Raw genomic sequence first — 115343 nt, 5'->3', positions numbered from 1 at the left:
TTTTTTGAACTGATTTAGCAGCTCGTCCGCTTTATCTAATGCCCTGCGATTAAAAGCAACCAACGTGCTTAACTCCTCTGCAGAACTTTCAAAGACTCGCCTAGACAGTTTGCCTGTATCAAACAGCTTAACAAGCTGTTCTAATTTTTCTTGGGCCGTACTAATTGACATTAACGCAGTGCCGATAGGCGTACTTATTTCGTGGGCAAAGCCACTCAATAGCGCATTCGCCGTTACGCTCTTTTCTATACCTAACTTGGCAATATGTTTTTCTTCTTGTCGTTCAATTAATAATGCTAATTCTTCGTTAGCTTTGCTAAGTGCTGCCGTCCTCTCATCAACAGTTTGGCTTAACAAGCGATTAGCATCCATCAACTGCTGACGGTTAAGGTGGTTATCGAAGACAACTGCCGCGAGGTTGGCACTGACTTCAATAAATTTAAGATCTTCTTCGGTAGGCGCTTTAGGGTAGGCGTAATATATCGCAAAGGTTCCAAATACTTGTCCTTCACGACCAATTATCGGCTCTGACCAACATGCATGCAGGCCTGCACTGTGGGCAAGTTCTTTGTACTGAACCCAATAAGGATGGGTGCCAATATCTTCGACGATAGTGCGCTTTTTGGTGAATGCCGATGTACCACATGAACCGACACCTAGGCCGATTTCTACCCCTTCTAAAGCATCACAATAAAATTGAGGAAGCGATACTGAAGCGATAGGATGTAAAGTCCCCTTTGCACTATCTAGCCGTAACACAGAGCAAAGCAATTCAGGGTTGTACAGTTGTGCTTTTTGGCACAGCAGCGCTAAAACAGCTTCTAGTGACTCGCCACTAGCAACTAAGCGCAATACCTCACACCGCCCCTCTTCTAGCTCAATTGCCTTTTGCCAGTACCCCGCATCTTTTTCCACCGGATTGAATTGCAACGACGTTGACATAACCTCATGTTCTACACAGTCAAACACACCTGACTATTTTTATAGCAATATCACAGCGGAATAGCTACACATCGGTTAATTTAACAACAAATGTCAAAGCAGAGCGAAAAGAAGCAGCTTGTACATTGGTCTACTTTCTCCGTTGTTTTTATTTACAAAAAAGTGAACTTTTTTCCTAGTAAATAAGAAATAACTACTAAACTTAAAGATAGAAACGGCGTTTTCTCGGTCTACTTCTATATACCCTTATCTTCAGTTTGGGAGGCGGTTATGAGTATTTTTCAACATTATCAGTCACGCTACGAACAAGCTCAGCAGGAAGAGTTCTCTCTACAAGAGTTTTTAAACCTTTGTCGCGAAGACAAAATGGCCTACGCCAGCGCTGCGGAGCGCTTGCTCACGGCTATTGGCGAACCACAAATGATAGACACGGCGAACGATCCAACGCTGAGTCGAATATTCTCCAACCGCGTCATAGCACGTTACCCAGCGTTTGAAGACTTTTTCGGGATGGAAGACGCAATCGAGCAAATTGTCTCCTATTTAAAACACGCTGCCCAGGGGCTAGAAGAGCAGAAGCAGATTTTATATCTACTTGGCCCTGTTGGCGGGGGGAAATCTTCATTAGCGGAAAAGTTAAAAGCATTAATGCAACAAGAACCCATCTATGTTCTTAGTGCCAATGGCGAACGAAGCCCAGTAAATGATCACCCGTTTTGTCTGTTTAACCCTGCGGCAGACGGTAAAATCTTGCAAGAGGAATACAACATCCCTGCAAGATACTTAAATACCATACTATCACCATGGGCCGCCAAGCGTTTACATGAATTCAAAGGTGACATCGCACAATTTAAAGTGGTTAAAGTGTACCCTTCTATTCTAGACCAAATTGCCATTGCTAAAACTGAACCGGGTGACGATAACAATCAAGATATCTCGTCACTGGTGGGTAAGGTTGATATTCGTCAACTTGAACACTTTGCGCAAGATGACCCTGATGCCTACAGCTACTCGGGCGCACTGTGCCGTGCGAACCAAGGGGTTATGGAATTTGTCGAAATGTTTAAAGCTCCCATCAAAGTGTTGCATCCCCTGCTAACAGCCACGCAAGAAGGTAATTACAATCCAACAGAAGGTCTATCTGCTTTACCGTTTAACGGCATGATATTAGCTCACTCGAACGAATCTGAGTGGCAAACCTTTAGAAACAACAAAAACAACGAAGCATTTTTAGATCGCGTTTACATAGTGAAAGTACCTTACTGTATGCGTGTATCAGAAGAAGTGAAAATCTACAAAAAACTACTTGAGCACAGTGAACTTAAAGAAGCGCAATGTGCACCTGACACGCTAGAGACTTTGGCACAATTTTCAGTATTGTCACGCCTAAAAGACCCTGAAAACTCTAGCATTTACTCCAAAATGCGCGTCTATGACGGTGAAAGCCTGAAAGACACAGATCCAAAAGCTAAGTCGTATCAAGAATACCGAGACTACGCAGGTGTTGACGAAGGAATGTCGGGTTTGTCTACACGTTTTGCATTTAAGATTCTGTCTCGTGTATTCAATTTCGATCATATGGAAGTGGCGGCTAACCCCGTGCATTTGTTCTATGTGTTAGAGCAACAAGTTGAACGGGAGCAACTACCCAAAGAAATGCAGGACCGCTACTTAGAGTTTATCAAAGGGTATTTAACACCACAGTATATCGAGTTTATTGGTAAAGAAATTCAAACAGCGTATTTAGAATCGTACTCTGAATACGGACAAAATATTTTCGACCGTTATGTAACATATGCCGATTTTTGGATTCAAGACCAAGAATACAGAGACTCAGAAACCGGGCAGTTATTTGACCGTGAAGCATTAAATAACGAACTGGAGAAAATTGAGAAGCCAGCAGGCATCAGCAACCCGAAAGACTTCCGCAATGAAATCGTCAATTTCGTGCTGCGTGCAAAAGCCAACAATAACGGCAAAAACCCCAACTGGACTAGCTATGAGAAGTTACGCACAGTGATCGAGAAAAAGATGTTTTCGAATACCGAGGACTTGCTGCCAGTCATCTCATTCAACACAAAAACATCGACGGAAGACCAACAAAAACATGATGACTTTGTCGAACGAATGATGACTAAAGGGTACACCAAAAAACAAGTACGTTTGTTGTCTGAGTGGTACCTTCGCGTCAGAAAATCTTCTTAAACCAAGTGACTAGGCTTTAGGAGATGTTGTATGGCCAACTTTATAGATAGAAGATTAAACAGTAAAAACAAAAGCACGGTAAATCGCCAGCGTTTTATTCGTCGGTACAAGAGCCAAATCAAAAAATCGGTGTCCGAAGCGATAAATAAACGTGGTGTCACCGACTTGGAGAGTGGTGAAAATATTACCATTCCCAAGAAAGATCTGAGTGAACCGATATTTCATCAAGGCAGTGGTGGTATTAAAGATCGTGTACATCCCGGCAATGACCAATTCACTGAGGGTGATCGTATCAATCGCCCTCCACAGGGCGGTGCTGGTCAAGGCAGTGGACAAGGCGATGCAAGTGATAAGGGTGAAGGTCAAGACGACTTCGTATTTTCAATTTCAAAGGACGAGTATCTCGACCTTTTATTCGAAGATTTAGCACTGCCCAATTTAGAAAAAACACAACTTGATAAACTTGTAGAATTCAAAACCGTCCGAAGTGGATTTTGCGCAGAAGGTGTGCCGGCAAATATCGATATCGTAAAATCTTTAGAAGGATCTATAGCCCGTCGCATTGCTATGACATCAAGTAAACGCCGTCAACTGAAAGAGAAAAATGATGCATTAGAAGCGTTAGAAAATGATCCTCACGACCACCCTAACGAACTCAAAGAACTAAAGGCTGATATAAAAGCGTTGGAAGAAAAAATCAGCAAAGTTCCTTTTATTGACACATTTGATTTACGCTATCGAAATTATGCAAAAGAGGCGGTGCCAACATCAAAAGCCGTTATGTTTTGCCTCATGGATGTTTCAGGATCGATGGATCAAGCGACAAAAGATATCGCTAAGCGCTTCTACATTCTGTTATACCTATTTTTGACGCGCACATACAAAGAAATTGACGTCGTCTATATTCGCCACCACACACAAGCTAAAGAGGTCGATGAGCAAGAGTTTTTCTACTCCCAAGAAACAGGTGGGACAATCGCTTCAAGTGCGTTAGAGCTCATGATTAAGGTTATTGAAGACCGATACAGCAGCAACGATTGGAACATATATGGTGCTCAAGCCTCTGACGGTGATAATTGGGCTGACGACTCTCCATTATGCAAGAAGCTTCTACTAGAGAAAATATTGCCAAGATCGCGCTACTTTAGCTACATCGAAATAACCCAACGCGCCCATCAAACACTGTGGCATCAATACCAGGAGGTCGCTAATCAATGTGGCTACTTCGCAATGCGCCATATCAAGAGTGTTGAAGATATTTACCCTGTTTTCCGAGAACTTTTCAAAAAAGAAGAAAAATCTGCGGCGTAGAAAGGAGTTGCTATGAGTAAAACCCGTAAACCGTTAGATGATAGTCCAGATTGGACCTTTGAAAAACTAGAGCAATATCAGGCTGAAATTGCCCGTGTTGCAGAGCATTACAAACTCGACACCTACCCCAATCAAATTGAAGTCATCACTGCCGAACAAATGATGGATGCCTATGCAAGCGTCGGCATGCCAATTGGATATAACCACTGGACATACGGCAAAAAATTTATCCAAACAGAACAAACTTATAAACGCGGGCAAATGGGTTTAGCGTATGAAATTGTGATTAATTCTGAGCCCTGTATTTCTTACCTTATGGAAGAAAACACCATGACCATGCAGGCATTGGTGATGGCGCACGCTTGCTACGGACACAATTCCTTTTTCAAAGGTAACTACTTATTTAAATCATGGACAGACGCTAGTTCCATCATCGATTATTTGTTGTTTGCAAAACAATACATCGCAAAATGTGAACACAAATACGGCATCGATGAAGTTGAAGCGACGTTAGATGCCTGTCATGCGCTAATGAATCATGGTGTAGATCGATATAAACGCCCGCAGAAAATATCGCTCGATGAAGAATTGAAAAGACAGGAAGAACGAGAGCAATACCTGCAATCGCAAGTGAATACCCTGTGGCGTACTTTACCAACCCCAAAAGAATCAACGCAAAAAAACAGAGTGAAATTTCCCAAAGAGCCTCAAGAGAACATTTTGTACTTTATTGAAAAGAATGCGCCATTATTAAAACCTTGGCAGCGGGAAATTGTGCGTATTGTCCGTAAAATATCTCAATACTTTTACCCACAAAAACAAACCCAAGTGATGAACGAGGGATGGGCTTGTTTTTGGCATTACACCATATTGAATCATCTTTATGACGAGGGCTTGGTTACGGACAAGTTCATGATGGAGTTTTTACACAGCCACACCAATGTTGTTGCTCAGCCAGAGTACAACAGTCCTTATTACTCGGGCATTAACCCGTATGCACTGGGTTTCAATATGTTTATGGATATCAGGCGTATTTGTGAGACCCCAACAGATGAAGACAAAGCGTGGTTTCCCGAAATTGCAGGTAAAGACTGGCTAGAAACGGTGCATTTCGCCATGGAAAACTTCAAAGATGAAAGCTTCATCAGCCAGTTTTTGTCCCCAAAAATAATTAGGGATTTTAAGCTGTTTCACATCCATGACGATGAAAGCAATAACTACCTAGAAGTTGAAGCCATACACAATGACTCTGGCTATCAAGATATTCGCACCGCATTGTCCGACCAATACAATCTGAGCAACCTGGAAGCGAATATACAGATAGTTGAAGCCGATATTGATGGTGATCGCTCATTAACGTTACGCCATGTGCCTCACAATAAAGTGCCTTTAGCAGAATCGAAAGATGAAGTATTAAAGCACCTGCACTATTTGTGGGGCTTCGATGTCAAACTAACCACTATAGATAAGCAAGGTGAAGAAAGGGAAATTGCGCGCTGTCCTCAGTTGAAAGTATCAGCGAAAGAAACTGCTTAGGTAGATAAAACGTTCGCTTTTAAACCACATAAAAGCCAGCAAAGCATGCAAGTGAACTATCAACTTGTATGCTCACATAAACTCTCGAATATACAAACCAATTTGTGTTGGGATTTATTTATCCACTACCTTCGAAAATATCTGAAAGAAATACCAAATAGAACTCGAAAGAATCGTCAATTTGCATTCGGATAGAACAAGATTGACGCTCTGTACACGTTTTGCCTTTAAATCGAGTGCCTGTTGACTTAATGGGTTTTCTAAATGCCATTAACTGTTCATTAAACATGTCTTCCAGTGGCGGTGATGTAATAGTAATAACTTCCATTTCGTCCTTTGGCCATTCCAAAACACCTTGCTGGTTTTTAACCAAAGCAACAACTTCTTGAGCTTTCGTAAGCTCTGGAAATGTAGCAGAGTCTATTGGCATCTCAGTTTCAATATACGCGATAGCTTCCGGCACTTGTTTGTGTTTTTGCTCATAGGCCATCGCTAAATATTGGTCAACTTTCTTCAAGTCGCGTCGTTGATAGCGCTTATCAAAGTAAAGGATAGAAAGTAAGAAATTTGCATTTTTATCTTTGTAATATGCGGCTCGAGATAAGTACTTAATGCTTTTATCAATATCATAATGCTCATCACTAGTCATATAGATATAACCAGCGTGCAATTGCGCTGCTGTAAAACCAGCTTTTGCCGCTTTTTTAAAATATTTCAGGGCTAATTTTTCGTTAGCTTCAACACCGTAACCATTTTTGTAAAATTGGCCCAAGGTTAACATTGCTAGTGGATGCCCCCTCTTAGCCGCGATTTTATACTGCTTGAAATATTGTTTACAGGAATCCGAATTGCATTGCTCTATTTTCTCGGTTTTGGCAGTAGCCATTACCTTTGATGTAAATCCGAGGGTTATCACCGTAATAAGTAGTAATAACATTTTCATATCGTACGTCCCTTAATGGTGGTCACTGTGAACAGTCTAGGGATACATATGAAATTTAGGGATTAATATTTTCTAATATCTTCCATTGGCCGATGTACTAAGGAGTTAATGATATAAAAGATCTGATGCGTTAGTTGTTTTTAAGCAATGCATATTGATTAAAATGCGTTATCCGCTGCGGTTAGTTCTCGAAGCGGATAACAATATGGGAAGAGTTACTGGACACTTGCCCCAGAAAACAAATCTGCTAAGAATACTAAGTAAAATTCGTTTGCATCGTCTATCTGCATTCGAATTGAACAAGAACCACGCTCAGTACATGTTTTCCCTTTGAAGCGAGAACCCGTCGACTTTATATGTTTTCTAAACGTCAGCAACTGTTCATTGAATAGATCTTCGAGTGGTGGAGACGTTATTGTGATAACTTCCATCTCATCTTTTGGCCATTCTAAAACCCCTTCAGCATTTTTTACTAACATCAATGCATTTTGTGCGTTAGTGACTGCTGGAAAGGTTTTCGCATCAATGACCATTTCACTTTCTATGTAGGCAATCGCTTGTGGTACCTGTTTATGGCGCAATTCATAGGCTTTAGCTAAGTATTGATCTGCCTTTTCCAAGTCTCTTCGTTCATATCGTTTATCGAAATAAATCATCGATAACAAAAAGTTTGCGTTCTTATCTTTGTAATATGCCGCTCGAGATAAATACTTGATACTTTTATCTATGTCATAATTTTCTTGGCTGGTCATATAGATATAGCCTGCATGCAACTGAGCTGAGGTATACCCTGCTTTAGCTGCTTTCTTAAAATATTTCAGAGCCTGCTTTTCATCCGCTGTAACGCCATAGCCATTTTTATAAAACTGCCCTAGCATCAAATTGGCCAAAGGATGTCCTCGCTTAGACGCGGTCTTGTATTTTTTAAAGTATTGTTTACATGCATCAGTATCGCACTGTTCTATCTTTTCATAGGCAAAAGCACTTAGAGATGTACATAAATATAACGATAAAAACACTGATATCATTGTCTTCATTTTAAAGCTCCCTGTTGTTCTTTATTTAGGGCAAATAACTTAATTGTTAACAACTAAGCATATACATGATTGCCCTGTTCACTAGATTTAACCTTTTCAACGGTTTATAGCGCAGCTAGTTCAAGCTTAAAAAAGGCGGCTAACGCCGCCAAAGTACTTCACTAGCTTCGTCACAAATTTATTCGCCAGCCTTAGCTCCTGAAAAACCATCAATATAGAAAATTCTAAAATCAGTCGCATCAGCAATGTCAGCACGTTGCATACAAGTCAACCTTTCAGCACATGTTTTACCTAAGAAACGTGTACCTGTTGACTTAATGGCCTTTCGAAAATCCATCAACTGTTTATGAAAAGTTTGCTCAAGTGGTGGAGAAGTTATGGTAATAACTTCAATACCGTCTGCATGCCAAGAAAGCGAACCGTCTTTATGTTTTTCAAGTGGCGTTGCATTCATAGCCGCATACAACTTAGGGAAGTTCTGTTGGTTAATTGGCATTTGTTGCTCGATATATTTCACTACGGTAGGCATTTGCTCATACTTTTTCATGTAAGATTTTTCAAAATACGCATCAGCTTTCGCGAGATCTCGACTGTTGTACTTTTCATCAAAATACAGCATGCCAAGCACAAAATTAGCGCCTTTATAATCGTAAGTTGCTGCTCGCTCTAGATACTTGATACTTTCTTCAATGTCGCGCAATTCTTTATCTGTCATATAAATGTAGCCAGCTTTAAATTGTGCAGCCGTATAACCATGTCGAGCAGCTTTTTTAAAGTACTTCAACGCAACTTTTGAATTCGCTTTGGTGCCATAGCCATGCAGATAAAACTGACCGAGTGTTAACATAGCGAGTGGGTGGCCGCGTTTGGCTGCTTTTTTGTACTGCTTGAAATAGTTAACGCACTTTTCTTCCATGCATTTGTCTATTTTTTCTGGCTGTGTTGATGCTGATGCATACCCACAAATCATTACCCCTGAAATCAAAGCTAGAAGGTAGTTTTTCATTGAAAGCTTCATATCGCCTCCTGAGTTATTGAGTTTAAAAAAGCAGCCATACAATCAAAATTGATATCTAGAATTTGCCACTATTTACGTCTTTACCTGTGAATCCTTGCAAAAATAAGAAGTTAAAATCTGTCGCATCGGCAATGTCTGCTCGTTGCATACAAGTCAATCGTTCAAGACATGTTTTTCCAAGGAATCGCGTACCTGTTGACTTGATGGCCTTCCTAAAGTCCATCAACTGTTTATGAAATGATTGTTCCAATGGAGGAGACGTTACTGTAATGACTTCCACCCCATCAGATGGAAATGACAATGCGCCATCCTTCCCTTTATGCAATGGCACTTCATTCATTGCCTCAAACAATTTAGGGAACGACTGTGCTGATATTGGCATCTCTTGCTCTATAAACTGAACAACCGTCGGCATTTGCTCATACTTTTCCCTATACGCTTTTTCAAAGTAGCTATCAGCTTTAGCCAAATCCCGAGATTTATACTGTTTGTCGAAATACAACATGCCTAATACAAAGTTTGAGCCCTTGTAATCATACTTCGCTGCATTCTCTAAGTACTTAACACTTCTTTCTATATCGCGAAGGTCTTTATTGGTCATGTAGATGTAGCCAGCTTTAAAATGGGCAGCGGTGTACCCGTGACGAGCAGCCTTTTTAAAGTGTTTCAACGCCACTTTGGGATTTGCCTTGGTGCCGTACCCGTGAAGATAGAACTGTCCTAGCGTTAACATAGCAAGTGGGTGTCCGCGTTTAGCCGCTTTTTTGTATTGTTTGAAATAGTTAATGCATTTTTCTTCCATGCACTTGTCTATTTTTTCTGCAGCTATTGCTTGATTAGTTAAAACCGACACAGTTAGCGCGAGTAGAACTGTTATTATTTTTTTATTCATATCTATTCCTTATACATTCCTTATATATTGGAACCGTGAAACTTTTTCTTTCAGGCTCACCTATCACCGTATAAAAAACAAACAACCAACTAAATACCGTTCACCACAGAGAATTGGCAATTCGTCACTCGTTCATGTCCTTTCCTTTCGTAACAACCGGCTATTGGGGACTTAAAGACATTACCAACATCTGAAAATTGGACAAAAAAAGGGTGGCATAAGCCACCCAAGGGTTTCACACTTGCTTAGTCGTAAACTTATTGACTATTGCTTGCTCCGCCAAAGCCATCGAGAAATAAATTATTGAAGTCTGTAGAGTCTGCAATATCTGCTCGCTGCATACAGGTCAGGCGTTCTGCACATGTTTTACCTTGAAAACGCGTACCTGTTGATTTAATCGCTTTTCTGAATGACACAAGCTGTTTATTGAACGTCTGCACTAATGGTGGCGACGTAATAGTGATGACTTCTACATTTTCATCATGAAACGATAATGTGCCATCTTTATGCTGAGCCAATGGGCGATCATTCATTGCTGCATACAGTTGTGGAAAGTTTTTCTGATCAATTGGCATTTCAGCTTCAATAAACTTCACTACTGTAGGCATTTGTTCGTACTTCTTTTTGTAAGAAGCAGCAAAGTACTCATCCGCTTTTTCGAGATCTCTGTTGTCATATTTTTTATCGAAATGCAGCATACCTAACAAAAAATTAGCACCTTCATAATCGTACTTCGCCGCCTTTTCAAGATAGTAAGTAGCATCGCCAATATCACGTAGTTCTTCACTGGTCATAAAGATATAACCCGCCTTAAACTGACCCGATGTATAGCCTGCTCGAGCAGCTTTTTTAAAGTACTTTAATGCTTTCTTTTCATCTTCTTCTGTACCGTAGCCATGATGATAAAACTGACCAAGAGTCAACATCGCTAGCGGATGGCCGCGCTTAGCTGCAGTTTTATATTTTTTGAAATACTCTACGCACTGAGGCGTATCGCATTTACCAATTTTCTCTGCAGAAGCTGTCTGACTAAAAGCTATTAATACAGCGGCAATAACTAACTTATCTATATTTTTAAATAACATAATCAATTCCTTTTACGATAACGCTTTAAGTGTAGAAGGTTATTTGTAACATTTATGTTAACGATATCGTTACAGCCAAATAACCTGAATACCGTTTATCCCTCATTTAATGCAATTCGTCACAGCCACATCGCAATTAACCGAAAACTAAACCCCATTCACTTTCGTTGGGCAAAAAAAAGAGCTAAGTTTTCACTTAGCTCTTTTAGATAACCGCAGACATTAACGCTTATTGTGCGAGTTCTTTTAATACATCATCTTTCAGTTCAGCCCATAATTGGCCAGACTCTAAACCGTATTTGCGTACAGCAAGTACCGACTCGTCAAATTTGCCTGCTTTGGCCAATTCAATTAAGCGCTCGTAATAATTGCGCGAAATTTCACGGCCTTTAGGGTGTGCAAAATATAATGAACCTAGACGCGAATAAAGCGCTCTAAAACCATTCAATATCAGTAAATAAATAGAATTACCTGAAGCCACAACCAACTCTTTATTTAGCGTGTAATCAAATTCAGCGAATGCTTCACCTTCATCAACAACTTGTTTGTATGCTTCTAACAATTCGATAGTTTTTTCTGGGTTATTTTTAATCGCACCACGAATATAGATAGCGCTGATATTAGTGCGTGCAGACATTAGATTATCTACAAGCTCAGGGATACCATCCTGATCTAACTGAGCAAGCGTTTCTAATATGTTAAGGCTCGACGTTTCCCAGAAGTTATTTACACGAGTTGGTTTACCATGCTTAATTGTTAACCAACCGTCTCTCGCCAATCTCTGCAATACTTCACGCAATGTAGTACGTGTGACACCAATAAGTTCAGAAAGCTCTCTTTCTGCAGGCAAAATAGATCCAGGGGGGAAGCCACCATTCCAGATAGATTCGACAATGTACTGCTCTGCAAATCCTGCCGGACTCTGTGCTTTTATTACCATGTTACTTGGCCTCTATTTACCTAAAGCATTAACAAATTTAACTGATTGTACCAGAACACCCAACTAGTACAACCAGTTATAGTATTGAATTCATCTAACGCAAACAGCTATGCCAAAAGCACACATCACAGAGGCTAAAAATTAGAACATCAAGATGACACAGGCGCCAAAACTTAGTGAAAAAAATGCGCCATGCTATTAATTATCCTCAAAATTATGTGATATATTCGAGAAAACCCTTTTGTAAAGTGCCGGAAAGAGCGCTTTATCACAACAACAAATAAGGTAAGTTATGCAGCAATCATTTATGAGTGCGTTTTTTAAGAACTTCCTCGGAAACTCACCAGATTGGTATAAGTACGCAATCGTCGCGTTCCTCGTCATTAACCCGATTTTATTCTTCTACGTTAGTCCCTACATTGCTGGTTGGGCCCTCGTTTTGGAGTTTATCTTTACACTTGCAATGGCATTAAAATGTTACCCACTGCAACCGGGTGGCTTATTGGCCATTGAAGCAGTCTTTATAGGGATGACATCCCCAAAGCACGTGCTTGATGAAATCGTATTAAATATAGAAGTGCTCTTGCTCCTTATTTTCATGGTAGCGGGTATCTACTTTATGAAGAACCTATTGCTATTTTTGTTCACCAAAATCATCACAAAAGTAAAGTCAAAAACAGCCGTTTCTATCTTGTTCTGTTTTGCTAGTGCTTTCCTATCTGCGTTCTTAGATGCGTTAACCGTTATCGCGGTAATCATTAGTGTTGCGGTGGGCTTTTACACGGTTTATCACAAAGTCGCCTCTGGTAAAGAAATACATCACGACCACGACCACACTACTGACGATCATGTTCACGAAGTATCACGCTCTGATTTAGAAGACTTCCGTGCCTACCTTCGTAACCTTATGATGCACGCGGGTGTTGGTACAGCACTTGGTGGTGTATGTACAATTGTAGGTGAGCCACAAAATCTTATTATTGGTCAGCAAGCGAGTTGGGAATTCGTCGAGTTCGCCATTCGCATGTCTCCTGTGACCGCCCCTGTATTTGTTGCCGGCCTTTTAACTTGTTTTCTTTTGGAGAAAGTAAAATGGTTTGGCTATGGTGCTCAACTACCAACCAGTGTTCGTCATATCCTTGAAGACTTTGACAAGGCCGAAGCGGCTAAACGCACTAAAGCAGACAAAGTAAAACTAGTTATGCAAGGTGTTGTTGGTTTGTGGCTAATTGTTGCGCTAGCACTTCATTTGGCCGCTGTAGGTCTGATTGGTCTTAGTGTAATTATCTTTGCGACTGTTTTTACTGGCGTAACAGATGAACATCAAATCGGGCATGCGTTTGAAGAGGCTCTCCCGTTTACCGCCCTACTTGCTGTTTTCTTCGCTGTTGTGGCAGTAATCATTGATCAGAAGCTATTTACACCAGTTATCGATTGGGTATTAACCTATGAGGGTAATATGCAACTCGTGATGTTCTATCTCGCTAACGGTTTCTTATCTATGGTTTCAGATAACGTATTTGTGGGCACGGTATATATCACAGAAGTGAAAAAGGCATTGCTAGCCGGACAAATTACACGAGACCAGTTTGATATGCTTGCCGTTGCAATTAATACCGGTACTAACTTACCAAGTGTTGCCACTCCAAACGGCCAGGCAGCATTCTTATTCTTGCTAACATCTGCCTTAGCACCACTGATTCGTCTTTCCTACGGACGTATGGTAATCATGGCTTTCCCATATACCATAGTGCTCACTATCGTAGGTCTAATTACAATCTCAAGTGGTTTCTTAGAGAGCAAAACAGCAGACTTCTACGAGCAAGGTATTATTCACCACCATACTGCAGATGAAGCAGCTAAAGGCGCACCAAGTGGTCACTAATAGTGAATAACTTGTAAAACTTTCAAACAAAAAAGCGCCTTTACGGCGCTTTTTTTTATGCCGTTATTCGCTACAATGCCTTAAACAACAAGAACAGGACACAGTGTGAACGTTATAAGTAATCTTGCTACCAATAAAAAAGCATGGGTATTACTGGCTATTACAGCCTTAGGACTAGAATTAGCCGCATTATTTTTTCAGTACGTAATGGATCTAAAGCCATGCATTATGTGCGTCTATCAACGAGTCGCTATATGGGCTATCTTCTTTGCAGGTATTGTAGGCTGCCTTGCTCCCGGCCAATTATTGTTTAGGCTGATAGGTTATGGGTTATGGGGCGTAGGTGCTATTTGGGGCCTACTCATTGCTCTTGAGCATGTCGATATGCAAAGCGCCACATTATCTTTATTCTTTTCCTGTGAATTTACGCCGAATTTTCCTAGTTGGGCGCCGCTTCATGAGTGGATACCTTTCCTATTTGAAGCAACAGGCGACTGTGGAGAGATTAGTTGGGAATTTTTAGGTTACAGCATGCCGCAATGGATGGTGGTCGTTTATGGCGTTTATACAGCCGTTTTGGCTACACTGCTAACGAGTCGCATTGCCATAGCCAAGAACCTTTAACCAATTTTCTCTCACTAAAAAAGGCGTAACTTCAGTTACGCCTTTTTCTTGTTTGAACTAAGTATCAGACACTACACCAACATAACGTAACTAATGATGGTTGTTACTGATGCCGTTAACAGACTCAATACAAAACCTTCACGCACCATATCTTTGATTGCAAGCGTATTGGTCCCATACGCAATGGCATTTGGCGCAGTAGCTACAGGCAACATAAACGCACAGCTTGCGCAAATAGTCGCAGGTATCATAAATACGAGTGGATCTTGGTCAATAGAAATTGCTGCCACAGCAAGTATTGGTAATAGCAGCGTGGCAGTTGCAGTATTGCTTGTAATTTCTGTTAGATAGGTAACAACTAAACAGATAACAAGAATCATTGCCACAACAGGAATGGTTGCTAGCGATGAAAGCCAATCACCTAACATTACACTCAACCCAGAGCTGACAAATCCTTTAGCAATAGCAATGCCACCAGCAAACAGTAACAACATACCCCATGGGATAGATTGTGCTGTTTCCCAATCAAGTAAACGCTTTTTCTGACCCGTTGTTTTATCTTTTTCACCACTTGGCACGATAAACATAACCACTACTGCCGCTAACGCTATGGTGCTATCACCTATACCTTTTAGGCCTAACAAGCCCGTCCAACCGCCAAAAGGCTCTTGTCTAGTAATCCATGCAAGTGCAGTTAAACCAAATACCACTAGTACACGCTTTTCTTCGCTGCGCCATGGCGCTAACTTTGGTAGCTCTATATCTAGTGACGTTTTGATATTTCTGGTCAGCCATAGCGCCATAAAAGGAAGCGAAATAAGCACTATAGGAACGCCTATTTTCATCCAAGCAAGAAAGCCCATTTCCTGCCCCACATTTTCCTGGTAGACCCCCATGAAAATAACATTGGGTGGCGTCCCTATCGGCGTTGCCACGCCACCTAAACTGGCAGAGTAAGCAATACCTAATACTAGGGCTATCGTGAGTTTGGGGTTACTAATTTTATGAACAATAGCGAGCGCAATTGGCAACATAATCAAGGTTGTCGCCGTATTTGAAATCCACATGCTCAACATGGCGGAGGCAAGCATAAAAGCAAAAACAAGTCGCTTACCGCTCGACAGGCCGACCATACGAACCATGTAAATAGCTAGGCGCTCATGGACATTTGATCGTTCAAGCGCTTTTGAAAGCATAAAAGCGCCCATTAACAGTAATATAACGTGGCTACCAAGTGCCGATGCTGCTGTTTTATGATCTATAACCCCAAACAGAGGTAACAGCGCAAATGGCACAAGCGACGTTGCAGGAATAGGTAGCGCTTCGCTAACCCACCATATCACGGTTAACGAAGTAACTGCTGCTGCAGTTGCCGGCAAGTGCTCGAGCCCCAATGAAGTAAGAACAACATAAAAACACAGGGCAAAGGCAATACCAAAAACCAAATAGAAGGACTTATTGGTTAATAACGACTTCCAACTCATTAATGTAATCCTAATACGGTTCTCGCCTGCTGCCACTCCGCCAATTGGGCTAATTGTGTGTAGCTTATTTTACTATTTGCCAACATGCGTTTTAATCGAGCAGAACTTTCAGCCTTAACACCGATATTGGCATTATCAATCACGTCAATTGCCGCTTCGCGATCATTACATACCAGTAACATATCACAGCCAGCTGCTTGCGCTGCTTCAGCGCGCTCAACAAAACCGCCAACCGACGCAGCCCCTGCCATTGAGAGATCATCACTAAAAATGACCCCATCAAATGCTAACTGACCACGCAACACCTCTTGAAGCCAAAACTCAGAAAAGCCTACCGATTTAGCATCAAAAGCAGGGTAAATTACATGAGCAGGCATTACCGCGTGAACAATGTTTCTTGCCATTAATTGACGAAACGGCTCCATGTCTTGCCCTAAGATGTCTTCTTTTGAGCGTGTATCAACGGGCAATGCGATATGGCTATCTTCTTTTACACTGCCATGACCGGGGAAATGTTTGGCTGTTGCCTTCATACCAATCGACAACATACCTTGTATACATGAAGCCGCAAGTTCAGTAACCACGTGCGGAGTTTCATGAAATGCTCGATCGCCGATAACATCACTAATGCCATTGATATCAGCAACTGGAGCAAAGCTAATATCTACGCCAACAGACATCACTTCAATCGCCATTAATTGGCCCGCTGCGTAGGCTAATGTAGACGCTTGTTGAATATCGCCATTTGCCGTTTGCCACAAACTCCCCATTGTCGGTAAAAGAGAGAAGCCGTCGCGAAAACGTTGCACCCGTCCACCCTCGTGGTCTGTGGCAATAAGAATGTCAGGATTGATAGATTTAATTGCGTGACATAATGCAGTAACTTGTTCTGGGGATTCGTAGTTACGTGCAAACAAAATTAATCCACCAACAAGTGGATGCGCCAACAGCTCTTTATCTTCTGCTGCCAGTGATGTCCCCCCGACATCTAACATGATAGGTCCCATAATGTCCCTTTAATTATTTAAAACGGTAAAATTTAGACATTAAAAAAGCGATATTTAACCACATTAAATATCGCTTTAATACTTATCTTGCCAGTACAGCTACTTTAACGGTGCAGCAACACCTGCGGCAATGTAAGGAATAACTTGCTCAATTAGGTTTTCTATTTCCAGATCTCGGCTAAAGTCGTTTTTGGCTATATCAAGCAGAGCGTCACTTGACGACATCGTGAAAACAATAGTGCCCATTGTAAAGTGTAATCGCCAAAACATATCTTCCGGTGAAAGTTCAGGGTACGCACGTTGCACCGCATCGACAAAGTACTGAATAACATTTGGGTATTGTGTGGTTAAAAACCAACGCAAAAAGCCTTGGCTATCCGTGTAACCTCTACCCAAAAGTTGTAAAAAGTTACTTGTACCATTTTCTCTAAAGTTATTTAACGACAACAAGGGTTGAACAAACGCAGAAAACACATCGTTCAAGCTAGCATTTTCATCACTACCAACGTCAAGCAAAGCCTTTTCTAGGTTAGGCGCAAGCTCATTCATATAGCGTGACATTACTGCTTTAATCAGCTCCTTTTTAGAGCCAAAATGGTAGTTCACAGCCGCTAAATTTACCTCAGCTAAGCTGGTGATTTCACGTAATGAGGTGCCATTAAACCCCTTAACAGCAAATAAATCTTCTGCTGCATCAAGTATCTTGTTCTTTGTTGTCATAGTACTTCGCCAACTACCTGTTCTTGTCAGTGTTAAACATCTAGTTTAAACACCTGTTTAAAATAACTCAGTTGACTCTAACGCGTCAATCAGTTGTTCATGAAAGACAAATACGAACATCAATATGTGAATAAAAACCAAATCAACCGCTCATGAATCTTGGAAAAATAGTTATCTACGAAAAAATTATTATTTTTTGAGAAATAGCGGGAACTTTTCTAAAAACCCTTGCTCAAAGAACTTAAGAAACGATTCTCCCTGACTCAGCGACCTGATCTGTCAATCGGCACTGAGTCTTTTTTTGGCCAAGAGGTTTCCTCTTGGTGGGTATTTTAATGAGCCGCGATATCCGCTCATGCAGAAGTGAGCGGTGTACTCATTTACACCATTTAATAGGACATTTGGTTAAAGACAACTTTGTACATGACACTGCTATAGAGTTGTCATGTGGAAAATTAGGTTATTCATACTCCCTTACGATGACTTTGCCCAGAGTAATTCTTTGGGCTTTTTTTTGCCTTTCATTTTCCTCAACAACAGCCCCGCTGCCTAAATATATTCTTCAGTGCATTACATTTTTAAACACTAGTCCAACAGTAAAAAACATTGCCTTGTCATACACTGTCATCACTTTTCAAGAACAGCTTGTGAAGTGACTTTGTTATACTCTCCCTTATTTAGCTCAGCACCTTTTGCTGAGCTTTTTTTATTGCCTAAACTCCTCAGCAGCCATTTAAATGAAAGGATATAAATAGCTGTTACAACTTAGAACAAAAAACACACAGCTTTTATACAGAAATACCGACAAACAACGCATACAATAGTCTCAACTTTTCAAGTAGCAGCTTGTAAAGTCATTTTGTTTTCCAAGTTTCATGACATTCGCCCAACCTCCTCGGTTGGGCTTTTTTTTGGGATAATTTTACTGCAGTTTGTTTTTTTATTAAAAGCAGCCATTCATTACACTTTTAAACACTAGTCCAACAGTAAAAAACATTGCCTTGTCATACACTGTCATCACTTTTCAAGAACAGCTTGTGAAGTAACTTTGTTATACTCTCCCTTATTTAGCTCAGCACCTTTTGCTGAGCTTTTTTTTGCCTAATTTTTATGTGAATAGAAGCACTTACAAAAAAGACAAAAAATATTTCAGCCAAGTCTTCATTTAAGGTCTACACTTAGTGTTACTTAATGATGAAGCCCGTTGTTAAGTGCTATGCAAAACTTCCTTGTTTCATGAAATATCGGCCTCACAGCAATCTTGTTGTGAGGCCGAACCTATTTTTGGCGTTTGAAAATTTTCTTCATATAGATACAGAATACAGAAAAGTCTTTATTTCCCAATCTGCTTTTTTATACTACCGCTAGTATTTGGACACTCTAGCGCAGCTACTCCTTTATGGCCGTTAACTTATCAACTGTTGAAGACTATACCTTTGAAACCGAACGTCTTCGCATACGCCCTATCAGTGAAGAAGATGAAAGCTTATATGTTAGTCTTTATACTTGTGAGCGAATAATGCGAAATATTGGGCCTGTAAAAACAGCAGAACAAGCCAAAAAAAGTTTCGAAAAAGTCGTTAGCGCAATGAGAAAGAGCATTGTGTCTCGACAACCTTATTATTTATTCTGGATTATTGAGCTCAAAGAAACCCATCAAGCATTGGGCATACAAGCGCTAAATTGGTGCCAAATTCCGTTAAAACATATCGACAATGGAACACGCATACACACAGGAAAAAATGAACCTGAAATAGGCATAATGCTAAATCGTTCTGCGCAGGGGAAACAAATACCGACAGAGGCGCGCGCAGCTCTTCTCAATTTTGCCTTCAACTACCTGAACGTAAAACAAATTTATACAACCTTTGACAGCGGCAATATACCAATAGCTCGGCTAATAAGAAAATTAGGCTTTAGCCAGCAGCGTTGTTTTATTCCATGTGAGCGTAACAAAGAATACCGTTTCGTCACAAAAGAGGCATTTGCTCAATCGCCATATGCGCACATTTATTGAGCAGACAGGTAATAAAGGTAAAAATTACAGCCGATTAATGGTGAAATTTTTACTCGACTAGGATATAAAAACTTATCCTAACTAAAAATAATAAAGTGAGATGGCAGGAAGTCTTGTTTGCGTCGGTATAGGAATGACCCTAGGCGCACATATCACACCAATAGCAAAAACGCATATTGAACAAGCTGATGTGATCTTCTCGCTAGTATCAAGTGGCGTTGTTGAACAGTGGGTTGAGGCAATGCACCACGATGTCCGAAGTCTTCAACCGTATTATGCTGAAGGCAAATCGCGCCGTAATTCTTATCATGAAATGCAGCAGGCCATGCTGGACGAAGTGCAAGCCGGTAAAAAAGTTGTCGGCGTATTTTATGGACACCCAGGAGTTTTTGCGCAAGTACCCCATAATACTATAAGTATGGCTAGAGAGTTAGGCTACTCTGCACATATGGAAGCGGGTATTTCAGCTGAGGATACCCTTTTTGCCGACCTAGGTATTGACCCTGGTAAAACAGGTTGTCAACACTATGAAACTAGTCAATTTATGTTTTTTAAACGCAATATTGATACTGCCGCCCTTCTTGTTCTGTGGCAAGTCGGTATGGCGGGTGATCAGTCATTGGAAAAATACACGACAGATAGCCGCTACCGTCAAGTGCTCGTAAACCTGTTAAGCCAATATTACCCACTAAACCATGAAGTAATTATATATGAAGCGGCAGTGCTTCCAATCGAGAAAGTTCGCGAAGAGCGAGTATTACTAAAAGATTTAATCAGTGTAGAAGTATCACAACAGACAACATTGGTTATTCCACCAGCAACGGCACTGGAACCTAATGACGAGATACTACATGAATTAACCTTACTTGATACCAAACAACCCAACCCTTTTAGGTTGGTTAAGTAGTATCAAGGTTAATAACCACCATAACAAAAAAGGAAAAAAATATGTCTAAAGCATTAGAACTATTAGAAAAGTTGGGTAACGGTACGTCAGTCTCTGACAATGAAATTAAACAAGCACAGTTATCAGAAGATGTGACCCTAGCGCTTTTGAACAAAGACAAACATGCTCTTGAAGCGGCACTAAATGTTAGAGCGCAGGTATTTTGCGGTATCCATGAACCTGATGAAGATGACGACAAGAAAAAGAAAATATCGTTGGCGATCAATGGCTAGTAAGGCCTGTTAATTATGAATGTAGATGCAATAAATTCAGTGTTTTTAAAATTTCCATTATTACGGATATTCTTTGTTTTTATTGCTCTACAAAACCTTGCATTAGCTTCAAAGTTAGAGTTACAAAAAATTAGAGAACTACCAATAGAAGAACGATTAACGTACATTGATGAGATAAGGCTTATACAGCCTTCGAATGCTCGCCTTTTACTAAATGAACTTGAATCGTCTCAGGGTTCTTTAACTAAAGCTCAAAATGATTACTTCCTCCTGCTTTCAGCCTCTCAACTGATGTTTGAAGGTAATTTTTCTTCTGGCCTGAAAATAACAAAAAAGTTACTCAAAGATAACTCATTAAATATAAATACGAAAAGAAAGACTATTCAATTAAATATGAATGTAGCCCTGATAAATAGAGATTGGGGATTAGGCTTTAAACATCTTGAACAGCTACTCTTGCTTTTACCTCAACTGACAGATGACATTGCGAAACAAGACGCGCTAGTTGTCGCTGCCATGTTTTATAATCGATTGAATGAACACAAAATCACGTTGAGTTATGTCAAACAAGCAAAGCAACTCGATTTAAACAAGAAGAATCTTTGTGTATCAGAAAGGCTTTTTGCGGAAGCATCATTAAAACTAGGGGTTATTTCCCCTCACGATTATTCAGTTCAAAATGCTTTGGAGACGTGTGAGAACAATCAACAATTCATTTGGTCCGGCTTTCTAAGAACATTAATTGCACGCCTATACAATGATATGGAATCTCCAAACGATGCGTTAAATATGCTTCTTCCGTATCTACCCGAGTTAAGAAACACTAAATATTCGAATTTAATTGCAGAAGTATATAGTGCAATGGCTCAGGCTTATTGGCTAAAGCAAAACACAGATAAAGCTTATGAATATGCGCAAAAAGCATTAGAAGTTGGCAACCATATATCTAGTACACTTCCAATGGTACAAACTTACCTGTTGCTCTATAAAATTGAAAAATTGGGAGGCAATGTTGATAAGGCACTTGAATATCACGAGCAGTATGCCGAAGCGGATAGACGTTACTTAGACGATTTATCAGCCAAAGCAATGGCATTTCAACTGGCTCAGCATCAAGCGGAACAACAGGAGAAAAACATAGCGTTGTTAAACAATCAAAACCAACTGCTAAGTAACCGAAATGCCCTATTGCAAGCTGAGAATGAATTAGCGTTATCAGAAACGGAAAATAGTCGATTAATCGGCTTGTTGATGCTGATAATTATGGCGTTATTAGCCTTTTTTGGCGTACGCTCTTGGTTATCACAACGGCGTTTGAAAGTACTGGCGTCAACAGATTACCTTACACAAACCTATAACCGCGGACATTTTATGATGCTAGCTGAAGAAATGCTTGCATCAGCCGAGCGAACTAACAGAACAGATACATGTATCGTATTTGATTTAGATAAGTTCAAAGAAATTAATGATAAATATGGTCACGCTGCGGGAGATTGGGTACTAAGAGCGGTCGCTGACGCGGTTAAAACCGTTATTCGAGATCAGGACATTTTTGCCCGTTTAGGTGGGGAGGAATTTATCATTTTACTCCCTAACTGTGATACGCAAGCAGCGCTTTACGTTACTGAAGAGTGCGGTAAACGACTGGCAGCAATAGATACACGCCCAACTGGCAATAGGTTTGGTGTTAGTGCCAGTTTTGGTATCAGTACCACCGCCATTTCTGGCTATATTCTTGATGATATTGTTCGTCAAACGGATGAAGCTATGTACTTGTCTAAACAGAATGGTCGTCGTCGTGTCACTATTCATCAAAAACCCGAAGAAGCAATCGCTTAACTCGATATCACTGATCATATAAAAAGTGAAAAGTTAGCTATAGTTACCCTTATATATGCACCTCATTTAAGGTCTTATGATGGTAACGACACTTCGCTGTCAGTTCTGGCTCGATAAGTTTCAAACCGGAAAAACCAGTTATCACGCGTATACTCTCGCGTTTTGTATGCTATTAGTCACTCTATTGTTCTCTACGCAAAGTGTTGGGCGATATGTTGACGATGAAGACCCGCTTTTTGTGGTCGGTTCAACATCCGTTTCAAAGCTGGTCGAAGTCATCAAGGAGCCGTTTTATAAACAAACTGGCATCAATATTTTGATTCGTCCTATTGGGTCTGAGAAAGGTGTAGTGTCTATTGGCGAAGACGTATCTGATATCGGTATTATTTCACGTTACCTTACCGATGAAGAGCAAGCTCGCTGGCCAAACCTTGCACAAATCACCATTGCTCAGGATGCCATTGTGTTTATGACGAATACAGCTAACACTTTAGCCAATATCGATGAGCAAGAGATAATTGCGCTGTATACTGGTAAGGTAGCAACCGTCGACAATGGTAGCCTAACTTTGCTGAGTAAAGGAAAACATCATGGCACACATGATGTGTTTTTGAGTTATTTCGGCCTCGACAGCATGCCGGCACCTTTAGCGACCAATATGTTGGTTTTTAAGCAGAAAGGTCAAAATCAGTTATACGGACAAGCCAAAGCGAAAGCCTATGATCAAATAAACCAAGCATTCGCAAATATTTCACGTATCGAAGATGCGATAGCCTATGAATCCTTGGGTGCATACCACGTATTCAAACAATCAATGCAGAACAGTAAAGCAAAGCTTTTGTCATTAAATGGTATTCCGCCCATTAAAAACAGTCAGCCAAACCCGGCCTACCCTTTTAAGCGACCTTTCAATGTCGTGATTAAGCCAAATGCAGATAAATCTGTTAGTGAATTTGTATCATTTTTAATGAGTGAAAAAGGACAAAAATTATTAGCCGATAGCTTTTTTATTCCGCTCTATGACAAATAACCGTATATAAAAATCAATCAGTGTTTGAACAAATTGTATTAGGCTTTGGTATGCAAAATATTCTTATTACCGGGTAGAGATTTTTTAATATACGTCAACAGGTTACGACGCCATCATTTTGTGCTGTTTTCATTCAAAGGCTAAGCCAGTGAGTAATTGTCGAACTCATTTAAAAAGGCTCCGAAGAGCCTTTGGTAAAAGTGATGGAAAATATCTATCGATTGACGCGTCTCAAAGCGAACCCAAGTATCAAAAACACACCAGCAAAGATAACCAACCAGCCTTGTTGGGTAGCCGTTTTAGGCAGCGTGCTAGCCGCTGCAATTTTATCTGCAGAAATATCACTCATAATTTCAATAATGGCAAATCTATCACCTTCGGGAACGTGCATGGTAATTTCATAGCCACGTGGCAATTGATCAAAGGTGTATTCGCCATTAATTTTAATATTTTCAACGTCTTCAACAGTAACGCGATCTTTACTGCCATCTTCCAAATGCATGTCTAATACCACATCATTCATGCCTGACATCCGAATAACGTCCGCTTTCATTTTAACAACGGTTTCACCATTCACATCCAGCACTTCCTGACACATAGCACCAATATTTGGATACTTTTGCGTGATCTCTGGGCTCCATAGAATTTCCGAACACTCTTTTGCCGTTACAGATGTAGCAAACAGTGCCGCGCAGAGTAGTGAACTTATTTTTATTAACTTTCTCATACTTTTTCCCTTTTGCGTTTTATTAAATACGTTTGGCTTTAATGATGTAGCGCTGCGGTGCAGAGCCTACAAAATAAAATGGATAACAAGTAACCAACGTCAGTTCATCATCACGCCCATCGTTCATAATGGCGGTATCATCGGGTGTTGTTATCGTGTGACCTGTTATTTCATAAACAGTTTGTTGACCTTTTAGTGTCGACACTTCGATAGTTTGTCCTGGTGACAGTTGACCTAGATGACGGAAAAAGCTGTCACGATGACCTGCAATCACCAAATTACCTTGCCCCTTTAATGTGCCTGTACCCGGTACACGCCCAACACCAAGATCCAATTCTTCATCACTAACGCCCTCAAAAATAGGTACGTTAATAGAGATACCCTCTATCGTTAAAACACCTACAGGTTTCTTGTCTGTTACCAAGGCTAGGCGGGCGTATTTTTGCTTCCGAATATCAGACCAATAAGATTTAGACAGGTCATGGGTTGTTGACGTTATATTGGGCAAAGCACCGCTAACGTCATTAACCTGCTCTGCTACCCAATACGCTTTCGCTTTACCAAAGACAAAAAGCAGCAACATGAATAGCGCAGCGGTGAAACATAGGCGCTCAAGACGTGTTAACGTAACTTTGCTTACCAAGGCTAATACCAACATAAGAATTTCTAATAAAATCAGTATAGATAAGATTTTCAAAATCGAGAGACTTTCTGAACCACTACACAGCATTGATCAAGAAATGAAAACCGCAACCAAAGCCCAACCGTAGAAAGAGAGTAAATTGGTTCACGGTGTCGGGCAGTCGGGAAAATTATTGTGATTCACTTGTGATAATGACAATTGCTCAGTACATTTAATCTATAAACAAAAATAATTGTAACTGCTGCCTAACCTTATGGTTCATTTGAAAAAATTATTCCGTTTTTGGTGTTTTTGTTGTTACCTCACGTTTTGCTTTCTAGCAGGGATTAACGTTGCGCACGCAAATGATGATCGTGTAAAGATCGCGGTGCTTCCTCCGGTAAACGACACCTTTTGGCAACAAGCACTGGCGCTGGGTCAAAAAGCCGCAGATGACTTAGCAGTAGAGTACAAAGTATTTCCTGCACCTAGCTCATCTGAACACTACATCACCCTTGCTGAAGAAGCCGCCAATTGGGCAGATGGTGTGTTATTTCATGATTTTTCAGGCAATGGTGAACGTGTTCTTCAAGTTCTAGAAGCGCAAAGCATACCCGCTATTTTGATTAACTCGCCAATTTCGAATACCAGTCTGGTTCCTCGCCAAAAGTACACCAGCTGGATTGGCAGTGTTTTACCCGACGATGTCAATGCTGGACAGGTATTGATGCAGCAACTTTTGCTGGCTAGCGATAGTAAAACCAGTGCTCACCACGTGTTAGCGATCAGCGGTGACAAAACAGCAACTGCAGGTAAGCAACGGCTAGCGGGCTTGCAGAATGTGCTTTCTGGAACCCCAAATATCGCATCTGTAGATATTCAACATGCCAATTGGGATCCCAAACAAGCCGTTGAACTATTTAAGAAAAGTTATACACAAAACCCAGAAATTACGATTGTTTGGTGCGCTAGCGATGCAATGGCTAAGGCGGTTGCTCAACACATTCAATCATTGGATGTGACATATCCACCTGTCGTGGGCGGTATTGATTGGGATGGAAAAGCAATAGACATGGTTACACAAGGCGATCTCGCCGTATCCGTGGGTGGGCACTTGTTCGACGTGGGGTTCGCTACGGTGCTAATGCATGATTATTTGCGTGGTATTGATTTTCAACAACAGGCCCTGACATACGAGATTCCGATGTTAGCCGTAACCCAACGCAACACGGCAACGCTGAGCAAACTTAAACGCTTAAATCCGAGAAACATCGATTTTGCGCATCTATCGCGAGCGGCAGATCCGGATAAGTTGGCATACAGCTTAGATTTGAACCAGCTTCTGATGTTTGAAAAGAATGAGCCCGCTATCAAGCCAAACCCAGAGGTGTCAGGACTGTCGCTTACCACTATGCAATGGATTGTGTTAGCTACAGTATTAGTTGTCATTTACTTTGTTAGTAGCGGCCTGTTTTCTGTCGTCAAAAAGACAAAAGCAGATCCGCTGAAATATCAGTTTACGTCTGCTAGAAACAAAAAAGTGGTGGTCGCCACTGTTACGCTGTTGGCATTGGTGTTCTTGACCTTTGCTTTTATATTTCTGCAAGTATTCAAAGAGCGCACCCAAGAGCAATATGCTTCCTCCCTCGAAACAACCCGAAAAGCAGCACAGTTAACACTAAATGTATGGGCGAACTACAAGCTTGATGAATTAAATGCTATTGCGGCTATGCCTATTGTAGTAGAGGCTGCTCAAACATTGGCAGCAACCCAAGATGACGCAGAAGCCCTAATAAACAGCCCAGCACAATTAGCGTTGCGAAAATATGTACATGACTTTTTACCTGCGTTGAACTTAGGCTATTTTTTGATCTCTCCAGAGCAGATAAGTTTAGCGTCTAAGCGCAACAGCAACATTGGTTCGCTTAATATCATAGCGAAGCAACACCCTGAGCTATTAGCGCGCGTTTTTGAACGAGGAGAGTCACTGTTTATTCCGCCCGTGGTTGCTGACATCAAGTCAGTTACGTACACCACAGCCTTTTTTATTGCGCCAATTACCGATACGCAGAACAATATTATTGGGGCAATCACTATGCGCGTAGATCCGAATGCCACCTTCTCTCAAGTGCTCTCTACAGGTCGTTTTGGACAAACAGGTGAAACCTACGCAGTTAATAACAAAGGCTTTATTGTTAGCCAAAGTCGTTTCTATACCATAGATGAAGCAATATCGAATGACTTACTCACATACAAAGGCGTCATAGAGCTTCGTGTGCCAGAAGCATTTGACACTGAGCAGCCTCCAACACGAGCTGCAAAAGCGCTCACCAAAAAGCTAAATGGCTTCGATACTGAAGGCTATTTGGATTATCGTGGCGTGAAAGTCATTGGTAATTGGGCTTGGAATGACAAGCTTAACGTCGGCTTAGTCACGGAAGTTGACTATAAGGAAGCATTCGCTGGTTATCACAGAATTAAAGTCGTCCTCCTCAGTTTTTTAGCTATTTTCATTATCTTAACCATTATTGGTGTCATGCTAGTGATGTTTATTGGTGAAAGTGCAAACAGAGTGCTGATCAAAGCGAAGAAATCGCTAGAGCAGGAAGTTAACGATCGCACAAAAGCCCTTTCAGACAGTGAATTGAATTTTAGGGGTTTGTTCGAGTCATCAAGAGATGCGCTAGTTGTGCTTGCTGATGAGAAGTTTATTGACTGTAACGAAGCAGCACTGAACATCTATGGCGTTAATAGCAAAGACGAGTTGATAGGCGTATCAATCAAAGATATTTCGCCTGAAAAACAGCCTGACGGCAGCTTGTCTCAAGAGAAAGCAGCAGAAAGAATTGCTCAAGCACATAAAGACGGCTTTGTGCTTTTTGAGTGGGAGCACCTCCGCTTTGGTAACCAACATGTACCGTGTGAAATTTATTTGCAGCCTGTGGACTGGAAGGGAAAGAGCGCCCTACTTTGCACTGTGCGTGATATTACATCTAAAAAACTTGCCGAGCGGCTCAACCGCAAAAATGATATTCGCTTAAAATTGGCAGCGGAAGCAGCGGGCCTGGCCGACTGGGAGTGGACACCATCACTCAAACGGTTAAGCGGTTCAAGTATGTTGAAACAGCTGACTGGCGTTAGCCCTGGGCGGGTTGATCTGAAACAAGACTTATATCCTTATATTCACCGAAAAGATCTCGCTAAAGCACTATCCGCACTGAAAGCGTTTAAAGAAGGTGACAATATTTTTTGTACAATTGATGTTCGCCTCAAAAAGCCAAACGATAGCCAATACCGTTGGTTAAAAACAACACTTAGAAAAGCCGCATCAATGACCTATCAACTGATTGGGGTTTGCCAAGATGTTACGGCTCAAAAAGAAGCTGAGTTCGCCGCAGAAAAAGCGGCAAAAGAGCGAGAAATTACAATCAATACGATACCAGGTATTGTCTACACCTGTCGTTTAGATGAAGACTGGACAATGTTGTTCATGAGTGAAATGACTGAGCAACTTCTTCAAATTCCGGTGCAGAAATTCTTATCTGGCGAAGTTACATACGCCAGTATTATCCACCCTGAAGATAGCCAGAAAGTCGATGAAGCTGTTTATGAAGCAGTAAGAAACAAGACAACTTACACTATTGAATATCGTATCAGCAAAGCGGATGGCAGCGAGTTATGGGTCTATGAAAGTGGCCAAGCGACCTACGATAAAGACGGTACAGCACAAGCGCTGCATGGCACCATCATAGATATTACCGATCGAAAAGAGTCAGAACAGCAATTTCAGGCACTGATAGAGTCAGCCCCTGAATGTATGTTGGTGGTCAACACTGATCGTGAAATCATCTTGGCTAACGCATTGGCTGAAAAGTTGTTTGGCTGTAATAAACAAGAATTGCTCGGTCAACCTATTGAAGTGTTGATCCCCATGCAATATCGAGCGCATCACGCGGATAATGTTGCTAGCTACGTTAAGAAGCCATCGGTACGAGAAATGGGCTCTGGGCTAGAGTTAAAAGCTCTTCACAGTAAAGGGTTTGAGTTTCCAGTAGAAATTAGTTTAAGCCCATTAAAAGTGGGCAACGAAATGCTTATTTGTGCGTCTGTCCGTGATATCTCAGAACGCAAAATTGCTGAACAACAATTGCTTGAAGCCAAAGAAGCTGCCGAACAAGCCACGCAAGCGAAATCAGATTTCCTTGCCAATATGTCGCATGAAATACGCACGCCAATGAATGCTATTATTGGCATGTCGCACCTTGCACTTCAGCAGCAATTGCCGCAAAAAGCGCGAAACTATATAGATAAAGTTGAGCTGAGTGCACATTCCCTACTAGGAATTATCAACGATATTCTCGACTTTTCTAAGATCGAGGCGGGTAAATTAGACATCGAGAATATCGACTTTAATTTGAATGAGGTTGTCGATCATTTCAGCACGACACTTGGTCTGAAAGCGGCTCAAAAAGACATTGAGTTACTCATTGATCTGCCTGCCAATATGCCCATGAATTTAATTGGTGACCCGCTTCGCTTGAAGCAAGTGCTACTAAATCTCGGCAGCAACTCAATCAAGTTCACAGACAAAGGTGAGATTACCCTTAAACTCAGTGTCGAACGCCACTTCGATAACACCTTGATCGTTAAGTTCGCCGTGACAGATACCGGTATTGGTATGACTGAAGAGCAGCAAGCAAGGTTGTTCCAAGCATTTTCGCAAGCAGACACCTCCACAACCCGAAAATATGGTGGTACAGGCCTTGGTTTAACCATTTCCAAAAACCTTGTCGAATTAATGGGAGGAAAAATTCAGGTTGAGAGTGAATATGGTAAAGGCACCACGTTCAGCTTTACCAGTAAACTTCAGCTAAGTGACAAGAATCTCGATCAAAAGCTTATTGTCCCGTCCCACTTGGCTACTTTAAACATCCTTGTGGTTGATGATAACGACGGAGCACAAGAAATTATCAAAAGTATGCTTGAGCAATTTGGTTACCATGCAACGTCAGTAGGTTCAGGAAAAGCTGGATTGGACATGATTGCGTCAGCGACTACTCCTTTTGATTTAGTGTATGTCGATTGGATGATGCCAGAAATGGATGGCCTTGAATTTGTTCAGCAGTTGTCAATTCAACAAGGCACCGATATGCCTAAAATTGCAATGATGACCGCTTATGATATTCAAGAGATGGCAGAAAAAGCAGCGTTGAAGCAAATCCACTACGATGCTTCACTGAGTAAGCCGACAAATCCCAGCCACTTATATGAATCTATATTAGAAGCCTTTAGCAGCCACATCACGAAAGTAGCGCCAGAGCCACTTCAACAACAAGATTGGTCGCACCTTGCAGGTAAACGAATTTTACTGGTTGAAGATAATGCCTTTAACCAAGAATTAGCAAAAGATTTACTGGAAGGACAAAGTATTGAAGTAACCATTGCCGAGCATGGGCAGGCTGCCTTAGATATACTGGAACCAGATAAGTTTGATCTCATATTAATGGATTGTCAGATGCCCATCATGGATGGATTTACCGCGACAACAAAAATCCGTGAAATGCCAGAGTATCAGGACTTACCTATTGTTGCGATGACTGCCAATGTCATGCAACAAGACATCGAAAAAACGCAAGCGGTTGGCATGAACGACCATATCGGAAAGCCAATTGAAGTGAGCACCTTGTTTTCAACACTTACTCAATGGTTATGCGATGGGCAGCTGATGACGAGTCCAGACACCTCTGGCCAGGCGAGTAAGCCATTATTTGAAATGCCTATCATCGCCGGCATTGATACTCAGCAAGGCCTTCATACCGTTGCAGGTAATACCGCGTTGTATACTAAACTGCTTGGCCGTTTTGTCGAAGGTGGTAACACATTTGAAATGGAGTTTGATGCCGGTGACAAAGAAACCAAAATACGGTTGGCGCATACACTAAAAGGCACCTCAGCAAATATTGGCGCTATGCAGGTCAGCCAGCTGGCAGCGCAATTGGAAAAAGACACTACAACCATAGCTGACCAAGCAGCCTTAGACTCACTCAAAGATAAACTCGTTCTAGCATTAGACAATGTATGCAATGAAATAAAGTTGTACTTAGAGGCCAACACCCCCCATGACACTGGCGTAACGAAAGCCAATGCACTAAGTGACGACGACATTAAAGTGCGTATCAAGGAGATAATTGAATTGGCTGAAGAGTTCGACAGCGCGGCAGTAGACAAATTAGCTGAACTTATTGAGCAATCTAACGGCAGTAACTTCAGTAAAACGCTTGGCAAGGCAAACAATAAACTTGCCGTATATGAATTTGAGGACGCTATCGAGGTATTGTCTGAGTTATTAGACTAGGCCTGACGTTATTTGAGTGTTTCAGCCTAAAGAAAACCAAGTATGTCGATTTTACTGCGTATTTTGGTGTTGACGCTACTCGGTCGAGTAGCGCCTGATGTATGTATCTCGTAATAAAAAAGCCCGGTGTTAACCGGGCTTTTTTATTACAGATTATTCTTCGTCGTCTTCGACGCGGACACCCCAAACATCATGTTCATCCGCATGAATAATTTGTACCCATAGTTGGTCACCTGGCTCAGCATCGTAATCATCAGATAAATACACTTTACCGTCTACCTCAGGCGCGTCCATATACGAACGGCCAACAATACCTAACTCGTTTACTTCATCGACGGTGATCAAATACTCTTGCCCGATACGATCTTGCAGCTTCTGTGCACTGATTTCTGCTTGCACTGCCATAAAGCGCTGCAACCTCTCTTCCATGACCTCTTCAGACACGTGATCAGGTAACTCGTTAGCTGTCGCTCCTTCAACCGGAGAGTATTTGAAACAACCTACGCGATCTAGCTGAGCTTCTTTTAAGAACTCAAGTAGCTCTTCAAACTCCTCTTCCGTTTCTCCAGGGAACCCGACAATAAACGTAGAACGAATCACAAGTTCAGGACAAATTTCACGCCACTTTTTAATACGCTCTAAAACACGTTCAGAGCTACCAGGGCGTTTCATCAGTTTAAGAATACGTTTGCTCGCATGCTGGAAGGGTATATCCAAGTAAGGAAGGATCTTACCTTCTGCCATCAATGGGATAATGTCATCTACATGTGGGTATGGATACACGTAATGAAGACGCACCCAAACGCCCACTTTAGCAAGCTCTTCACACAACGCCTTCATATGTGTTTTTACCGGCATGCCTTCATAAAAGTCCATTTTGTGCTTCACATCAACCCCGTATGCCGAGGTATCCTGAGAAATCACCAATAATTCTTTAACGCCAGCATTAGCAAGACGTTTTGCTTCCCCAAGCACATCGCCAATAGGGCGTGAATCTAAATCACCACGCATTGACGGAATAATGCAGAATGTACAACGGTGGTTACAACCTTCTGATATCTTTAAGTAAGCAAAGTGTTTAGGCGTCAACTTAACGCCATGGTCGGGGATCAAATCAACAAAAGGATTATGTTTAGGCTTCTCGAGATGTTCATGCACTTGGCTCAACACTTCTTCGTACGCATGCGGACCAGTAACCCCTAATACGTTAGGGTGAATTTCTGTAATTTCGTCTTCTTTAGCACCCAAACAGCCTGTCACCAATACTTTGCCGTTCTCTTTTAGCGCTTCACCGATAGTGTCTAACGACTCTTGTACCGCCGCATCGATAAAGCCACAGGTGTTGACGATAACCATATCAGCATCGTGATAACTTGGTACAACATCGTAACCTTCGGTTCGCAACTGAGTCAGAATACGTTCAGAGTCAACAAGGTTTTTAGGACAGCCAAGACTCACGAACCCTATACGTGAAGCGTTATCAACATGTTTAGCCGATTCATTTTGCTCAGCAATAACCTTCGCAGGGTTTTCTAACGTCGTGGTTTGTTTGATATCCGATTGCACCGCTGGAGACGGGTTATTTGGATCGAAATGTTCAACAGTCATAGTGTGCCCTTATGCGTCGAAAATTGAGTATCTGGTGATTTTGGGTGCGCGGATTATACAGAATCATCACGCATTTGTCTGATAAGAATAACGACGAAACGTACAAGACGAGCATATTCTCCGCCATTTTTACAAAAGTAATAGGTTAAGCCTATCACTAAAGGCTCTGTATCGGCTTTATTCACAACACCACCATAAGTCATTGTGTTAGCAACACATTGCTGATTTAAAACTTGGTTAAAAGGTTTTGAAAGTACTCATGTCGCTGTTACAGTAACTCAGCAATATACGACTAAATAGCAAACAATGCCTACCTCAAAAGTTATTGATGTAAAACCACTGATAGTGATTGTTGTATCTGCCTTGCTGCTGCAGCTTATCGGCCATTACTTTGCGCCCAAAGTGCTTCGCTATGAGGGTTTTATGGGGCTCTGGCCGATTTTACGTATTGTTTTACCTGCTATCCTCTTAATGGTTTTAGCCATTCCTTTAACTCACATATATTTGAAACTTCCCCGATGGGACAAAGCTTCAGCGCTCACCATGTTAGTGGCGGGCGTATGCCTAATATTTTTGGCGATATTTTTAGCGAACTACGCCGATGATTACCTAAATCACTACCGTAAAGGTCAATCGCTAGAACAGTTAAGAGAGGCAGCAAGGTTTGAACGCTTTTTAATATTCACAAGTTCAACCTTAATTGCTTGGGAGTTATTCCATCGCAGCTTCTTATTAGGTGGTATTCGGTATTTACTTAAAGAACGTTATGCCGTACCAGAAGTATTATCTAATTGGACAGCTATGCTAATGGTGGCGTCTTTTGAAGCCCTGTTTCACATTAAAAAACCAATGTACGAATCTATCCCTTTCGTGTTTGCTTCTCTTGCGCTAAGTTGGCTCACCATTAGAACAAACAGCGTGTTACCTGCTCTTTTTATTCACTTAGCCATTGAACTGATTTTTGGTTATTCGGCTTACGTAGGTTGGTAGTGGGAAGTTAAATACTCCCGAATTATTTGCCCTAAAAAAGCGCTTTTATAAGCGCTTTTTCGTTTGGTGCTTTTAGTAAGGCACCTTAATCTAAAAACTGAACAGGTATATCCCAGTAAGTTACCAACACCTCACCATTCCAGTTTTCTATAGTTAGCCATAATTTATCTTTTTCGGAAAGAACTTTGGGCGATATTGCGTGCACTTCCTGACCGTGTTGACTGCCATGTAAAATCCCATCTTCTCCTTGCTCTAAGGAAGCCAGTGGTAATGCTTTGGTGCCGATATTCAAATAAGCCTGTCTTATATTTTTCACTTGGCCTTTATTAAAAATCAAAAAGAAATCCTTAGTATATACACCATGATGCAAATATGGTTGCTTAAGGTTAAATGGCATAGGCGATACATTATATTCACCAATTACTTTCGCTGACCAAAGTTCAGGAAATTTTGGGTTAAGTGACTGATAGAAAAACACAGCGCTCAACACAATAACCAAGCCACTCATTTTAAACTTGTTGCGATTCCACCATGTATTTTTAACGCGAGCCATCGATAGCCTCCTTATTAGCAGGAAGTACATCTATTAATTGATCAGATTGAATATTTTCTTTTGACTTTGCTACTTGCCTAGCGCCATCAAATGTCCGTTTTCCCCACATTAAAAAGCCTGTTATCGACATACCCGTTAATAGCACACCAAATACAAACCAGATAACTTTGGTCCAAATACCACCTATTGTCCCGTAATGCAGAGGATGTGCGATATGCGCAAGGGTTTGAATGCCTGTCATTTGTTCAGGCGTTCTCACTTGTTCAATGTCACCAGTCCATTGGTTGACAATAACGCTATATGAATACTTGTCGAAAAATATAAAGTCACCAGAACCATAAAGTTTGTGATTATCTCGGTTGTGCTCAGCAGGTAAAATATAGGTGGTTTCAAAATCAGGAAAACGCTGCTTCGCTATAGCCAACGCGTCTGCCAAAGAATAGTTTGGACTTGGAGCGCCTGCCGAGCTCATCGGCACTTGCTCGATAGCAATCATAGGTTCATGTGGGTCTATTTCAACATCGGTATGCCAGAGAATCGCTTGCACTAGGTACCAAATGCCCGTAATGCTCATTAACACTAAAAACCATATTGACCATACGCCTGCCAATCGATGCAAATCAGCGTAAAGCGTTTTACGCCCTTGATGAAAGCGTACTTTGGGTTGTGTAAAAGATCGCCAAAAATTCTTATAAACGACAAGGCCTGTAAGAAGCGCACCTAGCATTACCACCGCCATCAAACAGACCAAGTAATAACCAAGGCTATAGCTATTCTGCCATGGAAATAACAACCAAGCATGCAGCGAGCGCATAAAATTAATAAAAGTCTGACCTTGGTTTATCTCCTGAATTTCTCCCGTGTATTGATTGATATAAGCGACTGCATAAGGTTTGTCATGATCAGTGAAAATTACGGCATTAACCAAGTACGGTTCAAAATTTAACGCAGTTGTGACCTTTGCCGTTGGGTAAGCTTGTTCAACAACCGCGACTAATTCTGGCATTGTTTTTTCAGGCAAGTTATCTGGATTCACCGCCCTCGCATTTGGATTAGTCAACCAAGTTAACTCATGACTCACTACTGCAATGGTGCCCGTCAAGCAAACCAAACAAAAAACAACCCATACGGGTAATGAAATCCAGCCGTGCAACTGGAACCAAAACCGATTATTTAACTTCGCCAAACCACCCTCCTAGCCAGCGACTTTATGTGAAAAACATAAATTTTCGTGATGTGGCAAGCATAGTAATGACCTTGACGGAACAACACAAGAAAATAAACACAAATGATAATAGTTATTATTTGCATATTTATTGTCAGTGTTTATATAATATTGCGCCGAATGGAACACAACAGATAAAACCATTGATTTTTCAACAGCTAATCAGTGGAAAATTACATAAAACACGAAGGTATAACATGAAACTTAACCGTACTTTTGCTCTTTCGAGCTTAGTTCTTGCGATGGGAATAAACGCACAAGCTGCAAATGCCAACCAACAAACTGGTGCAAATAACATTGAAGATGTTGAAAATATTCTCATTGTTGGTGTTCGCTCTGACCGCGTAAGTAAAGGCGCTACGGGCTTAACCATGGAGCTTAATGAAACACCTCAATCAATCAGTGTCATTTCATCTGATTTAATTGAGAGCTTTGCAGCAACCAATTTGAATGACGCGCTAAAGCTAGCAACAGGTTTAACCGTAGAAGAATGGGAAACAAACCGCACCAACTACACATCACGTGGCTTTGATATTAAAAACACACAAATCGACGGTGTTGGCATGCCCAATAACTGGGGAATTGTTACGGGTCCAATGGAATCTTATGCTTATGAATCAATTGAAGTCATTCGCGGTGCCAATGGCTTATTAACCGGTGTAGGTAATGCTGCTGGTACCATTAATTACGTACGAAAACGCCCTACCAATGAAAACGAAGGCGAAATTGGCGTGTCTATTGGTTCAGACAGCTTCAAACGTTTACAAGCAGATTACTCTGCCCTTTTAACAGACAGTGGCAGCTGGGCAGGCCGTGTTGTCGTCGCGGTTGAAGATTCAGAGTCGTACCTTGATGGGTTAGAAAATGATCGCGCGTTTGTATATGGCGTAGTTGATGGTCAGTTGACTGACAATTCTACGTTAACTGTAGGTTTCTCATATCAAGATGCCAACACAGACGGCAATATGTGGGGTGGCCTAGTTCTAAATCACACCGACGGCACACAAGCAGAGTTTGACGAGAGTGCCAGTACGGCTCAAGAGTGGACAACATGGGATACGGAAAATACCAGCGCTTTTGTTGAGTATACCTATGTGTTTGATAACAACTGGGAAGTAAAAACGACATACAATTACCGTAAGTCTGAAGACCCTGCCAAATTGTTCTACGTTTTCGGCGCGATTGATAAAGAAACAGGTTTAGGACTATCGGGCTGGCCAGGCCGTTACGACGACGACTTTGAAGCAGACTTATTCGACATCAACGTTATTGGTGACTATTCATTGTTCGGTCGCACCCATGAGCTAACGCTAGGTGCAAGCTCTTCGAAAAGCACAAAAGTGTCGCACACGTATGCCCCGCTATCAGGATTCGGCCCGACGCCAGCATTTCCATATGAAATGGATGCTATTCCAGAACCAGAATGGGGTCCAAAAACCGAGTACGCAGATATTGATCTCACCTTAAACCGTATCTTTGGCTCAACAAAAATCAATGTTAATGACGATCTTTTCGTTATCGCTGGTTTCAACGCAATCGACTTTGAACGAGAGGGTCTAAATAGTGGTGTAGAAGTTGACAACGATGAAGACGAAATCAGTCCATACATCGGTGCCACATATGCCATTACAGAAGATGTAAATGCGTACGTTAGCTACTCAGATATTTACCAACCACAAGAGCGTTACGACTTTGACGGTTACTTTTTAGATCCAACTAAAGGCATTAACGTAGAAGCTGGTTTAAAAGCGCAATGGTTAGACGACCGTTTACTGACAACATTTGCGGTATTTACCGCAGAGCAAGATGACCTAGCGGCCTTCGCTGGTGTTCGACCTGATGGAAGAAACTATTACAAAGGCGTTAATGTTGAATCCAAAGGTGTTGAAATCGAGGTAGTTGGCCGCCTGACAGACAACTTGAATGCTGTTATTGGCTATACACACGTTGAAGTAGAAGATGAAGATGGTGAAGATACGCACGAGTGGAACCCTAACGACACCATCAATTTTGCTGTTGACTACACATTGCCTCAACTACCTGAAGTGCAAATTGGCTTAGGTGGTAAATGGCAATCAGACACAAAGAATGTTGACTTCAATATCAAACAAGATTCTTATTTGCTACTTAACGCATTCGTTCGTTGGGACATTAACGACCAGCTTGTTGCACAAGCCAATATCAACAACGTAACTGATGAGAAGTACATCAACAGCCTTTACAATGTTGGTTACTACGGTGCGCCGATTAACGGTAAAGTGAGCCTGACCTACTCTTTCTAGGCTCTTGCTTATTGACTACCCCAAAAGCGCTGACCGTATGTCAGCGTTTTTTTATTTTATAAAGCGCCACTTTAAATAACGTTTAATTTAATTGCCCCAACCTGATCATAACGCCAAAAAGTAACCTAATGGCATGTTAAAGCTCAAAAACAAATTGTGCTTTTATTAGCCAATGGCGCGGTATTGCATTAGTATCAAAGCATCGATACTAAAAAATACTATATAAATCTATGCTTTATCGAGTGACACTTTTTATAGTCATGACAATCGCATCGCACATATTTAACGCCTATGCGGACACTGCAGAGTCGTTGAAACTTCAACTTATTGATCTTCCCTCAAGTGACAAGCAACGGATGACCATACTCAATAAGTTGACCTTAGAGTACTTGTATAGTGACCCACAGCTTTCTGCTCACTATGCTGAACAAACTATACCACTGGCGATAGAGCATAACGATGACCATAGCAGAGCTATTGCCTTGCGCCTGCTTGGTCAAGCACAAATGTACCAAGGCTTAAATGAAGCCGCATACTCACACCTCACCAAGGCTATCAATGTTGCTAATGTTATCGAAGATCCTCACTTAATCTCAGTGTCTAACCGTGCTATGGGAGTTTTTTATGAACTAATCATCGATTATGACAATGCGATGAAGTTCTACATTGAAGCACTTAGGTTTGCCAAGTTGAGTGATCAGCCCACCGATATGGCGATGGTTTACAACAACCTTGGCAACGTACTTATCGCGCAAGGCGACTATCTAGAAGCGGCAAATTATTTCAAGCAATCGATTGAAATTCACCAGTCTACAAAGAATATTGATATGGAAATGAATGCCAGAACAGGCCTAGGTATTTCGTATCTTAAAAACCAGCAAATTGCCGATGCGCAAACCATATTAGAGTTTGTCCTGTCAGATGAAGCAAGAATTAGTGACTTCACCTACAGCGAAGCCAGCGTAAATTTAGCCCATGTTTACAAGGAACTTGAACTAACAGACAAAGCGATTGCTCTATACCGTTTTGTGATCAGTGATCCAAAAGGGAGTGCTTACCCGCCCGCTGTTGCTTCTGCGTTTCTTGGTCTTGCGCAATTGTTAACTGAACTCGAAAGATTTGATGAAGCTATCGAGGTATACCGTAATGGTATTGTCGAAGTTAAGAACAAAACGTCTGTAGAAAGCGAGATGGCGCTGTATGAAAACCTGGCCAAACTTGAGTTAAAACTAAGTAACTTTGAGGCTGCGGCAAAGGTACAGGCGGAATATATTGAACGGCGCAATACCATTCAGCCTTTTACACAGGAAGGGATCATCAAAAAACTTGAACGCCAACTGCAAATAGAGCGAGATTTTATTAAGCTTCAGGAAGATGTTCTGCAAAAAGAGCGCGAATCTCGCCACTCCTCGCTGTACCTTTTCGCTGCCATCGTGTTTTCTCTAGTGTGCTTGGTGCTGTTTCTTGTATTGAGTCTAAGAAAACAGGCAATGTTGAGATTAGAAGTGAAAAACCAGGCGCTTATCGTCGCCTCAGAAACAGACCCTTTAACCGGCATTGGCAACAGGCGATTTATTGATAGAAAGCTAGCAGCTTACCAAGGGCAAGACATCAACATTGCATTTCTCCTTATCGATATCGACTTCTTTAAAGCGATTAACGACAACTTTGGTCACGATATTGGCGATGAAGTCCTTATCAATATAGCGAATACCGTAAAGTCATTGTGTAGAAAAGAAGATATGTTTGCCCGAATTGGTGGTGAAGAGTTTGCAATACTACTATTAGATTCGGACAAAGCGTCTGCGCTTACATTTGCTGATCGCGTACGAAAAGCGATAGAGCAAATGCGTACCCCTTGCGATAGCCCCATAACTGCAAGCATTGGCGTATCTGTCGGTAATATGAGCCATGCAAACTATGACGATCTATACAAACGCTCAGACATAGCTTTGTACCAAGCGAAAGACGACGGCCGGAACAAAGTGCAGGAATATGACAAAAGCTGCCAATGGGTAGGAGAACCAAGTTCTTAAACCGAGGTCTGTTCAAACACTATTATCTCACCCCATTTTGATAGTGAAGAAACTAGCTACTCACAGCCATGAAGCGTTTGAAAGGCTTGATGAGTAGGAAAATAGAGCAGGAATCAACTATGCAAAAAGCTAATCGCTTTACTGAAGCAGACGCGTTGAAATTACCCTGCAAATTCAACGCGATACACCTTCAACAAGAGCTACTGCAATTGGATGATGCGTCATGGATAGACCATTTTGTTCGCCACAACTATGAAGGTAGCTGGAACATTATTACATTGAGGGCTCCCGTCGGTGAAACCCACCCAATTAGACAAGCATTTTCTGATCCTTCCGCAGCACATTTTGAAAACACACCAATACTAGGTAACCTCCCCTGCTTTCACCAAGCGCTTCAATATTTTAAATGTTATTTGAAATCAGTAAGGCTCATGAAGTTAACGCCTGGCTCAAGAATTAAAGAGCACTCAGATTATGATTTATCAATAGAAGACGGTACGGTTAGGCTCCATATTCCTATTTTTACGAATAAGCAGGTGATGTTTTATCTCAATGGAAACAGGAAAGTCATGGCGGAAGGTGAATGCTTTTATTTGAATTTTACACGACCGCATCACGTATTAAATAAGGGCGAGACTGATCGAATTCACCTCGTCATAGATGCCGACGTGAATGATTGGTTGATGTCTCAATTTGCACAGTCACAAAGCGTATAATCACTTCAGTAACGATTGGCTAAACGCTCTTAAATCTTGGTCTGGATCGTATTGTGCAACATATTCAACAAATCGCTGAGCATTGTCGTCGTGAGACAACTCGGCTAAGGCCTCCACGGCTCTTTGCCTTATAAAACTCTCTGGATCGCTCAGTGCCACCTGACCCAAAATTAAAATTGACTCTCCACTACCAATAGATGCTAACGCGCCAACAGCATGCTCTCGAACGAGTGGATCTTCGTCTCCTAACGCGCTTGCAACCCCTTGTGGAGAAGATTCGGAAAGCAGATTTTCAATGGCATTTAGCTTATCTTCTCTCGTACTGTCCGTGTTTTTTATAGCAGATAAGAAAAAGTTTTCTTCGCCACCATCGCCTTGTGCTTGAGCAGTCCTCAGCAGACCTTTTGTAGAATTGACGTTAAATGTATTCACTTTATCAACTAATGTAGCGTCTGAACTGTCGCTATCAACGTTACCGATCTTGGCATTGATTGCCGCGAGATTAGTCATTTCGTCTTGCGCGGAAGCAGCAACTGACTCTTTATCCAAAGTATTAATAGCGTTTCCGTCTGTCTGATGAACGACCTTTTCTTGTTTGCCGCTTTGCAGATAGCCAAGCAAATAGCCAGCGCTAAATATCAAGACAGCGATTATGAGTTGCTTAGTCAAACTCCATTCCTATTTTTCTATATTGTTATGTTTTTAACCCTTCACAAAAGTGTCTGGGTTATTTACACCTTGTTAAACACCAAACCGTAACTGATTGTTTTTTATACAACGGTATGATTTATGCTTTTATTGCCGACAAACAAATACGGGTCACTTCCCGTTAAGGATAGTGAATGAATACGGCAATACATAATAATCTCGTGCTAATTCTCGTTCTCGCCTTTTGTCTAGCAGTCAACCAAGCGCACGCGGGACTGATTTCAGTTTCAGTGGGGAATGATGGAAACACATTAGTAGACGGTAACATATATGCGTTACCCGATATTGATGGCCAACAGACCGGTCCGGCTCCTTTTTTAGACCCCTATGGATTAGATGCCGCACCTCCCTTTGGCACACCGCCACCGCTTGATGCACCGAACGTTTCATGGACATTCAGTTATGGCGCCATAGTCGACACGATTTTGAGTGCTTCTCTATCGTTTGGCATTTGGGATCTTGATTCTGGTTCTTCTGGAAGCCAATTAGATGCTTTCTCCGTAGATGGTTCAGATAAAACAACCGCATTAGATGGCCTGTTTGAAGCAGCAAATACGCAGGATAGTCAATACAACGTATTCACGTTAAATCTAAGTGCAGCAGACTTAGCTGCCTTAGTGGACGGTTCTTATACAGTAAACCTAGATGTTGGTGGCTCTGGCCTTATCACGCCATTGTTTGGACCTGGTGCGGGCCAATCTCAAGAAAGTCAGGGGAACGGTTTTCAGTTGGTGTATTCAACACTAACAATAAATACCCAGGACTCTAGTGTGCCGCCACCAAACCAAATACCTGAACCCAATATAATCGCGTTATTGATGTTGTCGCTGTTAAGCATGGGACTGATTAAAATTCGTCGCTAACGGAGAACAACATGATTAATAGACGAAAATTTCTAGTAGCTTCAGCCGTATCGGCCGTTGCTATAGGCTCAAACAAAATATTTGCAGCCACATCCTTCGCACAAACATCTAACAAAGATGATGCAATTGCACGTTACCAAAAGAAAGTGGGAGATTCATTTTATCTCCGAGCGGAAGGTATTTCCTCGAAAGTAACGCTTGCAGAACTGAGAGACGTTAAAGAGGATAAACAAACTCAGCAATTTACCTTAGTGTTTGAAACAAACGATTCGGACATTAGCGAAGGACTTTGCAGTGCTACGCATTTAAAATCGTTCGACTCAGAATTTATTAGGGTTGAGCAAAGTAACAGTGAAAAAGGCAAACTAATAAGCACATTTTGCCTACTAAAATAACACAGAAAATTACAGAGCGGCTGCGGTAGTAAATGAGTTACTTCCATAAATTTACTTAGCCAACGACAACAAATAAGTAAATAAGAGGAAAGTTACATGTCTGAACCGTTTATTGGCCAAATTACTATGTTTGCAGGCAATTTTGCCCCCAGAGGCTGGGCATTTTGCCATGGTCAACTACTCTCAATAGCTTCAAATAGCGCACTGTTTTCAATTTTAGGTACGACATACGGTGGCGATGGCAGAACAACTTTTGGATTACCCGACTTGCGAGGCAGGTTTCCAACCGCTCAAGGCAATGGGCCGGGATTATCTCCCTATAACCTTGGTCAAAAAGGAGGAACAGAAGACGTCGTATTGACCGCTGCTCAGATGCCTTCACATACACACGTTATTGACGCAAAAGCTAAATCAAATAATAGCCCTGGAGACGCTAACACCGCCGCAGGAAATTCATGGTCGAATGATGCAGGCTTTTATTCTGCGACCTATTCAACTCAAGCACCTACAACCGACATGCACCCCAATTCAATAGAGGCAACTGCAGCGAATACTGGTGGAGGGCAAGCCCAAACCAATATACCGCCTTACTTGGCGATAAATTTTATTATCGCGCTCGTTGGTATATTCCCATCACGAAACTAAAAAAGGAGCTTTCGCTCCTTTTTCTGATAGATGAAGTTTACGTTTGTTAGTAAAGAAAACACGGTCGAAAATGCGTTATTAGCTAATATTTGGCGAGAAAATTTGGCAATGACGCTACCGGAACTTCCCAAGGAGTTGGCCTCGCAACTTGTTGAGAGCCAGTACGCAGGAATGCTTGCGAGTTATCACAGCGCATGGCCAATGTTACATAAGTACCTTATTCAGTCCTCGGGGCAAACATTAGGATTAATTGTACTCAATGAGTCAGACAGTGAATTATTGATCGTAGATTTCATTATTTGTCCTCAATACAGAAATAAAGGACATGGTTCCAATGTACTGCGATGGCTTATCAACTATTGTTTTGCGAAAAACATCAAGACCCTCCGTTTGTCAGTGCAAAAAACAAACAAAGCAATACAGTTATACCTTGCACACCAATTTGTCGTGTCAGGAGTTACAGATACCCACTTATCAATGGTCTTACAAATTAACAATACGCAAAGGCACTAATATTCATATTCCGCGCTTGCTCTAAAACTAATGTTACAGCAAGCTCGTATATTGAAGTTTTAATGCGTTGAATTAACAAAGAAATGCTAGCTGAATTTTTTAACAACAAACTTATCGTTGGACTGTGTATCCTTTTACTCTCTATGCCCTCTTCGAGCAACGAATCGGGGTTTGAGAAAGGAGACAAACCGCTTCCAAAATGGGAGTTAGGTGGTGTAGCCGCAGGTTTTCATAGCCCTCTTTACCCTGCTTCAAGCGATAGCCAAGATAAAGCCTTGGTTGTGCCATATGGCATTTATCGTGGTGACACTATTAGAGTTGGAGATGGTTCAATCGTTAAAGCTATTGCATTGGAGGCGCCACGTTTCAAAGTTGACGTATCGATGGCTGCAGCATTTAATGCAGATTCTGAAGATTCCAAAATACGTGAAGGAATGCCTGATTTAGACTTCTTGTTCGAAATTGGCCCACAGTTCAGGTTCTTACTTTCGGATTCATCTATTGAGTACGGAGCAGACAGTGAAATATGGTTAAACGTGCAAACGAGAGCAGTATTCTCGACCGACTTCGGTAGCATCAATCACCAAGGTTACACAATTCAGCCACAACTCTCTTGGCGCAGCAAAGACTTACTATGGAACGATACCGTGGCATTTGCATCACTAGCACCGATTTGGGCTAGCGAAAAATTGCATGATTACTTTTATCAAATAGACGCCCAGTATGAAACAGAACGCCGACAGCAATTTAATGCAAAAGCAGGTTACTTAGGCACTAAAGTGTCATTGGGCTCTATTTTCCAGATAAAACCAGAACTTAGTCTTTTTACTGCGGTGCAATGGGGCTTATGGCAAGGTGCTGAAAATGAAGACAGTGCCTTATTTGAAGAAGACAATAACTTCTCTGCAGTCATAGGTGTCCGATACACCTTTATGCAAAGTAAAGATATAGTGAAGTAGTTAGGTAAAAGAATATGGCATTAGTAGCCATCAACTCTAGAGTTAACCGCTCTTGAACGACTTAGGTGATATTCAAAGTAGTTACAATTCGAGGTAGCGTGATTATCTATTTGTTAATAACAATTAATTTATTTGTTAATTGCTACTGAGATATCATTGATAAATATAAAAAATATTTTCCTGTCACCTTTTAACTATTTTATGCCAAAAAAGAACATGACCTAATCAGTGGTTCACTCTATACTGAGGTTAAGTTTTGCCCGATTTATACTATTTAATAAAAGGCTAAGAAGTATGTTTGTTAAGCTTAAGTTCGCATGGGAAGGCGAAAACCTTACTGGCGTTTGTGATGCAAAAGAATTGACCGATAAAAATAATCACGACAAGTTGACAGTATTGTGTCCAGATCGTGGTGGTTATTTGCAAGTCCCTTTCAGCACAATTATCGACAAAGAAAATGTTGAGCAATGGCAGACAGCTGTAGGCTAGAACTTGCTTCGCCTAATATGTAAGGCATATCAGTTTTAGTACAAATACGCCTCAACGGAGTACTCTATTTCACTCTATTTCCACAGACATAAACGAAAAGTCCAATTTATCGTCGGTACATGACTCTTTCTCTTGAATCTCTTTAACCCAATCTAGCGTTGTTATTTGGGTTTTCTCTTTTACTAGGTTCAAGTTAATTTCAGGCGCAATGAAGCTTGAAACAGCCGTTTTAACTATCATACTTTTAATACTGTCAATGTCTGAGAGCATCGCAGCCATATCAGATTCATTCAACCCTTTGTTTTTATTGAACTTTTCAAGATATTTGATCACAGAAAAATACGCCACTCTATCTTGATCTAATAGTTGCTCACCAGTTCTAGCCAGCCTGTCTTTCAATCTTTCAAACATCTCAAAATTACTTGTTAATGCGAAAACTAACAATAGATTCAATGAAGCATTATATTCACCAGCTTTATTTCTATTTTTTTGATGGAGATCCATCGCTTGCCTAAAGTAACTCTCCGCTTCGCCATAGTTTTTTCTATGCAAAGCAAAAATTCCCAATACATTTGTTGGCGCAGCTTTCCACTTATCTATTTTTTGCCTGTTTACTTCAGCGAGTAACAGCCTCATCACAGCTTCAGAAAGCTCGTAGTCTCCTTTTGCTATAAGTGCATTTGCAATGGAAAACATGGCCCTTAATGCAAAGTTTTCTTTCGTGTAACTCTTCAAAGCGCAATTATAAATTTTGATTGCCGTATCATTATCTCCTCGCTTTAAATTTACATGTCCCAGAAAATAGAAAAATAGACCTCTTTCTTTTGCTGTCAGCTCAGACATAAATGAATAGTAAAGTGCAGTCAGCGTACTTTCTGACAAGGAGAAGTCATTCAAACGGTTGGCAACAACTGCACTCTGAATTAGCCAATCGATCTGTTTTTTCCTAGGTAAGAACTTTCGTAGGTCACTGCTTATATATAATTCGTCTTGCGCGCGATCTGGCGAGGTAACCGAGTACTCTTTTATTATTTGCAGCGAATATTCAGCACGTTCAACGTTGTCCTGAGAAACTTCCTTAGCTGCCGCTGGTCTTAACAATACTAAGGTGAATGCACTAAATAGTGTAATAAACAACTTATACATCTCTTGTTTCTTCTTAAAGTTAACTTGTGTCCGCTCTCCTTGAATAACCCTATTACAGCCTTGTTCTTTTGCAGAGAAGTAGTAGCTCAAATAAGCGTGTATATTGGCCTTTCGATTATTCGCAAGCTAATGTATGAATGATGCTCAAAGTCCAGCTAGGAAAAATCAGCATTCATTGTTTATAAAAACAAAGCCCATAACATCTTATAAAACTCTATAACTTCCTTATTACTATAATAGACAACGAGGATTTAGATAGTTTTGGTTATGCAAGCCACCCTAGCGCCAACTAAACAGCATCAAAATTTCTCTGATATTTTTCATTAACCTCGTAGTGCTTACCTTTAAGATAAGCCCTCTAGAAAATAGTGCCTTTGCTTCAGCTTTATTCGAAGACAAATTGATTCAGCACAACGCATACTTCAAATTAAGCCGCTAATCCAGTTGGAGACAAGTCGATAAAAAGATATCATAAGCAACTGATATAAATAGTTATTTTGTTAATAAAACGTAAACAAATCAAAAGTGATTTACTATTAAGTTAATGAGTCGTAAATATTGGTTCTTACTATTACTTTCCTATAGTGTTGTCGCGCTAGAGATTGTGGCGGCTCAAGAAAACAAACCTCAAACTAGCAATGAAATTACATCACTAAACGCAGAAGAAGCTGACGTTCGACTTGATGAATTGACAGAAGATGATTCAATGCCCCCGCATGATGCCCTGCAAGCACTTGAGCAGCTAATTAATGACGCTAGAGCCAATAACTGGCAACGCATCGAAATTAAGGCAAGTGTGACCAAGGCCGAAATCTTGGCATATTTAGAACGCTTGCCTGAAGCAACAGCGATTATAGAGCGATATTTGCCGGTTGCAGAGCAATTGCAATACAACAAACTTGTTATCCGATTTAAGTTGGTAAAGCTGTCTATCAGTGATTCAGTAGGGTTTACAGAAGAAATCAGCCAGCTCATATCCCAACTCATGGAAGAAGCTGATACTTGGCAGGATAAAGATGAAGCGGGGTACATTTATTTATCTATCGGACAAAGTCAATATGCCCACGGATTCCTAGAAGATTCACTGAAAAACTTAAAAAAAGCGTATGACATTTATATCGAATCGAATGACCAATCCAATTTGAGCGATACGCTGAACTCACTTGCCAACCTTTATTCAGACTTCGGTGATAATCAAACGGCTATCAGCTATTTGCAAGAAGCGCTTATTATCAAGAAAAAGGTTCAAGATATCTTTAGTAGCTCTGTCATTGCTTACAACCTCGGCAAAATTTACGCGAAAGACAAGCAATTGGAACTTGCTGAAGCATCTATCAATGAGTCCTTATCGTTAGCCAAACAGATAAATGATGAAATTGGGGTCTATTGGGCCAAGATGGGTTTAGCTGACATCTATAGAGCTGACGGGCGTTACAGTGAAGCAATTGCATTGTTTAGTGAAACAGCAGCAGTCTTCAAACAGACGGGTGCAAACAGCGAGCTTTTTAACGCCGTAAGTGGTCTTTTTGACTGTTATTATGCACTTAAACAATACCAACTCGCTGGCAAACAACTTGAGATAATGAAAAACCTAGGCGCCGTGTTAAATAGCGAAGACTCCGAGCGCCAAATACTCAAACGAGAATCAAACCTAGCGTATGCACTTGGCGAATACGACAAGGCATACCAGGCACTGAAACTGCTTTCAGAGCAACAACAAAAAAGACACGAATTAGAGAAAAAACAAAACATTCAACGCTTAAAAGTCAGTTTTGATACCGATATTACGCTCAATAAAAATCAGCTTTTACAAAAAGAAAATGAAGTAAAACAACTCAGGATAGACCGTCAGAATAGCCAACGTTTGCTACTAATAGTTATTGTTTGTCTTTCTGTGATACTTGTTTTATTTATTGCCGCGCTGCTTTATCGTCAAATAAAACGCCGTCAATTTTATCGTGATCTTGCTTTAAAAGATCCACTCACTGAGGCACCTAATCGGCGTTCAGTCATTAGTGCCGCAGAACAAATGCTGGCAGAGACATCAGTCAGCAATGTGCTTATCCTAATTGACTTAGACAATTTCAAATCAATAAATGACACCTATGGACACGATGTTGGCGACGATGTGTTAAAAGCTTTCGCTCAGTCATGCCGAGAAAACCTAAGAAAACAGGACGCCTATGGTCGTTACGGCGGAGAAGAATGGCTACTTGTCTTACAAGACTTAGATGAAAATCAAGCATATAGTGTTTTGCAACGCATCCATGCTACGCTCAATAGCCAACCAATCAAAGGTTACCCCGAAAACAGACTAATAAACTTCAGTGGTGGTGCCGTCATAGACAGCACTGAAAATATCCATCAACTCCAAGTCGCGGTGAAATTAGCCGATAAACGACTCTACGACGCAAAGCAAGCAGGTAGAAATGCCGTGACATTCGTAGAGCATATGCGCCCTATTGCACAGTAAACGAATATTTTCACTCGTCATTGCCCCATACCATAACGATTTTTAGTCCCGTCACTTTGCTTTTACGCATCTAAAAAACGTTATCGACACCTAGAGCACTTATTGCAAATTTGGTAATAAAGCTAAATTTACTCCAAGCACGTACCCCATTCATCTGCTCTTCATCAACAAGCCCACGAGTAAAACCATAATAACGCTAGAATAAAATGATATAACCAATACATCCCAATGTTTACAAAGAATTAACGACTTTTTTTCATACAAAACCGACTTTGATTAAAAAACACACTTGATCTTTGGTAATACCCGATCAAACATCAACAAGTTACCACGAAGAAATTTTGGTAATACCAATTTATTTTTTAATAGTTAACAATCAAGGCGAAATAATGAAAAAACACAACAGCCGCGTTCAACGCGCAATCGCTTTATGTTGTTTGTCTTCAGCATTATGGGGGACGCTAGCAAGTGCTACATCAGTAGATATTCAAAATGCTAGCTTCGAAAACAACTGGGACGGATGGCAAGACACTGACCCATCAGCCATTTCGAGTGACGCTTATAGCGGTACAAAATCAGCGAAAATATCAGGTTCTTCAGGTGCGTTTTCACAGTCAGTACCTGTAACAACCAACACTGACTATGTATTAACTGCGCACGTAAAAGGCGGCGGAAAGATTGGCGTATATGTTGGTGGTTCAACCCTATCTGCTACCGCAGTAAATAGCAGCTACGCTCCGATTTCCGTTAATTTCAACTCAGGAAGTCAGACCCAAATTACCCTTTTTGGCGAATATTATAGCCAAGAAGGTCGATTTGATGATTTTACATTAACGGCCACAAGCTCTGGTGGAACCGGCGGTGATTCAGGCGGCAATACAGGCAGTACTGGGCAATGCTCTGACAGCAGTAACCTTGCTGTTACATCCGCTACAGACAATGGAACTAATGATGGTCACGGCCCTGCTAATACCATCGATGGCAACTTGGCAGATGAATCTCGCTGGTCGTCTAATGGCTCAGGAAAATCTATTGTTTATCAATTAAATAGTGAAAGCACTGTAACTGCTTTGAACCTAGTTTGGTTTAAAGGCAATAGTCGTACATCATTTTTTGATGTAGATACATCAACCGATAACAATAATTGGACGTCAGTCCTTACCAGCGGTCAATCATCAGGGAGCAGTTCAAGCTATGAAACTGTTGATGTTATCGATTCTTCAGCCAAGTATGTGCGCATTACTGGCTATGGAAACTCTTCAAACACATGGAACAGTATCATTGAAACACAAATTCTGGGCTGCGGAGAAAGTGGCGATAACGGTGGTGACAATGGTGGCGGTAACTCTGGTGGTGGTTCACCTGGCAATATAAATATCGAGTTAAATGATTGGTACCTTGGCGTACCTGTTGATAATGACAACAATGGTAAATCAGATTCAATCAGTGAGAACGACCTCGTCAATGGTTACGAACATCCTCAATGGTTTTATCGTGATAATGACGGAGCGTTAGTATTCAAAGCCCCGATTGATGCGCCAAAAACATCAACTAACACGAGTTACACTCGTTCTGAACTGCGTGAAATGCTGCGCCGAGGTGACACCAGTATTTCAACCAAAGGAGTGAACAAAAATAACTGGGTGTTCTCAACCTATTCTGCTTCGGATCGCAGTGCGGCAGGCGGCATTGATGGCGAGTTAAAAGCAACGCTTAAAGTTGATCATGTCACAACAACGGGTAGCAGTAGCCAAGTTGGCCGTGTCATTATTGGTCAAATCCATGCGACGAATGACGAACCTGCTCGCTTGTACTATCGCAAGCTTCCAGGGAATAGCAAAGGCGCAATCTACTTGGCGCACGAACCAATAGGTAAAAGTGACGAGTACTATGACATGATAGGCAGTCGTTCAAGTTCTGCGTCAAACCCAAGCGACGGTATCGAGCTTGGCGAAGTGTTTAGTTACTCGATTAAAGTAGTTGGTAATTCGCTGACAGTCACAATTTATCGTGACGGGAAAGCTGATGTTGTTCAAACCGTTGATATGAGTAATAGTGGCTACCACACAGGCAGTAACGAATACATGTACTTCAAGGCAGGTGTTTACAACCAGAATAACACCGGTAATGGCGATGATTATGTGCAAGCAACTTTCTATGAAATAGTAAATACGCATGATGGCTACAACTACTAGTTAACGCCACTGAAAAAAGGTCGCTTTAGCGGCCTTTTTTATCACTTTTCCTTTGCAGCAAAAGGACTTAGTTGCAAAAAATAACGAAATACTTCTTTAAGTGAATAATTGGTTACTGATATCCTGAATTCTCTAATAAATTTAGTTATTTGTTGGAAAAATGTCATATCTCTTAACTACACTGAGATAATAAAAACAAAACATCTCTACCTTCAAAGGAGTACATGCAATGCAAATGCATCGTAAAGCGATCGCCAGCGTGTTTGTCATGCTGTTTGTCGTAGCATGTGGCGGTGAAACGGAAGTGGTCACTAAAGAAGTCGTTCGCCCCGTCAGATTACTACAAATTGATTTAATGCATACCAAAACGCATTCGTTTCCAGCCCGCGTTGAATCAAGTAAGCAAGCCAACTTATCATTTCGAGTCCCCGGCAAAATTAGCAAATTTTCGGTGCGCTCTGGCGAAGACGTTAAGGCGGGTCAACTGCTAGCACAATTGGTACCGGTAGACTACGAAGCAATTAGAGATGCGCAACAAGCTTCATACAACTTGGCAAAAGTGCAACATGATCGCTCTGAAGCGTTAATTAAAGACTTCCTGATTTCTCGAGAACAATTCGATAGCACAAACACCGAACTTCAGGTTCGGTACAACGAATTGGAACAAGCAAAAGCAAACCTCGAGTATACGCAACTTTTTGCTCCCTATGACGGTGTTATTGCCGCCACCTACTTAAAAGACTTTGAATACGCCCAAGCTTTGCAGCCAGTGATGTCTATTCAAACAGAAAACTCTATTGATATCGTGATAAACCTACCCGAACGATTAGTTAACGCAATGCAGCGTTCGAAAGTAAGAGAGACTCCCCAACGCGTTACTTTTCCTGTCGATTTAGAAAAGAAATATACGGCATCACTAAAAGAAGTAGAAACAGTTGCCGACTCTGAAACAGGCGCATTCCGAGTGGTTTTCACCATGCCGCAACCTGCAGATCTCAACTTGTTACCGGGCATGGCAGCAACGCTTTATGTTGACCTAGTGTTAGGCGATAAAGCGCTGATCCAAAAAATTCCGCCAGCAGCTATTTTGGAAGAAAACGGACAACAATTTGTTTGGGTGTATAACGATGGCGGCGTTGAAAAACGTGCCGTGGAACTTGATGAAAACTTAAACCTAATATCTGGACTTGAAGATGGCTTCAGAATAGTTGCCGCAGGTGCAAACGAACTGACAGCATCAACGAAAGTAAAACCTTGGGTGAAGGAACGAGGATTATAAGATGAAACAGCTAACCAAATCTTTCGCCACAGTACTAGGAACCGCACTTTTTTTATCAGGATGTAGTGAAGTGACTTTTCCGGCACCTAAAACCCCGGTCATTGAAGTGCAGAAAGTGCCTGAACTAAAAACTAGCCGCATACAAAGCTACCCTGCTGTTATTCAAGCAAGTGACTTGACCACATTAAGCTTTCAGCTCAACGGTGAAATTGTCCAATTAATAGCGACTGAGGGAATGCGTGTCAAAAAAGGTGATTTGCTCGCTAAGCTTGATGACACTACCTATAAACTTTCCGTCAGTGAAGCTAAAGCTAAAGTCGAGCTGTCAAAAGTGAGAGCGCAACGTGCCAAAGCTATGGTTGAACAAGGCAATATGGCAAAGAGCACGTTTGACGAGCTTAATGCCCAATACGAGCAAGCAACTGCAGCATTGAAATACGCGAAAATTCAGCTTGATTACGTTGAACTGCACGCACCTTTTGACGGTATCATTTCTACCGTCCACGTAGAAAACTATCAAGCCACTAATATTGGCTCGCCAGCCATCAGTATGCACAAAAGAGAAATGGTAGAGGTTGTCGCTACTCTTCCTGATTCATTGGTGGCGGCTATCGACCGTGACAACGTAGAAGCGCGTAACATGCAAATCCCCGTTAAGCTTGACGCATACCCAGACGATAATTTCATTGGGCACTACAAAGAACATACGGCACAGCCTAGCGACGAAAATCGTAACTTTATACTCACACTCGAAATGCCATTTAACCCTGAAAAACCAGCTCTTCAAGGCATGCCTGGTAGTATCACGCTTGATTTAGCATCACTGGAACGTAAACAAATTAGTCACTCTGTCGTGCCAATGGAGGCACTATTACTGCCTGACTCACTCACCAGCGAACAACCTAAACGCATTGTATGGCGAGCTAATGGAAATAAAGTAGAGCCGGTTAAGGTGCTAGTGACTCGCCTTTCGGCATTGGGCACGGTTGAGGTAAAAGGCGATATTCGTCCAGGTGATTTAGTGGTGACCAAGGGCTTGCAGTATCTCGAACCCAATATGGAAGTGACAATAAAAAATAGCGGGGAGACCTTGTAATGAACATCGCTGAATACTTTATTAAGAACAAAGTAATAAGCTGGGTATTCACGCTTATTCTACTCATTGGTGGTACGCAAGCGTATTTCTCGTTAGGGCAATTAGAAGATCCCGCATTTACCATAAAAGAAGCGCTGATCAATACCAGCTATCCTGGCGCCTCGCCATTGCAAGTGGAAGAGGAAGTCACCTACCCTATTGAAAAGCAACTAATGACGCTCCCCTACGTTGAGGAGATCACGTCTATCAATAGCCGTGGTCTTTCGCAAATTAAGGTCGAAATGAAAAACATTTACGGCCCTAATGAACTTCCACAAATTTGGGATGAACTGCGCCGAAAGGTTAATGACCTTAAACCATCACTTGCTCCTGGCGTAGGTGAACCACAGGTTATTGATGATTTTGGTGACGTATACGGCATTATGTGGGCTGTCACCGGAGAAGGCTTCAATTACCAAGATTTATCAGACTACGTCGACTTTTTAAAACGTGATATTGAGCTTATTGAAGGCGTATCGAAAGTTGCTGTCGCTGGCGAACAACAAGAGACCGTTTTCATTGATATTTCTGCCAACAAACTAGCAACGCTTGGTATTGCACCCAGCAATATTTATCAAACACTTAGCACACAAAACACCGTGCAACCTGCGGGTGCTATTTCTACGGGAACAGAATACATTTACCTGCACCCTACTGGCGAATTTAAATCAGTTAAGCAGCTGGAAGACCTCATTATTTCTTCGCCTGGTTCAGGCAAGTTAATTTACCTGAAAGATGTTGCCTCTATTAGCAAAGGTTACAGCGAGGTCCCGAGTAACCTAATCAACTTCGATGGTAAAGAAGCGATCAATATCGGTGTATCTTTCGCTTTTGGTGTTAACGTTGTAGAAGTCGGTCAACGAATTGAGAAACGTTTACAAGAATTAGAAAAATATCGCCCTGCAGGCATTCAGATTGGCGAAATTTACAATCAGCCTAAAGAAGTAGATAAGTCGGTGGCATCATTTATGATGAACCTGATTGAAGCCGTGGCTATTGTTATCGTCGTTTTGCTTGTCTTTATGGGGTTCAAGTCAGGCGTACTAATTGGCCTGATTCTCTTCTTGACGGTACTTGGTACCTTCTTAGTCATGAGCTTCTATGGCATCGACTTACAGCGAATATCCTTAGGTGCACTGATAATCGCCTTAGGTATGTTGGTTGATAACGCCATAGTTATTGTCGAAGGGATACTCATAGGACAAGCCCGAGGACAGTCCAAGCTAGAAGCGGCAAAAGGCATTGTTAAACAAACCATATGGCCACTTTTAGGGGCCACCGTCATAGCCATTATGGCATTTGCACCTATTGGCCTATCGCCTGACTCAACGGGTGAGTTTGCTGGCAGTTTATTCTGGGTACTGTTTATTTCACTCTTCATGAGCTGGATTACGGCCATTACGTTAACGCCATTCTTTGCCGATATGTTCTTCAAAGAAACACCAAAGAAACTGATTGGCGACGGTGAAAACGGTGATGACGATGACCCATACAAAGGCGCAATATTCGTTTTCTACAAAGGCTTCTTAAACGTATGTATGCGTTTTAAGGGGCTAACAATTGCGGCGGTTGTCGGCTTATTTGTATTGTCAGTGTTAGGCTTTGGCTTGGTTAAACAGTCGTTTTTCCCGCCTTCAACAACCCCAATGTTCTTGATTGACTTATGGATGCCGGAAGGTACCGATATTAGACATACCTATGATATTACCAAAAAAATTGAAGCGGAAATCCTCACCTATGACGTTGTCGAGCATGTCACGTCAACAACAGGTCGAGGCGCCCAACGCTTTATGCTGACCTACAATGCAGAGCGAAGCTACGCGAGTTATGCACAAATCATTGCTCGCGTCGATGAGTTCGACTCGGTAATACCATCAATGCAAAAAGCGCAGAAGTATTTAGACGAAGAATACCCTGAGCTGTTGACCAAATTTAAGCGTTTAGAAATTGGTCCGTCGCCGCCGGCTAAAGTCGCTGTTGAAATTACAGGCCCCGATCCTGATGTACTGCGCGACCTTTCTACCAAAATGCTGAAAATATTCCGTGACGCGGGTGGTACTGTCAACGTGCGCCATGACTGGCGCGAGCGCACAAAAGTCGTTGTACCAAACTTCAACGAAACACAGGCTCGTCGTTTAGGTATTACCAAGGCGGATGTCGACAATACCTTGCAAATGAACTTGTCTGGTTTGAGTATCGGCTTATACCGTGAAGGCACATCGTTACTACCGATTGTTGCACGTGTTCCTGAAGATGAGCGCTCTACATCAGCGTCCACTATTCGTATTTGGTCACCTCGCTACAATCAATTAGTACCGATTAGCCAAGTGCTCGATACCGCTGAAGTTGAATATGAAGATCCGCTTATTATGCGTTTAGACAGAAAACGTATGATCACCATTATGATGGACCCTGCGTTTGACTCTGACGAAACGGCTGCATCGTTGCGAGCACGAGTATTAAAAGACGTCGAAGCTATCGAAATACCGGATGGTTATGACATGCAATGGGGCGGTGAATATGCTGATTCTAAAGATGCATCTTCCGCCATATTTGCGTCACTACCTTTGGGTTATTTGATCATGTTCTTGATCACAATATTCCTGTTTAATTCGGTTAAGAATCCGTTGGTCATATGGGCATGTGTCCCATTAGCGCTAATAGGTATCGTCTCGGGCCTATTGGTACTTAACAAGCCATTTGGCTTTATGGCCTTGCTAGGCATGCTCAGTTTATCGGGTATGCTGTTGAAAAACGGTATTGTTTTGCTCGACCAAATCAACTCTGAGTTAGCGGACGGCAAAGAACCTTACCAAGCCGTATTTGATTCTGCGGTCAGTCGTGTTCGCCCAGTAAGTATGGCAGCAATTACGACAATTCTCGGTATGATGCCGCTGCTCGTTGATGCTTTCTTCGAGTCGATGGCGGCGGTAGTCATGTTCGGTTTAGGCGTTGCAACCGTACTTACCTTGATTGTGGTGCCTGTGCTTTACTGCATTATTCACGGTGTTAAGTATCGACCGCTTGAAGAGATTTCCAAAGGCTAATGCCAGGAAAATTATTGAATTAAAAAAGCCGCTGATAGCGGCTTTTTCTTTAGTTGAACGGAAAACTCGCTACTTATTTTAAGTAGGTGTAACCATCTAAACAATCTTCATAGAAGTCAATCCAGTTCACGCCTTCACGCGGCTTAATTCTTCCGCGCTGAATTTGTTTGTCGATTTCCTTTTTCACCATCTGCGCCATAATCTCAGGCGTGTATTGCATGGTAGAGAGTACATTTTTTACCGATGAGCCTTTAACAACCTCTTCTATATAGAAGTCTTTTGGATCATCATCATAACTGACAATATGTACCTCATTTAGGCGACCAAACAAGTTGTGCATATCCCCCATCACATCTTGATAAGCGCCAGTCAAAAACAAGCCAATAAAATAGTCTTCATCGTCTTTTAATTGGTGCATAGGGATATTACTGGCGACGGTATCTTCACCAATGAAATGATCAATTTTGCCATCACTATCACAGGTAATATCAACCAAACTACATAGCCTAGAGGGCTTCTCATCTAAACGTGAAATCGGCACAATCGGCAAGACTTGATCAATTGCCCATGAATCAGCAGCAGACTGGAACACGGAAAAGTTTGCCAAGTACTGCGAAGACATCATTTCGGGAATTTCTTTAAGCTCTTCTGGCACAAACTCTTCTGCACTCGCAAGCGCATCTACTCGGCCAAGAATACGCCAATACAGTGTTTCTATTTTAGCCATTTCTTCTAGTGACAAAATGCCTAGCTTAAAGCCTTGCATCGCTTGCTCTTTCAGCTGAGCAATGTCGTTGTATGCTTCTTGGTAATTTGCAGCGCTAAGCGAGTTTTCGATATCGCGCATGTTGGTGACAATAATGTGTTCACCCGTTTCCTTACGCGTATTGTATTCCGCACCGCTAGGATGAATTTCACCAATCACTTTGGTAATCACACAAGAGTGATGGGCGGTCATCGCTCGCCCACTTTCACTTACTAAGTGAGGATGTGCCACGCCTTCTAAGTCACAGCTTTGTTTAAAGCCATAGACAATATCGTTAATGTACTCTTCCAAGCCGTAATTACACGATGAGTCGTTTGTTGATTGCGAGCCATCATAATCAACAGCTAAGCCACCACCTACATCAACGTATTCTAACGGCACGCCCTGCTTAACTAGACGTGCGTAGATAAGCGACGCTTCTTGCACGGCTTCTTTGATTGAGCGAATGTCCGTTAGCTGGCTGCCAATATGAAAATGCAGCAGCTTAACTGCTTCTGTCAGTCCTTCTTGCTCTAGTAGCGCCACGGCATTAAGAATTTCAGCTATGCTCAAACCAAATTTAGCACGCTCGCCACTTGAGCTTTCCCACTTGCCGCGACCTTTTACCATCATCTTAACCCGCAGGCCAATGATTGGCTCAATGTCTAGCTCTTTTGATAGCTTAATGAGTTTCGTCAACTCACTAAACTTCTCAATAACTATTACTATTTTGCGATTGATCTTGCGACCCAATAGCGCCAAACGCAGGTATTCTTCGTCTTTATATCCGTTGAGTATAGTCAGTGAATTTTTATTGGTATTGTATGCCAGAGCGGCTATAAGCTCAGGCTTTGATCCCGCTTCTAAACCATAGTTAAAACGTGAGCCAGCATCGACAATTTCTTCGATAACTTCACGCATTTGATTTACTTTGACCGGAAAAACCCCTAAATAGCGCCCTTCGTACTGCGCCGCCTCAATCGTGTTTCTAAAGGTTCTGTTAAGTCTTTCTACTTGCGAACGCAATATGTCATGAAATCGAACAACCGCAGGAAACTCAATACCTTCTGCGACCATTTCGTCAACAATTTCACGGAGATTAATTTTAAGTGTTGGTTGGTCATAGCGAGGAGTGACTTCGACATTGCCGTGATCGCCCACAGCAAAATAACCATCGCCCCAACGCTTTACGCGATAGACTTTTTCGGCATCATCGATAGACCAACTCGAACTTTCTTTACTTTTATCTTCAACATTGTGAGCGGCATGACGCTGGTGCTCAGGCAAATTATCTCTACTCATCACTGATCTCTCGACTGCAGGCATAACAATAACTCTCTAACTACCTTCGCCGCGAAAACGTCACTGTTACCCGTGCTATCAATTTCTGGCGATAACTCAACAACATCGCAACCAATAAAGTGTTTATCACGCAAAATTTTGCATAAACTCACAAACGAGTGAAAGTCCTCGCCACCCGGCTCTGGCGTGCCTGTACCCGGAAAAAAACTGGGGTCGAAGTAATCTAAATCTAAGGTTAGATAAATAGGTCTGTCTGCCGGTATCGCTGCAACGGCTTCAAGAAATTCAATACGGCTTTGTTTAATGGTACCGTGCGTTTTCATCCACTCGTATTCATCTTTTGTCCCTGAGCGAATGCCATACTGAATCAAATCATTCGCGTCAGTAAAGTGGTCTGTTACACGTCGAATTATAGATGCGTGAGAATAGTGGTAACCCAAGTAACCATCACGTAAATCGGCATGCGCATCTAAATGCAACAACACCATGTTTGGATATTCCTTCAAATGCCTGACAATTGGCGCATAAGAGATAGAGTGCTCGCCACCAATGGTCATCACTTTTACGTCATCATCAACGAGTGAGATGTTCTCAAACAGTTGATTAAATGCCGTTGAAGCGCGCTCAAATTCAGCTTTAATGTGCTCAGGCTTTGACTCTTCTGTGATTGCCGTATCGATAGGTAAATTGCCAAGATCAGCAAAACATACATCTTCTAAATCAGCATCTAAATAGGGAGAGTAAGACTCTATGCCGTCAGATACCGCGCGCAAGGCATTTGGCCCTGACTTAGTGCCCTTTCGAAAACATGCCGTACCGTCAAATTCAAACCCCACAATATGGGTTGCACTGCGATAAATGGCAGGCTGCTCTAGCGACCACTCAAAAGGGATTGGCGCTGCCGTTAATTCAACATCAATTTCTTTAAGTTTCGACACGTAACTAGTCCGAAGTTATTTTTCGCGCAATTATGCAAATATTCCCGCTAAAGTATAGTATTTTTTGCATGATGCTATGCGATGAATATCTGAACCACCCGCCCTGTTCCAATAGTGCCCTAGACAATAAAATTTCGCTGGTAAAAAAAGCCATTTAGGCGTAAAAAATTACTGTTGAAAAACGAAAAGTTGTTTGTAAAATAGCGCACCCTTTCGTGCCGTGCTTTTGAGGGCATAACATTGTTTTTTGAAGGTTCAGAAAAAAAAGCCGAAATTTTAGTTGATGCAAATAAAATCAACCTGTTAACAGATATAGACAATGCGTTTTGGTCAAAATTAGTAGAGTGCTGTCATGCACAAATTCTCTCTTCTATTGAGAACCAACACTGCAAAGCATTTCTATTGTCGGAATCTAGCTTGTTTGTTTGGCAAGACCGCTTCTTAATTTTAACCTGCGGTGAAACACATCTCGTCAATTCAGTAGAATATTTCCTGGCAAACCAAGGCAGTGACCTGGTAGAACACGTTATTTACCAACGTAAAAACGAATATTTTGCTCAAGCGCAACCTAGCTGTTTTGGTGACGACATTAAAGTGTTGACCAAGTTCGTTGAAGGCAAAGCCTATCGATTCGGTGAACTTGATGGTCATCACACATATATATTCCATCAAGACAACCACTTTAAAGCTGTCGAAACCGATAAAACCTACGAATTACTTGCCTATCAAATCAGTGCAACAGCGTCTGAACATTTGACGCAACCTAATTTGAGCAGTGCTGATATTCGCGACTTTTTATGTATTGAAGCGCTTCTACCAGACTTTATTATCGATGACTATGTGTTTGAACCCTACGGCTACTCGCTTAATGCAATAAGAGGACACGAGTACCTCACGATTCATGTCACGCCGCAGGCTGACAGCAGCTACATTTCGTTTGAATCAAACATGAATTTAGTTAAATTAGCGCCGAAAATCTTAGCGGTGCTTCAACCTGCTTCGTTTGATTTACTCAGTTTCAATGAACAAGATTTTGCCGAACAAGCCATCGCACACATACCAGAGCAATATGTGAGTAACGCATTAGTAAACAGCACACTATCTAACGACTACATCGTTCATTTCGCTAATTTCATTCAACCCAAACAAGCCTATAAAACACCGGTTGAATTAGACATTTCAGGAGAAAATCATGCACTCTAATTTATGGGTTGAAGAGAAGTTTCAAGACTATTTAGGTTTGAAGTTTAAAGTGGAACAAGTGCTTTTCTCTGGCAAAAGTGAGTTTCAGACGGTCGATGTTGTAGAGACAAAAGGCCACGGCAAAATGTTGTTGAATGACGGGCTAATTATGGTGACTGAGCGAGATGAATTCGCTTATCACGACATGATCAGTCACGTGCCGTTGTTCGTGCACCCAAACCCTAAGAATGTACTGGTCATTGGTGGTGGTGACGGAGGTACCGCGCGTGAAGTTATTCGACACAGTTCTGTTGAAAAATGCACCATGGTTGAAATTGATGGCATGGTAGTCGACGCATGTAAGGCGCATATCCCACAAACGTCATGCGCGCTTGACGACCCACGCATCGACCTTATCATCGGCGACGGCGTTCAGTTTGTTAAAGAAACAGCTGAAAAGTTTGATGTGATAATCGTTGACAGTACCGACCCTATCGGCCCTGCACAACCGCTATTCGGTGAAGAATTTTATCAAGATGTTTACAACTGTTTAGCCGACGACGGCATAGTGGTGTCACAAGGTGAATCTTCATGGTATGCCATGGATATTCAGCAGTCATTACTAAAAGTATTAAATGCGGTATTCCCAAAAAGCTACTTGTATAGCTTCAGCAACCTAACCTACCCAGGTGGCCTGTGGAGCTTTACGTTTGCAACCAAGAAGTATCACCCAGTAAACGATTTTAATGCAGAACGTGTTGAGCAAAGCGGTCTTGAGTTTGATTACTATAACGCGCCGCTTCACAGCGCATCTTTTGCGTTGCCGACCTTTGCTAAGAAAGGGTTAGCTGGCCTTATCGACAACGACTAGTTCAACGCCTCTACAATTGAAGTAAAAAAGGAGCCAATTGGCTCCTTTTTTTAGCTAGTTGATTACTTAGCATAGTGATGTAACTCTAAGAATCTGTTTGCCTACAGTGAGGCTCACAGATATTAAAGTTTCAAAATGCTAAGCTCTGAGCTCTATTCGTGATATTTGCGAATGACAGCCACTTTTCCATCTTCAATTTCTAACACTTCCATCATCGTTTGAGAGTACTCAATAGGCTGGTTATTTTGAGGATGAATGCCTTTGGCATAGTTTTTATACCTAATAGCAACGGCCGATTGATTAAAAGTAAATACGTCCAACAATTCAGCTTGGTATTCCGTGTGAGCACCTAGATAAAAAGTCATGCCTTTACGTTTATCCTCCTTACCCGATGGTAAGCGAGAGTCATCTGTAACCCAAGGAAGATGAGAGTGACCAACATCGTCGGTCAATAGTGCTAAATATTCTTCTAATTCTTTTTCAGTCGCTGCGGGGGCTTGGGTTGCCACCATTTTGTCAAAGTACAACTTTGCAAAGGCATTGAGATCTATTTTTTCTTCATTAGCGAATAACGAACTAGAAAATAAAACAGTAAATGAAAGTATCAATAACGTTTTCATAAGAACTCCTTTTCTGCGATGCAATAGTTATTTAGCGTTAGCTGCCCAGCTTGCGCTGCGCGCAATATTTTTACTGTAAGATTACTTCTGCTTGGTAAGCTTCACCGTTTGGCTTTAGCATACTAAGAATCACAACTTCACCTACATTTTTTTGTAATGCTTCTTTGGCAATAGAAGCTGAACAGCCAGGAATTTTACAGCCATCTATTGCGACAACTTCATGACCTATTTCAATGCCTTGTTTTTCTGCCGAAGAGTCTTTAACGACAGATTTAATGGTTGCTTTGGTTACTTCAGGGCTAAAGAACCCAGAAACACTGACATCCATTTTAAACCCTTTTTCGCCTTGAGAATCTGCAAAAACACTAAAAGCAATGATAGTAAACCAAAGTATAACGATTGATCTCATGTAAATTTCATCCTTAAAAATAACGCCCCAATAAGGGGCTAATAATGCTTGGCTAAATTGTGTAGCGAAGCGGAACAGAGCCAAGCTTAAGCAGTCCCTTCACTTTATTGGCTTGTTATACGTAATTTACGCCTACGTTTAATCAATTCTTTTACATACTGATCTTGCATAAGCCAATATATTTCAATGATATAAATTGGACTAGTTAATAGCATACCTAAGAAAAAGCTCTCGTTGAAAATAATCTTAAGGGGATCATATGCAAGCCAAGAAATATATGTAAAGCAGGTAAAAATAAAGACAAAAAACCTAGCTTGTGAACTATTCAATTGATACTGAACTGATGAAGCACACCATCTTTCATATTTTATTTTTCGGAGAGTTTTGGCTAAACGCTTTCTTAAAGCTGATTTTAAGACAATAGGTATTTTCTTAAATATCCACGCTACAGCTAAACCTACTAGTATGAAGAATATTCCATTAAACCACCAAGCAGGATCACTTAAATTAGTGATGATTTGTTGCATAAGTTCCCTTTACGTATAACGGCCCAATAAGGGGCTGATAAATGCTTGGCTAAAATTAGTGAAGAATGAGCGCTAGCCAAGCACTAGACGTCCCATCCAAAATTGACTTGTTAATTTCCCCTAACATACTCAACTATAAGGAAAATACTGCCCAAGTACAAACTAATAGCTGAGATTAAAAACGAAGGCGAACCATAAAAGCCCATAAATAATGCAATAGTAAGTGAAGTGCATCCAGCACTGACAGAGTAAACAGAAAACTGGCTGATTTTCGGGTAACAAATGACGGACATGACCGCAACAGATAGAGCTATTATTCCTACCGTTATAGTTGAAATAACAAATAATGAAGGAAGATCGCGAAACGTATCACGAGCAAAAATCATTAAGCCTAAAAGAGATATTCCAAGCCAGTGAAAACCTGCTGGTAATATTAGCGCTATTAAAACACCTTTCTTGAAATTTATGTTCATGCTTCCCAGGGGAATTTAACAATTTAATAGTTAGCGATTGGGTCGTTTTCTAGCAGCAACCATCTCATTTTTGTTCTGCTGATATTAGTATCAAACTAACCAAGATACTAGCAACCTGCTCTAGCTTCATTAGAACCTATCCAGTTCTAGATTGGAATGGTCAACTGATCATTCCAATCTAGATCTGGATTTTCTGTATTTGGGGATTATTGATAATTCAAGATGTTAGAAAGGGCCAATTTTATGATTCTAGATTGACGAATCTTGAATTCTAGTATTAAGCTGGGTTTCTGTATCACATTCTAGTTTATAGCTGGATTTCTGTAATTCAAAAATCAAATAACCAACCCACTGCAACCTATTAAATAATTTAATATTTTTTATTAAATTATTACCGTTACAATCGACATATTGTGAAAATCTCTGATTAACAACATAGAGCGTATATCCACTGCTCACTTCGAATTTGTTTGTGAACGAAAATTCAGTGCCATTTTCAGATATTTGAAAAGCGAGTCTGTGATCTCACCAAAATTTTTGAAAAACCTGAAAATGGCTGAAGCAAGAGATATGTATGGTGAAGTGATATCTGAGCATCTAAGCGAAGCAATGATTTACCAAGCCGACCAGCACTTAAACCTTCTCATTGAACTTATCTAATCAAAAAGATGTTTGATAAGCCTTTCTTATTTCATTTGGACTTTGACCAATAACCTTTTTAAATGCCCGAGAAAATGCAGCCTCCGACTGATAGCCTATATCCAGTGCGATAGCTAATATGGAATCTTTGGATAATTGTAACTTTGAATAAGCCAACGACATTCTCCACTCAGTTAGATACTCCATAGGCGTATTGCCCACTAATCGTTTGAATTGTTGTGCGAAGCTCGTTCGTGACATACCGACTTTCTGCGCAATTTCTTCCAAAGACCAATGATGATCGGGAGTTTCATGAATGATCTTTAGCGCATTACCAATTCGGTCATCCTCCAATGCCCCCAGCCATCCCACTTTTTCATCGTTAAGTTCGAGTAAATATTGGCGCATAGCAGTTATCACTAATATATCAGAAAGACGGGCAATAACGCCCTCGGCGCCCACCCCGATATTGTTTGTTTCAGCTTTGAGTAAGCTACTAATATTGCCGATAATATTGCTGGACGTTTCAGCATCTCGGCGAATCACAATATAGGATGGTAGAACCCCCAGAAGCTTAATTGCTAAAGGATGCTGAAAAAGTAAAACCCCACAGACCATATCTGTACGCGCACCAGCCCCACCAAAATCCAGTGTTTCATAACGTTCCGTTACGGCTTGTATGGGTAATTCGCTTAACGGTGTATAGGCAATACAACGGCCATCACTTAACGTATGCCCCTCCCCTTTAGGAAAAAGAATAAAGTCCCCGCTATGGAGCTGAATTTCAGTGTCACCTAAATGAAACAACGCACTCCCGTCTACAACGATGTGATACATCATGCAATTGCTCATTGGCGGCATACTAAGTGCCCATGGTTTTTTTAGAGCAGACTGGGTGAAAAAAGCACTTTCCATGCGCAGGCTATCTAACAACTTACCAATTGGCTCGTCTTTGATTGTGGCATTGATTCGGTTTTTGTAGTCAAAACTCATCGCTTCGCTGTCCTTTGACGCTCAGATAAAACAGGCTTGAGAAAAAGATTAGCATCATTCAACAAAATAAACAGCTTGCCAAGAACACGCCTCCCTACAAAAGATTCGAGCGGTTGTTCCGCTAGCACTCTTACTTCAACACTTACTATTTACTCACCAAAATTGACAGCCCCTTTTAAAATCTTGGCCTTGACAAGATTAAACAGATATGAAAAAACCTGAGCTAACCGCACTAGCGGTTCTCACATGATTCCAGAACACCCACTTAGCAAGATAGGCTTGCCAAACGTGAGGCAAGGTATCTTTTGATGCGTCTCTAAGTCTGTTATTCAACGGGACATTGTAAACGGCTGTGACCAACGTTGTGCCAATGACAAAAACCAGGCCCGCAATCGACTGAAAACCTGAATGAGACACAAAGAAGTACAGACCTGCAAAACCTGATAAGAAAAAACAGGCTAAAAAAAGCGGATTCAGGATCTGCCTGTTAATTTCTATCATCGTATTTGCACCATCACGCCGCGTCGATAACGCCAGCATAACTGTGTTGCTGAAAGTAAAGTACAAGCCCACCATGATTATCATCGATAGTTGAAGCAGCGCTTCAACTATCGCAATTAAGCTTGTATCACCCATGCTGAACTCCAGTAAATGCCTCAACATTATCAACGATAAAGTCTTTAAACTGCTTTGCTGGTCGTCCCAATGCACGCTCCACACCATCGGAGGTCTGTTCGTTTCTACCATCCAGCACTTCTGTAAATAGATACCTCAGCATTTCAATAGCCTTCGGATCAACACCGCTGTTTTGCATAGTGGAAACAAACTCATCAAGGGTCACCTGAGTAAAGTGCACAGGGCGTTGAAGTACCTCAGTAAAGGTCTCAGCCAGTTGTGAAAAACTCAGCAATTCCGGACCTGTTACCTCATACAAGTGACCGTTGTGTTTGGGGTCTAACAAAGACGCGACCACCACGTCACAGATGTCGCCAACATCGATGAACGGTTCTGTAACCAGCCCAACGGGCAATGCAATGTCACCTGCTTCGATAAAATCACGAAACATACCTTCACTAAAATTCTGATTAAACCAACTCGCTCTTACTATCGTCCAATTTAGCCCCGAAGTTTTCACAATCTCCTCACAAACTTGAGCAGCAGGCTCACCACGACCAGATAACAGCGTAATATGTTTAACGCCCCTTATTCTAGCCAGTGCACAGAACTTGGCAATGTCATCAGGTGCTTCAGGGATCGCGAGATCAGGGTAGTAAGTTAAATAGACAGCATCTACACCAATCAGTGATGCGGCCCAAGTTTCAGGAGCTCGCCAATCAAAATGAATTTCACCATTTCGGTTTGCACCTTTTACATCCGAACCTAGTTCATTAAGTTTTCTATGTACTCGCGCACCCGTTTTACCTGTTGCGCCGATTACCAGATATTTATTTGTAGTTTGTTTCATCAAGTCGTCACCCTTATATAATTAAGACAAGATCACTTTAGCGAAAACCAATAGACCAAAATTTACTCAGCGTATGGGTTTCTTTGCACATCGTTCCGATGTTTGATTGCGTGGTTCAACAAGCTGAAAAGTGTTAAAGCAGCCATGTCACTAAATAGCTGTAATCGATGAAAATAGAATTAGTTCGAGCGGTATCCTGCCGAGTTTTTCAAACCCGGAAGGCTAATTTGTCGCTAATTGAAGACCGATGAACGTTGGGTAAGAACTCCTCTCGATAGTACCGTCCAAGATGCACTCACCTGTTATTCGGCCAGGAGTTTCAGATAACTATTTTCCAAGGTCATCAATATTGGATGACTCATGAATCACTGCATTGACAATCCGGGTAACAGATTAGATGTGACTTTTTTACATTCAGCACGGAGGTGAAGACAAAACTCGAACTCCCCTACCTTTGATGCCATATCAAGCCACTCATCGACAGTAATCTCTTGCGACTTTATTCCATTAATCGAACTGATTTCCGTACCGATGCTAAAATTCAGAGCTTGTGCTGGCTGGTCTGGAGACGTGTATCCAACGATAAAGTTTCCATTTTGCAGTTTTCTCAATTCTAACCCTAATAAATTGTGCTGGCTTTTAAAGGTATGACCTTCACGTGTCACGAAACCCAATTGCATATTCGGATAATCAACAATAATTTCGTATTGGCTCAATAAGGCACTTCCGAGCGTCCAGAAATCGTCTTCTTCTTCGTCAATAATATTGGTCAGTACATTTGAAAACGTAAGACTGCCGACTTCTACGAGTGGCGTGTTAGCTTTGACGTGTAAAGCCATTCCACTGAGGCTATATCCAGCTGACCGTATTACAGGACTAGGAAGAACCTTATCACCATCAAAGTAAGCATCATTGATGCTCATGTGATATCTACTTCCGGTGTCTAGGATGACATCGCGCTCTAAAACATGGTCAGAAAAAGTAATCTTAACGGGGAAGCTTATTTTTCCGAAAAACGTATCAAACGGCACCCAGACAGGGTCTTTGTCAGCTAACGATTCAGGCAGTTGTTTGTAAACAGAAACCTGATTTACATCTCTATCGAAATGCCAAACCAGTCCCTTTAAAATATCATTGCCGATGACGCCATCAAACCCTGCCTGGTCTGGGCGGATAAAAAATTGCGTTTTTGAAAGTGGAATATAACCGAAATTGACATTGTCAAAAGCAATGTTATCGACGATTAGCGCATTCACTTCGGTCTGGAACGCAGTAGAATACTCGTGCCCTCCGAAACCACCAACCTTCAGCTCGTATCCTTGCGTTAACTGCAACGTCTTCACGTTTGGAGTGTCAAACAGCATCGAGATTGAAGAGCCAGTATCGATAAGAAACTTTAGTTTTGACACGCCATCAATAGAAGCGTAGATATAGGGCTTGGCGTAAACATAGTCAGCGTCTGGCTTGGCAACGGAATGAGACTCTTTCCATACTGGCTTCAGGTCGTTGTTGGCATTCATCAAGCGCACTTTGTTCACTACACCGCACCCGCCCAACGAAAGACCCAATGCAATGATTAAAATCATAAAACGAAAATTCTGCATTTACTTCATACTCATTTAGTTGATATCGGTGACTGATCATATTTTGAAAAATCAAACAGGAATTCACATTGCGTACTTTTTCAATTGCAGATAGTTCAAGTTTCGACAACTGCCTGGAAGCAAGAAAAGCCCTTCAAAAAAATCGTCCCGATTTTACCGGAGCGATTTAAACGTATGTTTAGGTTCAGTATGAGTCTTTACCACATCCTTTTTTTGTCTACCCAATGAACCGCAGCAGCAAACCAGCCTGTCGCTATCAGGTACAGGCTGAGCCAGGTTACTGCCGACAGTGCAGCAGTGTCGCCCCAACCACCGTTTAAATAAAACGCTGCGCCACAAAAAAGCAGCAGTACAACACTTAAGATGGCCGGTTTCCTCTCTTTAAAGCCCAGAAGCCCGAAAGACACCCACAATGGCACTGATTGCCAATCTTCAGATTTTTTATCTATCATTTTCAATCTCTCTGTAAGTTTAGAAACATCAATTTCAAAAACAGAGGCTAATGACTTAAGCGTTTCTTGACTGGCAGGATTGCCAGCTTCAACTCTTTGAATCGTCCTCAAACTAAGCCCGGCCATATTCGCTAGCTGCTCCTGTGACCAGTATTTCTTTTCTCGTAGTTTCTTAACAATCATCAGCTCTCTGTCTCTGCGGAATGAAAATTAGTAACAACTGCGAACTCTCGGTGACGACATTGTTGCGTCAGCCATGCGTCAGTTCATAAAAATCAGACACTTAGTCAAAATTTGTTGAAGGCCCAATAGGCACAATACCGTTAGGATTGAGTGTCTTTATTGAGTAATAACCTGCCTTTATGTGCTCGATATTGACTGTTGTGGCTATGCTGGGGATGTTAAAAATGCGATTCATATAATGAAATAGCCCAGGCATATCTCTGATTAGATTGCGATTACACTTAAACAGCCCGTGGTAAGCAGCATCAAACCTTATCAAGGTGACAAATAGGCGAATATCTGACTCTGTGAGATCGCTTCCATGCAAGTAATCCCTTCCATCCGAGAGGCGTGCCTCTAGCTCATCTAACGCTGAAAACACGTTGCGATACGCTTCATCGTATGCCTGCTGTGAAGTGGCAAACCCCGCCTGATAAACCCCGTTATTAAGGCTTTTGTACATGTACTCGTTCAACGCATCGATGTCAGCTTGCAAGTGAGACGGAGACAAATCAGGCCCTTTATCAATCATAACGGCAAAGGCTGAGTTTAGCATTCTTACGATATCAGCGGATTCATTGTTGACGATGGTCTGGTTCTTCTTATCCCACAATACCGGCACTGTGGCACGCCCAGTGAATTCTGGGTCAACTTTAGAGTAAATCTCATGCATGAAAGCAACGTTATTGAATGGGTCGGACTCACTCTCGGAAAATCCGCCAAATTGCCATCCTTGGTCACCTAATTTAGGGTTCACCACGGTAACTGAAATAATATCCTCTAGGCCTTTTAGAGCCCTCACCATCAACGTCCTACTTGCCCATGGGCAAATGTAAGCAACGTATAAGTGATAACGATTTCGCTCTGCTTTAAAACCACCAACCCCAGTAGAACCTGCAGAGCCATCGGGCGTAATCCAATTGCGAAATGAAGACGATTGTCGAATAAACCTACCCTGTTCGTCTTTTGACTGAACGGGCTGCCAATTTTCTTTCCACACACCTTTAACTAACATGGCAGTTCTCCTATTTAATGAACCAACTCTGAGTTGGTAGTCTGTTTGCTTTAGCAGTTCGCTTCACGATAACTGAGTTGTCTGAATAAACCGGCTGTAACGCTGTTATCGTGAAGCTCTTTTTGTGACCCTGAAGTAAACGACGAGCAAGATTATCCAGCCCAATGAGCCAACTACTATGGGCAGTACTGAAGAGTTAATTGCTCTGTCGAAAAAAATGAAATCTGGTTTACCGCTTTGCCACAACACCCATTCGAACCCTATTTCTGACGCTAAGGTCTTATGACCTGACACTAATGCAATATAAGCATCACCTGACACAGGGTTTATCCTGATACTGGTATTGATGGCAGGGTCATTGCTGCCATCGTGCCCTATGACAAATCGATCATCTGCTAGAGGTGCATATAGCATGGCCCCCAGCCCCCATATCGGGGCCCCCATCGCAGTCGCCATTGTGGTAGACAGTGCTTCTACTAATTGCGGCTCTGCAATAATTGACTGAAATAATGCAACTAAATCATTAGCTGATGTATTCATTGCCGTTGCAGCAGATGAAGCATATTGAAATGGAGGTAACTGTTGACCATGACTATCGTAAACGGGTGTACTATTTTCTGAGGATTCAATGACATTAAAATGAGACCGCGTTAAACCTCTTGGCTTCAAAATATTGCGCGTAACCCATGACTCATAGCTTTCACCAGTAACTTCTTCTACAAGTAATTCGAGCAGCAAATAACTTCCACCCGAATACTTAAATTCACTACCTGGCTGAATACCTACTTCCAGACGCTTTTCACCACTTGAGCTACGGGGGTTATTCAGGGTCTCAACTAGACTGGGCAAGCTTTCTTCTACTGTGTAGTCACCAAATCCTAAACCATCGGTCAGCCCAGCCGTATGGCTCAACAAGCGAGCAATTGTGACTTGCTCATGGTTAAAGTTACTGGGAGGTAAACGCCAGCTCGTAATATAGGTATCAACTGACTCTTCAAGCGCTATTTTTTGTTGCTGGGTCAGGGTGTGAATGGATAAAGCCGCAATAAGTTTACTCATTGACGCTGCTGGAAACAAAGTGTCTCCATTGACAGCTTGAACCTTATCCGCATCGTCGGAGGCCGCACTTTGATAATGGCGCTCAACTACCTTTCCTTCTTCAATAAGCACCAAAACACCATTGCCTATCAAATTATCCGACATCACTTGTTTCGAGTAGGTCATAAACGCTTTATGGTCATTTTGTGCCGCAACAGGTGTCATCCATAAACCTTCAAACGACAGCAGTAAAGCTGCTGGTATCCAAAGTACTGCTGGCACAAACACAAATGCGACTTTAGTCAATTTGTTCAGTATCTTCATTTTGAAATCCTCACTTTGTATCGACTGTTATTTTAGGTTTGAACGCCTATAAATTGCTGTTGCATCATCAAGCGTCAATAGCTCCAGCAATGTGCCTCCACCTTTGATGAAAGCCTGGGCGAGTTTGAAGCCAACCCAATACCCCATATCCATCGGCTTACCTTCCACAGGTGTATAGAACCAGGGCGCGTAATCGTATGACTGCATAACCGGTTCAAACGACTCCAAAAGTTCACTACCCTTCCTTTCACCAAACTCTATGCGCGCATCATCCAGTATGTAGTCGTCATCCAGCAGTATATCTGCGACATAATCGGCACTCCCTTCCAGCAGTGAGATTTCCAGAAGATTGAAACGGAAATCGGTTCTCGTGGTAAGCCGATACTGAACTACATGCACAAGCTCATGGGCCAGATAGTTTTCAAGGGTGAGCGCAGAATCAACCGAATCTTCGCCCGAGGCACATATCATCTCCAGACCCAATACAATCGCTTTCGGTGACGCCGTCGCTGCAGTGTTACCCGCGCCAACAACGCCATAAGCTTTTACATCGCTTAGCGAAACACCCGTAAGCTTCGTCAACTTTGCTTTTAAATCATTGAATTCAGATGCAAGGGCAGTAAGTGATGCTGCACATTGCTGCAATGCGACCCAGTCTTTTTCACTGAGTGAAGCGTAGAAATGCTGCAAGTTTTCAGCATTTTGAAATCGTCCTCGCAACATCGCCAGGCCACCAGTACCGTTAGCCAGAAGCTGTTCATTCAATAGCTGTTCAGGCAACGTGGGTGATGTCTTTTTTAATTCAATCAGTTGCGTAACTGCCGATGTATTAATGGCATTACTTGCTGAAACAGTAGTAAATGCTAGCAAAGCAGCTAAGCCGAAAATGGATGTAAGTATCTTTTTCATATTTATCTCAAAATTAAAATAAGATTGTCTGAATAGTCTAAGAAGTAACCAGAGCAAAATATTTGCTAGTCGTTCAAAAGACTTAACAATCAGTCCAAGATCGCAAAAGGTTCTGAATTGCACCACTGATACTTACCAGATAGCTCTCTGGCGGTGACTGCGAGCCTATTTTTCAGAACATTGAGCCCGTCGTTTCAACAAAGACCACGTATTCATTCGTTCGCTATAATTCTGGCAACCAGACGCTGCGTCAGTGGCACTACCAGCAAACTCACAGGAAAAGCCACCACCATGGCAATGCCCCATGCCCTGGGCCAATCTAAAAGAACCTCCGTCAGACTCGTTGAATTGAGCACCAACATGCTCAATGACATGACACCTGACATCAGAAACGACATGACAAAAGCAAACGTATGAAACTGAAATTTTTTCGGTATCATTTTCCACCTCATCATCTGGTCTAAAACTACTTGTTTTCGATAGTTGCTACTGCAGCCTTCAACTGAGATAAGAGCTCAAGGTTTGTTAGCTCACCTTTCTCAAGGTCAAAGTTGTCGTAGAAACTGGGAATTGATAGAAACGCTAATACGTTCCCTTTGAAAAAATGTGCCGATTCAGTGGCTAAACGTAATACGCTGCTCGCTCCTCCAGGCCCCGGAGATGTTGACAACAAAACGATCGGTTTTGATTGATATACTTCCATGTTTTTGCGCGATGCCCAGTCGAACAAATTTTTGAATGCAACGGTGTAATTACCATTGTGTTCAGCAAATGAAATCAGCAAAGCATCAGCTTCTGCAATCTTGTTGAGAAATCGACTAGCAGCATTGGGAATACCGTGCATTTCCTCCAGATCGCTACTGTAAATGGGCATTTCGTAGTCGTTAATGTCCAGGACCTCTACTGTATAATGCTCCAATAGTGATGATGCATATGTCACAAGTAACTTATTGATAGATTTGCGGCTGTTACTTGCCGAGAAAGCGAGTACATTCATGTTTTTCTCCGAAATTAAAGTTAAGAAATATCAATATTGATTAAGCTATTTGCCCGAATTTTCCTGCTGCGAAGTTAGCTTTGACCTGCCCAATTTCTGCATCAGACCCCATAATGAATGGCCCATTTTGCACGTAGGTTTCTTTCGTAGGCTTGCCAGCAAACAAGACAAAATGCGCCATATTAGGACCCGTATTAAGAAGATGGATTTTAGTTACGGTGTCAGTTGAAACATCTGATATTGCCAGGGCCTGACCGGCGAAAAGATTAACCTGTTGACCTCCAATCAGAATCATGAGCTCCCCTTTTACAACCGTAATCCAGCTGTTTTCACCCTCCCTCAGTTGGTGAGAGAAGGATGTGTTTGAAGCAATGAATCCATCTAGAATGGTCATCGGTAATGCGGGGGATTGGTGCCCACTAGTCTCATTACTTTCACCTAGCACGATTCGAACACGACACCCTTCGCATTCGATAACAGGCATATCTTGTGATTTAACATGCAGAGACTCTGGCGCGCTATTTCTCAACGCCGACGGCAAATTTATGAAGACTTGTAGTCCGTGGATCTTTGAACCTTCGCGTGGCGATTCATCATGGATGGCACCAGAGCCTGCTTTAAGCCAATACAAATCGCCAGGCATGATATCGAAATCATTTCCCAGTGAATCCCTGTTGTGGAAAGGTCCTTCACTGTCTTCAAATATAACGGAGACGGCAGACATACCAGCATGTGGGTGAGCACCAAAAGTAGGCTTGGTCATACGATAATGATCAACCATGACTAACGGATCCATTGCTCCCGCAAAATCCTTATCCCGGAACGACAGCGCCTCAAACCCTTTTCCGATAGAAAAGGATTCACCAGACCTCACCAACGTGACACTTGGTACTGGAGCTATTCCGTCAGCGGTGTTAACTGACAATGTGTTTAGTGAATTCATTTGCTCATTCCTGTTTATGTTTGCGAACTGATGGAATGATTCTAGCTATGGAACGATAGCATTGTATAGATAGAAAAATTGAAACATACGTCCTATATTTAGAACAATAGAGTGAATATTGTGAGATGTTGTACAAAAAATGATTGATTTAAATGACTATTATTACTTTGTTCATGTAGTCGAAAAACGGGGCTTTACATCTGCGGCAAAGGCGCTAAACATGCCTAAGTCTCGTTTAAGTCGCCATGTTTCGAAGCTGGAAGAACGGCTGGATATAAAATTGATTCAGCGAACATCACGCCAGTTTAACGTCACCGAGACAGGTCAGGTGTTCTACCGCCATGCTCGCACTCTTTTGGACGAAATGGAAGCCGCAGAAGCGGCTATCGAAAGCAGAAAAACGTCCTTGAGTGGGCGTGTAGCAATAAGCTGTTCAATAGGCGTTGCACATTTTGCTATCAAAGATCTACTTGTTAAGTTTCTCAAGGAACACCCTAAGGTCGAACTTATCCAACAAGTAACCAATCAGAACGTCGATTTAGTCTCTAAGGGCATAGATATGGCAATACGCGGACACACTGAAGCACTGCCTGACTCTAGTATCATACAGAGGAGCCTATCAACTTTTTCGTGGTATTTGTTTGCAAGCTCTGCGTATCTGGAAAAAGCAGGTACACCCCAAACGCCCTATGACTTGTTTAAGAGGCAGAGTCTGAAAGTCGGATGGCAGCCAACTGCTGGTCATTGGACGCTGCAAAATAGAGAAGGTGTTAAAACGACCGTGCCCTTCAGCCCTCAGCTTTGCAGCGATGATATGGGCACATTGAAAGAGGCCGCAATTGAAGGCATGGGCATCGTCAGCCTACCAGCTTACACTTGTCGAAAAGAAATTGAAAACGGCTTACTGAAAAGGATTTTACCTGACTGGTTTTCAGGTAAGGCTCAACTCAGCTTACTTACACCTTCGCGCAGAGCGCAGTCGCCTGCAGCAAAAGCGCTTAGCGAATACTTAGTTAACAGCGTGCATGCTAAGACTAGAGACGAGTAACGGTTGTACATCATTAACTTCATAGTTTGAAGGAAGATGCGAAAAACTAGTCCACAGCGTACCACTTCATTTCATAGGGGCTAAGCGTAGAGTAAAAGCCAACATGACGCGCATATGGACGCAGCGTGATTGTATTGGCCTTAGGATCGGGCCTCTGAGCCTGGATACCATCGATTTGTGCATATACGTTGTCGCCAATAATACTGATGAATCCAGCATCCATCAGGTGCTCCACAAAGCCAAGATTCATATAAATCCGAATTGTTTTACCTTCTCTGATTGCCTGAATAAGGTCTTCCAGTGATCCCCAAACTTGCTTAGCTTCTTTGCTCTGGTGGTAAAGCAGGTGTGGTTTGGCTTCTACATGTGTGCTCAACAGTGTAACTGCCAATAGTAGTAACAGACGTTTTTTCAATTGACTCTCCTTCAGTTATTAACTGCATATTGAAGCAATCGTCACAGGTGAACTTAACAAATCGTTCAGAACCTTTGTTTCGTCGTTCAGAATCAAGAGAGGATAGCCTGAGAAAGTAAAAGATTGCACAGTAAAGGCCAGTACAATGTTTAAGATAGTTAGTCGGTGCGAGGGGGTGAAGAGCGATGTTCGAAGAATAATTTGAGTAATAGGTAATTGCTCAAATAGCAATGAACGACAAATCGTGGACAATTTGGCTGGGTGATGTGCCACGGCTGGTACCGAAGAGACTGCACTGCAAACGCTAAACTAAAGAGTTGAATCTACAAACAATGGTCTTACACGAAATCTTGGGAAAAGAGAGACGTTATTGGGTGTGAGAGGGTTTGCTCCCGGCAAATTTGTGAAGTTTAACTGTTCACATTACATAGCAATATATAGTGGAACTTCCCTCGCACGAAGTAGCAAAGCGACACTATATCAATTCGGGGGAGCTAAAAAATAGCTACCCAAGTAGCAAAGAGTCCTGATTTACTTGTGCAGAAAAAGTACGATTGCTCATAAAAAGTGAACGATTTGCAACTCTTTAATACTTGTACTTTTGTAATATTGAACGACGATGAATCAAGTGATAACTGTATGAATATTAATTTCTATGCAATTAAGTCAGCATTTGCAATTTGGAGTCGAGTGTTTCCTAGTCGGTGCTCACCATCTTTGGTAAAGCTTTTGTTTACTGTGAGAAGAAATGTTTACCCGTTCAAAAAAGTCCCCTTCCCTTCATCGACTTTATACGTTGAAAATGACACGACATTATCTCATTGGCGTGGTGAAAGCGAAAAATCAATCTTGTTGATTCATGGTTGGGATGGTAGCGGAGACCAGTTTTCTCGTATATTAAAAGGCCTTTTGGCTGATAATTACTCGGTTTATCTAGTACAGCCCAAAGGATATGGGAAGTCTTCAAGTAAATTGTCGAATCCTGGACAGTTTATTAAGTCTATACACTCAAGTCTGCAATACATCAACGAACCTTTAGTTGCTACAATTGGACATTCAATGGGGGCTGGAGCCATGTTACATGTAGCCTCACAGAATATTGATCTAGGGAAATTAGTATCAATCGCAGCTCCGAGTGACTTTACGAATATCTTAAAAGGTTTTTGTAACAAGTTGAGCGTAGGTAAGGCTTGCCAAAGGCTGTTTTTAGATAATGTTGAAAAGGAAGTTAGAGTTTCTCATTCTGACTTGAAACTAGACGCTCATATGAGCAAAATTCCATCGCCGATATTATTGATACATGATGAGAATGACTCGGTTCTATCGTACAAAAATGCAGAGAGCCTTAATAAATCAAATGCAAAAACAACGCTCATTTCAACTAAAAATCTTGGGCATAATCGAATACTGAATTCAGATTATGTTTTTGAGCAATTGTTAGACTTTGTTAAGAGAGATTAACAAATAAACGATTATCTGGTAACAAGATATGGGAGGTACTGTATGCGAACTTTGAAATTTATTAGCTACGCAAACTTCCTCCAAAATGCTTAGCTCTCAAACAATAACATGAAAAAATAACCATAATGAAGGTATACATATCACAAGATACATGAACTAACTTAAATTAGACTATTGCACTTCACTCTCACCTGGTTGTTCGCTTTGTAGATTTGAGCCTATAAGACTATATGACTGTGAGCGTCTATTGTTCGCTCAAAAAAGCCTTTCACTGTTTCTTAATTCCTCCTATTAGCTCTAATCAGCGAGCTTTATTGAAGTGACTTTTACAGTAAAGAATATATTAATAATAAACATCAAATTTATTACGGTTGCCCCAAGGCTTATTCTCTAAACCCAAAAGCATTAGCAAAAATAAAATACAATTCACACATTGCTGTTTACGCCTTACCTTTACACTTAACACCAATAAAATTAAGACTCCAATCCACTCAGTCATAATCCAGCTTCATAAGAATCAATCCAGCTTTAGATTGGAATGATCACAACAATATTTGACCAAAACGATCCTTTTACGCTATAGTGATATCAAATTGATATCACATTGAGGTGACTATGAACGAGAAAAAAGGTTTTTCATTTAATGGCTATGCAGCAGCTTTAGTGCTTGCAGGTTTGCAATACTTGACGCTAGTGAATGTTGTTAGCGCCGCTTCGCTTCCTCTGTTTTGGCTAATTTTCGCGGTACTTGTTGCTGTATGTTGGGGCGGTTTTTTTATCGTACAGCCCAATCAAGCGAAAGTTATGACGTTTTTTGGCAGTTACGTTGGTACGGTGAAAGACAACGGGTTGCGTTGGACTATTCCTTTATTTATACGTACCAATATTTCCCTGCGCATTCGTAATTTCGAAAGCGGTCAATTAAAGGTCAACGATAACCATGGTAACCCTATCGAAATAGCCGCTGTTGTAGTATGGGCCGTAGAAGATACCGCAGAAGCGATGTTTGAAGTTGATGACTATGAAAGCTATGTGAGTATCCAAAGTGAAGCAGCGTTGCGCAATATGGCTACAACCTACCCTTATGATTTGCATGAAGGTGATGAAGTTGCTTTACGTAGCCACCCGAAAGAGGTGTCGGAGTCACTAAAAACCGAAATTCAGCAGCGCTTAGCAAAGGCAGGGGTTCATGTATTAGAAGCAAGAATTAGTCATTTAGCTTATGCGCCAGAAATTGCCAGCGCTATGCTACAACGTCAACAAGCGTCTGCGATTATTGCGGCACGTAGTAAAATTGTAGAAGGCGCAGTAGGCATGGTGGAAACGGCGTTAGCTAAATTGTCAGAGCAAGACATTGTAGAGTTAGATGAAGAGCGTAAAGCAGCGATGGTCAGTAACTTATTAGTGGTGCTTTGTGGTGACCACAGCACACAGCCGGTCATTAATGCTGGTAGCTTGTATTAGGGAGATATTATGGCCGCAAAGAAAAGTTTTCCACTGCGGATAAATCCCGATATTTTAGCCGCAACCCAGCGTTGGGCTGATGATGAGTTGAGAAGCGTTAACGCACAAATAGAGTTTCTGCTACGTGATGCGTTAATTAAAGCAGGACGGGTAAAACTCGTTCAGCAAGTCACAACCCTGATTGAACCAACAGACGGGCAAACACCCGCTTCCGATGAAAAAAAAGAGTGAGCATTTTGCTCACTCTTTTTTGTTTATGTCTATAAGCTGCAACTTAACGCTGGAACTGATATACGGACCCTAAATTCAATATTTGTGTCAGTTCATCAAGCGCTGTGCGCGACTCTGTCACTAGCGCCGGATCGCGCAAGTCGTTCAATGACAATTGGTCACGATAGTGTTTATCTACCCATGCATTAAGCTCATCAAACTTAGCGTCTGACATTAGACAGTGCTGGTTAACCGCCGCTAATTCTTGCTGTGTCATAGCAACACGTAAGCGCAAGCATGCTGGACCACCGCCATTTTTCATGCTTTCGTTAACGTCGTAATATTTCACGTGCTTTATCGGTGTGTTTAACGTAACAAGCTCGTCCAAGTATGCCTTTACAGCGGCGTTTTCATAACAGTGCATCGGCGCAATAATCGACATTTCACCATTTGGCAGGGTGATAATTTGTGTGTTGAACAAGTAGGTATTTACGCAGTCTTCCACTGATACTTGTGATGATTTCACTTCAATAGCATGGAATTCAGACTCGCCAAATTTACTACGCACTTCGTCTAAGAAGTTTTGAGTGTCTAAAAACGCTTGCTCATGGAAGAACAACACGTTTTGGTTGCCCACTGCAATAACGTCATTATGGAAAACACCTTGGTCGATCACATCAGGGTTTTGCTGAACGTAAACTGTTTGTGACTCGTTTAGGCCGTGCAGCCTTGCCACCGCTTTACTCGCTTCTAACGTTTGACGGGCTGGGAACTTTTGAGGCATCGGCATATTGCGGTTAAACGCATAACGGCCAAACGTGAATATTTCTACCCCTTGTTCACCATACTCAGCGCATAAGCGTGTATGGTTTGCTGCACCCTCATCACCGAAGTGATCATTATCAGGTAGATGTTGGTGATGAGAGAAATGTGCAGTGTCACTGAACGTGGCTTTTAAAATATTACCTGTTGTTTCTGGCTCTAGTGAGCGATGAAACTTATTTGTTAAGTTTGCAGGTGTAAAATGCACTTTACCATTTTCAGTATCAGCCGACGGTGATACGGTTGCGGCATTCGCTGTCCACATGCTTGACGCTGAACAACACGCCGATAGTAACGCTGGTGCTTGTTTATAGGCAGCTTCCAATACGTCTGCATCGCTGCCCGAAAAGCCTAAGCGTCTCAGGGCATACATATCTGGGCGCTCTTGCGGGGCTAAAATGCCTTGGGTCATGCCCATGTCATGTAGGGCTTTCATTTTAGCTAAGCCTTGCTTGGCTGCATTTTTAGGGCTAGAGGTATCGTGCGCGTTATTCAGTGAGGCAACATTGCCTTCCGATAATCCTGCATAGTTATGTGTTGGTCCAACTAAACCATCGAAGTTAACTTCTGTACTTTTCATTGAAATGCTCACCTTAAATGTTAGGCGCTAGTTTACCTAATTATGAACGAGATAACAGTAAAGTCGCGTGAATACGAATGATTGATAAATATGACAAATATAAAGTCCACGCTCTTTCGTATATTGTTGCGTGACAGGTATATAAAAGTTCTGTATAAACAAAGGCAAAGGCACTTTTCAAAGAGTTAGTATTGCGTCGTCTATCACTTATTTTTTGCCTAATTGGCCTACATCTTTTTCCTCACTTCGCTTATTCACAAACAATTAAGCTAGGTATGTCTGCCCCGTTTTCTGGCCCAACAAAAGCATTGGGTGACGAAATAAGACATGGTGCAGAACTCTACTTTTCGCGTTATAACCAATCGGTTGCAGGCAAAAAAAATCCAATAACTTTGGTTACCTTAGATGATGGATACGAGCCAAGCCGCACCATTGTAAATACGCGAAAATTACTTAATGATGAAGAACTTTTTGCCCTTTTTAGCTATGTGGGCACACCCACTTCAGAAGCTATTCTTCCGCTAATTCAGCGCCATAAAGTCCCTTTTATGACCCCATATACAGGCGCTGAATTTTTACGCTCGCCTGTGATAAGCAACATTATCAATTTACGCAGTAGCTACTATGAAGAAGCGGAATTGCAAGTTCAGCACTTTTTAAAAACACAGAAAATACAACGCGTCGCTCTGTTTATTCAAGCTGATGCGTTTGGAATTCAGGCGAGTCAGGGCTACATCAATGCGCTTAAAGCCAATAATGTTCATCAAATAGCGGAAGCTAGGTACCGACGTAACACTGATGATATCGCCAAAGCGTTAGAAGACATAACAGCAAGTAAGCCAGATGTCGTTTTTTGTGTGGGTACATATCAACCAATAGCCAAGCTAGTAAATACACTTCGACAGAACGAAATTACCGCCCCTGTTGCTATGTTGTCGTTTGCGGCGCCGGAAACGCTTGCTAAGCACTTGGAAAGCTTTGACGATGTGTATATCACCACAGTAATGCCCGACCCTTTGCGTTCACCGCTTACGATAGTTAAGCAATACCGTGAAGACGCCAGCAAATCGCATGTTAGTCATGAATCATTGGAAGGATATTTAAACGCAGCTTTATTCACAGCGATATTAGCAAACACCCCACAGCCTATCACGCAAGAAAAATTCTTGAATGTAGCTCGCACAAGAAGGTTTAACTTGGGCGACCTAACTATTGATTACAGAGAAAATGCGCGTGTCGCTCCTCTTCCTCCGTTGATGAACAAAGTGACGGTAGATGGCCCTGTTGAAGTAAATAGTGATGAAAATAAATAAGCCCTGCCTTGGGAGGAAAGGCAGGGCTTTACAATCGTATACGATGATTCAATAACGAAACCGCTGATCTCGTTAACTTAGGCGTTCACGTTGATCATTTCTCCGGTTGTGTAGAGTTGCTGTTGGTAAGCTTGCATTTGCTTTGTTTGATCTTTTGCTTGCGCCATTAAGCTTTCAACAATCGACTCTTCATCACGGTCTTGCTTCATTTTTAACAAGTCTGTTTTGAAACTGAGCGAGTCTTGTTGGTAGTCAAGGTACGACAGCGTAATGGAACCGCTTGAACTGTCGTCGTCATCGCCAACACCTGCCGAATTCATATAAGCTTCCATTGAACTTTTTTGCTGATTGTACTGCGCACGCGCCACATCCATTTCCCATGCCGTATGCACTTTGTTCGCCGCTTCTTGCTTTTGTGCGTCGACCGCGTCGTTTACATCACGCTTTAAGTAGTGTTGCTGTTCAATAGATAGCTGGTCGTAGATATCCTTAAATGATGGTTCGCTAGGTACTGGCTGTATTGATGGACCTTCATTTATCGCACGCACTTTGCGTTGATTGTGCACATTGTTAGCGTATTGAGATACTGTTGATTGCTGCATATTTACTGAGTTCATAACTGCCTCCCGATGTTACAAGGTCAGTCTAGACAAAAAAGCATCAACCAACTGTTAACAAGTGTATGAATTAAGAAACAGTTTGATCAAAAAAGGGCGGTAAAACCGCCCTTCTCAATTCGCTTATAAATTAACCCACTATGACTTTTCTGGTTCACCTGCAAGCGCCAAGTTTTGATCACCTGCAAACTTATCAACCCAAAGTGCAATGGCGCCATCACCGGTTACATTACAGGCTGTACCAAAGCTGTCCTGCGCGAGATATAACGCAATCATCAATGCTACCGCAGCCTCATTAAAGCCAAGCATGCTGGTTAACAAGCCTAATGCTGACATTACCGCACCGCCTGGTGCACCCGGCGCAGCAATCATGACGACACCAAGCATAAAGATAAAGCCCATCATGCCGCCAATACCAGGAAGGCTTAGCTCCGGTGTTAGTAACATAACCGCCGTAGCACAGGTCACAATGGTAATTGTTGAACCGCTTAAGTGGATTGACGCACATAACGGAACTGTGAAGTTTGCAATACCGTCGCGCACGTTGTTCGACTTAGTTGCACGAAGAGACACTGGAATAGTTGCCGCGCTCGACATTGTACCTAACGCAGTAAAGTAAGCAGGCAGCATGTTCTTTAATAAAGTAAGTGGAGATTTGCCCATCGCAATACCACTACCAACATAAAGCACCATTATCCACGCCCAGTGCATAACAATAGCCATAACTAATACAACACCAAATGTTTGTAGTGTTGAGAAAACAGTGCCATCAACCGTCATTTCAGCAAACACACCTGCAATATATACCGGTAGTGCAGGAATAATCACTTTACCAAGCAGCACTTCTACAATGTCACGCGCTTCGTTAATGCCTTTACGCAGATTCTTCGCGTTAATAGCACTAATACCAATACCCAAAATAAAGGCAAGCGCTAACGCAGTCATCACCTCAAACAACGGAGGAATACTGATATCTAAAAAGCCTTTTAACTTTTCAGTTTCTGCCGCAGCTTCTAACGCATTACCTGACACTAAACTAGGTAATATAGTGCTCGCCACAATAAAGGCTAATGTGCCTGCGACGATGGTTGAGCCATAAGCCAAGCCTACTGTTTTTCCAAGCAACGAACCCGAGCCTTGAGGCAATGAAGCGATACCACTGGCGATGTAAAAAAGGATAATTAAAGGAATAGTAAACTTGATCAGTTGACCAATAAGAGTTTGCGCCGTGAATAACAGTTGAATGATAAAGTCAGGGCCATATAGGCCAACCAACATACCACCAACAATACCGGCAATGAGTTTCAATACAAGGTTCATGAACGCTCCGACTAGCTTGTTGTTTTTGTTTTAAATCTATAGTTGTGTGATTGTAACGTAAATAATTTTACTCTCGCCAGTAAAGTACATATTTGTTGCGATGAGTTGCTGGCAAATAAGGCTGACATACAAACTGGTTTGCAACCAACACCAATTCGCTATTGTTAAACAACATTGGCAGACGGACTCGCTGCCAAGGTGGAATGTCTAATTCTTGCAAAACCTTTTTCAGCGGGCGAGAGTGACGTCGATAATCCGGCAGTACTGTTGGGTTATCGTGTGAAAAGCGAATTCCCAGCGACTCTATACCCTCATCCAACGAAAACGCCAGCACGTTGCTCTCTTCAGCACTTTTACTTGATGCACTAGAAAGAACCAGTGAACCAAGGCCATCAGGCAATACCAACTCACTTGATGTTCCCTCTTCAGGTAAATCGATTGTGCCCTCAAATTCATCAAGTGGCGAAAAGTTAGCCGTTAAATACAATTGCTCTCGATAACGACGACCGACAAAACTGCCCAGTTTACAAGACGGTTGGCGATCGTTTTCTGCCGATAATTGATCATATAGCTGCTGTAATTGGGCCAAGCTCGGCATTTCCCCACCCATACGCTGCAAAGCATAACGGATGACATTGTTAAACCGTGCATGGCTCAGCGACCATAGACTTGGCATCGCTAAGCTGCCGTTATCGGTCAACGCGCTTTTGTAATCTGCCGTGGCGACTTCTTCAATGATTGCCTGCCCTTCCGCTAACAAATGTGTGCTGCGACTAACGGTGCTGTTAAATGCAGGCCAACGTTGGGTCAGCTGCGGAATAATTTCATTACGCAGAAAGTTGCGGTCAAACGCGGAATTTAGGTTAGATTCATCTTCAACCCATTGCATCGATTTTTCACTGGCAAACGTTTCAATCTCTTTGCGCGACGTGTTTAGCATGGGGCGGCAAATAATGTGCGGCTCAAGCGTAGATTTTAATTTCATCCCTGAGAGCCCTTTTGCGCCAGCCCCGCGCTTTAATGCTAATAAAAACGTTTCTGTTTGATCGTCTTGATGATGGCCAGTAAAGATAAGCGAAGGCTTTGCATAAACTTGTTGAAGTGCATGATAACGTTGCTCTCTCGCTTCCGCCTCAATACCAGAGCCTTTGAATAAATCTAACTGCAAATATTCAAGCTTCAGTGGCAAGTCATGCTTTTCACATTGCTCACTTGCAAACTCCGCCCATTCATTTGCATCTTCGCTTAACCCGTGATGACAATGACAAACCGTTATTTCTCGGTCTTTTAATATATTCGCTTTGAGTTCCGCGAATGTATGTAGCAACACTTGCGAGTCAACACCACCACTGTAGGCGATGACGATAGGATAGGATTTGAATTCGTTGGAAAGCGCAATAATTAGCTGTTTGACAGACTTCATACAAAAAAGCGGCCTTTCGGCCGCCCTTTGATTAACAATAACCGAATGACATTAAACGCTGATAGCGTTTTTCAATCAACTCTTCTTGCGATAAATTGCTAAGTCCGTCCAGATCAGACTTGATCGCTTGTTTCAACAACGCCGCCATTTCGTCCATATCACGATGAGCGCCGCCCATTGGCTCTTCGATGATATTATCAATCAGCTCTAGCTCTTTAATGCGCTGTGCAGTAATGCCCATAGCTTCAGCAGCTGTCGATGCTTTCTCTGCTGTTTTCCATAAGATTGATGCACAACCCTCTGGCGAAATTACCGAGTAAGTTGAGTACTTAAGCATGTTAACACGGTCACCGACACCAATAGCAAGTGCACCACCAGAACCACCTTCACCAATAACAGTACAGACGATTGGTACCGTTAGACGAGACATGACTTTTAGGTTGCGTGCAATTGCTTCACTTTGACCGCGCTCTTCCGCACCAACACCTGGGTAGGCACCAGGCGTGTCAATAAAGGTAATAATCGGCATATTAAAGCGTTCTGCCATTTCCATTAAGCGCAATGCTTTGCGGTAACCTTCTGGACGAGGCATACCAAAGTTACGCTTTACTTTTTCTGATGTTGAACGTCCTTTTTGATGACCAATAATCATCACCGGAACACCGTCTAAACGAGCAGTACCACCAACAATCGCCTTGTCGTCGGCATATGCGCGGTCACCTGCTAACTCATCAAAATCGGTAAAGATACGGCTAACATAATCTTGTGTGTAAGGACGTTGCGGATGACGCGCTACACGGGCTGTTTGCCATGGGTCTAGATCGCCATAGATCTTTTCCGTCAGCTCTTTGTTTTTTTCGCGTAACTGGGCAATCTGTTCTTCTAGATCCAAGTTTAGTTCTTGGCCATTATTTACCAGTTGCAACTCTTCAATTTTCGCTTCCAATTCGGCGATAGGCTGCTCGAAATCTAAAAAATTTAATGACATATTCTTGTGTCTACCTAACCTGTCGTCAATTAGCTGGTGCTAATTGTTATTATTTAAATTGCAAGGCGACATTTTCATCACCAAGCAGAATTCGTAATTCGTGTAATAACATGTCGGCAGGTGTTACCCGCCATTGTACCCCAAGTTCTAGCATGGCCTGCGCTTCTGGGCGTTTATAAAACACACGCACAGGACAGGTACCATCTTTATATGGAGATAATACTTGTGTAAATTTGTCGATAAAATCAGCGCTGATTTGCGCACTATCCACGTTAAGATCCAGAGAACTCACATGATTTTCTCTGGCATCAGCGATGGTCATTATATCTCGGGCCGTCATTGTATATCCACCCGAGTAATCATCAAAGCTGACCTGTCCGCTACAGACTAATATAGCATCAGAAACCAGAAGTTCTTGAAAGGTATCAAAATCATCTGGAAACAAACGTACATCCATGCGCGCACTTCTATCATCCAACGTAACCAGTGCCCAACGACGGCCGCGTTTATTCGTTAACACGCGAACGCCTATGACTAAACCTACGACAGTTGCACTTTTATCTTTACCTGTTGGCTGAACTGCCACCAACCGACTGGATGCATAATGCTTAATCTCGGGTAAGTAGCGGTTTATTGGATGGCCCGTTAAATAGAGACCTAACGTTTCTTTTTCACCTTCAAGCCACTCTTGCTCTGGCCATTCAGGAACAACTTTAAACGACTGACGCGTGTCTTCTGGTTCTTCATTGATTAGGCCAAACAGGTCATCCTGCCCAAGCGCTTGTGCTTTTGCGTGTTGTTCAGCCGCTTTAATAGCTTCAGGCAAAGTTGCATAGGTGACGGCTCGATTTGGCGCACCATCAGGTAACTTAGGGCCAAGTGAATCCATCGCGCCAGATTTGACGAGTCGCTCAAGTACCCGTTTATTGGTTTTCTTAATATCTACACGCGCACAAAAGTCGAATAAATCTGCAAAAGGACCACCCTGCTCTCGCGCTTCAATAATCGCTTCAATTGGCCCTTCACCAACCCCTTTTACTGCACCGATACCGTAAACAATTTCATTGTTTTCGTTAACAGTAAACTTGTACTGGCCCGAATTCACATCCGGCGGCAGCAGGGTCAGCCCCATGTTTTTGCATTCATCAACTAGGGTAACGATTTTATCAGTATTATCCATATCGGCAGACATTACTGCCGCCATAAATGGCTGAGGATGATGCGCTTTCATCCAAAGTGTTTGGTAAGAAACTAACGCATAAGCAGCTGAGTGAGATTTGTTGAAACCATAACCGGCGAACTTTTCTACCAAGTCGAAGATTTTCATGGCCAGCTCACCATCGATACCATTATCGATAGCACCTTTTTCAAAGGTTGAACGCTGCTTTGCCATTTCTTCTGGCTTTTTCTTACCCATTGCACGACGAAGCATGTCAGCGCCACCCAGGCTGTAGCCCGCCAAAACCTGAGCAATTTGCATTACCTGCTCTTGGTACAAAATAATACCGTAAGTAGGTTCTAGCACAGGCTGCAATGATTCATGCTGCCACGTTGCGTCAGGATACGACACTTCCTCACGTCCGTGCTTACGTTCGATAAAGTTATCTACCATGCCCGAGTCAAGCGGACCTGGACGGAAAAGCGCTACCAGTGCGACAATATCTTCGAAGCAATCCGGCTTTAATTTTTCAATGAGCGCTTTCATGCCCGACGATTCCAGCTGGAATACCGCCGTCGTTTGCGATGCTAAAAGCACATCAAAAGATTTTTTGTCATCCAGTGGAATGGCTGCAATGTCGATTGGCTCTTTGCCTGCTTTGAGCAACTTTTCATCGGCCATTTCAATTGCCCACTGGAGAATAGTGAGCGTGCGTAAACCTAAGAAGTCAAACTTAACCAGACCTGCGTCTTCAACGTCGTTCTTATCAAATTGTGTGACAGGGTTTTTACCTTCATCGTCACAATATAGTGGCGCAAAATCCGTAATGGTGGTCGGCGAGATAACAACACCACCGGCATGCTTACCTGCATTTCGCGTCGTACCTTCTAAGATACGACACATGTCGATAAGGTCTTTTACATCACTGTCTTGGTCGTATATTTCGGGAAGCCTAGGTTCAACATCAAACGCCTTGGCTAATGTCATGCCTGGGTCGCCAGGTATCAACTTTGAGATACGATCAACAAAGCCATATGGGTGCCCAAGTACACGACCAACATCTCGAATTACCGCTTTTGCCGCCATGGTACCGAAGGTGATAATTTGTGATACTGCATCACGGCCATATAGTTCGGCGGTATGGTCAATAACCTCATCACGACGATCCATGCAAAAGTCGACGTCAAAATCGGGCATTGATACACGTTCTGGGTTAAGGAAGCGCTCGAAAAGTAGGTCATACTCGAGAGGATCAAGGTCTGTAATTTTTAATGCGTAAGCCACTAAAGAGCCAGCACCTGAACCACGTCCAGGTCCTACTGGAATATTGTTATCCTTACTCCATTGGATAAACTCCATAACAATCAAGAAATAGCCAGGGAAGCCCATGGTATTTATTACGTCGAGCTCAACCTTTAGTCGTTCGTCATATTCCTTTCGCTTTTCCTCAAAATCTGGCGCGTCTTTATCAAATAAAAATTCAAGACGTTCCTGCAACCCCTCTTCCGACACTTTAATTAAGTAGTCTTCTATCGGCATTCCTTCAGTAGGAAAGTCTGGTAGTACATACTCACCTAAGGTGACGGTGACATTACATCGTTTTGCTATTTCAACGGAATTTGCCAGAGCTTCGGGGATATCTGAGAACAGTTCACACATCTCTTGTTCAGAGCGCAAGTACTGTTGATCTGAGTAGCGCTTAGGACGGCGCTTATCATCAAGCGTGAAACCATCATGAATACAAACACGAATCTCATGTGGTTCAAAATCTTCAGGTGTCAGAAAAACCACTTCATTGGTCGCCACTACAGGCACACCGGTTTGCCCTGATAACGCGACAGCGCGATGAAGATAGTTTTCTTCGTCTTGTCTGCCTGTGCGAATCAGTTCAAGATAGTAGCGATCAGGAAAGTATTGATGATAAAACGCTAAGTTTTGCTGAACTAACGCATCATTTCCTTTTAAAAGCGCCTTACCTACGTCACCCTCACGACCACCAGATAAGATAATTAAGCCTTTTGCATGCTCAACCATCCATAATTTATCAAGTACAGCCCTATTTTGAACATGGCCTCGTAAATACGCTTTTGAAATTAACTCTGTTAGGTTTTTATATCCGTCATTGTCTGACGCAAGAATAGTGAGGCGAAATAATTCGTCTTCTAGCTCTTCACTTTGTACCCAAAAATCACAACCTATTATCGGTTTAATGCCAGCGCCATGACATGCATGATAATACTTAACTAAACCACAAAGGTTCGTTTGGTCGGTAAGCGCAATAGCAGGCATATTCATGTCTGCCGCTTTACCGACTATAGGTTTCACTTTATTCAAGCCGTCGCACATTGAAAAGTCGCTGTGAACGCGTAAGTGAATGAATTTAGGTTGCTCTACAGGCGTTAAGTCTTCAGACATTTTTGATTTGGTTTTTAATTATTATTTTTGCGTGCTGATACTAGGCTGCTTTTGCAAAATAGCTGCTACAGGTTTAAAGCTTCTACGATAGCAATCTAACACGCCAAGTTCAGCAATTTTTTCAAAGTGTGCTTTGGTTGGGTAACCTTTATGACTGGCAAAGCCAAACTCTGGATGCGCTTTATCAAGCTCGATCATATCATTGTCTCGCTCAACCTTAGCTAGGATAGAAGCAGCACTAATTTCAGCAACTCTAGCATCACCTTTCACGACAGCTTGAGATGGAATACCAACTTCAGGGCACCTATTGCCGTCAATCAGCACATGATCAGGTGTGACACTCAATCCAGCTACCGCTCGTTGCATTGCTAGCATAGTAGCGTGCAAAATGTTAATCGTATCTATTTCTTCCGGTGTTGCCCTGCCAATTGACCATGCCACAGCCTTTTCTTTGATCTCTTGTGCTAATAGCTCTCGTTTTTTCTCTGATAGCTTTTTCGAGTCCATCAGTCCTTCAATGGGATTATCCATGTCGAGTATTACTGCGGCCGTGACCACATCACCTACCAAAGGTCCGCGTCCTACTTCATCAACACCCGCGATGCAGTATGCAATTGGGTATTCAAATGGTGGTAATTCGTTTTTTGGCTTTTTTACTGTTTTGGTTGGCACAAGCTTACTCTCGTTCAATCAATTCACTTACTGCAATTGCCGCTTGCTCACTCGCATCTTGTTTAAGCATGTGATGAATGTTGGTAAATGCGTCATTAAGCGCCGATTGGTCTTGATACAAACGCTCCTTTAGGAGTGGCACTAAACTCTCAGCCGTCACGTCGTGTTGCAGTAACTCTGGCACCAACTCTTTGTCAGCCAATAAGTTTGGCAATGAAAAGTACTTTAATTTAACGAGTGCTTTGCCCATTTGATACGTGAGCCAATTAAACTTATACGTAATTACCATTGGACGTTTAATCAATGCAGCTTCTAACGTCACCGTTCCTGAAGCCGTTAACAAACAATCACTCGCTGCCATCACTTGCTGAGTTTTACCAACAAAAACCTGTACTGGCACATCCACACCCGCTTCTTGATAAAGCGTATTAAACTGCTCCGCGCGTTTGTCGCTGATCATTGGCACAACAAAGGTCAATTCTGGATCATCAGCTTGTAGCTGTTTGGCAGTTTCAAGAAAAACCGATACTAACCGTGATAACTCCCCGCCTCTGCTACCCGGCATTAACGCAAGGACTTTACCACTGGGGTTAAGACCTAATGCATTTCTAGCCTGTTGCTTGTCACTGTGCATAGGAATATCGTCAGCTAACGAGTGGCCAACAAACTTACAAGGCACGTCATATTTGTCATAAAATGCCTTTTCAAAAGGTAACAAAGCCAATACCAAATTTGTTGCACGTTCGACTTTAAATACGCGTTTTTCGCGCCACGCCCATACCGATGGACTGACATAATGGACAGTTTTAATGCCTTTTGCTTTGAGGCGTTCTTCGAGTGTTAAGTTAAAGTCAGGCGCATCGATGCCGATAAATACATCCGGCTTATTCTCCGTAAAATAGTCAGTAAGGTATTTGCGAACATAAAGCAGACGACGAATACGACCAAGCACCTCAACAATGCCCATTACTGCGAGCTCCTCCATAGCAAATAGGCTTTCGAAACCCAACGCTTGCATTTTAGGGCCACCGATACCGACAAACTTGGCATTTGGATATTTTGCTTTAAGTGATTTAATTAGGCCTTCGCCTAAGGTATCTCCCGAGTGTTCACCAACCACAATGGCGAACACAGGAGATGTAGATTTGAAATCTGACATGAAAGGTTAATCTACCTTTTTAGCGGATAATGCCTCGATTAGAGTGTTGGATGAAATCAGTAAACGCCTTAACTTCTTCCAAGTCGTCAGCTACGTCTTTCAAGCTAGCAAGAGCATCTTCGACTGATAGGCCTTTACGGTATACCTCTTTGTACGCTCGACGAATAGCAAGGATGGTTTGTTTATCAAACCCGCGTCGCTTTAGCCCTTCAGAGTTCAAGCCGAATGGTGAGGCACCATGACCCGACGCCATGACATAAGGCGGCACGTCTTTTAAAACAAGTGAGTTAGCAGCAACAAAACTATGTGCACCTATATGGCAAAATTGATGGACACCCGACATACCACCAAGAATAGCCCAATCACCAACATGAACATGCCCTGCAATTGACGCGTTATTCGCTAATATGCAGTGGCTACCCACAACACAGTCATGAGCAACATGGGTGTAGGCCATAAACAGATTGTTGGAGCCAATCTTTGTTAGCCCTTCGTCTTGCACCGTACCACGATGTATCGTGCAACACTCGCGAAATGTATTATTGTCACCAATAATAAGCTGCGTTGGTTCACCTGCATATTTTAAATCTTGGCAATCCTCACCGATACTCGCGAATTGATAGATAGTATTGCCCTTACCTATGGTCGTTGGGCCTTTTATCACGACATTTGAGCGAATATCACAGTCGTCACCAATAACAACGTCCTTGCCAACATACGTCCAAGGTCCTATTGAGACGTTTTTACCTATTTGAGCACCAGGCTCTATAATCGCTTGTTCGTGTATCACTAAACTATAACTCTCGTCTTGCACACATTAGGTCGGCACTACATACCACTTTGCCGTCTACCTTAGCTTCACCATAGAACTTCCACATCCCACGACGTTCTTTCAGAAATTCTACATGCAAATGCATGGTGTCGCCTGGGACAACTGGCTGCTTAAACTTAGCATTGTCAATAGAAGCGAAAAGATACATTTCACCGTCGCCACGACCTTCAGAAGATTTAAAGCCTAAAACACCTGTCGCTTGCGCTAAACTTTCAAGAATCATTACCCCAGGGAAAATAGAGTAACCAGGGAAATGACCAGTAAATACTGGCTCGTTAAAGGTAACGTTCTTTATGCCATGCAGCCACTTACCCGGCTCATAATCAACAACTTTGTCAATTAATAACATTGGGTAACGGTGTGGAATTAATGTTTGTATTTCTTCCACACTCAAAGAATTTTGTACACGTTCCAAATTATTGTTCCTTGTTTAATTCACTCAGTGCTTTTTCAAGCTGAGCAACTTTTTTGGTAGTTTCATCCAACTTGCGAAGACGAGCATTCATTTTGTGCCAATCTCGATTTGGTTGCGCTGGTATACCAGATGAAATTACACCGGCTTCTTTGGTCCCTTTCATGACCATACTCATGCCAGTAATCGTCGTACCGTCAGCAATAGAAATATGACCATTGATTGCCGACAAGCCGCCTATTGTACAGTTTTTCCCTATGGTTGCGCTACCTGCAACCACAGTACAGCCCGCAATTGCCGTATTTTCACCAATCACTACATTGTGTGCGATTTGAATTTGATTATCCAAAATACAACCGTCACCAATAACCGTGTTATCAAGCGCCCCACGATCAATTGTTGTACTTGCACCAATTTCAACGCGGTTACCTACAATTACGCTACCAAGTTGCGGTATTTTGTGCCATTTACCTTGATGTGGAGCATAACCAAATCCGTCTGCGCCAATCACTGTGTTCGCATGTACCACACATTGCTCACCAATGACGACATCGTGATATACACTAATATTAGCCCAAAGTTTCGTGTTCTTACCTATTGAGACATTTTTTCCGATGTAAGTGCCAGCACCAATTGAGACATTGTCGCCAATATCTGCACCATCTTCGATAACCACATTGGCGCCAAGTGACACGTTTACGCCTAGTTTTGCCGATGCATCAACCACCGCTGTAGGGTGAATATTACTTGCTGGCTCGGGGGTAGAATCCAATAGCTGCGCAGTAATAGCATATCCCATATAAGGGTTGTCCATGACAAGTGCATTAGTCGGACAGTGCTCAGCCATATCAGGTGACACAATGACTGCTGCTGCTTGAGTATCTTTTAATTGGCTTTGGTATTTACTGTTAGAAAGGAAGGCGATTTGATCATTTTTTGCGGCCGCTAAAGTAGCAAGACTGCTAACGGTGATGTTGCCATCTCCCTTAACAGTCGCGCCAATTTGCTGTGCAAGATCAGTTAACGTATAACTCATATTGCAAAGGTCTTATTTTAATTTGCTGACTTGCTCTACTACTTTGTCAGTTATGTCATGCTCAGGCTTATTAAAAGGCACAGCCGACTGCTCAAATACAAAATCGTAGTTATCTTTCGCAGCAATATTATCAATGGCTTGTCTGATCAATGCCAAAATCTTCCCTGTTTCTTGTCTTTGTCTAACTTGAGCTTTTTGTTGTAACTCTTGTCCTTTAGTTTGGTACTCTTGAAACTTAGCTGCAACTTGCTTTTGTACGTCTTCTTTCTCTTTCTCAGTCATTAAAGAAGAGTCGCGCTTCAGCTTTTCCTGGAAGTATTGTACGTCTTTTTTTAATTGCTCTAGCACAGCCCTATCATCCTTAAACTCCTCGTCCAAAGTTTGAGCTAGCTGCGCAGTTTGAGGTATTTCAGCTTGGATTCTTTGATAATTAACCACACCAAACTTCTCTGCCATTGCAGAACCCGCTAGCAACATTGTTGATGCAGCAGTCGTTACTGCTAATGATTTGATAAACTTTTTCAACTTCTTCTCCTAAATTTTAAATGCTTTTTCAGCGCACGTTCTTTTAGAACGTTTTACCAATATTGAAGCTGAAGAAACTTGTATCATCCCCATCTTCTTTTTTCAATGCTTTCGCAAAGCTAAAAATCATTGGTCCCATTGGCGAAAGCCACTGCACTGATAGACCGGCTGAACTTCGGTAACGACCGATGTCTGAATAATCATCGATTTTTTCAAACTCTGACGCAGGAAGGTCACGGTAATCATCGATATCAAATTCTGTATCCCATACATTACCGACATCAACGAATAAACTACTTCGTAAGCTGTTAGACATGCTTTCATCTAAGAACGGTGTTGGGAAAATAAGCTCTACACCACCAATGGCCAACGCATTACCACCAACAGAGTTGTTTGATATTGCGATGTAATCATGATCAGGTCCTAAACAACAGCCACCTGGAGGTCCGACAGGATCAGGCGTTCCATCAATAGGTGTTGGTGAGCGATAAATAGCACGCGGGCCTACTACGTTATTCTCAAAGCCACGTAAGGTATCTGAACCACCCGCACGGAAGTTTTCCCAGAATGGTAAGAACTGGTCATTACCATTAATGGTGTCGTAGCCGTTACCGTAACCCGCTTCGAAACGTGTTAATACCGACCAACGTTGATTGCGGGTAAGTGGGAAGTACCACTTCGTTTTTAAATTAAGCTTGAAGTAATTAACATCCGAGTTTGGTGTCGTAATTTTCGCACTTAACGATTGTGACGAACCTGCCGTTGGGAAAGTACCACGGTTTAATGTTACGCGTGAGATACCAGCACTTAAGTCAAACGTTTCGAAATCTAGACCACCATCTGGGTTGTCTGGATCTGAGTATAAATCGTAGAACTTCTGAATTTGCTCGTACGTTTGTAAACGTGTAATACCGTTACTCTTGTAACCGACACCAAAGTTTACACGCACATATTCATTGATAGGGAAACCAAGGTTCAAGCCCACGCCATATGTTTTGTTTTTATATTCAACAAGGTTAGCATCGCCCGCATCAAACTCGTTGTAGAAAACAGAGCCGCCAAGTGAAATACCATCAACGGTAAAATATGGGTCTGTATAAGAAACACTAACAGCACGAGAATAACTTACCGTATTGATTTGGAACGCAAGTCTGTTACCAGTTCCTAAGAAGTTATTTTGTTGAACACCGGCATTCAAACTAAGTTTTGTTTGAGAACCATAACCAACACCTGCTGTAAACGATCCTGAAGGCTGTTCTTTAACCTCAAAGTCAACATCGACTAAGTCGTCTTCACCTGGAAGCTGATTGGTTTCAAACTCAACAGTTTCTAAATACGGTAAACGAGATAAACGGGCTTTTGATGCTTCAACTAAACTGTTTGATAACCAAGCACCTTCCATTTGACGCATTTCACGACGTAATACACGGTCTGCCGTAACATGGTTACCTTCGAAGTTAACGCGATTCACGTATATACGTTTGCCTGGGTCTACCGACACTGACAACTTAACGGTTTTATCGTCATCGTTAATTTCAGGAATGGTGGTTACTTTAGGATAAGCATAACCAAAACGACCCAAGAATTTGCTGATAGTTTCTTCGGTATAAGTCACTTCAGCGCCGTTATACAGTTTTCCAGCCTGCAACGGGTTAATCGCACGAATCGTGCTTTCAAAACCCGCCATATCGCCAATGAAGTCAACTTCGCTAACCGTATACTGCTCGCCTTCAGTCACGTTAAGCGTGATATATACAGCTTCTTTATTCGGTGTCATTGACACTTGCGTGGAGTCAACTTTAAAGCGAAGGTAGCCACGGTCCAAATAGAAACTTTCAATCGTTTCCATATCACCTTGTAGCGTTTGCTTTTGATAGCGGTCTTGCGCCATAAAGTCCCACCAAGGTGAGTCATAAGTTAATTCAATACGCTCAAGTACTTCTTGGTCCGTGAAAATCTCATTACCCACAAGATTGATTTGTTCAATCGCTGCAGCATCACCCTCTTCAAAGACAAACTTTAAGTTAACGCGGTTACGTGGTAAGTGAGTCACTTCAGCTTTAACATTAGCGTTGTATTTACCAACACTGTGATAAAAGTCTTCCAGGCCCATTTCTATACCTGAAATAACCGTTCTATCAAGTGTTTCACCTACGCGAATATCACTGCCTTCCAGACTCTCAGTCAGCTGTTCATCTTTAAGATCGTCATTCCCTTCAAAGGTAATTTCGCTGATCGTCTCGCGCTCTTTAACCTTGTAAATTACACGGTTACCGTCTCGAAACACTTCAATGTTATTAAAGTGTCCTGACTTATATAGCGCTTTAATAGACTGAGAAATACGGAATTCATTCAACGTATCCCCTACGTTAAAGGGGATATGCGTTAACGCTGCACCAAGAGCTACACGCTGTAGCCCTTTGATCTGAATATCTTCAACTTGGAAGTCATTTGAAGCGTGAGCTGATGTACCCAAGGCGCCTAGTAATACTGCTAAGGCAAGTTTCTTCATCATCATAAAAATAACTTTGTCTACTTCTTCTTATTAAAGCCGCGAAATGTCGTTGAATATGGCGATACTCATTATGCCGAGTAAAGCTAATGCCCCGAATCGAAATCCCAACTCTTGAATTTTTTCTGGTACAGGCTTTCCTGTTAAAAGCTCTATAAGGTAATAGAGTAAGTGACCGCCATCAAGTACTGGAAGCGGTAAAAGGTTAATTATCCCTAAATTAATGCTAATTAACGCTAAAAAGCCCAAAAAATATACGAATCCATAGCCAGCACTATTTCCTGCGCCTTGTGCTATGGCAATTGGTCCACTTAAGTTCTTCACTGACACATCACCAGTGATCAACTTGCCAATCATTTCAAAGCTTAAGACCACTAAATTCCATGTACGTTCCATACTTTCTTGTAAACTACCAAATAATCCATATGCCAGCTCTATTTGGTAGCCCTCTGGCCATTCATCGAATGTTGGTGATACCCCCAAATATCCGATTTGTTTACCGTTTACTTCACGAGTATCTGGCGTAACATACAATGTAAGAGTTTCACCCTTTCTTTCGACCAATAGCTCTACTTCTTGGCCTGGCATTTCACGTAATGTCGTCGAGAACATTCGCCAGTCATCATTAATTTTTTCATCATTAATACGCAGCAGTTTATCACCTACTTGCAGACCACCTTTTTCGGCAGCGCTATTTGCACCTACTGCTGAGATCACAGTATGTACTTTAGGTGAAAACGGAACGATTCCTAGACTTGCCAAGGACGACGTTTTTTCCGGCGAGAACTGCCAGTTCGAGGTGTCGAAACTAAATTCTTTGATTTGGGTACTGTCAGATAATCGAGCTTTAAACAATATTGATGATTGTCCTATTTCTCCAACAATCGCCATATTGATATCTTGCCAATCTTTAACCTTGATGCCCGCTACTTCAACAATTTCACTATTAATAGGAAGCTGCGCTTTTGCCGCGATAGACTGTGGCTCAACATCCCCCACTACCGGTTTAATGCTTGGCACACCGATCAAGAACATGAGGTAGAAAGCAAAGATAGCGAATAGGAAATTAGCAAGCGGACCTGCAGCAACGATCGCTATACGTTGGTAAACATTTTTACCATTAAAGGCGAGGTGTTTTTTATCATCAGGTACATCATCAACACGTTCATCCAGCATTTTGACATAGCCACCAAGCGGAATGAGCGCTATCACATACTCAGTGCCATGTTTATCCATCTTTCGCCAAATTGGCTTACCAAAACCAACGGAAAAACGTTCTACGAAAACGCCATTTTTACGGGCAACCCAGAAGTGCCCATATTCATGCACGGTAACTAAGATACCTAGCGCAACGATAAATGACGCTAGGTTCCAAATCATATCTATCATTATTTCTCAGCCTCCAGCGATATCAGCTGTTCACTTGCAAATGCTCTCGCTTTAGCATCTAGAGCGATAACATCATCAATACTGCTGACTTGTTCTGAGACAAAATAATTTACTGAGGATTCATTAATTTTAAAAATATCTGTGAATCTAATTCGCTCAGCTAGAAATGCTTCAACCGCTATTTCATTAGCGGCATTTAACGCAGTGCAAGCACCTTGCCCCATAGAGCACGCATCAATAGCTAGCTTTAGATTTGGATAACGTTCGAAGTCTACCGCCTCAAACTCAAACGGTTTGGTGTTGAAAAAATCGAGCGGCTCAACCCCTGCATCTATGCGCTCGGGATATGCTAGGGCATGAGCAATCGGTGTACGCATATCAGGATTTCCCATTTGCGCAAGCACTGAACCATCTTTGTACTGCACCATTGAATGGATAGTGCTTTGAGGGTGAAGAACAACTTGAATTTGCTTCGGTTCAACGTTGAATAACCACTTAGCCTCAATAAACTCTAAGCCTTTGTTCATCATTGTGGCTGAGTCTACCGAAATTTTTCGGCCCATGTCCCAATTTGGATGAGCGCATGCTTGATCAGGTGAAACAGTATGGAGGAGTTCTGCCGCCATTGTTCTAAATGGTCCGCCAGAGCCGGTTAGTAATATTTTGCTAATACCGTTGTCTTCTAGCGCACATTCACCAGGACGCTTTTGCTCTAGTTCAGGTAAACATTGAAATATGGCGTTATGCTCACTATCGATAGGTAATAGCTTTGCACCAGACGCTTTTACAGCGTCTATAAATAGCTGCCCAGAGGTTACTAACGCTTCTTTATTAGCTAGCAAAACGCGCTTGCCTGCATTGACTGCAGACATTGTCGGCATCAAGCCGCTTGAACCAACAATTGCCGCCATTACGGTATCAGCGTCATTTGCAGCTGCGATATCGCATAATGCTTGAGGGCCATATAAAACGGCAATGTCATTTATGCCTCGCTCTCTCAGCTTTTCTTTAAGAGAGTCTGCCGCCTTATTCGAACCCATCACGACAGTTTTCGGCGTAAACTCGATACACTGTTCTAGCATCTTGTCTACACGAGAGTGTGCAGAAAGAGAAACAATAGAAAAACGTTTAGGGTGACGCCTTACAACGTCAAGCGTATTTTCACCAATTGAGCCGGTTGAACCAAGCACACACAAATTGTGATGAGTCATCGCCCTACCAGCCAATAATCACGTAACAAAGCGCATAAATGGGCGCCGTTGCAGTTAAGCTATCGATACGGTCAAGTACACCGCCATGGCCTGGTAAAATTGTACCGCTGTCCTTAACGCCCGCTTGGCGTTTGAACATACTTTCGTTTAAATCACCTAATACAGAAATCGTGGTGATAATCACTGTAACGACTAATACCGTTGCAAACTGCTCAGTTGTCCACCCAATGATCTTTCCAGCAGTTGCTACCAATACACACGCAAATGCAATGCCGCCAAAAAAGCCCTCTAACGTTTTACCCGGACTTACGTTTGGCATGAGCTTGTGTTTACCAATAGACTTCCCTACGAAGTAAGCGCCAATATCAGCACTCCAAACCATTAGAAACAAAAACATTATAAGTTGAGCACCATGGTAGGGGTCTGTTTGGTATTCGCTAGAGCGAATGACCATAAAGGCTAGCCAGGTGGGTATCAGTGTAAGCCAGCCAAATATTCCTCGGACGGAACGATGACTAGACCAAAACGAACTGAATCTTGGATAAAGAAAAGTAAGAATGGCGGAAAGTGCCCACCAGGCGACTGCCAGCCATAACACGTAAACCGCTGACTGCTTTAACTCACCTTTCGCCAGCCACAATGTATCAGGTGGTAACATTGCCCAAAGGGCTGCGATCATTACCGTACTTGCGATTACAAAAAACCATCGACGCGAATGACGAGCGAAGCCCATTAAAGGCCCCCACTCCCATGCACCTATAGCCATAATTGCCAATAACAAGGCGCCGAATAACGGTAGTGGTAAATAAAATATTGCAGCTATGGCGAGTGGTGCCAATACAACAGCTGTAAGTACTCTTTGCCTTAACAAGCGATGTTCCTTTTTAAGGTTGCTGTTTTACTTGTTCGCCAGTTTTGCCGAATCGACGTTCTCTCTGTGTAAAGGTATCAACTGCACGGATAAACTCGTCTTCGTTGAACTCTGGCCACAAAACGTCAGTAAAGTAAAACTCCGCATAGGCCGCCTGCCACAGTAAAAAGTTACTGATACGGTGGTCGCCGCCGGTGCGAATCATCAAATCTAAATCTGGCATATTTGTTAAGCTGGTGAAGCGATCCAATGCGTTTTCATCTATATCGTTAAGTTGCATTTCTTGATTCGCTACTGCCGCGGCTAATTGTTTTGCCGCATTAGCTATGTCCCAGCGACCGCCATAATTGGCAGCCACAGATAATACCATCCCGGTGTTGTTCTCGGTTAACTGCTCAGCAGCTCTAATTTTTTCTTGTAGTTTGTCAGAGAAACGACTGACGTCACCGATCACTTGAAATCTTATATCATTTTTATGTAGTCGCTTCACTTCCCTATTCAGCACTAACATGAATAGCTCCATTAAAACGGAGACTTCTTCTTCTGGCCTTTGCCAATTTTCACTACTAAACGCAAAAAGCGTTAACGCTTTAACACCTAGCTTACGTGCGGTCGTTACCGTAGAGCGAACTGACTCTACTCCCGATTTATGACCGAATACGCGTTTTTTGCCCTGCTGTTGGGCCCATCGTCCATTCCCATCCATGATGATGGCCACGTGGTTAGGAATTTTCAGGTCTGATAATTGTTGTTCTATGTTACTAGACACTTAATTCTCACTATATAAAAACGCCGTAGTAAAACTCACTACGGCGCTTGTACCTTAACATGGAAAATTAAATTTCCATTAATTCCGCTTCTTTTTCTACCAACAACTGATCAACTTGTTTTACAAACTTGTCAGTAATCTTTTGAATTTCGTCTTCTGCTTGATGCATTTCATCATCACTGATTTCTTTTTCTTTGTTCAAAGATTTAACATCAGAGTTTGCATCACGACGGATGTTGCGGATAGCGATCTTACCGTTTTCGCCTTCACCTTTAACCACTTTAACAAGGTCTTTACGACGCTCTTCTGTTAATGGCGGTAAAGGAATACGAATTAGTGTACCTTGTGAAGAAGGGTTTAAACCTAAATCAGACGCCAAAATAGCTTTTTCTACTGCGCCAATCATAGACTTGTCGAATACCGTAATAGCTAGTGTACGTGCATCAGGAACAGTCACGTTACCTACTTGATTAAGCGGTGTATCTGAACCGTAGTAATCAACAGAAATGTTGTCCAATAATGAAGGATGTGCACGACCCGTTCTTACTTTGTTTAAGTTCGTTTTTAATGAATCGATACTTTTGCTCATACGAGCTTCTGCATCTTTTTTAATATCTTCAATCACTTGAATATTCCTTAATACTGAACGATTAATCTAAATTCTCAGCATGATCAATAGTGGTGCCTTCTTCCACGCCCATGACAACATTTTTCAAAGCGCCAGGCTTGTTCATGTTGAATACGCGAATTGGCATGTTGTGATCACGCGCTAGGGTAAAGGCAGCTAGGTCCATTACCTTTAATTCTTTTTCTAACACTTCTTGGTAAGTTAAGTGAGAGTATAATGTGGCTTCTGGATTTTTAACCGGATCTTCGGAGTAAATACCGTCAACTTTCGTTGCTTTTAAAACAGCATCTGCTTCGATTTCAATACCACGTAGACATGCAGCAGAGTCAGTTGTGAAGAAGGGGTTGCCTGTACCAGCACTGAATATAACAACTCGACCTGACTTCAGCATACCAATCGCATCTGCCCAGTTGTAGGTGTCACATACACCTGCAAGGTCAATTGCAGACATGAGGCGGGCGTTTACAAATGCGCGATGAAGTGCGTCACGCATAGCTAGACCATTCATCACAGTTGCTAGCATCCCCATTTGGTCACCAACAACACGGTTCATCCCCGCTTCAGCAAGGCCAGCACCGCGGAACAAGTTGCCGCCACCAATGACAAGGCCTACTTGAATCCCCATCTCAACCAATTCTTTTATCTCTTGCGCCATACGATCCAATATTTTTGGATCAATACCAAAGCCTTCATCCCCCATTAGGGCTTCACCGCTTAGCTTGAGAAGAATACGACGATAATTTGGTTTAGGGTTGGTGCTCATAAGCTCAAGATTCCTGTAGGTAAAAATGTCGCAGCCAAAATTGACCGCGGCTATTTTATAAGTTTTTTTTGACTATCGAAAGCATATTGTTAAAAAACCAGTTTTATTGGTTATTTATTGATTGATTTAGGGTAAATGCTCTTATTTCAATACCTAGCTGAGCATAAAATTCAGCACACTAAACTTTATCGTCAATCATTGAAAAAACACGTCAAAGCGCAATATCAACTTATATCAGTGCTCAACAACATGCTGTTTACAGCGAACAAACGATAAAATCATGAAAAAAATATTGGCAATAGCTCTCCTTTGTTTCTCAACATTTTCTTCACTCGCACAAATAACAAAGCCAACTATGATTTCAGGTGCCGATTCATTATCTGCTGAAGAAGTCGAACAAACGTTAGCAAATGTTAGTGAACAACTAATCAGTACTTACCTGCATCCCCAGAAGGCGAAGTCACTTGACAAAGAACTTTTGTCGGCTGCGTTCAACAACCGTAATCAAAAAGCAATCAGTACACAGCAATTTATCTCAGATTTAAGAACACTTTTAAGAGATGCTACCGCTGACAAGTACATCGATGTTGTTCTTTATGAAAAAACACGTATTTCTAGTTCGAAAGACCGTAATTACACAGCTCCTCCCGTGACATCCAAGCTTATCGAAGGGAATGTTGGCGTATTAACAATTACCAACGATTTGTTGCTGAGTAACACCGATGAGGTAATTATTAACGCAATGAATAGCTTACAAGGTGCTGACGCTCTAATTATCGATCTAAGGCAAGCTGATGAAACCAATATCGCCACCATTCGACTATTACTGAGTTATTTTTTCCCTGCTGAGACGCGAATTGCGGATGTTCACTTAAAGAATGAAACTATTAATCTCAACACCATAGCAATTGACCGAACCACAATATTGCGAAAAGAGTTTCCACTTTATATCGTTAACTCGGCCTTTGTTTCAGGCAGTTGGGAGTTACTAAGCTTTGTATTAAAAAACCAACATAAGGCGGTATTGGTTGGCGAAGATACTATGGGACACACACAACTCTCCACACAAATACATGTTCATAACAACATTGTACTGACACTGCCGTATGCAATGGTAACGAGTCCCGAGACAGAGGCAAACTGGCAGTTTGGCGTGACTGCGGATGTGCATATAGACAGCCCTATGGCACTAGATAAAGCCCATGAATTAGCACTGAGGCACTTACAACAATAAAGCCTAGCCATTTTATATCTGACGAAAAATTCTCTTTAAGCATTTTCCTTTTTACAAATTACACGCATAAAAAAAGGTGACCTAAGTCACCTTTTTCGAAAACTTTTATTACAGTAAACAGTTGGCGTTTAATCAAGGCAATTTTTGTTTTTTGTGCCGGAGCACACTTGAGTATGTGACCAACAAAACATAAAAACTAACGCAGAGAAAACGTCAAATGTGACGTGTAAAATTATTCGCCTTTAGCAGCTGCGATTTGCGCTTCTACTTCAGCAGCGAAGTCTTCTTCTTTCTTCTCGATGCCTTCACCAACTTCTAAACGAACGAAGCTAGATACAGAAACACCTTTCTCTTTAAGAATGTCACCAACAGAACGCTTTGGTTCCATGATGAACATTTGACCAGTTAAAGAAATTTCACCTGTGAATTTCTTCATACGGCCAGTAACCATTTTCTCAGCGATTTCAGCAGGCTTGCCTTCGTTCATCGCGATATCGATTTGGATAGCTTTTTCTTTTTCAACTACTTCAGCTGGAACGTCTTCTGGGTTAACGAACTCAGGCTTAGAAGCAGCAACGTGCATAGCGATGTGCTTAAGTGTTTCTGCGTCACCTTCACCAGCAACAACAACACCAATTTTTGCACCGTGCTTGTAAGAAGCAGAAGCACCTTCAACGTAAGCTACACGACGAACGTTGATGTTCTCACCAATTTTAGCTACTAATGCAATACGCTCATCTTCAAACTTAGCTTGTAAGTCTTCGATAGAAAGCTTTTCTGCAGCTGCAACGTCAGCAACTTTGTTAGCAAACTCTAAGAAGTTGCTATCGCTTGCTACGAAGTCAGTTTGACAGTTAACTTCAACTAAAGCACCGTCTTTGATGATGATTTGACCTTCAGCAGCGATGTTACCCGCTTTTTTAGCAGCTTTTGCTTGACCAGACTTACGCATGTTTTCGATTGCAAGTTCCATATCACCGTCAGTTTCCTGAAGTGCTTTCTTACAATCCATCATGCCTGCGCCAGTACGGTCGCGTAATTCTTTAACTAATGCAGCAGTAATTGCCATGAGTTAATTCCTCAAAATATAAAGAGTTAAATTCTGAAATGCGAAGCATCAAGCTTCGCATTTCAGATAGATTAAAGGGTAATTGTTTCAGCTATTATTCAGCTTCAACGAAACCGTCTTTTTCTGCAGCAACAGCAATGTTCTGCTCACGGCCTTCGATTACAGCATTAGCAGCTGAATCTAAGTATAAAGTAACTGCACGGATAGCATCATCGTTACCAGGTACGATGTAATCAACACCGTCTGGGTTTGAGTTAGTATCAACAACAGAAACTACTGGAATACCTAGGTTGTTAGCTTCTTTAATCGCAATGTGCTCGTGGTCAGCATCGATAACGAAGATAGCGTCTGGTAAGCCACCCATGTTTTTGATACCGCCTAAGCTTTTCTCAAGCTTTTCCATCTCACGAGTACGCATTAACGCTTCTTTCTTAGTAAGAGCGTCGAATGTACCGTCAGTGCTTTGAGCTTCTAAGTCTTTTAAACGTTTGATAGATTGACGAACTGTTTTCCAGTTAGTCAACATACCACCTAACCAACGGTGGTCTACGTAGAACTGGTCACATTTGATCGCAGCTTCACGTACCGCATCGCTAGCAGCGCGCTTAGTACCAACGAATAAGATTTTACCTTTCTTAGCAGAAACGCCAGAGATGAAAGCAAGAGCTTCGTTGAACATAGGAACAGTTTGTTCCAAGTTGATGATATGAACTTTATCACGAGCACCGAAGATGAATGGCTTCATTTTCGGGTTCCAGTAACGAGTTTTGTGACCGAAGTGAACACCCGCTTTAAGCATATCGCGCATAGAAACGTTTGGCATAAATTTTTCCTCTTGGGGTTAAGCGTCCACACACCCAATATACACGACTCATAGCAGCATACTTAGTACGCTTGGAGCACCCCGGTATATCTTTGCAAGGTGTATGTGAGTTTATAAAAATGTGTCTTCTACATTGAAGAACACGGTTCAAAATTTTCGCTTGAAAGCCCACAAAACTTGCAGGCACATTTTCAGCGGCGCATTTTATACCATATTGTCATAGAAATAACTAGGGTAAGACATGAATAAAAGTGTGTTTTTTGTCCAGTTTGATCCTAAGCATTTGCGAATTAGATCTAGGCTTATTTTGACCAACTAGGTAAAATGTGGCGGTATTTCTGTTTGTTGGATTAGATGATCGCTATGTCGACACAATTATATTTCATTTATGACTCTCACTGTCCGTGGAGTTACGCCGCTACACAACTTATTTCAGCAGTTAATGATGAGTTGCCAAACGTTAAAGTTCACTTTTTACATAGTGGCATGTTCGATGGCGACAACAAAGTTGACCGAAAAACAGTAGATACGGTGACTGAACTTAGCAATCAAACCTTCGCAGCAGCTTATCTAGAAGAATTACCTAAAACAAAAGACTCTACTTTAGCGGCAAACTTAATGGCATGGTCACAAGCGAAGTGCGCGCAAAAGAGCCTACGTATTTTGCAGTCATTACAAGAGCAACACTTCCAACATGGCAATCCACTTGAAACTGCCGACGATGTTGCAGACATAATTGCTGACTTAAAATTATCAGCACCAACGAAAGTGCTTCAATCCGAGAAATTCTCTAAAGAGGCGGAATATCAGCTTGCTGACATTGAAGAAATTCAAGAAATCATTGGCACACGTGCTATCCCTGCACTATTGCTAGCCCATGAAGATGACTTAGTATTATTAAATCACAACTTATATTTGTTGGAACCAACCGCTATTGTGGAAGCGATACAACAAGAAATGAATGCCTAATTTTTTAACGCTTTAATACGCTTTGTTTCTACAGAGCTCGTATTAAACTGTGTAGAATATCGATAACTATTGTAAATATTGAGAACTGAATGACGATTCCGATTAAAACCCAGGAAGAAATCGAAAAAATGCGTGCGGCAGGCAGTTTAGCTGCTGAATTGCTAGAAATGATTGAACAGCACGTTAAAGCGGGAGTTACTACTGACGAACTCAACACTATCTGTGCGGAATACACAGAAAATAAGGGCGCAATCTCTGCTCCTCTAAATTATCACGGTTTCCCAAAGTCAATTTGTACATCGGTAAACCATGTTGTATGTCACGGGATCCCGAATGATGAGCCGCTAAAAGAAGGTGACATAGTAAATATAGATGTGACCGTTATTGTCGACGGCTATCATGGTGACACCAGCAAAATGTTCATGGTGGGTGATGTAACCGCTGAAGACCGTCGCCTATGCCGTATTACCCAAGAGGCACTTTATACTGGTCTTAAAAAAATTAAGCCAGGTAACACGTTTGGTGAAATAGGCACTGCAATAAACAAGTTCATTAAGAAATCAGGCCGTTTTGGTATCGTGAAAGAATACTGTGGTCATGGTATCGGCGCAGTATTCCATGAAGAGCCACAAATTGTTCATTACAAGAACAATGACAAAACCAAGATGGTTGAAGGCATGTGTTTTACCGTAGAGCCAATGATCAACATGGGTAAATCAGGTACTGTACTGGATAAAGAAGACAATTGGACGGTTTACACTGTTGATGGCAAAAAGTCAGCACAGTGGGAACATACTATTGTTGTTACACGTACAGGCTGTGAAATTCTTACTTTACGTAAAGACGACACTATTCCTCGCCAATTGCATAACTAGCCTTTATTACTGATTAACGAACAGAACACTGTGGAAAATAATAACTTCATACCCAGTCAATTTATCGACCCATTATGTGTCAGCGCTCCTGTCATTAGCAGTGCTGACATTTGCCAGCTAAGCACTGAGTTTAATGCTTGGCTTCAATCCATTTTTATCGAAGAAGACATGCTTAACCTCGTGCGCGCACGAGCTACGTTTGTAGACGCCGTACTTGAAAAGTTATGGGTACAACATCAACTTGACGAGTATCAGGTCAGTCTTATTGCTGTCGGTGGTTACGGCCGAGGTGAGCTTCATCCGCATTCGGATGTCGACATTTTATTGCTCACGCAAAAGCGTGTTGAAAAAGATCTGGAAGAAAAAATTGGGGCATTCATTACCCAATTGTGGGATGTAAAGCTTGATATTGGTCACAGTGTTCGAGACATTCAAGAGTGCTTAAAGCAAGCTTTTAGCGACGTAACCATTGCCACTAATTTAATGGAAATGCGATTAATCTGCGGTAACCAAACGTTAGCAGAGCAATTGCAACCCTTGTTGCAAGAAGATGTTTTTTGGACGTCAAAGAAATTTTTCTTAGCTAAGGTAGAAGAGCAAGAGCATCGTCATAATCAATACCATGGCGCATCGTATACGCTTGAACCTAATTTAAAAGCAAACCCAGGCGGTTTACGTGATATCCAAACCATTGCTTGGGTAGCAAAACGCCACTTTATGGCGACGTCTCTCTACGAGTTGGTGGAACACGGCTATTTGACAGCCAACGAGTACACCGAGCTTGTAGAGTGCCAAGACTATTTATGGCGGATGCGTTTCGCATTGCACCATGTTGCTGGCAGAAGCGAAAATCGATTATTGTTCGACTATCAAGCTGATGTCGCTAAGATGATGGGATTTGGTGACGCAGGTAAAGCCGTTGTTGAACGCATGATGAAGCGTTTCTTCCGAATCATTGGTCGCGTTGCCGAGCTCAATAAAATGTTGCTTCAGCATTTTGAAGATGAAATCTTAAGTGACGACAAGCCCAATCAAGTTATCGAGATTAATAAAGACTTTTACGTTGTCGACGGTTTAATAAAAGTCACCAGCCCTCGCCTGTTTATGCGTCCGGTCAAAATCATGGAACTGTTTTTGATTATTGCGCAGCATAGTGAAATTAAAGGTCTACACTCTGAAACCTTGCGCCTACTTCGTAATATTCGACGACGCCTTGTAGGCCGATTAAATGATTACGCAGAAAACAGGCGCACCTTCATAGAAATCATTAAACATCCTCGTGGCTTAGGCTTAGCCTTTTCGTTAATGCATAGACACAGTATTTTGGCATCGTACTTACCAGAATGGCGCTCAATCGTCGGACAAATGCAGTTTGACTTGTTCCACGCATACTCTGTTGACGAGCACAGCTATCGACTGATCAAAAACTTGTATCGCTTTAGCCAACCAGAGCACGATCACGAATTCCCATTGTGTAGCAAGATCGTACAGCGTATCCGAAAACCTGAAGTATTGTATTTAGCGGGTATTTTCCACGATATCGCGAAGGGGCGTGGAGGTGACCACGCAGAACTTGGTGCTGTTGATGCGCTTAACTTCGCCAAAGCACACAACATTAACGACCACGATGGCCGTATGATTTCTTGGCTAGTCAAAGAACACTTGACCATGTCGGTCACAGCACAACGTAAAGATATCTCGGATGAGCAAGTCATCAAAGACTTTGCCGAAGTCGTTCGTGATGAAGCACATCTTGATTACCTATATTGTTTGACTGTTGCTGACATGCGCGCAACCAACGAGAGCCTGTGGAACAGTTGGAAAGCGAATTTACTCCAAGAACTATATACAGCGACCAAACGCGCTTTCCGTCATGGCTTGGAAAAACCTGTTGATCTGCGTGCGAAGATTCGCGAAAACCAAGATGAAGCATTACAAATGCTCTCCGAGCTTGGTATCAGCGAAGAGGTTATTGAGCCGTTATGGCAAGAGTTTAAAGCCGATTACTTCTTACGATATTCGCCTGCGCAAATTACATGGCATACCAAACATATTCTCAACCACGACAGAGACAATCCACTCGTACTTGTCAGTCCAAAGCCTTATCGTGGCGGTACCGAAGTGTTTGTATTTACTGCTGAACGCAACAACATTTTCGCGAATACAGTTTCCATATTAGGTAACAGAAAACTGTCGATACACGACGCAAAAATCATCACGAGTAAAACAGGTTTTACCTTAAACACTTTTGTTGTCTTAGACCACCACTCAAAGCCGATTTCAGATGAGTTTCGTATGCAAGAAATTGCGACATCACTGACGTCTCGCCTAAACCAAGAAACACTGGCAACAATTGAAGTACAACCTGTTTCTAAACGACTGAAAACATTTAATTTGAAAACGCAGGTCAGCTTTATTCAATCAGATATAAAAAATACCACAATGTTGGAAATCATAACGACTGATCGCCCTGGTCTGCTCGCTAGTTTTGCCCAAGTATTTTCTGACTTGAAACTGCGTATTCACACCGCAAAAATTACCACGTTTGGTGAGCGAGCAGAGGATATTTTCACTATTTCCAATGCAGAAAATAAAGCGCTAACCGACACAGAAAAAGAAATACTAAATGAGCGCCTTTGTGGCGACATCGTGTAAACGAACAAGGAACAACTTATGGATAACCTACAAGCCATTATTGAACAAGCCTTTGAAGATCGTATGTCGATCTCACCTTCTACCGTTTCAGCGGAAGTTAAAGATGCAGTATTAGCTGCACTCGCCGCATTAAATAACGGCTCAGCTCGCGTTGCTGAAAAAGTTGCTGGTGAGTGGGTTGTTCACCAATGGCTGAAAAAAGCAGTGTTGCTTAGCTTCCGCATCTGGGACAACGAAGTAGTTGATGGTGCTGAATCTAAGTATTTCGATAAAGTTCCACTTAAATATAGTGATTACACGCAAGAAATGTTTGAAGCCGATGGGGTGCGTGTAGTGCCGCCTGCCACCGTTCGCACTGGCAGCTTTGTCGGTAAAAACGTTGTAGTCATGCCAAGCTATGTGAACATTGGCGCTTACGTTGATGACGGCACAATGGTAGACACCTGGGCAACTGTGGGCTCATGCGCACAAATAGGTAAGAACGTTCACCTTTCTGGCGGTGTAGGTATTGGTGGCGTGCTTGAACCGCTGCAAGCGGGCCCGACTATTATTGAAGATAACTGTTTTATCGGCGCTCGTTCTGAGATAGTAGAAGGCGTTGTTGTTGAAGAAGGCGCTGTTATATCAATGGGTGTTTACATTGGTCAAAGCACACGAATTTACGATCGTGAAACCGGTGAAACGCATTACGGAAGAGTACCTGCTGGCTCTGTTGTTGTGCCAGGCAATTTACCTTCTAAGTGCGGTACATACAGCTTATATGCCGCTATTATCGTTAAAAAAGTTGATGCAAAAACACGTGCAAAAGTAGGCATTAACGCTTTACTGCGTTCAGTATCTGACGAATAAACTTGCCACGAAAATTCTACGTTTTAACGTAACCCCTTTAGAAGCGCTAGTTTTTTGACTCCTTGAAATTAGCGCTTTTTTATACCTTATTTTATTTCAAACACCTAACGCTCGGAATTTTTTAATTCATTCATTATTAAGTAGTTAGCGACAAATCAAGGCTTATTCTCCGCGTCAATTTTTCCATTGGTATAACGCTTGCTGAGTAAGGTTATTGGCAGTAACTATCGACCTTAATCATGAGCAAATTATTCACGTACTTAACACTTGTTTTCGCCCTACTTCTAACTGGCTGTAATACAAATTCAGACTTCCAAGTAGACAATGAGAAAAAGCCGTTAACAAACGACACGGAATTGTTGATTAGTTTACTAAAGCGCCCTACAACAGCAGACCAAATTATGATGGAACAATTTGAACAAACGCGAATGCAAACGTTCCAGTTGCAACAAGTAGGTTATGTCATGATTAAAGGGCCAAAGTCTGAGAAGCCAGCGTATGGACAACATCATCTAGATTGGCTATATGACCAGTACGACAGTAACTTTGTGCGCCTAGCTGGCCCTACACAAAAGCTACGCTAATTTAAGCGCTTTCTTCTAGTTGAGGCGGTTGCCAGCCTAAATGGTCAAATACCGCTAACCATTGCTCATCAAACGTCGCCGCTATTGTTACCGGCGTTTTTGTTACTGGATGAGGAAACGTCAACGATTGTGCGAATAGCATGAGTCGTCGAAAACCAAATTCTTGCGCAAAAAATGGATTTTGCTTGTTATCCCCGTAATTAACATCACCGATGATGGGGTAGCGTAAATGGGCTAAGTGACGTCTGATTTGATGTCTTCTACCTGTTTTGGGTGTTGCCTTTACCAACGAGTAACGTACTGAATTGTATTTACCCAATGGCTTATCAATTGTACCTTGGCATAACGTCTCAAAGCATGTCAGAGCGTCTTTTGCTTCAGTATCTTCACTGGCATATTTATCGCCAATTTTATCGAGCTTCTCCTTAAGCGGGTAATCTACTGTTACTTGCTTTTCCAAGAAACCACGAACGAGTGCATAGTAAGTTTTGCTGACCTCTCTTTCAGTAAAAGCTTCAGTCAGCGTACGAGCAACCTCAGAACTTAGTGCAAACAGCAATACCCCACTTGTGGGCTTATCCAATCTGTGAACGGGATACACGTACTGCCCTAGTTGATCACGTAATAGCTGAAGCGCAAAGAAACGTTCATTCTTATCTAAAAAGCTGCGGTGGACAAAAAGGCTTGCCGGCTTATCTATCGCAACAATATGCTCATCTTGGTACAAGATAGTTAACGTAGGTTTTTCAGTTATGATCACAGGCGTTATTCACTATAAAATTCTTCAAATATCTCGGAAAATGCGTTTTGAAGGACGTTGGCCAACTCAACGTTAGTTGTGCAAAAACTTTTGCTGCATACGCTGGCCACTGAGTGCTTCATCGATATCACCAAGTACATTAACAATATCAGCGGCGGCATCGCCCATTGGAGCAAACGCCTCTTCTGCCATTGGACATAGCGCAATTTGATTTGGTAATGGCAGCTGTTGAGCCAACAGTTCTTGCATTTTCGGTATAAAGATAAACTGCAACCATTGTTCAAACCTTAACGTATCTACACAAAATGGCTGCACACTGGCCAATTGCTCTGGCAAAGGTGCATCAACACTCCAGAGCTTTGAGGATTTCAGCGCCTGCTCTAATTTATTTAATAGGTTATTTACATTCGATGATGCAGTATTCATGTGATTTACTCATAGTTTTGCGGCGCCATTATCATTATAATTCGAAAAAAATTCGACTGTTTTTTCCCATTATGGATCGTATCGATACTATTTCTGAGTTGCTTTCACTTTCGAACAGCCAATTTCGCATTTATGACATTGGTCGTCGCATTGCCAAAATGTCTAAAGACACATTCAATAAAGTAGAGCAAAATCAGTTGCCGTACCCTTTTCCAAGTCAAGGCCAGGCAAGTTTAGCGATAGCCTTCTGGCAACCACCTTCTAAGTCACCCTATTTGTGGTTTGTGCGTTTACCACTCGATGAAAGAGGTTTGCTAAATCAAGGGGCTCGTAATCACTTTATTGCCATCATCATTGAGGCACTAGGTTCAGACTTGACGCAAGACCCAAGTGAAAAACAAGAAGAACTGCTGAAAAGCAACCCATACAATTTTCAGCCCGCAGAATATAAGCTGGCTACTTTAAACAGCATGTTGAAGGTTGAATTAAAGCAAGCTGCCAGCATTCATTTTGAAACAGCGCAAGAATACATCAGTGGTCAACGCGACTGGCAAGACTGGCAAACGATAGGCATACAGGGGATTTCCGATGTGGCTGCTCGCATCGAAGAACCAGCTACCTATAAGGCTATTGCCACAAATATTGGTCACTACCCTGCGCCTGTATTAAATGCCTTGTGTTTAGCTTTAGAGAATTACATATTACCCGTACAGGTTATTGATGAGTTAATTCGCTGCGCGAAACAAGCAGTAAATGCAGATGACAAACTACACTTACTACGCGCTTTAGCGAGTTCCTCTAATCATCCACATGTAAAAGCGTACATAACCGACATACTTAATCAAAAACCTGACGACGATACGCTTATTACGCTAGCTGGCAGATGCTGGGAAGTATTTAGCGAACCAGCATTGCTCAACAAGTATCTAACTCTGTTGTCACAACGAGAAGATTTATCATTGTTTAGCGCTATTTTTAAGGATTTAGTTGGTATTCCAGAACTCCGCCACCATGTCTTTGCTGTAATGCGTTCAGAGCAACGCGATGAATCATTGGCTAAAGCCATTGGTTTACTGTTCAGATAATCACGATTTGGAAAGCATGTATGGCTGACATTTATCTCTTTCTTTTTATTTTCCTCATTGGTTGGTACTTTTGGTACTTACGTAAAGTCGCTGAAATGGCCCGAGCCCATGCTGGCAGATATTGCAAACAGCAAGGATTGCAGTTTATGTCAATTGCAAGACGTACTGCTCGCCCCGCTTTTAGTAAAAGAAAAGGTTTTCATATTGTTAGCTGTTTCGAATTTGAATTCAGTGGAGACGGTGAGTCTAGCGTGCAAGGCTTGCTGTACCTAAACGGCCTAAAGCTTGATAAAGTAGATTTGCCTGCATTTCGAATACAATAACAAGAGGCTACTGTGCAATTTATTCAATCTCTCTTTTGTCTGCGCGGCGCTGATAACAACGCTCGCTTATTTTCAATATCCCTTGTTAGCACCTTATTCTTTCTTTTAAGCATTGCAATATTTGATAGTAAAACCGTCTCAGCAGTATTCCTTATTTTGGGAGCGATAGTAAATTCACTATCAATGAGACGCCGACTTAACGACGCGCATGTAAAATTTCCCGCTGCATGGTCACTGCCAGTAGTAATTTTTCTCTTTGGCGCTTTATTCTTACTGTTGGAAATGAGTGTATTTGGTTGGCTTCAAGTCTCTGCAGCAACAATAACAGGGCTGAGCTATCGACTGCCCAGTAAAGAGAATAACCATATTTTGGGCTATATGGGTCCTGTAGACTTATCGCGTTATAACAAACAAGTTAACACTCGTAGTTTTCGTGTCGAGCCGAGTCTAGATGGTAGCTCAGCAATGGCGGTATCCGATGAACAGCTTTACCAGCGTACCGAGCAGTATTCTCGAATCAACACGCCATCAACATCAGAGGAGACATCTGGGGCCTCAATTGATTTGTCTGTAGTCTTTAATAATAAAAAAACACTACTTATGGCCTTAGCATCGCTTATTGTTTTAGCTAGCTTTGCGATATTCCTGACAGGCTCTGATGAGAGTAATGTTGAAGCGCAAGAACTTGAAGCATCAGAACAGGTACTGCAAAACTCACAATTAATGACGCGCGAGTATCCGCTTCCCATGCCTGATAATTTTACCTTGTATTTGAATCAGTACGATGGTTTGTCAATATACTGGCAAGGCGATCAAACCCCTGAACAACAAATATGGTCACAAACGACAGGTGATGGTGATAAAAGCTGTAGCCAAATTACATTCAACAACGGCAAAAAAGTACGTACATTGGACGTTACGGTGGAAAACGGTAGTGATTATTTTGCTTACTTCTCACCGATAGACACGAAATCGCTCCTTCAGCTGGTGGCATTTCGCGGAAGCTTTGAGTTATGTGGCTATGAATTTTCCCTGAAAGGCAGCCAGTCTGCGTTAGGTAAACATAACGCATATGCAAAGTTTGTAGATTATTAAGGGCGCTCATTAGGCAACCTATTCGTGTTGACCGATACTTGCTAAAGGTGAGCAGCGAGTTGACGTAACAGCAGACTGCAGGCAACACACTAAAATATTAAAACCTATAAAAGAAAAATGCGCCTCATTGAGGCGCATTTTTTTATCTAGCTTTTTGTGCATCCTGCACACAATTAGTGTTCCCGCTTCATCCTTAAAAAACTGTCCCTAGTATATCCTTAACGAGTCCTTTCGTTGTCCTTAGCCCCGTCCCAGGGAA

102 protein-coding genes (1 of these 102 running past the window's edge) are annotated in these 115343 nt (G+C 42.0%); 43 read left to right on the top strand and 59 right to left on the bottom strand.

The window, feature by feature from the left end; all coding sequences use genetic code 11:
* Positions 1–942 carry the 5' portion of a GAF domain-containing sensor histidine kinase gene (locus ACFSJY_RS06610; protein ID WP_386032455.1) on the bottom strand. It extends 474 nt beyond the left edge of the window, so only the first 942 of its 1416 coding nucleotides appear in the window; the start codon lies at positions 940–942; the stop codon falls past the left edge of the window.
* A 270-nt stretch (positions 943–1212) separates the two neighbouring features.
* On the opposite strand from ACFSJY_RS06610, the gene ACFSJY_RS06605 reads away from it, so the two are divergent.
* The 3 genes from ACFSJY_RS06605 to ACFSJY_RS06595 are packed head-to-tail and all read left to right on the top strand — an operon-like array spanning position 1213 to position 5994.
* Positions 1213–3147, top strand: coding sequence for a PrkA family serine protein kinase (locus ACFSJY_RS06605; RefSeq protein WP_386032452.1), 1935 nt, complete (start codon positions 1213–1215; stop codon positions 3145–3147).
* Between the two features lie 30 nt (positions 3148–3177).
* Positions 3178–4458, top strand: coding sequence for a YeaH/YhbH family protein (locus ACFSJY_RS06600; protein WP_386032449.1), 1281 nt, complete (start codon positions 3178–3180; stop codon positions 4456–4458).
* A 12-nt stretch (positions 4459–4470) separates the two neighbouring features.
* The gene (locus tag ACFSJY_RS06595; protein WP_386032446.1) at positions 4471–5994 is read left to right on the top strand and encodes a SpoVR family protein; all 1524 of its coding nucleotides are present in this window, start codon (positions 4471–4473) and stop codon (positions 5992–5994) included.
* A 118-nt stretch (positions 5995–6112) separates the two neighbouring features.
* On the opposite strand, the gene ACFSJY_RS06590 is transcribed toward ACFSJY_RS06595, so the two are convergent.
* The 6 genes from ACFSJY_RS06590 to fadR form a co-directional block, all read right to left on the bottom strand.
* On the bottom strand, positions 6113–6937 hold the full coding sequence (locus ACFSJY_RS06590) for a tetratricopeptide repeat protein (RefSeq protein WP_386032444.1): 825 nt from the start codon (positions 6935–6937) through the stop codon (positions 6113–6115).
* 215 nt (positions 6938–7152) lie between these two features.
* On the bottom strand, positions 7153–7974 hold the full coding sequence (locus ACFSJY_RS06585; protein WP_386032442.1) for a tetratricopeptide repeat protein: 822 nt from the start codon (positions 7972–7974) through the stop codon (positions 7153–7155).
* 178 nt (positions 7975–8152) lie between these two features.
* Complete coding sequence (locus tag ACFSJY_RS06580) at positions 8153–8992, bottom strand: tetratricopeptide repeat protein (protein WP_386032440.1); 840 nt, start codon at positions 8990–8992, stop codon at positions 8153–8155.
* 55 nt (positions 8993–9047) lie between these two features.
* Positions 9048–9884: a tetratricopeptide repeat protein gene (locus ACFSJY_RS06575; protein ID WP_386032438.1), complete on the bottom strand. Its 837-nt coding sequence runs from the start codon at positions 9882–9884 to the stop codon at positions 9048–9050.
* Between the two features lie 257 nt (positions 9885–10141).
* Positions 10142–10969, bottom strand: a complete 828-nt coding sequence (locus tag ACFSJY_RS06570) for a tetratricopeptide repeat protein (RefSeq protein WP_386032436.1) — start codon at positions 10967–10969, stop codon at positions 10142–10144.
* A 229-nt stretch (positions 10970–11198) separates the two neighbouring features.
* Positions 11199–11909 carry a fatty acid metabolism transcriptional regulator FadR gene (gene fadR / locus ACFSJY_RS06565; RefSeq protein ID WP_386032433.1) on the bottom strand — a complete coding sequence of 237 codons (711 nt, stop codon included), beginning with the start codon at positions 11907–11909 and terminating at the stop codon, positions 11199–11201.
* A 292-nt stretch (positions 11910–12201) separates the two neighbouring features.
* On the opposite strand from fadR, the gene nhaB reads away from it, so the two are divergent.
* Both nhaB and dsbB read left to right on the top strand, forming a co-directional pair.
* Positions 12202–13794, top strand: coding sequence for a sodium/proton antiporter NhaB (gene nhaB / locus ACFSJY_RS06560; protein WP_386032430.1), 1593 nt, complete (start codon positions 12202–12204; stop codon positions 13792–13794).
* Positions 13795–13899: 105 nt separating this feature from the next.
* Entirely contained in the window at positions 13900–14418 is a 519-nt protein-coding gene (gene dsbB / locus ACFSJY_RS06555) for a disulfide bond formation protein DsbB (protein WP_386032428.1), read from the top strand.
* 71 nt (positions 14419–14489) lie between these two features.
* Here the strand turns inward: dsbB and ACFSJY_RS06550 are convergent, their stop codons facing one another.
* The 3 genes from ACFSJY_RS06550 to psrA all read right to left on the bottom strand — a co-directional run bounded on the left by ACFSJY_RS06550 (position 14490) and on the right by psrA (position 17629).
* A complete protein-coding gene (locus tag ACFSJY_RS06550) occupies positions 14490–15902 on the bottom strand; it encodes an SLC13 family permease (protein ID WP_386032426.1) in 1413 nt (470 codons plus the stop codon).
* A complete protein-coding gene (gene nagZ, locus ACFSJY_RS06545; protein ID WP_386032424.1) occupies positions 15902–16909 on the bottom strand; it encodes a beta-N-acetylhexosaminidase in 1008 nt (335 codons plus the stop codon). The genes ACFSJY_RS06550 and nagZ overlap by 1 nt, the downstream gene beginning before the upstream one ends.
* A gap of 99 nt (positions 16910–17008) precedes the next feature.
* Complete coding sequence (gene psrA, locus ACFSJY_RS06540; protein WP_386032421.1) at positions 17009–17629, bottom strand: TetR family transcriptional repressor PsrA; 621 nt, start codon at positions 17627–17629, stop codon at positions 17009–17011.
* A 1399-nt stretch (positions 17630–19028) separates the two neighbouring features.
* On the opposite strand from psrA, the gene ACFSJY_RS06535 reads away from it, so the two are divergent.
* The 5 genes from ACFSJY_RS06535 (at position 19029) to ACFSJY_RS06515 (ending at position 23694) form a co-directional block, all read left to right on the top strand.
* Positions 19029–19646 (top strand): GNAT family N-acetyltransferase, encoded by a 618-nt coding sequence (locus ACFSJY_RS06535; protein WP_386032419.1) that lies wholly within the window; start codon positions 19029–19031, stop codon positions 19644–19646.
* Positions 19647–19746: 100 nt separating this feature from the next.
* The gene (locus tag ACFSJY_RS06530; RefSeq protein WP_386032417.1) at positions 19747–20553 is read left to right on the top strand and encodes an SAM-dependent methyltransferase; all 807 of its coding nucleotides are present in this window, start codon (positions 19747–19749) and stop codon (positions 20551–20553) included.
* Positions 20554–20594: 41 nt separating this feature from the next.
* Positions 20595–20825 (top strand): hypothetical protein, encoded by a 231-nt coding sequence (locus ACFSJY_RS06525; RefSeq protein WP_386032415.1) that lies wholly within the window; start codon positions 20595–20597, stop codon positions 20823–20825.
* A gap of 15 nt (positions 20826–20840) precedes the next feature.
* Positions 20841–22664: a tetratricopeptide repeat-containing diguanylate cyclase gene (locus ACFSJY_RS06520; protein ID WP_386032412.1), complete on the top strand. Its 1824-nt coding sequence runs from the start codon at positions 20841–20843 to the stop codon at positions 22662–22664.
* Between the two features lie 79 nt (positions 22665–22743).
* Positions 22744–23694, top strand: coding sequence for a substrate-binding domain-containing protein (locus ACFSJY_RS06515; protein WP_386032409.1), 951 nt, complete (start codon positions 22744–22746; stop codon positions 23692–23694).
* Between the two features lie 214 nt (positions 23695–23908).
* Here ACFSJY_RS06515 and ACFSJY_RS06510 read toward each other — a convergent pair whose 3' ends face one another.
* Positions 23909–24421 (bottom strand): hypothetical protein, encoded by a 513-nt coding sequence (locus ACFSJY_RS06510; RefSeq protein ID WP_386032407.1) that lies wholly within the window; start codon positions 24419–24421, stop codon positions 23909–23911.
* A 22-nt stretch (positions 24422–24443) separates the two neighbouring features.
* Positions 24444–25079 carry a class D sortase gene (locus ACFSJY_RS06505; protein WP_386032405.1) on the bottom strand — a complete coding sequence of 212 codons (636 nt, stop codon included), beginning with the start codon at positions 25077–25079 and terminating at the stop codon, positions 24444–24446.
* Between the two features lie 247 nt (positions 25080–25326).
* Between ACFSJY_RS06505 and ACFSJY_RS06500 the strand changes: the two genes are divergently transcribed.
* Complete coding sequence (locus ACFSJY_RS06500; protein WP_386032403.1) at positions 25327–31398, top strand: PAS domain S-box protein; 6072 nt, start codon at positions 25327–25329, stop codon at positions 31396–31398.
* Positions 31399–31551: 153 nt separating this feature from the next.
* Here the strand turns inward: ACFSJY_RS06500 and rimO are convergent, their stop codons facing one another.
* The gene (gene rimO / locus ACFSJY_RS06495) at positions 31552–33006 is read right to left on the bottom strand and encodes a 30S ribosomal protein S12 methylthiotransferase RimO (RefSeq protein ID WP_386032401.1); all 1455 of its coding nucleotides are present in this window, start codon (positions 33004–33006) and stop codon (positions 31552–31554) included.
* A gap of 53 nt (positions 33007–33059) precedes the next feature.
* Complete coding sequence (locus tag ACFSJY_RS06490; RefSeq protein WP_386032399.1) at positions 33060–33191, bottom strand: hypothetical protein; 132 nt, start codon at positions 33189–33191, stop codon at positions 33060–33062.
* Between the two features lie 121 nt (positions 33192–33312).
* Here ACFSJY_RS06490 and ACFSJY_RS06485 point away from each other — a divergent pair, with 121 nt between their 5' ends.
* Positions 33313–33996 (top strand): CPBP family glutamic-type intramembrane protease, encoded by a 684-nt coding sequence (locus ACFSJY_RS06485; RefSeq protein WP_386032397.1) that lies wholly within the window; start codon positions 33313–33315, stop codon positions 33994–33996.
* An 85-nt stretch (positions 33997–34081) separates the two neighbouring features.
* Here ACFSJY_RS06485 and ACFSJY_RS06480 read toward each other — a convergent pair whose 3' ends face one another.
* Both ACFSJY_RS06480 and ACFSJY_RS06475 read right to left on the bottom strand, forming a co-directional pair.
* Positions 34082–34549, bottom strand: a complete 468-nt coding sequence (locus ACFSJY_RS06480) for a hypothetical protein (protein WP_386032395.1) — start codon at positions 34547–34549, stop codon at positions 34082–34084.
* A complete protein-coding gene (locus tag ACFSJY_RS06475; protein WP_386032393.1) occupies positions 34536–35735 on the bottom strand; it encodes a PepSY-associated TM helix domain-containing protein in 1200 nt (399 codons plus the stop codon). The genes ACFSJY_RS06480 and ACFSJY_RS06475 overlap by 14 nt, the downstream gene beginning before the upstream one ends.
* Positions 35736–35971: 236 nt before the next feature.
* Here ACFSJY_RS06475 and ACFSJY_RS06470 point away from each other — a divergent pair, with 236 nt between their 5' ends.
* From ACFSJY_RS06470 to ACFSJY_RS06460, 3 genes are all read left to right on the top strand, one after another.
* Entirely contained in the window at positions 35972–38056 is a 2085-nt protein-coding gene (locus tag ACFSJY_RS06470) for a TonB-dependent siderophore receptor (RefSeq protein ID WP_386032391.1), read from the top strand.
* Positions 38057–38316: 260 nt separating this feature from the next.
* Entirely contained in the window at positions 38317–40092 is a 1776-nt protein-coding gene (locus ACFSJY_RS06465) for a diguanylate cyclase (protein WP_386032389.1), read from the top strand.
* A 119-nt stretch (positions 40093–40211) separates the two neighbouring features.
* Positions 40212–40808, top strand: a complete 597-nt coding sequence (locus ACFSJY_RS06460) for an aspartyl/asparaginyl beta-hydroxylase domain-containing protein (RefSeq protein ID WP_386032387.1) — start codon at positions 40212–40214, stop codon at positions 40806–40808.
* Here the strand turns inward: ACFSJY_RS06460 and ACFSJY_RS06455 are convergent, their stop codons facing one another.
* Positions 40809–41477: a HEAT repeat domain-containing protein gene (locus ACFSJY_RS06455; protein WP_386032385.1), complete on the bottom strand. Its 669-nt coding sequence runs from the start codon at positions 41475–41477 to the stop codon at positions 40809–40811.
* Between the two features lie 173 nt (positions 41478–41650).
* On the opposite strand from ACFSJY_RS06455, the gene ACFSJY_RS06450 reads away from it, so the two are divergent.
* From ACFSJY_RS06450 to ACFSJY_RS06425, 6 genes are all read left to right on the top strand, one after another.
* Positions 41651–42379, top strand: a complete 729-nt coding sequence (locus ACFSJY_RS06450; protein ID WP_386032383.1) for a PEP-CTERM sorting domain-containing protein — start codon at positions 41651–41653, stop codon at positions 42377–42379.
* An 11-nt stretch (positions 42380–42390) separates the two neighbouring features.
* A complete protein-coding gene (locus ACFSJY_RS06445) occupies positions 42391–42774 on the top strand; it encodes a hypothetical protein (protein ID WP_386032381.1) in 384 nt (127 codons plus the stop codon).
* 96 nt (positions 42775–42870) lie between these two features.
* Positions 42871–43419 carry a phage tail protein gene (locus ACFSJY_RS06440; RefSeq protein WP_386032379.1) on the top strand — a complete coding sequence of 183 codons (549 nt, stop codon included), beginning with the start codon at positions 42871–42873 and terminating at the stop codon, positions 43417–43419.
* A 30-nt stretch (positions 43420–43449) separates the two neighbouring features.
* Complete coding sequence (locus tag ACFSJY_RS06435) at positions 43450–43932, top strand: GNAT family N-acetyltransferase (RefSeq protein ID WP_386032377.1); 483 nt, start codon at positions 43450–43452, stop codon at positions 43930–43932.
* An 83-nt stretch (positions 43933–44015) separates the two neighbouring features.
* Entirely contained in the window at positions 44016–44891 is an 876-nt protein-coding gene (locus ACFSJY_RS06430) for a MipA/OmpV family protein (protein WP_386032375.1), read from the top strand.
* 294 nt (positions 44892–45185) lie between these two features.
* Positions 45186–45380, top strand: coding sequence for a hypothetical protein (locus ACFSJY_RS06425; RefSeq protein ID WP_386032373.1), 195 nt, complete (start codon positions 45186–45188; stop codon positions 45378–45380).
* A gap of 69 nt (positions 45381–45449) precedes the next feature.
* Here ACFSJY_RS06425 and ACFSJY_RS06420 read toward each other — a convergent pair whose 3' ends face one another.
* On the bottom strand, positions 45450–46616 hold the full coding sequence (locus ACFSJY_RS06420; RefSeq protein WP_386032371.1) for a tetratricopeptide repeat protein: 1167 nt from the start codon (positions 46614–46616) through the stop codon (positions 45450–45452).
* Positions 46617–47070: 454 nt separating this feature from the next.
* Here ACFSJY_RS06420 and ACFSJY_RS06415 point away from each other — a divergent pair, with 454 nt between their 5' ends.
* The 5 genes from ACFSJY_RS06415 (at position 47071) to ACFSJY_RS06395 (ending at position 56655) form a co-directional block, all read left to right on the top strand.
* On the top strand, positions 47071–48999 hold the full coding sequence (locus ACFSJY_RS06415) for a tetratricopeptide repeat-containing diguanylate cyclase (RefSeq protein WP_386032369.1): 1929 nt from the start codon (positions 47071–47073) through the stop codon (positions 48997–48999).
* A 389-nt stretch (positions 49000–49388) separates the two neighbouring features.
* The gene (locus ACFSJY_RS06410; RefSeq protein ID WP_386032367.1) at positions 49389–51194 is read left to right on the top strand and encodes a polysaccharide lyase family 7 protein; all 1806 of its coding nucleotides are present in this window, start codon (positions 49389–49391) and stop codon (positions 51192–51194) included.
* A gap of 229 nt (positions 51195–51423) precedes the next feature.
* Positions 51424–52473 (top strand): efflux RND transporter periplasmic adaptor subunit, encoded by a 1050-nt coding sequence (locus tag ACFSJY_RS06405; RefSeq protein ID WP_386032364.1) that lies wholly within the window; start codon positions 51424–51426, stop codon positions 52471–52473.
* A gap of 1 nt (position 52474) precedes the next feature.
* Complete coding sequence (locus tag ACFSJY_RS06400) at positions 52475–53569, top strand: efflux RND transporter periplasmic adaptor subunit (protein ID WP_386032362.1); 1095 nt, start codon at positions 52475–52477, stop codon at positions 53567–53569.
* The gene (locus tag ACFSJY_RS06395) at positions 53569–56655 is read left to right on the top strand and encodes an efflux RND transporter permease subunit (RefSeq protein WP_386032360.1); all 3087 of its coding nucleotides are present in this window, start codon (positions 53569–53571) and stop codon (positions 56653–56655) included. Before ACFSJY_RS06400 ends, ACFSJY_RS06395 begins: the two co-directional genes overlap by 1 nt.
* A gap of 73 nt (positions 56656–56728) precedes the next feature.
* On the opposite strand, the gene speA is transcribed toward ACFSJY_RS06395, so the two are convergent.
* Both speA and speB read right to left on the bottom strand, forming a co-directional pair.
* A complete protein-coding gene (gene speA, locus ACFSJY_RS06390; protein ID WP_386032358.1) occupies positions 56729–58702 on the bottom strand; it encodes a biosynthetic arginine decarboxylase in 1974 nt (657 codons plus the stop codon).
* Positions 58702–59595, bottom strand: a complete 894-nt coding sequence (gene speB / locus ACFSJY_RS06385; protein WP_386032704.1) for an agmatinase — start codon at positions 59593–59595, stop codon at positions 58702–58704. The genes speA and speB overlap by 1 nt, the downstream gene beginning before the upstream one ends.
* Before the next feature lie 285 nt (positions 59596–59880).
* Here speB and ACFSJY_RS06380 point away from each other — a divergent pair, with 285 nt between their 5' ends.
* Both ACFSJY_RS06380 and speE read left to right on the top strand, forming a co-directional pair.
* Positions 59881–60843, top strand: coding sequence for an adenosylmethionine decarboxylase (locus ACFSJY_RS06380; protein ID WP_386032356.1), 963 nt, complete (start codon positions 59881–59883; stop codon positions 60841–60843).
* The gene (gene speE / locus ACFSJY_RS06375; protein WP_386032354.1) at positions 60833–61693 is read left to right on the top strand and encodes a polyamine aminopropyltransferase; all 861 of its coding nucleotides are present in this window, start codon (positions 60833–60835) and stop codon (positions 61691–61693) included. The genes ACFSJY_RS06380 and speE overlap by 11 nt, the downstream gene beginning before the upstream one ends.
* Positions 61694–61845: 152 nt before the next feature.
* Here the strand turns inward: speE and ACFSJY_RS06370 are convergent, their stop codons facing one another.
* The 4 genes from ACFSJY_RS06370 to ACFSJY_RS06355 all read right to left on the bottom strand — a co-directional run bounded on the left by ACFSJY_RS06370 (position 61846) and on the right by ACFSJY_RS06355 (position 63722).
* A complete protein-coding gene (locus ACFSJY_RS06370; protein ID WP_386032352.1) occupies positions 61846–62313 on the bottom strand; it encodes a nuclear transport factor 2-like protein in 468 nt (155 codons plus the stop codon).
* A gap of 70 nt (positions 62314–62383) precedes the next feature.
* Positions 62384–62722 (bottom strand): PDZ domain-containing protein, encoded by a 339-nt coding sequence (locus tag ACFSJY_RS06365; protein ID WP_386032350.1) that lies wholly within the window; start codon positions 62720–62722, stop codon positions 62384–62386.
* 104 nt (positions 62723–62826) lie between these two features.
* A complete protein-coding gene (locus ACFSJY_RS06360) occupies positions 62827–63249 on the bottom strand; it encodes a hypothetical protein (RefSeq protein WP_386032347.1) in 423 nt (140 codons plus the stop codon).
* Between the two features lie 110 nt (positions 63250–63359).
* On the bottom strand, positions 63360–63722 hold the full coding sequence (locus tag ACFSJY_RS06355; protein ID WP_386032345.1) for a hypothetical protein: 363 nt from the start codon (positions 63720–63722) through the stop codon (positions 63360–63362).
* Positions 63723–64259: 537 nt separating this feature from the next.
* Here ACFSJY_RS06355 and ACFSJY_RS06350 point away from each other — a divergent pair.
* Positions 64260–64382 carry a hypothetical protein gene (locus ACFSJY_RS06350; protein WP_386032343.1) on the top strand — a complete coding sequence of 41 codons (123 nt, stop codon included), beginning with the start codon at positions 64260–64262 and terminating at the stop codon, positions 64380–64382.
* Here ACFSJY_RS06350 and ACFSJY_RS06345 read toward each other — a convergent pair whose 3' ends face one another.
* From ACFSJY_RS06345 to ACFSJY_RS06295, 11 genes are all read right to left on the bottom strand, one after another.
* Positions 64383–65354: an AraC family transcriptional regulator gene (locus ACFSJY_RS06345; protein ID WP_386032341.1), complete on the bottom strand. Its 972-nt coding sequence runs from the start codon at positions 65352–65354 to the stop codon at positions 64383–64385.
* 198 nt (positions 65355–65552) lie between these two features.
* Positions 65553–65990 (bottom strand): anthrone oxygenase family protein, encoded by a 438-nt coding sequence (locus ACFSJY_RS06340; protein ID WP_386032339.1) that lies wholly within the window; start codon positions 65988–65990, stop codon positions 65553–65555.
* Positions 65983–66819: an NmrA family NAD(P)-binding protein gene (locus ACFSJY_RS06335; protein ID WP_386032337.1), complete on the bottom strand. Its 837-nt coding sequence runs from the start codon at positions 66817–66819 to the stop codon at positions 65983–65985. Before ACFSJY_RS06335 ends, ACFSJY_RS06340 begins: the two co-directional genes overlap by 8 nt.
* A gap of 365 nt (positions 66820–67184) precedes the next feature.
* Positions 67185–68375, bottom strand: coding sequence for an aspartyl protease family protein (locus ACFSJY_RS06330; RefSeq protein ID WP_386032334.1), 1191 nt, complete (start codon positions 68373–68375; stop codon positions 67185–67187).
* 245 nt (positions 68376–68620) lie between these two features.
* Positions 68621–69058 carry a helix-turn-helix domain-containing protein gene (locus ACFSJY_RS06325; RefSeq protein ID WP_386032332.1) on the bottom strand — a complete coding sequence of 146 codons (438 nt, stop codon included), beginning with the start codon at positions 69056–69058 and terminating at the stop codon, positions 68621–68623.
* Between the two features lie 100 nt (positions 69059–69158).
* Complete coding sequence (locus ACFSJY_RS06320) at positions 69159–70112, bottom strand: glutathione S-transferase family protein (RefSeq protein WP_386032330.1); 954 nt, start codon at positions 70110–70112, stop codon at positions 69159–69161.
* 105 nt (positions 70113–70217) lie between these two features.
* Complete coding sequence (locus ACFSJY_RS06315; protein ID WP_386032328.1) at positions 70218–71474, bottom strand: serine hydrolase domain-containing protein; 1257 nt, start codon at positions 71472–71474, stop codon at positions 70218–70220.
* Positions 71475–71501: 27 nt separating this feature from the next.
* A complete protein-coding gene (locus ACFSJY_RS06310; protein ID WP_386032326.1) occupies positions 71502–72383 on the bottom strand; it encodes a DUF5700 domain-containing putative Zn-dependent protease in 882 nt (293 codons plus the stop codon).
* Positions 72384–72595: 212 nt separating this feature from the next.
* The gene (locus ACFSJY_RS06305; RefSeq protein WP_465323370.1) at positions 72596–72757 is read right to left on the bottom strand and encodes a DUF2798 domain-containing protein; all 162 of its coding nucleotides are present in this window, start codon (positions 72755–72757) and stop codon (positions 72596–72598) included.
* Positions 72758–72849: 92 nt separating this feature from the next.
* A complete protein-coding gene (locus tag ACFSJY_RS06300) occupies positions 72850–73380 on the bottom strand; it encodes an NADPH-dependent FMN reductase (RefSeq protein WP_386032323.1) in 531 nt (176 codons plus the stop codon).
* A gap of 40 nt (positions 73381–73420) precedes the next feature.
* The gene (locus ACFSJY_RS06295) at positions 73421–74176 is read right to left on the bottom strand and encodes a pirin family protein (RefSeq protein ID WP_386032321.1); all 756 of its coding nucleotides are present in this window, start codon (positions 74174–74176) and stop codon (positions 73421–73423) included.
* Between the two features lie 286 nt (positions 74177–74462).
* Here ACFSJY_RS06295 and ACFSJY_RS06290 point away from each other — a divergent pair, with 286 nt between their 5' ends.
* On the top strand, positions 74463–75371 hold the full coding sequence (locus tag ACFSJY_RS06290) for a LysR substrate-binding domain-containing protein (protein WP_386032319.1): 909 nt from the start codon (positions 74463–74465) through the stop codon (positions 75369–75371).
* A 46-nt stretch (positions 75372–75417) separates the two neighbouring features.
* Here ACFSJY_RS06290 and ACFSJY_RS06285 read toward each other — a convergent pair whose 3' ends face one another.
* On the bottom strand, positions 75418–75786 hold the full coding sequence (locus tag ACFSJY_RS06285; RefSeq protein WP_386032317.1) for a hypothetical protein: 369 nt from the start codon (positions 75784–75786) through the stop codon (positions 75418–75420).
* A 639-nt stretch (positions 75787–76425) separates the two neighbouring features.
* Here ACFSJY_RS06285 and ACFSJY_RS06280 point away from each other — a divergent pair.
* From ACFSJY_RS06280 to ACFSJY_RS06270, 3 genes are all read left to right on the top strand, one after another.
* Positions 76426–77247, top strand: a complete 822-nt coding sequence (locus ACFSJY_RS06280; RefSeq protein WP_386032315.1) for an alpha/beta hydrolase — start codon at positions 76426–76428, stop codon at positions 77245–77247.
* 615 nt (positions 77248–77862) lie between these two features.
* Positions 77863–78711, top strand: coding sequence for an SPFH domain-containing protein (locus ACFSJY_RS06275; RefSeq protein ID WP_386032312.1), 849 nt, complete (start codon positions 77863–77865; stop codon positions 78709–78711).
* Positions 78712–78720: 9 nt separating this feature from the next.
* Positions 78721–78942 carry a type II toxin-antitoxin system antitoxin gene (locus ACFSJY_RS06270; RefSeq protein WP_386032309.1) on the top strand — a complete coding sequence of 74 codons (222 nt, stop codon included), beginning with the start codon at positions 78721–78723 and terminating at the stop codon, positions 78940–78942.
* Positions 78943–78985: 43 nt separating this feature from the next.
* Here the strand turns inward: ACFSJY_RS06270 and astB are convergent, their stop codons facing one another.
* A complete protein-coding gene (astB, locus tag ACFSJY_RS06265; RefSeq protein WP_386032306.1) occupies positions 78986–80323 on the bottom strand; it encodes an N-succinylarginine dihydrolase in 1338 nt (445 codons plus the stop codon).
* A gap of 191 nt (positions 80324–80514) precedes the next feature.
* Here astB and ACFSJY_RS06260 point away from each other — a divergent pair, with 191 nt between their 5' ends.
* Positions 80515–81636, top strand: coding sequence for an ABC transporter substrate-binding protein (locus tag ACFSJY_RS06260; protein WP_386032303.1), 1122 nt, complete (start codon positions 80515–80517; stop codon positions 81634–81636).
* 77 nt (positions 81637–81713) lie between these two features.
* Here ACFSJY_RS06260 and ACFSJY_RS06255 read toward each other — a convergent pair whose 3' ends face one another.
* From ACFSJY_RS06255 to pyrH, 18 genes are all read right to left on the bottom strand, one after another.
* Entirely contained in the window at positions 81714–82253 is a 540-nt protein-coding gene (locus ACFSJY_RS06255; protein WP_386032301.1) for a hypothetical protein, read from the bottom strand.
* A gap of 138 nt (positions 82254–82391) precedes the next feature.
* Complete coding sequence (locus ACFSJY_RS06250; RefSeq protein ID WP_386032299.1) at positions 82392–83573, bottom strand: dicarboxylate/amino acid:cation symporter; 1182 nt, start codon at positions 83571–83573, stop codon at positions 82392–82394.
* Between the two features lie 67 nt (positions 83574–83640).
* On the bottom strand, positions 83641–84996 hold the full coding sequence (gene tilS, locus ACFSJY_RS06245) for a tRNA lysidine(34) synthetase TilS (RefSeq protein ID WP_386032296.1): 1356 nt from the start codon (positions 84994–84996) through the stop codon (positions 83641–83643).
* Positions 84997–85027: 31 nt separating this feature from the next.
* Complete coding sequence (gene accA / locus ACFSJY_RS06240; RefSeq protein WP_386032294.1) at positions 85028–85984, bottom strand: acetyl-CoA carboxylase carboxyl transferase subunit alpha; 957 nt, start codon at positions 85982–85984, stop codon at positions 85028–85030.
* A gap of 49 nt (positions 85985–86033) precedes the next feature.
* On the bottom strand, positions 86034–89558 hold the full coding sequence (gene dnaE, locus ACFSJY_RS06235; RefSeq protein ID WP_386032292.1) for a DNA polymerase III subunit alpha: 3525 nt from the start codon (positions 89556–89558) through the stop codon (positions 86034–86036).
* A gap of 21 nt (positions 89559–89579) precedes the next feature.
* On the bottom strand, positions 89580–90173 hold the full coding sequence (gene rnhB / locus ACFSJY_RS06230; protein ID WP_386032700.1) for a ribonuclease HII: 594 nt from the start codon (positions 90171–90173) through the stop codon (positions 89580–89582).
* Positions 90174–90234: 61 nt separating this feature from the next.
* Positions 90235–91389, bottom strand: coding sequence for a lipid-A-disaccharide synthase (gene lpxB, locus ACFSJY_RS06225; protein WP_386032290.1), 1155 nt, complete (start codon positions 91387–91389; stop codon positions 90235–90237).
* A 19-nt stretch (positions 91390–91408) separates the two neighbouring features.
* Positions 91409–92179: an acyl-ACP--UDP-N-acetylglucosamine O-acyltransferase gene (lpxA, locus tag ACFSJY_RS06220; RefSeq protein WP_386032287.1), complete on the bottom strand. Its 771-nt coding sequence runs from the start codon at positions 92177–92179 to the stop codon at positions 91409–91411.
* A gap of 4 nt (positions 92180–92183) precedes the next feature.
* A complete protein-coding gene (fabZ, locus tag ACFSJY_RS06215) occupies positions 92184–92636 on the bottom strand; it encodes a 3-hydroxyacyl-ACP dehydratase FabZ (protein ID WP_386032285.1) in 453 nt (150 codons plus the stop codon).
* 1 nt (position 92637) lies between these two features.
* Positions 92638–93669, bottom strand: a complete 1032-nt coding sequence (lpxD, locus tag ACFSJY_RS06210; RefSeq protein WP_386032283.1) for a UDP-3-O-(3-hydroxymyristoyl)glucosamine N-acyltransferase — start codon at positions 93667–93669, stop codon at positions 92638–92640.
* Between the two features lie 12 nt (positions 93670–93681).
* Positions 93682–94194 (bottom strand): OmpH/Skp family outer membrane protein, encoded by a 513-nt coding sequence (locus ACFSJY_RS06205; RefSeq protein WP_386032281.1) that lies wholly within the window; start codon positions 94192–94194, stop codon positions 93682–93684.
* Between the two features lie 43 nt (positions 94195–94237).
* Complete coding sequence (gene bamA / locus ACFSJY_RS06200) at positions 94238–96712, bottom strand: outer membrane protein assembly factor BamA (protein ID WP_386032279.1); 2475 nt, start codon at positions 96710–96712, stop codon at positions 94238–94240.
* 27 nt (positions 96713–96739) lie between these two features.
* Entirely contained in the window at positions 96740–98095 is a 1356-nt protein-coding gene (rseP, locus tag ACFSJY_RS06195; protein ID WP_386032277.1) for a sigma E protease regulator RseP, read from the bottom strand.
* Positions 98095–99306 (bottom strand): 1-deoxy-D-xylulose-5-phosphate reductoisomerase, encoded by a 1212-nt coding sequence (ispC, locus tag ACFSJY_RS06190; RefSeq protein WP_386032275.1) that lies wholly within the window; start codon positions 99304–99306, stop codon positions 98095–98097. Before ispC ends, rseP begins: the two co-directional genes overlap by 1 nt.
* A 4-nt stretch (positions 99307–99310) precedes the next feature.
* Positions 99311–100177 (bottom strand): phosphatidate cytidylyltransferase, encoded by an 867-nt coding sequence (locus ACFSJY_RS06185; protein WP_386032273.1) that lies wholly within the window; start codon positions 100175–100177, stop codon positions 99311–99313.
* A 13-nt stretch (positions 100178–100190) separates the two neighbouring features.
* A complete protein-coding gene (gene uppS / locus ACFSJY_RS06180; RefSeq protein ID WP_386032698.1) occupies positions 100191–100883 on the bottom strand; it encodes a polyprenyl diphosphate synthase in 693 nt (230 codons plus the stop codon).
* Positions 100884–101013: 130 nt separating this feature from the next.
* Positions 101014–101535, bottom strand: a complete 522-nt coding sequence (gene frr, locus ACFSJY_RS06175; RefSeq protein WP_386032695.1) for a ribosome recycling factor — start codon at positions 101533–101535, stop codon at positions 101014–101016.
* A gap of 61 nt (positions 101536–101596) precedes the next feature.
* Positions 101597–102337 (bottom strand): UMP kinase, encoded by a 741-nt coding sequence (pyrH, locus tag ACFSJY_RS06170; protein WP_386032271.1) that lies wholly within the window; start codon positions 102335–102337, stop codon positions 101597–101599.
* A 280-nt stretch (positions 102338–102617) separates the two neighbouring features.
* Between pyrH and ACFSJY_RS06165 the strand changes: the two genes are divergently transcribed.
* The gene (locus ACFSJY_RS06165) at positions 102618–103571 is read left to right on the top strand and encodes a S41 family peptidase (protein ID WP_386032269.1); all 954 of its coding nucleotides are present in this window, start codon (positions 102618–102620) and stop codon (positions 103569–103571) included.
* A gap of 232 nt (positions 103572–103803) precedes the next feature.
* Here the strand turns inward: ACFSJY_RS06165 and tsf are convergent, their stop codons facing one another.
* Positions 103804–104640: a translation elongation factor Ts gene (gene tsf, locus ACFSJY_RS06160; protein WP_386032267.1), complete on the bottom strand. Its 837-nt coding sequence runs from the start codon at positions 104638–104640 to the stop codon at positions 103804–103806.
* Between the two features lie 94 nt (positions 104641–104734).
* Entirely contained in the window at positions 104735–105463 is a 729-nt protein-coding gene (gene rpsB / locus ACFSJY_RS06155; RefSeq protein WP_386032265.1) for a 30S ribosomal protein S2, read from the bottom strand.
* Between the two features lie 363 nt (positions 105464–105826).
* Between rpsB and ACFSJY_RS06150 the strand changes: the two genes are divergently transcribed.
* From ACFSJY_RS06150 to ACFSJY_RS06130, 5 genes are all read left to right on the top strand, one after another.
* The gene (locus ACFSJY_RS06150; protein WP_386032263.1) at positions 105827–106432 is read left to right on the top strand and encodes a hypothetical protein; all 606 of its coding nucleotides are present in this window, start codon (positions 105827–105829) and stop codon (positions 106430–106432) included.
* 89 nt (positions 106433–106521) lie between these two features.
* Complete coding sequence (gene map / locus ACFSJY_RS06145) at positions 106522–107307, top strand: type I methionyl aminopeptidase (RefSeq protein ID WP_386032261.1); 786 nt, start codon at positions 106522–106524, stop codon at positions 107305–107307.
* A gap of 30 nt (positions 107308–107337) precedes the next feature.
* On the top strand, positions 107338–109962 hold the full coding sequence (gene glnD / locus ACFSJY_RS06140) for a [protein-PII] uridylyltransferase (protein WP_386032258.1): 2625 nt from the start codon (positions 107338–107340) through the stop codon (positions 109960–109962).
* 18 nt (positions 109963–109980) lie between these two features.
* Positions 109981–110811 (top strand): 2,3,4,5-tetrahydropyridine-2,6-dicarboxylate N-succinyltransferase, encoded by an 831-nt coding sequence (gene dapD / locus ACFSJY_RS06135; protein WP_386032256.1) that lies wholly within the window; start codon positions 109981–109983, stop codon positions 110809–110811.
* A gap of 239 nt (positions 110812–111050) precedes the next feature.
* Complete coding sequence (locus ACFSJY_RS06130; RefSeq protein ID WP_386032254.1) at positions 111051–111395, top strand: hypothetical protein; 345 nt, start codon at positions 111051–111053, stop codon at positions 111393–111395.
* 1 nt (position 111396) lies between these two features.
* Here ACFSJY_RS06130 and truC read toward each other — a convergent pair whose 3' ends face one another.
* Complete coding sequence (gene truC, locus ACFSJY_RS06125) at positions 111397–112149, bottom strand: tRNA pseudouridine(65) synthase TruC (RefSeq protein WP_386032693.1); 753 nt, start codon at positions 112147–112149, stop codon at positions 111397–111399.
* A gap of 78 nt (positions 112150–112227) precedes the next feature.
* A complete protein-coding gene (locus ACFSJY_RS06120; protein WP_386032252.1) occupies positions 112228–112581 on the bottom strand; it encodes a YqcC family protein in 354 nt (117 codons plus the stop codon).
* 71 nt (positions 112582–112652) lie between these two features.
* Between ACFSJY_RS06120 and ACFSJY_RS06115 the strand changes: the two genes are divergently transcribed.
* The 3 genes from ACFSJY_RS06115 to ACFSJY_RS06105 all read left to right on the top strand — a co-directional run bounded on the left by ACFSJY_RS06115 (position 112653) and on the right by ACFSJY_RS06105 (position 115084).
* Positions 112653–113666 (top strand): DUF3549 family protein, encoded by a 1014-nt coding sequence (locus tag ACFSJY_RS06115; RefSeq protein ID WP_386032250.1) that lies wholly within the window; start codon positions 112653–112655, stop codon positions 113664–113666.
* A gap of 20 nt (positions 113667–113686) precedes the next feature.
* Positions 113687–113989 carry a DUF3301 domain-containing protein gene (locus ACFSJY_RS06110; protein ID WP_386032248.1) on the top strand — a complete coding sequence of 101 codons (303 nt, stop codon included), beginning with the start codon at positions 113687–113689 and terminating at the stop codon, positions 113987–113989.
* A gap of 183 nt (positions 113990–114172) precedes the next feature.
* Complete coding sequence (locus ACFSJY_RS06105; protein ID WP_386032246.1) at positions 114173–115084, top strand: hypothetical protein; 912 nt, start codon at positions 114173–114175, stop codon at positions 115082–115084.
* The last annotated feature ends 259 nt before the right edge of the window (positions 115085–115343 follow it).

Source organism: Thalassotalea euphylliae (genome assembly GCF_042682785.1).
GTDB lineage: Bacteria > Pseudomonadota > Gammaproteobacteria > Enterobacterales > Alteromonadaceae > Thalassotalea_F > Thalassotalea_F euphylliae.
This window is presented reverse-complemented; position numbering and strand designations above follow the sequence as displayed.

Bases quoted from the DNA above. Each gene is read 5' to 3' on its own strand.
- dapD (WP_386032256.1), top strand. From the start codon at position 109,981: ATGGATAACCTACAAGCCATTATTGAACAAGCCTTTGAAGATCGTATG.
- ACFSJY_RS06480 (WP_386032395.1), bottom strand. From the start codon at position 34,549: ATGGCTCGCGTTAAAAATACATGGTGGAATCGCAACAAGTTTAAAATG.
- ACFSJY_RS06165 (WP_386032269.1), top strand. From the start codon at position 102,618: ATGAAAAAAATATTGGCAATAGCTCTCCTTTGTTTCTCAACATTTTCT.
- ACFSJY_RS06340 (WP_386032339.1), bottom strand. From the start codon at position 65,990: ATGGGTGATACAAGCTTAATTGCGATAGTTGAAGCGCTGCTTCAACTA.
- ACFSJY_RS06110 (WP_386032248.1), top strand. From the start codon at position 113,687: ATGGCTGACATTTATCTCTTTCTTTTTATTTTCCTCATTGGTTGGTAC.
- ACFSJY_RS06600 (WP_386032449.1), top strand. From the start codon at position 3,178: ATGGCCAACTTTATAGATAGAAGATTAAACAGTAAAAACAAAAGCACG.
- bamA (WP_386032279.1), bottom strand. From the start codon at position 96,712: ATGATGATGAAGAAACTTGCCTTAGCAGTATTACTAGGCGCCTTGGGT.
- ACFSJY_RS06435 (WP_386032377.1), top strand. From the start codon at position 43,450: ATGAAGTTTACGTTTGTTAGTAAAGAAAACACGGTCGAAAATGCGTTA.
- ACFSJY_RS06355 (WP_386032345.1), bottom strand. From the start codon at position 63,722: ATGAACATAAATTTCAAGAAAGGTGTTTTAATAGCGCTAATATTACCA.
- ACFSJY_RS06450 (WP_386032383.1), top strand. From the start codon at position 41,651: ATGAATACGGCAATACATAATAATCTCGTGCTAATTCTCGTTCTCGCC.
- ACFSJY_RS06365 (WP_386032350.1), bottom strand. From the start codon at position 62,722: ATGAGATCAATCGTTATACTTTGGTTTACTATCATTGCTTTTAGTGTT.
- speA (WP_386032358.1), bottom strand. From the start codon at position 58,702: ATGAGTAGAGATAATTTGCCTGAGCACCAGCGTCATGCCGCTCACAAT.
- ACFSJY_RS06525 (WP_386032415.1), top strand. From the start codon at position 20,595: ATGTCTAAAGCATTAGAACTATTAGAAAAGTTGGGTAACGGTACGTCA.
- ACFSJY_RS06405 (WP_386032364.1), top strand. From the start codon at position 51,424: ATGCAAATGCATCGTAAAGCGATCGCCAGCGTGTTTGTCATGCTGTTT.
- ACFSJY_RS06415 (WP_386032369.1), top strand. From the start codon at position 47,071: ATGAGTCGTAAATATTGGTTCTTACTATTACTTTCCTATAGTGTTGTC.
- ACFSJY_RS06335 (WP_386032337.1), bottom strand. From the start codon at position 66,819: ATGAAACAAACTACAAATAAATATCTGGTAATCGGCGCAACAGGTAAA.
- ACFSJY_RS06315 (WP_386032328.1), bottom strand. From the start codon at position 71,474: ATGAAGATACTGAACAAATTGACTAAAGTCGCATTTGTGTTTGTGCCA.
- ACFSJY_RS06275 (WP_386032312.1), top strand. From the start codon at position 77,863: ATGAACGAGAAAAAAGGTTTTTCATTTAATGGCTATGCAGCAGCTTTA.
- ACFSJY_RS06400 (WP_386032362.1), top strand. From the start codon at position 52,475: ATGAAACAGCTAACCAAATCTTTCGCCACAGTACTAGGAACCGCACTT.
- ACFSJY_RS06550 (WP_386032426.1), bottom strand. From the start codon at position 15,902: ATGAGTTGGAAGTCGTTATTAACCAATAAGTCCTTCTATTTGGTTTTT.
- map (WP_386032261.1), top strand. From the start codon at position 106,522: ATGACGATTCCGATTAAAACCCAGGAAGAAATCGAAAAAATGCGTGCG.
- ACFSJY_RS06280 (WP_386032315.1), top strand. From the start codon at position 76,426: ATGAATATTAATTTCTATGCAATTAAGTCAGCATTTGCAATTTGGAGT.
- ACFSJY_RS06270 (WP_386032309.1), top strand. From the start codon at position 78,721: ATGGCCGCAAAGAAAAGTTTTCCACTGCGGATAAATCCCGATATTTTA.
- ACFSJY_RS06300 (WP_386032323.1), bottom strand. From the start codon at position 73,380: ATGAATGTACTCGCTTTCTCGGCAAGTAACAGCCGCAAATCTATCAAT.
- ACFSJY_RS06515 (WP_386032409.1), top strand. From the start codon at position 22,744: ATGGTAACGACACTTCGCTGTCAGTTCTGGCTCGATAAGTTTCAAACC.
- rpsB (WP_386032265.1), bottom strand. From the start codon at position 105,463: ATGCCAAACGTTTCTATGCGCGATATGCTTAAAGCGGGTGTTCACTTC.
- ACFSJY_RS06445 (WP_386032381.1), top strand. From the start codon at position 42,391: ATGATTAATAGACGAAAATTTCTAGTAGCTTCAGCCGTATCGGCCGTT.
- ACFSJY_RS06120 (WP_386032252.1), bottom strand. From the start codon at position 112,581: ATGAATACTGCATCATCGAATGTAAATAACCTATTAAATAAATTAGAG.
- ACFSJY_RS06345 (WP_386032341.1), bottom strand. From the start codon at position 65,354: ATGAGTTTTGACTACAAAAACCGAATCAATGCCACAATCAAAGACGAG.
- ACFSJY_RS06150 (WP_386032263.1), top strand. From the start codon at position 105,827: ATGTCGACACAATTATATTTCATTTATGACTCTCACTGTCCGTGGAGT.
- speE (WP_386032354.1), top strand. From the start codon at position 60,833: ATGCACTCTAATTTATGGGTTGAAGAGAAGTTTCAAGACTATTTAGGT.
- lpxD (WP_386032283.1), bottom strand. From the start codon at position 93,669: ATGAGTTATACGTTAACTGATCTTGCACAGCAAATTGGCGCGACTGTT.
- ACFSJY_RS06105 (WP_386032246.1), top strand. From the start codon at position 114,173: ATGAGACGCCGACTTAACGACGCGCATGTAAAATTTCCCGCTGCATGG.
- ACFSJY_RS06460 (WP_386032387.1), top strand. From the start codon at position 40,212: ATGCAAAAAGCTAATCGCTTTACTGAAGCAGACGCGTTGAAATTACCC.
- ACFSJY_RS06520 (WP_386032412.1), top strand. From the start codon at position 20,841: ATGAATGTAGATGCAATAAATTCAGTGTTTTTAAAATTTCCATTATTA.
- ACFSJY_RS06465 (WP_386032389.1), top strand. From the start codon at position 38,317: ATGACAATCGCATCGCACATATTTAACGCCTATGCGGACACTGCAGAG.
- ACFSJY_RS06575 (WP_386032438.1), bottom strand. From the start codon at position 9,884: ATGAATAAAAAAATAATAACAGTTCTACTCGCGCTAACTGTGTCGGTT.
- ACFSJY_RS06535 (WP_386032419.1), top strand. From the start codon at position 19,029: ATGGCCGTTAACTTATCAACTGTTGAAGACTATACCTTTGAAACCGAA.
- ACFSJY_RS06590 (WP_386032444.1), bottom strand. From the start codon at position 6,937: ATGAAAATGTTATTACTACTTATTACGGTGATAACCCTCGGATTTACA.
- ACFSJY_RS06570 (WP_386032436.1), bottom strand. From the start codon at position 10,969: ATGTTATTTAAAAATATAGATAAGTTAGTTATTGCCGCTGTATTAATA.
- ACFSJY_RS06595 (WP_386032446.1), top strand. From the start codon at position 4,471: ATGAGTAAAACCCGTAAACCGTTAGATGATAGTCCAGATTGGACCTTT.
- ACFSJY_RS06530 (WP_386032417.1), top strand. From the start codon at position 19,747: ATGGCAGGAAGTCTTGTTTGCGTCGGTATAGGAATGACCCTAGGCGCA.
- ACFSJY_RS06295 (WP_386032321.1), bottom strand. From the start codon at position 74,176: ATGGATCCGTTAGTCATGGTTGATCATTATCGTATGACCAAGCCTACT.
- ACFSJY_RS06470 (WP_386032391.1), top strand. From the start codon at position 35,972: ATGAAACTTAACCGTACTTTTGCTCTTTCGAGCTTAGTTCTTGCGATG.
- ACFSJY_RS06320 (WP_386032330.1), bottom strand. From the start codon at position 70,112: ATGTTAGTTAAAGGTGTGTGGAAAGAAAATTGGCAGCCCGTTCAGTCA.
- ACFSJY_RS06305 (WP_465323370.1), bottom strand. From the start codon at position 72,757: ATGTCATTGAGCATGTTGGTGCTCAATTCAACGAGTCTGACGGAGGTT.
- ACFSJY_RS06510 (WP_386032407.1), bottom strand. From the start codon at position 24,421: ATGAGAAAGTTAATAAAAATAAGTTCACTACTCTGCGCGGCACTGTTT.
- psrA (WP_386032421.1), bottom strand. From the start codon at position 17,629: ATGACAACAAAGAACAAGATACTTGATGCAGCAGAAGATTTATTTGCT.
- dnaE (WP_386032292.1), bottom strand. From the start codon at position 89,558: ATGTCTGAAGACTTAACGCCTGTAGAGCAACCTAAATTCATTCACTTA.
- nagZ (WP_386032424.1), bottom strand. From the start codon at position 16,909: ATGGGACCTATCATGTTAGATGTCGGGGGGACATCACTGGCAGCAGAA.
- frr (WP_386032695.1), bottom strand. From the start codon at position 101,535: ATGAGCAAAAGTATCGATTCATTAAAAACGAACTTAAACAAAGTAAGA.
- ACFSJY_RS06395 (WP_386032360.1), top strand. From the start codon at position 53,569: ATGAACATCGCTGAATACTTTATTAAGAACAAAGTAATAAGCTGGGTA.
- ACFSJY_RS06130 (WP_386032254.1), top strand. From the start codon at position 111,051: ATGAGCAAATTATTCACGTACTTAACACTTGTTTTCGCCCTACTTCTA.
- rimO (WP_386032401.1), bottom strand. From the start codon at position 33,006: ATGACTGTTGAACATTTCGATCCAAATAACCCGTCTCCAGCGGTGCAA.
- ACFSJY_RS06310 (WP_386032326.1), bottom strand. From the start codon at position 72,383: ATGAAAAAGATACTTACATCCATTTTCGGCTTAGCTGCTTTGCTAGCA.
- uppS (WP_386032698.1), bottom strand. From the start codon at position 100,883: ATGGATGGGAATGGACGATGGGCCCAACAGCAGGGCAAAAAACGCGTA.
- ACFSJY_RS06290 (WP_386032319.1), top strand. From the start codon at position 74,463: ATGATTGATTTAAATGACTATTATTACTTTGTTCATGTAGTCGAAAAA.
- ACFSJY_RS06250 (WP_386032299.1), bottom strand. From the start codon at position 83,573: ATGAACCTTGTATTGAAACTCATTGCCGGTATTGTTGGTGGTATGTTG.
- ACFSJY_RS06425 (WP_386032373.1), top strand. From the start codon at position 45,186: ATGTTTGTTAAGCTTAAGTTCGCATGGGAAGGCGAAAACCTTACTGGC.
- nhaB (WP_386032430.1), top strand. From the start codon at position 12,202: ATGCAGCAATCATTTATGAGTGCGTTTTTTAAGAACTTCCTCGGAAAC.
- ACFSJY_RS06440 (WP_386032379.1), top strand. From the start codon at position 42,871: ATGTCTGAACCGTTTATTGGCCAAATTACTATGTTTGCAGGCAATTTT.
- astB (WP_386032306.1), bottom strand. From the start codon at position 80,323: ATGAAAAGTACAGAAGTTAACTTCGATGGTTTAGTTGGACCAACACAT.
- ACFSJY_RS06505 (WP_386032405.1), bottom strand. From the start codon at position 25,079: ATGTTGGTATTAGCCTTGGTAAGCAAAGTTACGTTAACACGTCTTGAG.
- lpxB (WP_386032290.1), bottom strand. From the start codon at position 91,389: ATGTCAGATTTCAAATCTACATCTCCTGTGTTCGCCATTGTGGTTGGT.
- rseP (WP_386032277.1), bottom strand. From the start codon at position 98,095: ATGATAGATATGATTTGGAACCTAGCGTCATTTATCGTTGCGCTAGGT.
- ispC (WP_386032275.1), bottom strand. From the start codon at position 99,306: ATGACTCATCACAATTTGTGTGTGCTTGGTTCAACCGGCTCAATTGGT.
- ACFSJY_RS06115 (WP_386032250.1), top strand. From the start codon at position 112,653: ATGGATCGTATCGATACTATTTCTGAGTTGCTTTCACTTTCGAACAGC.
- ACFSJY_RS06360 (WP_386032347.1), bottom strand. From the start codon at position 63,249: ATGCAACAAATCATCACTAATTTAAGTGATCCTGCTTGGTGGTTTAAT.
- ACFSJY_RS06605 (WP_386032452.1), top strand. From the start codon at position 1,213: ATGAGTATTTTTCAACATTATCAGTCACGCTACGAACAAGCTCAGCAG.
- ACFSJY_RS06585 (WP_386032442.1), bottom strand. From the start codon at position 7,974: ATGAAGACAATGATATCAGTGTTTTTATCGTTATATTTATGTACATCT.
- tsf (WP_386032267.1), bottom strand. From the start codon at position 104,640: ATGGCAATTACTGCTGCATTAGTTAAAGAATTACGCGACCGTACTGGC.
- ACFSJY_RS06370 (WP_386032352.1), bottom strand. From the start codon at position 62,313: ATGAAAACGTTATTGATACTTTCATTTACTGTTTTATTTTCTAGTTCG.
- ACFSJY_RS06485 (WP_386032397.1), top strand. From the start codon at position 33,313: ATGCCTACCTCAAAAGTTATTGATGTAAAACCACTGATAGTGATTGTT.
- ACFSJY_RS06430 (WP_386032375.1), top strand. From the start codon at position 44,016: ATGCTAGCTGAATTTTTTAACAACAAACTTATCGTTGGACTGTGTATC.
- ACFSJY_RS06255 (WP_386032301.1), bottom strand. From the start codon at position 82,253: ATGAACTCAGTAAATATGCAGCAATCAACAGTATCTCAATACGCTAAC.
- fadR (WP_386032433.1), bottom strand. From the start codon at position 11,909: ATGGTAATAAAAGCACAGAGTCCGGCAGGATTTGCAGAGCAGTACATT.
- accA (WP_386032294.1), bottom strand. From the start codon at position 85,984: ATGTCATTAAATTTTTTAGATTTCGAGCAGCCTATCGCCGAATTGGAA.
- pyrH (WP_386032271.1), bottom strand. From the start codon at position 102,337: ATGAGCACCAACCCTAAACCAAATTATCGTCGTATTCTTCTCAAGCTA.
- ACFSJY_RS06580 (WP_386032440.1), bottom strand. From the start codon at position 8,992: ATGAAGCTTTCAATGAAAAACTACCTTCTAGCTTTGATTTCAGGGGTA.
- tilS (WP_386032296.1), bottom strand. From the start codon at position 84,996: ATGAAGTCTGTCAAACAGCTAATTATTGCGCTTTCCAACGAATTCAAA.
- ACFSJY_RS06325 (WP_386032332.1), bottom strand. From the start codon at position 69,058: ATGATTGTTAAGAAACTACGAGAAAAGAAATACTGGTCACAGGAGCAG.
- ACFSJY_RS06410 (WP_386032367.1), top strand. From the start codon at position 49,389: ATGAAAAAACACAACAGCCGCGTTCAACGCGCAATCGCTTTATGTTGT.